Raw genomic sequence first — 110,613 nt, 5'->3', positions numbered from 1 at the left:
TCTGTATGGAAGGGCCATCGCTCAACGGATAAAAGGTACTCCGGGGATAACAGGCTGATACCGCCCAAGAGTTCATATCGACGGCGGTGTTTGGCACCTCGATGTCGGCTCATCACATCCTGGGGCTGAAGCCGGTCCCAAGGGTATGGCTGTTCGCCATTTAAAGTGGTACGCGAGCTGGGTTTAGAACGTCGTGAGACAGTTCGGTCCCTATCTGCCGTGGACGTTTGAGATTTGAGAGGGGCTGCTCCTAGTACGAGAGGACCGGAGTGGACGAACCTCTGGTGTTCCGGTTGTCACGCCAGTGGCATTGCCGGGTAGCTATGTTCGGAATAGATAACCGCTGAAAGCATCTAAGCGGGAAACTAGCCTCAAGATGAGATCTCACTGGGACCTTGAGTCCCCTGAAGGGCCGTCGAAGACTACGACGTTGATAGGTTGGGTGTGTAAGCGCTGTGAGGCGTTGAGCTAACCAATACTAATTGCCCGTGAGGCTTGACCATATAACACCCAAGCAATTTGTGAACTCGAAAGAGGCCAGATTGCGGTGTGTGAAGACGAAATGAACCGAAAGTTCGACTCTTACAAACACCGAAAGCTATCACATACCCAATTTGCTGAAGCGAGGCCATCTAGCCACGACTCAGTACCCGAATTTCTTGACGACCATAGAGCATTGGAACCACCTGATCCCATCCCGAACTCAGTAGTGAAACGATGCATCGCCGATGGTAGTGTGGGGTTTCCCCATGTGAGAGTAGGTCATCGTCAAGATTAAATTCCAGAACCCCTGTTTGCTAACGCAAACAGGGGTTTTGTTTTGGGCGGTCGAAAACATGCCTGTGGCCACCCCTTAATCCGGGCTGCCTCGCTTGCAGCTTGCAGTCACCTTCAATGTTAAAGTCCATCCCTCGATTTTGCTTTTCCCAAGGAAGCCGTTATGCCGGATGCGACGTCCCTCAGCGCTGGATTCATGGTGGTTCACGGCAACCGCCTGGACGAACTGCGCAGCCTGGTGGTCAGCTGGATGCGCCGTTATCCGCTCGCGCCCCTGGAAAACGAAATTGCCTTGGTCCAAAGCAACGGCATTGCTCAATGGCTCAAGCTTGCCCTGGCTGAAGACCCGGAAGAGGACGACACCGGCGGCTGCGGCATCGCTGCGGCCATCGATGTGCAGCTCCCCGGCAGCTTTATGTGGCAGCTCTATCGCATGGTCCTGGGCAAAGATGAAATCCCGTCCAAGTCCCTGCTCGATAAAGCCCCACTGACCTGGCGCCTGATGCGCCTGCTTCCGGCGCTTATCGACCAACCGCACTTCGAACCCCTGCAGCGCTTTCTCACCCACGATACCGATCTGCGCAAGCGTTATCAGTTGGCTGAACGTCTGGCCGATTTGTTCGACCAATACCAGGTCTACCGCGCCGACTGGCTGGAAGACTGGGCCGCCGGCCGTCACCAATTACGCAATGGTCGCGGCGAATCCAAGCCGCTAAACCCCGCGAACTGCTGGCAGGCAGAACTATGGCGCGCACTGCTATTGGATGTAGGTGAAGAGGGCATGGCCGAAAGCCGTGCTGGTGTTCACCAGCGCTTCATTGAGCGCATCAACACCCTTGAAAAAGCCCCCCAAGGCCTTCCGTCACGAGTGATTGTTTTCGGCATTTCCTCTTTGCCTGCACAGGCGCTGGAAGCTCTCGCCGGCCTGGCACGTTTCAGCCAGGTCCTGTTGTGTGTGCACAACCCTTGCCGCCATCACTGGTCCGACATCGTCGCGGATAAAGACCTGCTGCGTAACGAGTACAAACGCCAAGCGCGCAAAGCCGGCATGCCGGTCACCATCGACCCGCAAACCCTGCACCAGCATGCTCATCCACTGCTGGCCGCCTGGGGCAAACAGGGTCGCGACTACATCAGCCTGCTGGACAGTTACGACGACCCCAACAGCTACCGCGCCGCCTTCCGTGATGGGCGCATCGACCTGTTCAGCGAAAGCGAACCGACCACACTGCTCAACCAGTTGCAGGATGACATTCTGGAACTGCGCCCACTCAGCGAAACACGCGAGCTCTGGCCCGCTGTCGACCTGAATAAAGACCACTCCATCCGTTTCCACATCGCCCACAGCGCCCAACGCGAAGTGGAAATTCTCCACGACCAATTGCTTCAACGCTTCAGCGCAGATCCCAAGTTGCGCCCGCGCGACATCATCGTCATGGTCCCCGACGTAGACAGCTATGCGCCGCACATTCGCGCCGTGTTCGGCCAACTTGAGCGAAACGACCCGCGCTTCATCCCGTTCACACTCACCGACCAAGGCCAGCGCGGCCGCGACCCTTTGCTGATCGCCGTCGAGCACCTGCTCAAACTCCCGGACAGCCGCTTCCCCGTCAGCGAAATCCTCGACCTGCTTGACGTTCCCGCCTTGCGTGAACGTTTCGCCATTAAAGAGCGCGACCTGCCTACGCTGCACCGTTGGATCGAAGGCGCCGGCATCCGTTGGGGCCTCAACGCCGAACAACGCGCCGGCCTCGGTCTACCTCATGAACTGGAACAAAACAGCTGGCGATTTGGCCTGCGCCGCATGTTGCTGGGTTACGCCGTTGGCACCGGTGTCGCTTGCGACGGTATCGAACCCTACGACGAAATCGGCGGCCTCGATGCGGCCCTGATCGGTCCGTTGGTTTCTTTGCTCGATGCGCTAAGCGACGCCCATCAAGCCCTGTCCCAACCGGCAGCCCCTCAAGCGTGGGGCGAACGCCTGCAACGCCTGATGCAACTGTTCTTCCTGCCCAGCAGCGAACACGACGACTACCTCCTGGGCCAACTCGAACAATTAAGAGAAGACTGGCTGGAAACCTGTGAGTCCGTTGGCCTACAAGACGAGTTACCTCTCACTGTAGTCCGCGAAGCCTGGCTGGCTGGCCTGGACCAAGGTCGCCTGTCCCAGCGCTTCCTCGCCGGAGCTGTCAATTTCTGCACCCTGATGCCCATGCGCGCCATCCCGTTCAAACTCGTCTGCCTGCTTGGCATGAACGACGGCGATTACCCGCGCGCGCAACCGCCGCTGGACTTCGACCTGATGGGCAGCGACTACCGCCCCGGCGACCGTTCACGTCGCGAAGATGATCGCTATCTGCTGCTCGAAGCGCTGCTGTCAGCCCGCGACCAGCTCTACATCAGTTGGGTAGGCCGCAGCATCCGAGACAACAGTGACCGCCCGGCCTCAGTACTGATTGGCCAACTGCGCGACCACATCGCCAGCGGCTGGCATAACACGGACAAACACGAACTGCTCGAAGCGATGACCCAGGAACACCCGCTCCAACCCTTCAGTGCCCGCTACTTCCATGAGGGCGATCCTCTGTTCAGCTACGCCCGCGAATGGCAGCTGCTCCACGAAGCACGCGATGCAGCGCAAACAGAAGTCGAACTGACAGAGCACCACCAGGAAGAACCCCTGAGCCTCGGCCAGTTGCAGGACTTCCTGCGCAACCCGGTCAAACACTTCTTCAGCCAACGTCTGAAAGTGTTCTTCGAAGCCGCCGAAGTCCCGCTGGCCGACGAAGAACCCTTCGTGCTCGACGCGTTGCAACGCTACAGCCTCAGCGACAGTCTGCTGAACGCTGCATTGGCCCAGCCCGACCAAGTGGGTCAGGCCCTCAACGCCCAAGCCTTGCGCCTGCAAGGCAGCGGCCTGCTGCCGATGGTCGGTTTCGGTGAATGCCTGCGTAACGAACTGATTGAGCCGTTGCCCGATTTGCTGCAACGCTACCAACACTTATTGGCGCTCTGGCCCACGCCACACACAACCGCCGAACCGATCAGTTTTGAGCATCAAGGCATCCAGCTGGAAGGCTGGATCAGCGGCCTGCATCGGCGCAGTGACGGCGGGTTGCTAAGCGTGACCACTATTCCCAACAGCATCGGCTCGATCAAGACGCGTAAGTGGCACCGTCTGATCCGCCCGTGGGTCAATCACGTCGTCGCCTGCGCCTGCGGCCTGCCGCTCAGCACTGGGTTGGTCGCCAGTGACGACACCCTGCTGCTGGCCCCGCTGGAAAAATCCGCGGCCCAGGAAATCCTCGGTAACCTGCTGCTGGCCTGGCACACCGGTATGCGCAAACCCCTCCCGGTAGCCGTCAAAACCGCCTTCGCCTGGCTTGGCCAAACCGACCCCGCCAAGGCCCAGGCCGCCGCCAGCAAAGCCTACGAAGGCGACGGCCTGACCACCGACGGCGAACGCCGCGAAACCCCGGCGCTCACCCGCCAGTTCCCCGACTACGCCACGCTCATCGCCAGCGAAGAATTCGAAGGCTGGGTCGAAACCCTGTATCGCCCGCTGATCAACGCCCCCTGGCGATCGCTCAGCAGTGAGGAGGCCAGCGCATGATCAGTAAACCTTTAGCCCTGGCCTTCCCGCTCAAAGGCAGCCAGCTGATTGAAGCCAGCGCCGGCACCGGCAAGACCTTCACCATTTCCGCCCTGTACCTGCGCCTGGTGCTCGGCCATGGTGGTGATGAGTCCGGCTTCACCCGCGAACTGTTACCGCCGCAAATCCTGGTGGTGACCTTCACCGATGCCGCCACCAAAGAGCTACGTGAACGCATCCGCATTCGCCTGGCCGAGGCCGCGCGTTTCTTTCGCAATGAAATCGAACAACCTGATGCGCTGATCGCCGACCTGCGCGACGAATACCTTCCCGAGCAATGGTCCGCCTGCGCCAACCGTCTGGACATCGCCGCCCAATGGATGGACGAAGCCGCCGTCTCGACCATCCACAGTTGGTGCCAGCGCATGCTGCGCGAGCACGCGTTCGACAGCGGCAGCCTGTTCACCCAAACCCTGGAAACCGACCACAGCGACCTGCTCGGCGAAGTGCTGCGCGACTACTGGCGGCTGTTCTGCTACCCAATGCACGACGACGCGCTCAACTGGGTGCGCAAAAACTGGAGTGGCCCCGCCGCGCTGATGCCGCGCGTGCGTGCGCTGTTCGGCAGCGAACGGCCTACCGACGAAACACGTGAGCCTGCCGAGCTGATCAACGCCTGCCTGCAAGAGCGCCGCGAAGCGTTGGTAACCCTCAAGGCGCCGTGGCAGCAATGGGCCGCCGAGCTGCGCGATATCTGCTTGCAAGCCGTGGCTGCCAAAGCTGTCGACGGCCGTAAGATGCAAGCGCGGTACTTCGAGCCCTGGTTCGAAAAGATCAGCGCTTGGGCCGCTGATGAAACCCTCGAACAACTGGACATCGGCACCGGCTTCACGCGCCTGACGCCCGACGGCATGGCCGAAGCCTGGAAGGGCGAGCCACCGCATCACCCCGGCATTGACGCCATGGCCAACCTCAAAGCCAGCCTCGACGCGTTGCCCACCCCCGACGCCGCCGTGTTGCAACACGCCGCCGGCTGGGTGGGTAAACGCTTCGAAGAAGAAAAACGCCGCCGCGCCGAAATGGGCTTCGACGACATGCTGATCCGCCTTAACGCCGCCCTGCAAACAGACGGCGGCGAGCGCTTGGCCAGTGTGATCCGCGAGCAGTTCCCGGTCGCCCTGATCGACGAATTCCAAGACACCGACCCGGTGCAATACAGCATCTTCGACAGCATCTACCGCATCGAAGAAAACCACCTCGACAGCGGCCTGTTCCTGATCGGCGACCCCAAACAGGCGATCTACGCCTTCCGCGGCGCCGACATCTATACCTACCTGCGCGCCCGCCAGTCCACCACTGGCCGCCACCACACATTGGGCACCAACTTCCGCTCCAGCCACGCGATGGTCGAGGCGGTGAACCACGTGTTCCAACGCGCCGAAACCGGCCGTGGCGCGTTCCTGTTCCGCGAGCCGAATGGCGACAACCCGGTGCCGTTCCACTCGGTGCTGTCCCAAGGTCGCAAGGAGCAACTGCAGGTCGATGGCCACACGCTGCCGGCCATGCACCTCTGGCACCTGCCCACCGATCAGCCGATTTCCAACGCGGTCTATCGCCAACACCTGGCTGCCGCCTGCGCCACGCAAATCGTGGAGTTGCTCAACGGCGGGCAACAAGGCACCGCAGGTTTCTTACACGCGGACGGTAGCTTTAAAGGCGTACTGCCGTCAGACATCGCCATCCTGGTGCGCGACGGCAAGGAAGCCCAAGCCGTGCGCGCCGAGTTGGCCGCCCGTGGTGTGCGCAGCGTGTACCTGTCGGACAAAGATTCGGTCTTCGCCGCCCAGGAAGCCCACGACCTGCTCGCCTGGCTCAAGGCCTGCGCCGAGCCGGACGTCGAGCGCCCCCTGCGCGCCGCCCTGGCCTGCGTCACCTTGAACCTGTCATTGCCGGAACTGGAGCGTCTTAACCAGGACGAACTGGCGTGGGAAACCCGCGTGATGCAGTTCCGTGGTTACCGCGCGATCTGGCGCAGCCAAGGCGTGCTGCCGATGCTGCGGCGCCTGTTGCATGATTTCAAACTGCCGCAAACCCTGATCGCCCGCAGTGACGGCGAACGTGTACTGACCAACCTGCTGCACCTCAGCGAATTGCTGCAACAGGCTGCGTCGGAGCTCGATGGCGAGCAAGCGCTGATCCGCCATCTGGCTGAGCACCTGGCGCTGTCAGGTCAGGCCGGTGAAGAACAGATCCTGCGCCTGGAAAGCGACGAGCAATTGGTTAAGGTCGTGACCATCCACAAATCCAAAGGACTGGAATACGACCTGGTCTTCCTGCCGTTCATCTGCTCGGCCAAGCCGGTGGATGGCAGCCGCTTGCCGCTGCATTACCACGACGAGCATGGCAAATCCCAAGTCAGCCTGCGGCCCACCGCCGAGTTGATCGCCCAGGCTGACGATGAGCGCCTGGCCGAAGACTTGCGCTTGTTCTACGTTGCCCTCACGCGCGCCAAACATGCGTGCTGGCTCGGCATTGCCGACCTCAAGCGCGGCAATAACAGCAGTTCGGTATTGCACCTGTCAGCCCTGGGTTACTTGCTCGGCGCCGGTACATCGTTGGGCGAATCCGCTGCTCTGGCGCGCTGGTTGCTCGACCTGCAGGAAGGCTGCGCCGCCATCCACTACGCCCCCGTGCCCGACGCACAAAGCAGCCTGTTCCATCCGCCGCGCAATGAAGCCACCTTGCTCGCGCCGTTGCTGCCCAAGCGCAAGGCCGCTGAAAACTGGTGGATCGCCTCCTACAGCGCATTGCGTATTGGCGACAGCATGAGCGCCGCGCCCCTCGAAGCGCCGGAAAGCCCACAAGCCCAGAAGCTGTTCGATGACGAACGCCTCGACCCCGACGCCCCGCGTGAAGTGGCAGCGTCCGGCGGCGACATTCACCGTTTCCCACGCGGGCCTAACCCCGGCACCTTCCTTCACGGCCTGTTGGAATGGGCGGGCGAGGAGGGCTTCACCGTTACGCCCGAGGCCATCGAAAAAGCCGTGGGCGCGCGCTGTAATCGGCGCGATTGGGAAGGTTGGATCGTCACCCTCAGCGGTTGGCTGGGCCACCTGCTGCAAACGCCGCTGCCTGTGGATAACGATCACATCACCCTGAGCAGCCTGCAGCAGTATCAGATCGAAATGGAGTTCTGGTTCGCCAGCCACAAAGTCGACGTGCTCGCCCTCGACAAGCTGGTGTGCCAATACACCCACAACGGCGTGTCCCGCGTTGCCGCCGAACCGGTGCTGCTCAACGGCATGTTCAAAGGCTTTATCGACCTGACTTTTGAACACGACGGCCGCTATTACGTGGCCGACTACAAATCCAACTGGCTGGGCCCCGACGATTCGGCCTACACCTTGGACGCCATGGAACAGTCGATCCTCGAGCATCGGTACGACCTGCAATATGTGCTTTACCTGCTGGCCCTGCACCGCCAACTGAAGGCACGCCTGCCCAATTACGACTACGACCGCCACGTCGGCGGGGCGCTGTATGTTTTCCTGCGCGGCACTCAATCGGTGAGCAAAGGCGCGTATTTCACCCGGCCACCTCGGGAACTGATCGAAGGCTTGGACCTGTTGTTCCAGGGCAAACCCATACCACCCAAGGTTGAGCCCGCCTGGGAACAAGGAGTGCTGCTATGAGCCTGTCGCCGTTACCGGTTGAGGCGTTAGTGCCTCTTAGCCACGCCGCCGACCTGGTGCAACTGCTGGAACGCTGGGTTGACCGGGGTTGGTTGCGCGCGTTGGACAAGGCCTTTGTCGGTTTCCTGCACGAACTCGATCCGCAGGCCGACCCGCTGGTGCTGCTGGCAGCGGCGCTGACCAGCCACCAACTGGGCCATGGTCACGTCTGCCTCGATCTGTTCGAAACCCTCAAAGCACCGGATTTCGCCCTGTCGTTGCCACCCGAAGGCGACCTGCAAACCGGCGCGATGCTGCTGCCGTCGCAACTGCTCGACGGTCTCGACGGCGCCCATTGGTGCCATGCGCTGGCCGCCAGTCAGCTGGTTGCCCTGGCCGTCGATGGCAGCGAGTCCGCCCAAAGCCGCCCATTAGTCTTGTCCGGCAAACGCCTGTACTTGCGCCGCTATTGGACCTACGAACGGCGCATCGACACAGCCTTGCGCATACGTCTGGCGACTCAGGAAACCGTGGGCGCCGACCTGCCGCAACGCCTGAATAGCCTGTTCAACCAACCGCCGCCCGACGGCGTGATTGACTGGCAAAAGCTCGCCTGCGCCCTGGCCACCCGCGGAGCCTTCAGCATCGTCACCGGCGGCCCCGGCACGGGCAAGACCACCACTGTAGTGCGCCTGCTCGCGCTGTTGCAGGCCCCCGCCGTGGAAGCCGGCAGCCCGTTGCGCATCCGCCTGGCCGCACCCACCGGTAAAGCCGCCGCACGCCTCACCGAGTCCATCAGCCAGCAAGTGCTCTCGCTGAATGTGCCGGACGGCGTGCGCGAAAAAATCCCGACCCAGGTCACCACCGTGCACCGCCTGCTGGGCAGTCGCCCTGGCACGCGGCACTTTCGCCATCACATCGGCAACCCATTGCCCTTGGATGTGCTGGTGGTGGACGAAGCCTCGATGATCGACCTGGAAATGATGGCCAATCTACTGGACGCCTTGCCGCCCCACGCACGCTTGGTGTTGCTGGGCGACAAAGACCAACTCGCCTCGGTGGAGGCCGGCGCCGTACTCGGCGATTTGTGCCGCGACGCCGAAGCAGGCTGGTACAGCCCCGACACGCGCCAATGGCTACAAGCGGTCAGCGGCGAAGACCTCAGTGCCAGCGGTCTGCACGAAGACCTCGACGCCAGCCACCCACTGGCCCAGCAAGTGGTGATGCTGCGCTACTCGCGGCGTTTCGGTGAGGGCAGCGGCATCGGCCAACTGGCGCGCTGGGTCAACCAGCAAAACGCCGAAAATGCGCGCAAACTGCTGGCTGCGCGCAGCCACGACGACCTGTTCTGCCTCAGCCTCAAGGGCGAGCACGACCACGCCCTCGAGCGCCTGGTACTGGACGGGCAGGGCGACGATGCCCAGGGCTATCGCTATTACCTCAACCTGCTGCAAAGCGCACGGCCAGCCCTCGACACCCCGCGCGAAGACCTGGCCTGGACCCACTGGGCGCAACAATTGCTGCTAGCCTTCGACGCCTTCCAACTGCTTTGCGCCGTGCGCAAAGGCCCCTGGGGTGTGGAAGGCCTGAACGTGCGCATCACTGCGGCCTTACGCAAAGTGCGGCTGATCGAAGGCGACGACCAATGGTACGAAGGCCGCCCGGTACTGATGACCCGCAACGATTACGGCTTGGGTTTGATGAACGGTGACATCGGCATCGCCCTCAAACTGCCCGAAAGCGACGGCGGCCCCCAGGTGCTGCGCGTGGCCTTCCCACGCAACGATGGGCAAGGCGGCGTACGTTTTGTGCTGCCCAGCCGTCTGAATGATGTGGAAACCGTGTACGCCATGACCGTGCACAAATCCCAGGGCTCGGAATTTACCCACACCGCGCTGATCCTGCCGGATGCGCTGAACCCGGTGTTGACCAAAGAACTGATCTACACCGGTATCACCCGTGCCAAGCGCTGGTTCAGCCTGATCGAGCCGCGTGGCGGCGTGTTTGAAGAGGCGGTGCGGCGCAAGGTCAAACGCTTGAGCGGGTTAATGCTGGAGTTGGACGTGCCAGCTGTTAAAACTGACTGATCGGTCATGAAATATTTCTGATTCAGTTGTCTGATTTTTCTGAAAAAATAGCGGATCTCGCGAAGTCGGCTCTTCGCGGGGTTTTCCGTTGCTGTGCTATCGTTGCGGCATCACCTTGAAAAAACACCTGAGAGAATTGCTGCAATGACCGTGGCCGTCTCGCCCACAGAGCGTAGTTTGAGCTGGAGACGCATGTTACTGGTGGCGGTTCTGTGCCTGCTCGCGCCGTTTGCCTATGCGCAAACGCCTAGCCCGGCGGACCACCGCGCCCAGGCAGTCACCCAAGTGGTACTCGGCATTCTCAGTTACGCGCGCTGGCCGGTGGAGCCTGCGCAACTGCGGCTGTGCATCGTCGGCCCCACGCAATACACCGATGATCTGATCAAAGGCACCACCCAGGCCACCGGTCGCCCAGTGGTGGTGCAGCGCCTGCTGGCCGATCACCCGGACATCGTCAGTGCCTGCGACGCCGTGTACATCGGCAAACTCTCCGCCGATGAGCGCACTCGGCTGTTCGCGTCGCTGATTGGCCACCCGGTGCTCAGCATCAGCGAAGGCGGCGACCAATGCACCGTGGGCAGCCTGTTCTGCCTGCGCGTGGGTGATGAGCAGGTGTCGTTCGAGGTCAACCTGGACTCCGTCGCCCGCAGTGGCGTGCGCATTCACCCCAGCGTGTTGCAACTGTCGCGTCGTCGAGCGCCAGCGCCATGAGCACTCCAAAAGCGCGGCCGACGTTACGTTCGGTCATCGGCCGTGGGCATTTGATCCTGGCGTTGGTCGCCGTGACCCTGGCCAGCGTGTCCCTGACCCTGCTCGGCGTGCTGGCATTGCGCGTTTATGCCGAGCACAACCTGCACTTGATCGCGCGCTCCATCAACTACACCGTGGAAGCGGCGGTGGTGTTCGACGACAGCGCCGCCGCGACCGAAGCGCTGAGCCTGATTGCGTCGACTGAAGAGGTGGCCCAGGCCGAAGTATTCGATGACAGTGGCAAGTTGCTCGCGCACTGGGTGCGACCGGATACCGGGATGCTGTCGCGGGTTGAACTGGCAGTGGCGCACACCTTGCTCGAACAGCCCATCAGCCAGCCGGTTTTGCACCAAGGGCAACCCGTCGGCAGCATTCATCTGGTCGGCCATGGCGGTAGCCTGCTGCGCTTCCTGCTCAGCGGCCTGGCCGGGATTGTGATTTGTACCGCCCTCAGCGCCTGGGTGGCGTTGTATTTGGCGCGGCGTTTGTTGCTGGGCATCACCCGACCGCTGCAAAGCCTCGCCGCCGTGGCCCACGCCGCCCGCAGCGAGCGCGACTTTGACCGGCGCGTGCCACCGGCACAGATCGCCGAACTCGACAGCCTGGGCAGCGACTTCAATGCCCTGCTCGGCGAGATGGAAGCCTGGCAAAGCCACCTGCAAAGTGAAAACGAAACCCTCGCCCACCAGGCCAGCCACGACAGCCTGACCGGCCTGCCCAACCGCGCCTTCTTCGAAGGCCGGCTGATTCGCGCCCTGCGCAGTGCCGCCAAGATCAACGAGCGGGTGGCCGTGCTGTTCCTCGACAGCGACCGCTTCAAAGACATCAACGACAACTTCGGCCACGCCGCCGGTGATGCAGTGCTGGTCGCTGTCGCCGAACGCGTGCGCGCGCAATTGCGTGAAGATGACCTGGTGGCGCGCCTGGGCGGCGATGAATTCGCGGTGCTGCTGGCGCCGCTGCACAAACTCGAAGATGCGCAGCGCATCGCCGACAAGATCATCGCCAGCATGGACAAGCCGATCCCACTGCCTGGCAACACCCAAGTGTTGACCTCCCTCAGTATCGGCATTGCCGTTTATCCCGATCATGGCGCCACCCCTGGCACCTTGCTCAATGCCGCTGACGCGGCGATGTACCAGGCCAAACGTTTGTCCCAGGGCGGCCAGCAAACGGCGGAATTGGAGCCCACCGCCGCCAATGTTAACCACAGGAGTTGATCCCTTGTTCTCGACCGCGCGTTTTATGTTTATTACCTTACTGGTGGCATTCCTTGCCCTCGGCGGCTGCCAGACGCCCCCACCCAAAGGCCTGACCCCGGCCCAAGTCGCGGTGCTCAAACAACAAGGCTTCGAACTCACCGACGAAGGCTGGGCCTTCGGCCTGTCGGGCAAAGTGCTGTTCGGCAGCGACGTTGAAAACCTCAACAAAGCCAGCACCGACATCGTCGAACGCATCGGCAAGGCCCTGGTAGGCGCCGGCATTGACCGCGTGCGTGTAGACGGCCACACCGACGCCTCGGGCAAGGAAACCTACAACCAGCAACTGTCCCTGCGCCGCGCCAAAAGCGTGGGCAACGTGCTGACCGGTGTGGGCATGAAAGAAGAAAACATCCAACTGCGCGGCCTGGGCAGCAGCGAACCGGTGGCGCCTAACACCACAGTGGCCGGGCGCACCGAGAATCGGCGCGTGTCGATTGTGGTGATCGCGGACTAAGCACTTCAGCCGCCGATGGTTCCCACGCTCCGCGTGGGAATGCATCCTGTGACGCTCTGCGTCACGACTTCAAAGCGGACGCAGAGCGCCCAGGGCGGCATTCCCACGCAGAGCGTGGGAACGATCTAAATCTGAAATGCATTCAAAATGTGGGAGCTGGCAAGCCAGCTCCCACACTCATTTGCGGCGAACCAAAATTTTGCACCCGCCACAGTCCAAAAATGTGGGAGCGGGCTTGCTCGCGAATGCGGTGTATCAGCAGCAGATAATCTGGCTGACCCACCACCATCGCAGGCAAGCCAGCTCCCACACTCATTTGCGTCAAACCAAAATTTCGCGCCCGCCACCGCTCAAATGTGGGAGCCGGGCTTGCCCGCGATGGCGGTCGTTCAGCCAATGATTTATTGCCTGACCCACCGCATTCGCGAGCAAGCCCGCTCCCACATTTATTTTGCAGTGTGCTTGCTACAGTGTTCGCTTAGGCGCTCGGCGTCATCGCCTGCGTCAAGTCATCCACCACGGCCTTGCCCATCTCACACAGGTAATGCGCGGCCCATGCGTATTGCTCGCCCCACACATCCATGACGAATTTTGATGGCTAAGCTGATGAGCTTTCGCTTTTTCGCAAGTGGTGGGCTTAGTTAAATGGCCGTTCTAACTAACCAACGTAAAGAGTTTCGATGAACGTAAATGTCAGTAGTTTCAGCCAAGAGGTAACCAGCCGTTCAACAGCCTTGGGTGATAGCTCTCGGGAAAAGCAGCCAATGACTATCAGTAACCCTGAGGTACTTGCTTTGATTTATTCCGGGGCCGACGTAACAGTTGATTCGTCTATGTTCTCGGCATTGCAACGTGAGAGTCAGGCAATTGCGGCCCGAGATTCGAAGAGCCAAGTTACGTTCCGAAATGCGACGGTGATCGATCAGTTGGAACGGTTAGCCCTATCGAAAAGTGCACCCAAGGCTGTGCATTTCGACTTTTCTTGAACGCTATCTCGATACCTGAGATGAGCGAGGTTTCAGACACGGCCTGCTAAACATTCGAAGCCCTCATCGATCCAAAAGAACAAGCCGAGCCCCATGGAAAACTCCGATATCGCGATCACGCTGGTCTTGATCTCTGCCTTTATGCACGCCACTTGGAATGCCGTAGTCCGCGCCGGTAGCAGTCGCTTCATGACCTTGGCCATGGTCGATGGCACCGCGCTGGTGATATGCCTACTGGCGTTGCCGTTTGTCAGTGTGCCGAGCCTGGAGGTAGGGGGTTATATCCTCGTCTCCGTGGTGCTCAATACGGTCTATCGGCTATTTCTGATCAAAGCGTACGAAACGGGTGACTTCGGCCAAGTCTACCCGGTGATGCGTGGGATGCCGCCAGTATTAGTCGCGCTGTTTTCCTACTTTCTGCTGCATGAACAATTGTCACCCCAGGCACTAACGGGTGTGCTGCTGATTTGTGTGGGGATTATCAGCCTGACCTTTGTGCGCAGGATGACGGCGCAGATGTTCAAGCCGATCCTCATGGCGGTGTGCGCCGGTGTGTTTATTGCGTCTTACACGGTGGTCGATGCCAAAGGTGTAAGAGCCAGTGAGACGGTGCTGCAGTACATCATTTACCTGACGGTGTTCCAGAGTATTCCGATCCCGGTGCTGGCGTTCTCCAAAGAGCGCTCAGCCTTGGCTCAAGCAATACGTGGGCATTGGCGAGTCGGCCTATTAGGCGGCGTGTTTTACCTGGCGTCTTACGGATTGGTGTTGTTTGCGTTGTCGCTGGACGCAGTCGCCAAGGTCTCAGCGCTGCGGGAAACCAGTGTTATTATCGGCGCCATTATTGCCGCGCTGTTCTTTCATGAACGGTTCGGTTGGCGACGGATGCTGTCGGCATTCGTCATAGTTTGCGGGATCATCTTGATCAAAGTGAGCACCTGATGGCCCAGCGTCCGCCTCCTACACCGATGCTTCAAGCGTTCGTCAGCGCTGCGCAAACCGGTAGTTTTGCGCGCGCAGCCTCTGAACTCAGCCTCACCGCCAGTGCCATCAGTCATCAAATTGCAGGCCTGGAGGAGTGGTGGGGCGTGCAGTTGTTTGAGCGGCACTCGCGTGGCGTCAATCTGACGGTGGCGGGGCAGGCTTTGTTGCCGGTAACCGACGGGTTTTTCAAGACGCTGGACGGGGTGCTGCATTCACTCAATCCCGGTAAATCCCAGCCGTTGTACCTCTCATGCACGTCTTCCCTCTGTTCGACGTGGTTGATCCCCAGAATGCATGGCTCTCACACTGAGGCCTCGTTCAACCTTGATCTGGTGTTGACCAGCGCCGACATGAGCAGCGCCAGCCTGGAGGCACATCAATACGATGTTGCGGTGGTGATGGGGTACGGTGAGTACCCGGATCATCATGTCGAACTGCTGATGCGCGACGCGGTGTTCCCGGTTTGTTCGCCGGAGTTTCTGCGGTTGAAGGGTGATATTGCGCTGGAGGATGTCGCCCGGTACACGCTGATTCATCGTGTGGACGATCAGGTGTGCCCAGGGTGGGAAAGCTGGTTTGCGTTCCAGGGGCTGGCGGCGCCGCCTTATCACCACGGGCCGCGATTTCCGGATTCGAGCCTGGCGATCAGCCTGGCGGTGAAGGGCGGAGGGATTGCGCTGGGCAGGACTGCGTTGGTGTATGACCAATTGGAAGACGGCGCGTTGGTTGCGTTAAATAGCCCTGTGATGATGTCGCCAGCGGCTTACTACATCATTTGCCGAAACGGACGAGAGTCGGAACCGGATATCGCTCGCTTGATTGATTGGCTCAAGATCAGCGCGGGCGAGTTTCTGCGGGAAGTTCGGGTTCGGCATCCGCAAATAGCCGGGGTTGGCGCGATCTAAAGTGGTAAAAGTGCTCTCCGATCGTTCCCACGCTCTGCGCTCATCGTTCTACATAACTCTGTTTTCGAGGTATTTTTAACTTGGGACAGAAATGGAGAACGATGATTGAACTGGGCACAGGACGAAATGATTACCGCGGACTTGGGTGACAAACGCCTCAACGCTAGGCTGGCTAGCTTTTTGGGGCGCTTGGCCGATCACCCAAGCAACAGTATTCCGACGGCTTGCCGGGGGCTGGCTGAAACGATGGCCGCTTATCGGTTCCTTGATAATGAAAAAGTCACGTTCCAGAAAGTGCTGCAACCTCATCAGGACGCGACTCTTGAGCGAATGCAAAGCAGCCCCGTGGTGCTGTTGGTTCAAGACACAACCGAGATGGATAAATGGGTAAACCTTGGGCCCAAAGGGATGGGCACCCTCAAGGCGCAGAAAAAACACTCCCGGCGCTTGCATCCCACGGTTGCGTTTACCCCCGAACGTATTTGTCTGGGCGTCGTCGACGCCCAATGGTGGAGCCGCGATACGCCGAGCCCACGCCAAGAGCGGCGAGACAAAGGGATTGTGGAGAAAGAAAGTCAGCGTTGGATCGATAGTTATCAGACCAGCTGCGCGATTGCCGGACAAATACCGAACAATCTGGTCGTCAACTTGGCTGATGCTGAGGGCGACTTGTACGAATGGTTTGTTGATTATCAAGAGTTCAGCCCGGATACACGAGCTCAATGGATCGTGCGGGGGGCTCAAGATCGGCGCCTGTTGGAGCCTGAAAGTGAGAAATTGTGGTCGGCATTAGAGCAGGCACCGTCATTGGGGACGCTCAAGGTTGAAGTAAGAGCGCGACCTAAACGTCCGGCACGACTGGCTGATATTACGTTGCGTACAGCCACGGTGACGTTGCGAGCGCCCGATAGACCTGGCTACAAATTGCCCGACGTCACGATTAATGGGGTTTTAGCTCGCGAAGAAAACGTTATAGAGGGCGCCGAGCCGCTGGAGTGGTTGCTGCTGACCAGCTTGCCGGTCAGCACGCTTGAGCAAGCCAGCACTGTCGTGGAGTGGTATGGCGTTCGGTGGTCTATTGAGGTGTTTTTCAACGTGCTGAAAAATGGCTGTCAAGTCAGCCGCCTGCAATTGGAAACCGAGGAAAGGTTACTGCCATGTATTGGCTTGTATCTGATTACGACGTGGCGAGTGTTGTACAGCTTGATGCTGGGACGCACGTGTCCGGACTTAAGTTGCGAGATGGTATTCGACGTTTCGGAGTGGAAGGCAGCCTACATCGTGGTTAAACGGTGCCCGCCGCCTTCTGAGCCCCCCTCTCTAGGTGAAATGGTTTTGTTGGTAACCAGTTTGGGAGGCTACCTCGGGCGTAAAAATGACGGCCCTCCCGGTCCAAAATCAATGTGGATCGGGATGCAACGAATACGCGAATTTGTAATTGCGTTAGAAGCCCAGCGTGCGCTCATCGAGACTTGTGTAGAACGATGAGCGCAGAGCGTGGGAACGATCTGGCGTTTAGCCCGCTGGCGTCATCGCCTGCGTCAAGTCATCCACCACGGCCTTGCCCATCTCACACAGGTAATGCGCGGCCCATGCGTATTGCTCGCCGCGCACATCCATGGCCGCTTCCATGGCGAGTTTCTTGGAGTAAAAAAGCAGGGTGGAGGCGTGTTCCAGGGCTTGCTCAATTGGCATGCCGGAGTTGACACGGAACAGCGGTTTTTGGTTTTCGCCGTAGTCGCCAAAGGTGACGACGCCGAGGGTGGTGATGGAGGAAAGCGGTGGGTCGGGGACGATTTTGCTCATGATGATTGCTCTCTGCTGAAGTAGAGCTGCCACATCACATCGCTAAACATGAAGAGGGTGGCAGCTGTGTGCAGGTTAGCGATCCGGGCCAGAGCGCATCCCGGGTAGACTCGAGAGTCTCCCGCACACAGCCGCCATAAAACGCTAAAAGCTGACGACGTCAGCTATTACTGTTGAGGGCAGTGTCACGCCTGAAACCCGGATCGCTAAACCCGATCGCTGATGTGCAGCGAAGTCAGGAGGCTAGTGACCCAAACAGTAAGGCGCAATAGGGCAGAGAGTCTCTAGGAAACGTCCTGCAAATTAAAGCGAATCGTCGTTGATGGCCCTTTAATCCGCAAACCGCATCTCCCGCGTCTCCCCCATCAACAACCCCGCGTTCTGCTCCGTCACCTCCCTGATGTAGTCCCACAACAACGTAATCCGCTTCAACTTCCTCAGATCCTCGCGGCAATACATCCAAAACTGCCGCGTAATCGCAATCTGCTCCCCCAACACTGGCAACAACCGCGGATCCTGCGCCGCCAAAAAGCACGGCAATATCGCCATCGACCGGCCTTGCTGCGCCGCGACGTACTGCGCAATCACGCTGGTACTGCGCAAACTCGCGCTGGCGCCGGGCACTACATTCGCCAGGTACAGCAGCTCCGAACTGAACGCCAAGTCATCCACGTAGCTGATAAATGGATGCTCGGCCAAGTCCGCCGGGCGTTGGATGGGCGGGTGTTGGTCGAGGTAGTCCTGGGTCGCGTACAGCTGCAGTTTGTAGTCGCACAGTTTGCAGCACACGTACGGCCCGTGTTCCGGGCGTTCCAGGGCGATGACGATGTCGGCTTCGCGTTTGGACAGGCTGATGAAGTGGGGCAGGGGCAGGATGTCGACCGAGATTGCCGGGTAGGTGTCGACGAAATGGCTCAGCTGCGGGGTCACGAAAAAGCTGCCAAACCCTTCGGTGCAGCCCATGCGCACGTGGCCCGACAATGCCACGCCAGAGCCGGAAACCTGCTCGCACGCCATGTGCAGCGTGCTTTCGATGGATTCCGCATAACCCAGCAAACGCTGGCCCTCGGTGGTGAGCACAAAACCGCTGGTCCGGGATTTTTCGAACAGCAGCGTGCCGAGCGACACTTCCAGTGAACTGATGCGCCGCGACACAGTGGTGTAGTCCACCGCCAGGCGTTTGGCGGCGACGCTGGCCTTGCGGGTGCGGGCGACTTCGAGGAAAAACTTCAGGTCATCCCAATTCAGGGAGCCTAGCGAGGTGATGTTTTTTTGCATATTGGACCGGCTTTTATGTGCGTTCTTATTAGAAGTTTGCACATCTATACTCCAAAAACAGTCCGAACGCCTCATTCTTCAAGGCGATTCAACGCCTTGGTTCTCTGCATAAATATAAGATTTGGAGACCACATGAACGCTTCTGCCGATATTTCCGTGCAACAGGTCAAGTTGTTGATCAACGGTGAATGGGTCGAGTCCAAGACCACCCACTGGCAAGACATCGTCAACCCGGCCACCCAGCAAGTGCTGGCCAAAGTCCCTTTCGCTACCGCCGATGAAGTCAATGCGGCCATCGACGCTGCCCATCAAGCCTTCCAGACCTGGAAGCTGACGCCAATCGGCGCGCGCATGCGCATCATGCTCAAGCTGCAAGCCTTGATCCGTGAACATTCCAAACGCATCGCCGTGGTCCTCAGCGCCGAGCAGGGTAAGACCATTGCCGATGCCGAGGGCGATATTTTCCGTGGTCTGGAAGTGGTCGAACACGCGTGCTCCATCGGCACCTTGCAGATGGGCGAATTCGCTGAAAACGTCGCCGGAGGCGTCGACACCTACACCCTGCGCCAACCGATCGGCGTGTGCGCCGGTATTACCCCGTTCAACTTCCCGGCGATGATTCCGCTGTGGATGTTCCCGATGGCGATTGCCTGCGGTAACACTTTCGTCCTCAAGCCGTCCGAGCAAGACCCGTTATCAACCATGCTGTTGGTGGAGCTGGCGCTGGAAGCCGGAGTGCCGGCTGGCGTGCTCAACGTGGTGCACGGCGGCAAGGATGTGGTGGATGCGTTGTGCACCCACAAAGACATCAAGGCCGTTTCGTTCGTCGGCTCGACTGCCGTGGGCACTCACGTTTATGACCTGGCCGGTAAACACGGCAAGCGTGTGCAGTCGATGATGGGCGCCAAGAACCACGCCGTGGTGCTGCCGGATGCCAACCGCGAACACACCCTCAATGCCCTGGTCGGTGCCGGTTTCGGCGCAGCGGGCCAGCGTTGCATGGCCACCTCGGTGGTGGTGCTGGTGGGCGCGGCCAAGCAATGGCTGCCTGATCTGAAAGCGTTGGCGCAAAAGCTCAAAGTGAATGCCGGCAGCGAAGCCGGTACGGATGTTGGCCCGGTGATTTCCAAACGTGCCAAGGCGCGCATTCTGGAACTGATCGAAAGCGGCGTGAAAGAAGGCGCCAAGCTGGAGCTGGACGGCCGCGACATCAAGGTGCCGGGCTTCGAGCAAGGCAATTTTGTCGGCCCGACCCTGTTTTCGGGCGTGACCACGGACATGCAGATCTACACCCAGGAAATCTTCGGCCCGGTGCTGGTGGTGCTGGAGGTTGCGACCCTTGATGAGGCCATCGCGCTGGTCAACGCCAACCCGTTCGGTAACGGCACCGGCCTGTTCACCCAAAGCGGCGCGGCGGCGCGTAAGTTCCAGAGTGAAATCGATGTAGGCCAAGTCGGCATCAACATCCCGATCCCAGTGCCAGTGCCGTTCTTCAGCTTCACCGGTTCGCGTGGCTCCAAGCTCGGCGATCTGGGCCCGTACGGCAAGCAAGTGGTGCAGTTCTACACCCAGACCAAAACCGTGACGAGCCGCTGGTTCGACGACGACACGGTCAACGATGGCGTCAACACCACCATCAACCTGCGCTGATTGGGGGAGACGATCATGAAGATTGCATTTATCGGCTTGGGCAACATGGGCGCGCCCATGGCTCGCAACCTGATCAAGGCCGGGCACGCGCTGAACCTGTTCGACTTGAACCAGGCCGTGCTCAAAGAGTTGGCCGAGTTGGGCGGCACCATCAGCGACTCACCACGCGATGCATCGAAAGACGCCGAGCTGGTGATTACCATGCTGCCGGCGGCGGCTCATGTACGCAGCGTGTGGCTGAATGAAGACGGCGTGCTTGCCGGGATCGGCAAAGGCGTACCGGCCGTGGATTGCAGCACCATTGACCCGCAAACCATCCGCGATGTGTCCGCCGCGGCGGCCAAGCAAGGTGTTGTGGTGGCCGACGCCCCGGTCTCCGGCGGTACCGGCGGCGCCCAGGCAGGGACGCTGACCTTCATGGTCGGCGCCACCCCGGAACTGTTCGCCACCCTGCAACCGGTGCTGGCGCAGATGGGCCGTAACATCGTGCATTGCGGCGACGTCGGCACCGGCCAGATCGCCAAGATCTGCAACAACCTGCTGCTGGGCATCAGCATGGTCGGCGTCAGCGAAGCCATGGCCTTGGGCGACGCACTGGGCATCGACACCCAAGTGCTGGCCGGGATCATCAACAGCTCCACCGGGCGCTGCTGGAGTTCCGACACCTACAACCCGTGGCCGGGTGTGATTGAAACCGCGCCGTCGTCGCGGGGTTACACCGGTGGTTTTGGTGCCGATTTGATGCTCAAGGACCTGGGGCTGGCCACTGAAGCGGCGCGCCAGGCCAAGCAACCGGTGATTCTCGGTGCCGTGGCCCAGCAGTTGTATCAATCGATGAGCCAGCGCGGGGAAGGTGGCAAGGACTTCTCGGCGATCATCAACAGCTATCGCAAGCCCAAGTAGGGGCGTTTCCGAGGGCCCGCCTTGCGCGGGCTCTCGGGTTTTTGCGCAGGGCGAGCGTTACCACAGTGGCCGTTCGTAGCTGACGATCAAGCGGGTTTCGTCCACATCCCTTTCAAAGTTGGAACGCACCATGGCGTTGCGCAAGCGCACTTTTACGTTTTTCAGGGTCGTGTTCTGGAACACATAGGTCACGTCGATATCCCGTTCCCACTCGCGCCCGTCTGAACGCCCAGGGCCCAGGTCCGCGTTGCTGCCCGAGGCATAGCGGGTAAACAGCGAAAGGCCGGGAACGCCGAGTGACGCAAAGTCGTAGTCGTAGCGAAGTTGCCAGGACTTTTCGTCTTTATTGGCGAAATCGCTGTATTGGAAAAAGTTTACCAGCGAGGGGAAGCTGCCTCTGATGGACGCATACCCCGTCTTGCCCGACATGGCTTGGTAAGCCCCGCCAAATTTATGCGACCCCCACGTATAAGTCAGCAATGCACCCAAGCCGGTGTTATCGATATTGGTAGCGCCGTTATCGACGGAGCGCGCGTAACGCAGTTCGCTTTTCAGGCTTTGGTTCTCTGCCACTGGGTAGGTGTGCTGAAGGGTGGATGCGTGTTGGGTGTAGAGGTTATCCAGTGCGCTGTAGTAGTAACTGCCGGTAAGTTGTTTGTTGAACACGTAACTGCCACCCGCAAAGTCGAACGCATTCGATTGATTCTTCCCGCGTACAACAATGTTCTTGCGTGAGCCTGTGCCGACACCCAACGCTTCATAGTGGGTGGAACTGGGTTGATTGACGTGGGTGATTCTGCCCAGGTCCAGCGTCAGGTCTTGCACTTCCTGCGAGCGCAGGTAGGCGCCTCTGAAGAGTTGCGGCTGCAAACTCCCGATGTTTTTTTCCAGGAACGGTAATGGCGGCATCACCAGTGTGCCGATTTTCAGCGTGCTGTTCGACGCCCGGAGTTTGGCCGTAACGCCGACTTCGCCGTAGCTGTCTTCGGCTTTGCCGGAATCACGCACGGGCAGCAGGCCGGATCGGGTTCTGCTCGCACTTGAGTCGAGCTTGAACCCCGCCATGGCGAGCATGTCGACACCTACACCTACGGTGCCTTCGGTAAACCCCGACTCGAGTTGCAAGGCGAAACCTTGCGCCCACTCTTCCCGTTTGGACTGTGTGGCCTGGGGGTCGCGGTAGTCGCGGTTGTAGTAAAAGTTTTTCAGTTCAAGCTTGCCGGTGCTGTCACTGATGAAGTCAGCGAGTGCGTAGGGCGTAATAAATAGGCAGAAGGTTAACGCGGATACTTTGGTTATTAAGTTCATTTATGCAGCCTGCGTGAGAGGGGTGAAGCTCATCGCAGGTTGCTGTAAACCCTTCTGACTCGGTCTAGGACTTGTTTGAAGAAGGGCAGGATTTATCTGATCCTATGTAGGGTGTTCCGTCCCAGGCGTCAGGCAAATACAAAGTACTTGCGCACCGTCTCGACCACTTCCCACGTGCCTTTCATGCCGGGCTCCACCACAAAGATATCCCCAGCCCGCAAGTGGATCGGCGCCATCCCTTCGGGGGTGATGACGCAGTAGCCTTCCTGGAAATGGCAGTATTCCCACTTCACGTATTCCACGTACCACTTGCCCGGCGTGCAGATCCAGGTGCCCATGATCTTGCTGCCGTCCTCGCTGGTGTAGGCGTTGAGGTTGACGGTGTGCGGGTCGCCTTCGAGTTTTTCCCATTTGCAGGCATCCAGGACCGGCAGTGGGTGGGTGTCGCGCAGTACGGTGATGGGCTTGGACATGATGGCTCCGAGGCAGTGAATGCAAAGATGCACCCTAAGGCCTTGGGCGTTGTGTCAGTGGTCTGAACTCGACATCGGGATGCTCAGAAGCGCAACCGCACGCGGTTTCTCTGGCACCCATGCAGTCCATGTGGGAGCGGGCTTGCTCGCGAAGGCGTTGGATCAGTCGGCACATGTATTGACTGGCACACCACCTTCGCGAGCAAGCCCGCTCCCACATTGCACCTGAGTGGCTGTTCTGGCGTGCGTGAGCGATAGATTTGTGCGCAAATCCCCCACTTCCTCGCAGTAAGTGCGAAAGATTTCCCGCCTGGCGCTGGAATAAGCAAGAAAATGCACGGCTGGCCCTCGTATCATTCACCCAAGAACGAGTGAGAGCCTTGAAATGAACCCAATAAAAACGTGGTGGGACATCAGCCCGCCCTTGAGCACGGCGACCCCGACCTGGCCGGGCGATACGCCGTTCCAGGAAGAACGCGTGTGGCAGTTCGGCCCCGAGTGCCCGGTAAATGTGGGGCGCGTCACCTTTTCGCCGCACACCGGCGCGCATGTGGATGCGCCGCTGCATTACAGCGCGGACGGCGCGCCGATCGGCGAGGTGTCGCTGGACGTGTACATGGGCCCCTGCCGGGTGTTGCATTGCCTGGGCAGCGGCGCGCTGGTGCAGCCGCATCAACTGCAAGGGCGTGTGGATAACTTGCCGGAGCGCGTGCTGCTGCGCACTTATCCACAAGCGCCGCTGACCGAATGGGATTCGAACTTCACCGCCATCGCGCCGCAAACTATTGAGCTGCTCGCCAGCCTGGGCGTGCGTCTGATCGGTATCGACACGCCATCGCTGGACCCGCAACAGTCCAAGACCATGGATTCGCACAACGCGGTTGCCCGCCATGGCATGGCGATTCTCGAAGGCATCGTGCTCGATGACGTACCGGAGGGCGACTATGAACTGATCGCACTGCCGCTGCGCTTTGCCAACCTGGACGCCAGCCCCGTCCGCGCCATTCTGCGCCCGCTCAAGGAGCCCACGCGATGAGCCAATGTCCCTTCTCTGCCGATTACCAACCGCCCGAAGAATGGCATAACGCCGAGCTGAATTTTTCCGAGTCGATGAGTTACGGCGACTACCTGGACCTGGGCAAAGTCCTCAGCGCCCAGCACCCGTTGTCGCCGGACCACAACGAAATGCTCTTTATCATTCAGCACCAGACTTCCGAGCTGTGGATGAAACTGATGCTCCACGAACTCAAGGCCGCCCGCGAACACGTGCGCCTGGGTGAGTTGCCGCCGGCGTTCAAGATGCTGGCGCGCGTGTCGCGCATCTTCGACCAACTGGTGCACGCCTGGGCGGTGCTGGCGACGATGACGCCATCGGAATACAAGGCGATTCGCCCGTTCCTGGGGCAGTCGTCGGGGTTCCAGTCGTTCCAGTACCGCGAGATCGAATTTATCCTTGGCAATAAAAGCGCGGCGCTGTTGCGACCGCATGCCCATCGGCCTGAGCTGTTGCAGGAGCTGCAGGTGGCGATTGCCACGCCTTCGTTGTATGACGAGGCGGTCAACCTGATGGCTAAAGCCGGTTTGGCGATTGACCCCAAACGCGCCGAGCGCGACCCAACGGCGGCCACGGTTCACGATGAATCGGTGGAAGCGGCGTGGCGTGAGGTGTATCGCGACCCGAGCCGGTATTGGGATTTGTATCAGTTGGCCGAGAAGTTTATCGACCTGGAAGACTCGTTCCGTCAGTGGCGCTTCCGGCATGTGACCACGGTGGAGCGGATTATCGGCTTCCAGCCGGGCACTGGCGGCACTGAAGGCGTGGGGTATTTGCGCAAGATGCTCGACACGGTGTTGTTCCCCGAGCTGTGGCGAGTGCGTTCCACGCTATAAAAAAAAGCCCCGGAATCCCGGGGCTTTTTCATTTGGAATGCAATCAAAACTGTGGGAGCGGGCTTGCTCGCGAATGCGGTGGTTCAGCCAGCACATGTTTTGGCTGACACACCGCATTCGCGAGCAAGCCCGCTCCCACAAGGATCACTGCGTCACTACAACTTTCGCGTTTCTAACCCGCAACCGATAAGCAATATAGATAACCCCCACCCAAATCGGCATCGCATACACCGACTCACGAATACCCTCGATCGCCAGCATCACGCTGATGATCATCACCATGAACGCCAGGCACAGGTAGTTGCTGAACGGGAACCAGAAGGTCTTGAACGACGGCGTCACGCCTTGCTCGCCCATGGCCTTGCGGAACTTGATGTGGGTGATGCTGATCAGTGCCCAGTTGATCATCAGCGAGGCAACCACCAGTGCAAACAGCAACTCCAGGGCACTCTTCGGCGCCACATAGTTGACCACCACGCACAGCATCGTCACCAGGGCCGAAATCGCCAGGGCGCGCAGCGGTACGCCTTGTTTGGTGAGCTTCATCAGCGCTTTCGGCGCGTCGCCTTGCTCGGCCAGGCCGAACAGCATGCGGCTGTTGCAGTACACGCCGCTGTTGTACACCGACAGCGCCGCGGTCAGCACCACGAAGTTGAGGATGTGCGCAGCGGTGTCATTGCCGATCAGCGAGAAGATCTGCACAAACGGGCTGCCGCTGTAGGCATCGCCCGACGCGCCGAGGGTTTGCAGCAGTTGGTCCCACGGGTACAACGACAGCAGCACGGTCAGTGCGCCGACGTAGAAAATCAGGATTCGGTAGACCACCTGGTTGATCGCTTTGGGGATCACTTTGCGCGGCTCGCTGGCCTCGGCGGCGGTGATGCCCACCAGCTCCAGGCCACCGAAGGAGAACATGATGAAGGCCATCGACATCAACAGCCCCATGCCGCCATTGGGGAAAAACCCGCCGTGGCTCCACAGGTTGCTCACCGAGGCTTGCGGGCCGCCGGTGCCGCTGAACAGCAGGTAGCAGCCGAGCACGATCATGCCGACAATCGCCACCACCTTGATGATCGCGAACCAGAACTCGGCTTCACCGAAGAACTTCACGTTGAGGGTGTTGATCAGGTTCACCGCGACAAAGAACACCAGCGCGCTGACCCAGGTTGGGATCTCTGGCCACCAGAACTGGATGTACTTGCCCACGGCCGTCAGTTCGGCCATGCCCACCAGCACGTAGAGCACCCAGTAGTTCCAGCCGGCCAGGAAGCCTGCGTAGCCGCCCCAGTATTTGTGGGCGAAGTGGCTGAAGGAGCCGGCCACCGGCTCTTCGACGATCATCTCGCCGAGCTGGCGCATGATCAGGAACGCGATGAAACCCGCAATCGCGTAACCCAAAATCATCGACGGCCCCGCCGACTTGAGTACCCCGGCCGAGCCGAGGAACAACCCCGTGCCAATCGCCCCTCCCAAGGCGATCAGCTGAATATGCCGGTTCTTCAGGCCACGCTTGAGGCCTACCGGGTTAACCATGTCATCCGCCATTAACATTCCCTTCTACTTGTTTTTCTCAGGGTTGATTGCGCGCCGCACCCGCCCCCCAGAACTGCTGAGGGGTCAGATATTACTCTGCGTAAACTTTTCGTAATACAGCTGAACGCCATCAAGTGCCTGATCCGCCAGCCATTGTTGGATGGATTCGACCATTGGCGGCGGGCCGCACACGTACATATCCGCCGATCTGTCCCGCAATTCGGCCAAGTCGAAATGTTCGGTGAGGTAGCCGCGCTTGCCGGTCCATGCGGGCGAAGCGTCGCTCAATACCTCGGTGTAGCGAAAATTCGCAATGGTTGAAGCGTAGGCGTGGATGCGCGCCGCTTCGCATAAGTCTTCGGCGCCTCTAACGCCGTAGTACAGGTGCACCGGTTGCTCGCAACCGCTGGCCGCCAGCTCATCGAGCATGCCCAGCAATGCCGACAAACCGGTGCCGCCTGCCACCAGCACCAGCGGTTGGGTGACGTGGCGCAGGTAGAAAGCACCCAGCGGCGCCTCCATCAGCACTTCGTCACCGACCTGGCAGCGCTCGCGCAGGTAGTTGCTCATGACGCCATCGGGCAGCAGGCGCACCAGAAACTGCAACTGATTGCCTGGCCGGTTGGCGAAGGAATACGAGCGCCAACTGTCGGTGCCAGGAACCGACAGGCGGGCGTACTGGCCTGGCAGGAAGTCCAGCGATGCCTCCATTTGCACCTGCAAAATTGCCGTACTGGTCGAAACCTGCTGCACCTCGCTCACCGTACCGCGCACCTGCACCGGCCCCGGCGCATTGCACAGGCTTGAATCAAAGTCGAAATAGAAGGCGGCGTCGGACTTCACCCGCGTCTGGCAACTGAGCATCTTGCGCTGTTGCAGGTCGAGGCTGGAGAGGGCTTCTTCGTCGACATAATCCTGGGTGTAATCGCCGGATTCGCAACGGCCCTGGCAGGTGCCGCACACACCTTCGCGGCAATCCAGCGGGATCTTGATGCCGTTGCGCAGGGCCGCGTCCAGCAGGATTTCATTGGCGCCCACCGGGAAAAACAGGGTCTTGCCGTCGGCAAAACTGAAGGCCACTTTGTGATTCATTGATTGAACTCCACGCACATCACCCCTTGTGGCGAGGGAGCAAGCTCCCTTGCCACAAGGGGTGATGTGCTGGTTTAGAGGTGATAGAAATCCAGCACCGAGTTGATGGTGTCGTTGAGCAGCAGCGCATGCTTGCGGGTGATCAGCCAGCTATCGCCGTGGGGTTTCAGGCTGTAGGTGGCGCTGCCATAAAATTGCTCCGACATTGCCAGCCGGTAGAACAGCGTGTGCCAGTTCAGCTTCACTTCCAGTAACCCGCCCGGTTGCTCGGCAACCCGCACGTTATTGATCAGGTGCAAGGTGCGCGGCATCGGCGTGGCCGAGGCCGCCTTGCCGGTGCGCAAGCGGAACACGCGGTCTTCCAGCCCCGAACGGTTGGCGTAATAGATCAGCGACATCTCGCGCTTGGGGTCGCGGGTGTAGACGTGTTCCGAGTCCCATTGCGGCAGGTGGAATTCACTCTGTGGGTCGAACAGTTGCACATAGGCGTCCCAGTCCTGTGCGTCGCACAGCTCGGATTTACGGTAGAAAAACTGTTCGATCTGGTACTGCAATTGCGCATTCATCACTTCACCTCCCGCAGTTTCAGCGCTTGTTGGTCCAGGCCCTTGAGCAGGAACTGCTGCCAGTTGCGGTGCTGGTTGACGTACAGGCCCTCGTGGGTGAATTCGGTGCCGGTCATCGCCGGCTGAATCCCGATGGCCTCGCTGTTCGGCGTAGGCCCGCTCTCCCAGCGATGGCTGCCGCGTGAGATATCGCTCCAGCGTTCCAGGCGGCCCTGGAAACCGCGCTGGGCTTCGCGAAATTCCACCAGGTCATCGGGCGTGCCCATGCCGGACACGTTGAAAAAGTCCTCAAACTGGCGAATGCGGTTTTCGCGGTCGGCATCCGACTCGCTCTTCACGCCCAGGCACTGGCTGATGATCTCGGTCTTATTCCACGCCACCGGGCGAATAATCCGCAGTTGCGAGCTGATCTGGTCGAGGAAGAACAGGCTCGGGTAGATGTTCAGGTTGCGCAGGCGGTGCATCATCCACTCGGCCTTCTGCTGGCCGTGTTCTTCTACCAGGCGCGGCATGATGGTGGCGTAGCCGGAGCGCACGCTCGGGTTGGGCATGTCGCTGAACAACAGGCTGTGGCCGTTGTTGAAGGCGAACCAGCCGTCATCGGTATTCGCGTCACCGGCGCCGAGCTTGCTGTAGTCCAGCGTGGAGCCTGCGCCAGTGCCGTTTTCAGTGTTTACCTGCTGGCGATGCTGCACGGTGGCCACGTAGTTGTAGTGCACGGTGCTGACGTGATAACCGTCCAGGCCGTTTTCGTTTTGCAGCTTCCAGTTGCCGTCGTAGGTGTAGGCCGATTTGCCCGGCAGCACTTCCAGCTCACCGGTGGCGGACTGCGCGACCATCATGTCGAAGAACACTTTGGCGTCGCCGAGGAAGTCTTCCAGGCTGTTGGTGCCGTTCACGTCCAGGCTGATAAACACGAACCCTTTGTAGCTTTCGATGCGGGCTTTTTTGAGGCCGCGCGTAGCCTTGTCGAAACCTTCCGGGTATTCGCCCGGCGCCTTGACCTTCACCAACCGGCCGTCGCTCTTGTAGCACCAGGCGTGAAACGGGCAGGTGAAGGTCGATTGGTTGCCTTTGCCGACGCGAGTCAGCGTGGTGCCGCGATGCTGGCAGGCGTTGATCAACGCATTGAGCTGGCCCTCGCCGTCGCGGGTGATGATCATCGGCTGGCGCCCGGCGCGCATCGTCACGAAGTCGTGGTTATGGGCCAGTTCGCTTTCGTGGCAGGCGTAGATCCAGTTCTTTTCGAAGATCAGTTCCATCTCCAGGTCGAACAGTTCCGGTTCGGTGAACATGTCGCGGGCGATGCGGAACACTTCATCGGCCGGGCGAAAGTCCAGGCAGCTTTCGATAAACGTTTTCCACTGCTCGACGCTTCTTGCACCACTCATGGGAGGCACCTTTTTGATAGGGGCTAATCGGTGGCTCATTAGAGGCAGCGGGGCAGGGCGCGGGCTATCCGCTTAGTGGGGGAACCTGGGCCGGAAAGTTGGGCCGCAAAATTGGGCAGCAAATACCCAGTTCGGTGCAGCTCGGTGACGCGATGCGCTACTGTCATACCAAGGGACAGTCGCAAAAGCCTGCGACTTATCCACATAGTCGACGGTTGCTATCCACTCAGTTGTATTCAGGCTGGCGTGGCTTGGAACTTGCTGTCGATTGCTAACGACGCGCCGTCAGAGCGCGCAACAGCCTAACCGCCGTGGGTGCACCCTGATGAGTAGCCAGACACGCGATATTCATATTCAACGCTTCGACCTGGAAGGCGCCTGCAGCTGGATGTCCGGGATTTGCGGGCCACACCGCCTGGCGACGGCCACGCCCGAGCGCCTGCGTTTTCACCACAGTGCCAATGTGTTCAAGTCCCGCGCCACCACCCTGGGCGTGATCGAATATGGCACTGACGTGACCATCGACATCGAAGACGCCGAGCACTTCAGCAGCTACAGCCTGAGCCTGCCGTTGGTGGGCGAGCAGGAATTGAGCAAGGACGGTGTGCGCCTGAGCTCCAACCGCGATCAAGGCGTGATCATCTCGCCCAACGAACATCAGGTGCTGGCGATTTCCGGTGATTGCCGCAAGTTGCAGGTGGTGATTACGCGGGCGGCGATGAGTGAATCGCTTGAGGGGTTGTTGCAACGGCCAATTGAAGCGCCGCTGCGCTTTGAGTCGGTGATGGACGCGGTGGACGGTGCGTCGGCGTCGTGGTGGCGCATGGCGCGCTATTTCATCGCGGAGCTCGAGTGCAGCAGTGAGTTGTATGAGCAGGCGGCGTTTACCCGGGACCTGGAGAGCTCGCTGATCAAGGGGTTGATCCTCGCCCAACCGAACAACTATTCAGAGGAGTTGCGCGACGTACTCGGCGTGAAGCTGCCGCATTACTTGATTCGGGCGCGGCAGTACATCCATGACAACGCCCGTGAAGCGGTGCATTTGGAGGACCTTGAAGCGGCTGCAGGTGTGTCGCGGTTCAAGCTGTTTGATGCGTTTCGTAAATATTTTGCGCTGTCGCCCATGGCGTACTTGAAGAAGTACCGGTTGGGCGCCGTGCGCCAGGAAATTCTCGAGCACGGCTCGACGTGCACTATTTCCGAAATCGCCCTGGGCTGGGGCTTTACTCACTTGGGACGGTTTTCGGCGGAATACCGCAAGCTGTTCGATGAATCGCCCAGCCAGACCCTGCAACGCAAGCGCCTGCGCAGCCTTTGAAAACAATGAAGATCAAACTGTGGGAGCTGGCAAGCCAGCTCCCACATTGGTTTTGTAGTGTTTGGGAGATATCAGATCAACTCTTCCACCAACTGCAAACAATGGCTCAGCCCCGGCGACTGATCATTCACCCGCCGGCTGAGAATGATCGGCGAGGTCGCAGTCGCTTCCACAATCGGCGTGTAACCGATATCCGCGCGGTGCAGCACCTGCACCGAGGCCGGCACCAGCGTTACGCCCATGCCCGCGCCGACCAGGCCGATAGCGGTCTGCAATTCGTTGGTCCACTGCGCCACCTTGAGGCTCAAACCGTGGGCGTCGAACAGTGCGATTACATGGTCGGCATAACTGGGGCGCGGGTTGCCGGGGTAGAGCACAAACGGCTCGGCGGCCAGTTGGGCGAGGGTGGCGGGTGCGCCGAGCAACGCGTGGCCGGCGGGCAGTACCGCGACCAGCCGATCCTCCACCAGCACGCGCTGGACGATGGCCGGGTCGTCGATGCGAATCCGCCCGAAGCCCACGTCAATGCGCCCGGCCTTGAGCGCTTCGACCTGCTGCAAGGTGGTCATCTCGGACAAGCCCAATTCCAGCTCCAGCACCTCATGGTTGCGCAGGCGCCGAATCAACTCCGGGAGCACGCCGTACAAGGTCGACGGCGCAAAGCCGATGCCCAGCCAGGTTTTCTCGCCCTGGCCGATGCGCCGCGTGTTGTCGCAGACCTTGCCCAATTGATCGAGCAGCACATTGGCGTGCTCATAAAAAAACCGCCCGGCTTCGGTCAGCCGCAGCGGGCGGCCGCGCTCCAGCAGAATCACGCCCAATTCGTCTTCCAATTGCTGGATCTGCCGACTCAACGGCGGCTGGGCGATGTGCAGGCGTTCGGCGGCGCGGGTGAAGTTCAGGGTCTCACCCAGCACCTGGAAATAGCGCAGATGACGCAGTTCCATATCGGCTCCTTTCATACCTTAAAGGTATTGTGCGAGACCCATTCTATATTGGAAGCCAGGAAAAATACGGCACAGAATCGGCGCAAACCTATAAAGAACCCAACGGGTATAGCCATGCCGATTTGCGCCATCGAGTCGATTGAAACGGTCATCGTCGACCTCCCCACCCTCCGCCCGCACAAGCTGGCGATGCACACGATGCAAAACCAGACGCTGGTGATCATCCGCCTGCGTTGCGCCGACGGCATCGAAGGCATCGGCGAAGCCACCACCATCGGCGGCCTGAGCTACGGCAACGAAAGCCCTGACAGCATCAAGATCAACATCGACCGGCACTTTGCGCCGCTGCTGATCGGCCAGGATGCGAGCAACATCAACGCGGCCATGTTGCGCCTGGAGCGCAGCATTCGTGGCAATACCTTTGCCAAGTCCGGCATCGAAAGTGCCTTGCTCGACGCGCTCGGCAAACGCCTCAACCTGCCAGTCAGTGAACTGCTCGGCGGGCGCGTGCGCGATGCCTTGCCGGTGGCCTGGACCCTGGCCAGCGGCAACACCGAACAGGACATTGCCGAGGCCGAGAAGATGCTCGACCTGCGCCGTCACCGCATCTTCAAACTGAAGATCGGCGCCGGTGAAGTCAGCCGCGACCTGGCCCATGTGATCGCGATTAAAAAAGCCCTGGGCGAGCGCGCCAGTGTGCGTGTCGACGTCAACCAGGCCTGGGACGAAGCCGTGGCCCTGCGTGCGTGCAAGGTGCTCGGTGATAACGGTATCGACCTGATCGAACAACCGATCTCGCGCAACAACCGCAGCGGTATGGCCCGGCTGAACCTGTCGAGCCCGGCGCCGATCATGGCCGACGAGTCGATCGAATGCGTGGAAGACGCCTTCAACCTGGCCCGCGAAGGCGCAGCCTCGGTGTTCGCGCTGAAGATCGCCAAGAACGGCGGCCCACGCGCCGTGTTACGCACCGCCGCGATTGCCGAAGCGGCCGGTATCGGCCTGTACGGCGGCACCATGCTCGAAGGCGGTATTGGCACCTTGGCCTCGGCGCATGCCTTCCTGACCTTGAACAAACTGGCGTGGGGCACCGAACTGTTCGGCCCGCTGCTGCTCACCGAAGACATCCTCACCGAGCCACCGGTGTACCGCGATTTTGCGCTGCATGTCTCCACCGCGCCGGGCCTGGGCCTGGCTATCGATGAAGAGCGTTTGGCGTTCTTGCGTCGTGACAAACACTAAGAGGTGCCTGCCATGTTGTTCCACGTAAAAATGACTGTGAACCTGCCCCTCGATATGAACCCTGAGCGCGCGGCTGGCCTGAAAGCCGAAGAAAAAGCCCTGGCGCAGCGTCTGCAACAAGCGGGCAAATGGCGTCACCTGTGGCGTATCGCCGGGCACTACGCCAACTACAGCGTGTTCGACGTCGACAGCGTGCAAGACCTGCACGAGCTGCTGATGCAACTGCCGCTTTTCCCCTACATGACCATCGAAGTGAATGCCCTGTGCCGGCACCCCTCGTCAATCCATGAAGACGACCGCTGAGCCTGTTTTGCACCCAATAATTACAAGATGAGGATTGCACCATGTCCATTCGACTGTCCCAGACTGCCCACGCCCAAGCGTTTCTCGAAGAAGCCAGCGGCAATCAAAACGACGGCGGCAACCCGCGCGCCAAGGCGCTGATTTACCGGATCCTGCGCGATACGGTGAACATCATCGAAGACCTGGAAGTGACCCCGGAAGAGTTCTGGAAGGCGGTCAATTACCTCAATGAGTTGGGTAAAAATCAGGAAGCGGGGCTGCTCGCTGCCGGGCTGGGCCTGGAGCATTACCTCGATTTGCTGATGGACGCCGCCGACGAAGAGGCCGGCAAATCCGGCGGCACGCCGCGTACCATCGAAGGCCCGCTGTACGTGGCTGGAGCGCCGCTGAGCCAATACGAAGCGCGGCTGGATGATGGCAAGGACCACGCGGTGCCGCTGTTTATGCGCGGGCAAGTACGCGACACCAATGGCAAGCCCTTGGCGGGGGCGATTGTCGATGTGTGGCAGGCCAATACCGGTGGCACGTATTCGTGGTTTGACCCGACGCAATCGGAGTTCAACCTGCGTCGGCGCATTGAGACCGATGCCCAGGGCAACTACCGTTTTCGCAGCATCGTGCCGTCCGGCTACGGCTGCCCGCCCACCGGGCCGACCCAACAGTTGCTCGACCAACTGGGACGCCACGGGCAGCGGCCGGCGCATATTCACTTCTTCATCTCGGCGCCGGGGCATCGGCACCTCACCACGCAGATCAACCTGTCGGATGACCCGTACCTGCACGATGATTTTGCTTATGCGACGCGCGATGAGTTGATTGCTGAGATTCGGTTTAGTGACGATCAGCTACTGGCGCGGGAGTTTGGCGTGGAAGGGCGGTTTGCACAGATTGATTTTGACTTTGAGTTGCAGCTGGCTGATGCGCCGGTAGAGCAGAAACGCAAGCAACGTGTCCGCGCCCTCGAGGATTAAACGCAGTTAAAAAATGTGGGAGCGGGCTTGCTCGCGAATGCGGTGTGCCAGTCAATACATGTGCTGGCTGACCCACCGCATTCGCGAGCAAGCCCGCTCCCACATGGTTTTTTGTGGTGTTGCTGCTATTTGCGCACGACCAAATCCAGCACCTCATCCCGATCCTTGATCTTCTGCAGCACAATCTCCGAACGTATATCCATCACCCCCGCCGTGCGGTTCAGGTGGTTCACGATAAAGTCCGAAAAGTGCTTCAAATTCCGCGCCTGCACCCGCAGCACATAGTTGCTGGCACCGGTAATCACATAGGCACTGGCCACTTCCGGCCAGCCTTGCACCTTCTTGATAAACGTCTCGTGCCAATCCTCCACGTCCTGGCGCAACGACAGGTGCACGATGGCCTCCAGCTCGATCCCCAGTTGCTCGACATTCAATACCGCGCGGTAACCGCTGATGATTCCCTCGCTCTCCAGCAGGCGTAAACGGCGCAGGCAGGCGGAGGGCGACAGGGCGACTTTCTCCGCCAGTTCCTGGTTGCTGATACGGCCATCCTGTTGCAAAAAATGCAGGAGGCGCAGGTCGGTGGCGTCGAGAATCATGCTTAGAATAAATCCGCGTGTTTTGGGGTTAAATTCGAATTTCCTACAGCTTAATTAGCCTGTTACCCACAACTTTGCACGAAAATTCTCTAAAACTTCGCTCATTATTTGGCCCATATTCACTTATAAAAACCAGGACAGCCCATGACCACCCCAAGCCATTGCCAAGCCCTCGACGCCCAGGACCCGCTGGCGCCACTGCGTCACCAGTTCGCCTTGCCTGAGGGCGTGATTTACCTCGATGGCAACTCCCTGGGTGCGCGCCCGGTAGCGGCATTGGCGCGAGCGCAGCAGGTGATCGCCGACGAGTGGGGCAATGGCTTGATTCGCAGTTGGAACAGCGCCGGTTGGGCGGATTTGTCCCTGCGCCTGGGCAACCGCCTGGCACCGCTGATCGGTGCGCGCAACGATGAAGTGGCGATCACCGATACCACCTCCATCAACCTGTTCAAGGTGCTCAGCGCTGCGTTGAGCGTGCAGCGGCAACGCCAGCCTGGGCGCAAAGTGATCGTCAGTGAGGCGAGCAACTTTCCCACCGACCTGTACATCGCCGAAGGTCTGGCGGAGTTGCTGCAGCAGGGTTATTCACTGCGGTTGGTGAACAGCCCCGATGAACTGCCACAGGCTATCGACCACGATGTGGCCGTGGTGATGCTCACCCATGTCAATTACAAGACCGGCTACATGTACGACATGCAGGCGCTCACCGCCTTGAGCCACGAATGTGGCGCGCTGAGCATCTGGGACCTGGCGCATTCGGCAGGCGCGGTGCCTATCGACCTGCACAAGGCAGAGGCCGATTATGCGATTGGCTGCACCTATAAATACCTTAATGGCGGGCCAGGCTCCCAGGCGTTTGTGTGGGTCAACCCGGCGTTGGTGGATGTGGTGCGCCAGCCGTTGTCGGGCTGGTTCGGGCATACCCGGCAGTTTGCGATGGAGGCTCAATACGCCCCGAGCAGCGGCATCGCACGTTACCTGTGCGGTACGCAGCCGATCACCTCGCTGGCCATGGTCGAATGCGGCCTGGAGATTTTTGCCCAGACCGACATGGCCAGCCTGCGTACCAAATCCCTGGCGCTGACTGACCTGTTCATCGCCTTGGTGGAAGCCCGCTGCGCCGCCCACGGCCTGAAGCTGATTACTCCGCGTGAGCATGCCAAACGCGGCAGCCATGTGAGCTTCGAACACCCTGAAGGCTACGCGGTGATCCAGGCGCTGATCGCCCGTGGCGTGATCGGTGACTACCGCGAGCCGCGCATCATGCGCTTTGGTTTTACGCCGTTGTATACGAGCTTTACCGAGGTGTTTGATGCGGTAGAGATCCTCGGCGAAATCCTCGATAACGCCACGTGGGACCAACCGCAATTCAAAGTGCGCAACAGCGTCACCTGATTCAACGCGGATCAAAAATGTGGGAGCTGGCGTGCCTGCGATGACTGTAGTGAATTCACCACCGCTATCGCAGGCAAGCCAGCTCCCACAGGGATCTGTGTCTATATCCAAACTGTGCAATCACAATAATAAAGGGGCACACCACGTGACCACGCCAGACAACGGCTTTGCAGAGATCACCCACCGCGAACTGGGCCTGCGGCGCCAGCTCACTTCCGGCCAGATGAGCATGATCGCCATCGGTGGCGCCATCGGCACCGGGCTGTTCATGGGCAGCGCCTATGCCATCGGCTATGCCGGGCCCAGCGTGCTGGTGAGCTACGCCATTGGCGCGCTGATCACCTTGCTGTTGATGGGCTGCCTGGCGGAGATGACCGTGGCGCATTCCACCTCCGGCTCGTTCGGCGCCTACGCCGAGTTTTACATCAGCCCGCTGGCCGGGTTCCTGGTGCGTTATGCCTACTGGGCGGCGATTGTGCTGGCGGTGGGCGCCGAGGTCACGGCGGTGGCGATGTACATGAAGTACTGGTTCGCCAACGTGCCGGAGTGGGTGTGGATCGTGTCGTTTTCCAGTGTGCTGATTTTGCTCAATGCGATCAGCGTGAAGACCTTCGGCAACTTCGAATACTGGTTCTCGACGATCAAGATCAGCGCCATTATCGGCTTCATCATCCTCGCGGTTTACGTGGTGTTCGGCTCCGGCAACCCGCAGTTTGGCGTGCAGAATTACACCGCCCATGACGGGTTTTTTCCGCATGGCCTGAGCGGTATGTGGATCGCAGTGATCGTGTCGATCTTCAGCTACCTGAGCGTGGAGATGATCGCGGTGGCCGCTGGTGAAGCCGCCGACCCGGAACAGGCAGTGAAAAAAGCCTTCCGCGCGACCATTGTGCGGCTGGTGGTGTTTTACCTGCTGACCCTGGCGCTGATGCTGGCCATCGTGCCTTGGAACCAGGCCGGTCAGACCCAGAGCCCCTTCGTCACGGTGATGCAGACCATCGGCATTCCCGGCGCCACCGGGGTGATGAACTTTGTGATTCTGATCGCGGCGCTGTCGGCGATGAACAGCCAGCTCTACATCACCACGCGCATGATGTTCAGCTTGTCTCGCGCAGGTTTTGCGCCCAAGTCCATGGGCGCCTTGAGCAAAAACGGAATTCCGCTGAATGCGCTGCTGCTGTCCAGCTCGGGCATTGCCTTGGCGACCTTGTTGAACGTGGTGTACCCGCAAAGCTCATTCACCTTGATGATGGCGATCTCGATGTTTGGCGCGATCTTCACCTGGTTCATGATCTTCCTCACGCACCTGTTTTTCCGCCGCTATCGCAAGCGCCATGGCGGGGCGAAGTTGTCGTTCCAACTGCGCCTGTTTCCCTACAGCACACTGTTGGGCCTGGTGCTGATGGGCGCGGTGATGATCACCACGTACTTCACCGAGGCGTTCAAGATGACCCTGGTGTTCGGCGTGCCGTTCCTGCTGATTCTGTCGGCGGTGTATTACGGGTTTTTCCGCAAGGGCAGGGCCAGGGCGTCGAACAAGGCTTTGGCGTAGCCTGGCAATTGCTCGAAGGAGCGCGCGCATAACAGCAGCGTGCGGCAGGCCCAGTCTTCTTGCAGAGGCTGGGCCTTGAAGCGGCGCTCCAGCGGCCAGCGCTCCAGGGCGGCCATGGGCACGATACCCAAGCCTGCGCCGCCGGTGACCATGCGAATCAACCCATCAAACCCCTCGGCGCGAATACGCGTTTGCAGGCGAAAGCCCGCGTGCAGCGCCTGTTCTTCCAGGTACACCGCCAGTGCGCTGTTGGCGGCCAGGCCTACGTAGTCGTATTGCAGGCTGTCGATGAAACTCACGGAACCCGTCGCCAACGGATGCTCCAGCGGGATGATCAGCACCAGCGGGTCGTCGCGAAACGGCAGTGTCTGCAGGCCGTGGGTGTCCACAGCGTCGGAAATAATCCCGAGGTCTGCCGTGCCCTGGCGCAAGGCCTGGGCGATGCGCAGGCTCGGCAGCTCTTGCAGGTCGATATCGAGGTTGGGGTGTGCGCGCAAAAAATCCGCCAGCAACTCCGGCAGGTATTCGCTGAGCGCGGTGGTGTTACACAGCAGCCGCACCTGGCCTTTGACGCCGTTGGCGTATTCGGCCAAGTCCTGTTGCAGGTGCTCGGCCTGTTGTAGCAGCAGGCGCGCGTGGCGGGCCAGGGCCTTTCCCGCTGGCGTCGGCGTGACGCCACGGCGGCCACGCTGAAGAAATTCGATGCCCAATGAGGCTTCCATCGCACGGATGCGCGCGCTGGCGGCGGCCAGGGATAGATGGCTGCGGGCCGCACCTGCGGTGATGTTGCCGGTGTCGAGGATGTGCAGGTAGAGGCGCAGGTCGATCAGGTCAAAGTGCATGGCTGGGTTTCTCGGGTGACTGGACTGGCCTCATCGCAGGCAAGCCAGCTCCCAAACTTGGATTTGTGAACACAGTTCAACTGTGGGAGCTGGCTTGCCTGCGATGGCGGCCTCAGCCTCACACAAAACAAGAGGCTGCCTCAGTATATGGCGAATTTTCATAACCGCCTTAACGCCACACAATCGACCTATGAATACCTTCCTAGCGTTCTACCAAGACCTCGGCCCTGCCTTGACCCTGCTGGTTATTGGCACTTTCCTGCTGGCCGGCACCGTCAAAGGCGTGATCGGCCTGGGCCTGCCCACCGTGGCCATGGGTATGCTCGGCCTGGCTATGCTGCCGGCGCAGGCTGCGGCATTACTGATCATCCCTTCAACGGTCACCAACCTCTGGCAACTGGCATTCGGCGGCCACTTGAGCGCGTTGCTCAAACGCCTGTGGCCGATGCTGTTGCTGATTTTCCTCGGCACCGGGCTCGGCACGCTGTGGCTGGGCATGGACGGCGGGCAGTGGGTGGTGCGTGCGCTGGGCGGCGCGTTGCTGGTGTATGCGTTGAGCGGGTTGTGCCTGCCCACGTTCAAGGTGAAGCCTCAGGCCGAGCGCTGGCTGGGGCCGTTGTGTGGGTTGATCACCGGCATCATCACCTCGGCCACCGGTGTATTCGTGATTCCCGCCGTGCCGTACCTGCAAGCCCTGGGCTTGAACCGGGATCAGTTGGTGCAGGCGCTCGGGCTGTCGTTTACCGTTTCTACGTTGGCGCTGGCGGCCGGATTGGCCTGGCGTGGCACCCTTGGCGGCGGCGAGATCAACGCCTCGCTGCTGGCGCTGCTGCCCGCGCTATTGGGCATGTGGCTGGGGCAGGCGCTGCGCCAACGCATCAGTGCGGTGCTGTTCAAGCGGGTATTTTTTATCGGCATGGCGCTGTTGGGCGGCCATCTGCTGATCAGCGGCTAAGGCAAGAGTACGGCGTTATTCGTGCCTTTTGATCAAATGTATTTTGCCGCGCCGTTGCTTATTCCCAGGATTGAATGTCGATAGCCTGCCGGCAGACATTTTCAACCCTCTGGATCCCTCCCATGAAAAAAGTACTCCTGCTTAACGGCGGCAAGCAATTCGCCCACTCCGACGGCCGCTACAACACCACCTTGCATGACGCCGCCGTGGCCGTGCTCGACCGTGGCGGTATCGACGTCAAAGTCACGCATATTGACGAAGGCTACGACGTGGCCGAAGAGGTCGCCAAATTCCTCTGGGCCGACGTGATCATCTATCAAATGCCCGGCTGGTGGATGGGCGCGCCGTGGATCGTCAAGAAGTACATCGACGAAGTCTTCACCGAAGGCCACGGCAGCCTGTACGCCAGCGATGGCCGCACCCGTGCCGATGCGTCGCAGAAATACGGCAGCGGCGGCCTGATCCAGGGCAAGCAGTACATGCTGTCGCTGACCTGGAACGCGCCGCAGCAAGCTTTCGACGACCCCACCGACTTCTTCGAAGCCAAGGGCGTCGACGCGGTGTACTTCCCGTTCCACAAGGCCAACGAGTTCCTCGGCATGACCGGTCTGCCGACTTTCCTGTGCGTAGACGTGATGAAACGCCCGGCCATCGAGGCTGACGTGGCGCGTTACGAGCAGCATCTGGCGCAGGTGTTTAACCTGTCGGTGTAAGCTGCGACCAACCGATCAAGGAGGACAGCCTGTGAAAGCCCGATCCGATGAGTTACAGATCTTCGTCAGCGTGATTGAGTGCGGCTCGATTTCCGCCGCGGCGGAGCAGGTCGGGCAGACGCCCTCGGCCGTCAGCCGCACCTTGTCGCGCCTGGAAGCCAAGCTCGACACCACGCTGATCAACCGCACCACCCGGCGCATGGACCTGACCGAAGAGGGCAAGTACTTTTTCGAGCAGGCCAAGGTGATCCTGGCGCAGATGGATGACCTGGAAGAGCGCCTGTCGTCACGCCAGAAAAACCCGGCCGGGCGCCTGCGCATCAACGCCGCCGTGCCCTTCATGCTGCACGGGATCGTGCCGTACATCGCCGAGTTTCGCAGCCTCTACCCGCAGATCCAGCTGGAGCTGAACAGCGACGATTTGATCATCGACCTGCTGGAGCAGAGCACCGACATTGCCATCCGCATTGGTGCCCTGGCCGACTCCACCTTGCATGCCCGTTCGCTGGGCTGTACGCCGCTGCATATCCTCGCCAGCCCCGGCTACCTCAAGCAATACGGCACGCCCACCACGGTAGCCGAATTGGCCGACCACACGTTGCTGGGCTTCACCCAGACCGAAACCCTCAACCATTGGCCGCTACGGCATGTGGAAGGCGACCGCTGGCTGATCCAGCCGAGTATCGCCGCCTCCAGTGGTGAAACCCTGCGCCAGTTGGCGCTGGAAGGGCAGGGCATTTGCTGCCTGTCGAACTTTATGACGGTCGAAGATATCAACGCCGGGCGCCTGGTGCCGGTGCTGGAGGCGTTCAACAGTGGTTATCGCCAGCCGATCCACGCGGTGTTCTACCGCAATTCGCAGTTGGCGTTGCGCATCCAATGCTTCCTGGACTTCATTCAGACCAAGCTGGCGCGGTATGCCAGCTGATTCGTGACCTGCGCGCAAGATTGAATTGGGCAACAGGGTCTTATTCGACAGGGATGGGTCCGCAACAATGGACCCATCACTTACCCAGTCAGGAGAAACACTCCATGAACGTATTCATTACCGGCGCAGCCGGTTTTATCGGCGGTTCCATTGCCACCGGCCTGGTCAAGGCTGGCCACAGCGTTACCGGCCTGGTGCGCAGCGCCGAACAAGCGGCTGAAATGACTTCCCTTGGTATCACTCCGGTGATCGGCACGCTGGACGATTCGGCCGTGTTGACCGAGCAGGCTTCGAAGGCCGATGCAGTCATCAACGCCGCCAGCAGCGACCACCGTGCTGCAGTGGAAACCTTGCTGGCGACCTTGAAGGGTTCCAACAAGCCGTTCCTGCACACCAGCGGTTCGAGCATCGTCGGTGATGCGTCGGGCGGCAAGGCCAGCGATGTCATCTACGTTGAAGACAACCTGCCGGAGCCGACCGTCGACAAGGCCGCTCGCGTGGCCATCGACAACCTGATTCTCGCGGCCGCCAAAGACGGCGTGAATTCGGCGGTGATCTGCAACACGCTGATCTACGGCCACAGCCTGGGCGTGAAGCGTGACAGCGTGCAACTGCCGCGACTGCTTAAGCAGGCGCGCAAAAGTGGCGTGGTGCGCCATGTGGGCACCGGGCAGAACATCTGGTCCAACGTGCATATTGAAGACGTGGTGGCGCTGTACTTGCTGGCGCTTGAGAAGAATGTGCCGGGCACTTTCTACTTCGTGGAAAGCGGTGAAGCGGCATTTGTCGACATGACCACCGCCATCGCCGACGCGCTGAACCTGGGCAAACCACAGGATTGGCCATTGGCCGAGGCTGAAGCCGAGTGGGGCTATGAAATGGCCAACTATGGCTTGGGCTCCAACAGCCGGGTGCGCGGCAAGCATGCCCGTGAACTGCTGGGCTGGGCGCCGAAGCGGACGTCGGTGGTGGAGTGGATTCGCAACGAAATGGTCTGACCCCGCAGCTGGCCCGGCATCCACGAATGCCGGGTCGCGTCGTTACGGCAGGCTATAGGTCAGCAGCAGTACGCCGAAACCGATAAAGCAAAGCCCAATCACCCGGCTCGCCAGGGTCGCGATTCGCGGCTGGCTCAGCAGCCTGACCATCTTGCGCGAAGCCAAGCCGTAACCTTGCAGCGTCAGCAGTGACAGCAGCATGAAAATTCCCGTCAACACCACAAACTGCACGCTCAAGGATGAGGTGGGCTTGATGAACTGCGGAAACAGTGCGGTGAAAAACAGGATGGGTTTGGGGTTGCTGATGGAGAGCAGGAATGACTCCTTGAACAGCGCGCCAAACGACCGCGCCACGGCAGGGCTTTCTGCCTGCGCTCCAAACAGTTTCTTTTTGGCGATCAATTGCTGCACGCCAAGGTAGAACAGGTACAGCGCCCCTGAGGTTTTCAAGGCAGTGAATACCCATGGGTTGGTCTTGAGCAGCAAACCCACCCCGAGCATGGCCGCCAGCGACAGAAAAAACAGCCCGCAGATATTGCCCAATGCGCCGTACAGCACCGCCCCCGGACCTTGCCGCAGGCTGTTTTTTATCGCCAGCACGACCGCAGGGCCGGGGCTGGCAATGGACAGCCAGGCGATCAGGGAAAAAGTGAGGATCTGTCGTATATCCATATCGCCTCAGGTTCAGTCTTTTTTGACCAGGGCTGCGCGGTGCAGGCCGGGTGTTCCGTGATTGGCTATCAGCTCTTGGCGGATTCGGCAGATTCGCCATTCGCCCTCGCGCTTGGCAAGGTCAAAGAAGTAACGGCCGTAAGAGTGGAAAAAATCCGTCTCGCCCTGGCAGTTTGCGGTACGGAAGCGATAAATCTGGTAGTTGCACTGCGCGCTGGCGTTATCCCCGCTGACGCTGACCAGGAGATTGGAGAAATTATGCTGCATCTTAAGCTCGCTCAGGGCTGCCTGGCGCAGGGCGATGTAGGCCTCACGCGTGATGAGCCCCGGCGGTTCGTCCCTGAAGCTTGAATAATCGACGTGCAAGTGCTCCCACAAGCAGCCTTGCATGCGGTGCCAGTCCAGCAAGTCGAAGGTGGATTGGAACTGGCAGAGCCGGTCCTGAATGGCGAGCCTTTCAGCCAGTAACCTGTCGTTCATTCAACGGCCCTCACGTATGGTCACAGACGGTGCGCACGACGGTGCCCAGCGCCTGTTGCAGGTTGTTGGGATCGCAGGTCAAGGGTGGCATGATCTTGATCACGCGGCTCTGCCCGCCGCACTGCTCGACCAGGATGTGTTCGTTGCGCAGTTGTTCCAGCACCTGTTTGGCGGTGGCGGTATTTTCCAGTTCGATGCCGTGGATCATGTGGCGGCCCCGCACCGGACAGCGCCCGGCGAGCTCGGCCATTGCCTCATGCAAGATCTGTTCATTGCCCGTGAGCTGTTGGCGAAACGTGCTTGAAGTGAACATTTCGAGCATGAAGCACGCTGACTGTACCGCCAACGTATTGCCCCTGAAGGTGCCGCTGTTTTCGCCAGGGTTCAAGGTGTCCAGGTCTTTTTTCACCAGCACCAGAGACATTGGCAGCCCAAAGCCGGAGAGGCTTTTTGCCAGGCAGATGATGTCGGGATAGGTCTGCGAGAGGGCTTCAAAGCTGAAGAACCCACCGGCGCGGCCACAGCCGACCTGGATTTCATCGGCAATGGTGACGATGCCTTTTCGCGCGCATAGCGCCAGCAGTCCTTCATACCAGGCGCCGGAGCAGGTGTGCAGGCCGCCTTCGGCCTGGATCGTTTCAAAGATCACGGCGGCCGGCAGGCCGTAGCCCGAGCTTTCGTCGTTGAGCAACTGTTCATACAGGGCGATGGCATCGACGTCCGTGCCCAGGTAGTGCTCATACGGCAGGCGCAGTACCGAGGCGAGATCGGTATAGGCGCACTTGCGCTTTGTGGCATTACCGGTCAATGACAAGGCGTTGTACGAAAGACCGTGGAACGCGTTGGTGAAGCACGCCACTTCGCGCCTGCCAGTGGCGTTTCGCGCGTATTTGATGGCTGCCTCGATGGCCAAGGTGCCAGCAGGCGGCGCGAAGTAGTAGTGGTAATAACCCCGGTAGCGCGGCGGCAGGACAGTGGTTTCGAACAAGTGAATGAAGTCGGCCTTGGCGCTGGTGAAAAAGTCCAGGCTATGCACCGGCCCATCCTGCTGCAGGTAATCCATCAGGCGTGCTTTGATCGTGGGGTTGTTGTGCCCGAAGTTGGCCACGCCGGCAGATGAAAACAGGTCGAAATAGGCTTCGCCATCGGCAGTGAAAAAGTATTCATTGCGGGCGCGGACTATCTGTTTACCGAACGGTGTGCCATAGGCGTTGACATTAGATTCCATGGTTGACGTCCTTGTTGACCAAGCGGTGGTAGAGATCTTTTATGGCGGTGCGCGGGTTGCTGCCGTCGAACACAAACCCCTGGCTTTTGTTGTCGTTGTAATGCGGGTCGATCTCACTGAGCGCCTGGTCTGCGACTGCACTGTATTTCCAGTGCAGGCGCGGGTGCAGGTGATGCAGCAAATGGTAGGAATCGGTCAGTGGGCATACCAGTGTGCGCATCAGCAAGCCATTGAAGTGACCATACTCGGTGCGTTGGGTGACCTGTTTGTCATGCGCAGACTTGTCGTTGCCCGACGCGGTGTACGGCATGAACCAACGGTGTTCCACCAATAACGACCACCAGGAATACAGCGGGTAGAACACCAACAAGGCAACCACGTAGGCACAAAGGGCGTAAGGACCGGCAACCAGGTAAAGCACCGACAGGATCAGGCCATTCACCCCCAGGCGGGGCCACTGACTGTGCGAGCCTGCGCAGCCGTCCCTCATGATGGTCAGGGTTTCACGCAGGCCACTGGGTGTGAGCGGGTGGAAGAACAAGCGCCAGAACCGTGCCGGGCTGATTCCCGGTACCAGGCCGATTCTTCTCAGCCGTGCCACGTTCGGGTCTTCTTCGGTGGCGGCATGCGGGTGATGAGCGACGCAGTGGCTTTGATAACGGGCGCTGGAGTCCGCGCGAAAGGTCGGAAAATTACCCAAGTAATCGGCGATGCGAAATTGCAGCAGCCGGTCTGTGCCGAAGCCCATATGCAGGGCCGTGTGCCCGATTTCCTGGAGCACGCGAAAGCGTCCCCCCATGAACACGGCGGCCGCCAGGACCACTCCCGGGTGCGGCCACCAGTAACACACACCGGCCAACAGGGCGATTTCCAGCCACACGGCGCTGAACGAGAGCACCTCGTACCAATGGTCATGGGCGAGCACTGTATTGGGCCGTTCGCCCGCCAGGATGGCTTCGCGCACCGGGCGGTCGTCGCGGTAGCGACGCCACTCCAACAGCCTAACCAGCGCCCAGGCGATCAGGATCATAGACATGGCGTGCTCCCTAGACCCTGAGCGTCTTGAGCAGTTTGTCGACGCCACGCATATCGCGGCTCATGCTCGTTGACGTGGTGCTGAAGCGCGCGTGGACACCGTGCGCGGCCAGGATCGTTTCGTACATGCTGAAGTCATGCAGCAGAAAGCTGTCACGGGCATGCTCGATGGCATCGCTGAGAAAGCTCGCCTGTTGCGGTTCAAGGGCATGCAACAAATCGTGGGTGGCCTCGATGAATATCAGCGAGTGAATGGCCTCGTCGCGGTTGTGCTGGTCCACCAGCGCGCGGTTGCTCTCCTTGATGGTGGTGCAACGCGACAGGGTTTCCAGGAACGCATTGATACTGACTTCAGCCACTGCCGCATAGGCGACGATGATCAGTTCGCGATTGAACGGGTCCGGCTCCTCCAGCAGCTGTGCCTGCATCGTCTTGACCGTGACTGAAAGGGCCGGTGAAAACGCCAGTGCGTAGCGCTTCAAGGCGTCGTCGATAGCCAGGGTATGAAAGTAGGTGTGGTACTGCTCGTCGGTGGCGGTCTGCATCAAGCCGCGCTTGACGGTGGTGCGTAAACCTTTTTGGCTGACAAGAAAGCGAATCGCCGGCAGGGCGATATGTTCTTCGGCCTGGATAGTGCGCCAGTTGTAGTTGAGCCACAGTCCAGTGGCGATGGAGGCGCGCTGGGCTTCAAATTGTTCCAAGTCGGGCGTTGTGAACGCCGGCAGCAGTTCCAAGGGGTAGTCGGGCTTCTCATCCGCGATGAACTCGGGGTACCAGTGGCGTACGGAGGCCTTGTTCTTCCAGTGAGTCAATGCAGTGTCGATCTTAGACATTGACGTTCCCCTCCAGGATCGACAAGTAAGTATCGACGCTGATCTTGTGGTGGGGCGACGGCGGAAAGACATTGGCCGTCGCCAACGTCAGCAACTTTGAAATGCACGTATTGATGAGCTCGTCGGTGTAATGCGTGGTGACTTTGTCGCGCTCGATCATGGCGGTCGGCGGGAAGAAGATCGATTCCCGGCCGGACTTGACCACCGCGTCCCATACATTCAGCGATTGCCCGGAAAAGCGCGCCTTGCCAGAGAAGATTGAGTAGGGGATTACACCGTTATCCAGGGCATGGCGGGTCAGGATCTGGTTGGCGATTTCGGTGACGCGCTCGAAGATGACAAATCGCGCACCGGCGGCAATACCCTGGTCGAGCAGCTGTTTGAGCCGGCCGATTTCTTCAGCGTCATTGCCGTAGACACGGTTTTCGTTTTTTTGCGGCGTATAACCAATATGGATGGCCCACTCATGGTGTTGGCTGCCGACTTCAAGCAATGGCCACAGATCCGCCTGCTCAAGAATTTCCAGCTTGATGATGTCGGCGCCGGCCTGGATGTAATCCGCAGTAATCGCCAGGGTTTCCTTGGGTGTCAGGCCTCCGGGAATATCGGCCATGAGGGCCGGTTTGGGGATGTTGTATTCGTTTTTGTCTATTTCCTGGCGCACCTCGGCCACCAGCCCAGGCAGCAAGGTCTTGGACAGCGTCAGATCCTGCTCACTGAGTTGGGTGGTATGGCGACCCAGGTGTGTCATGAAGTAGGAATCACCGACCATTACCGACTCGACATTCTTGAGCTTCAAATCGGCGATGGCGCGGGCGACCGCTTTGTATTCGAAGTCGCGGTAAAGGTTGATTTTCAGACCGCAGGCTGCATCTGGCGAGGTTCTTGAGTTGAGCATTGTGGTGATCATGTCAGTTCTCTCGGGCAATCAGGGAGGTCAACAGGGCAAGGCATTCCTTCAGACGTTGCGGGGGTTCCGAGGTGAAGCACAACCGGACATAGGAAGCGTAATGCGCACCGAACAATCGGCCGTCGACCACACCGATACCGGCATTGAGCAGGTCTTCCAGGGTGAGTGCGCCAGGCAGGGGCAAGAACGCAAAGAACCCGCCACTGGGTAAGGGGCAGTGGCCGTTCAGTGCCGCCCGGGTGAGGTGCAGGTTTTCGAAATACAACCTGCGGCGCTCGCTGATCAGGTGTTTTTCCAGCAGGAAGTGATAGGCAATGGTCTGCGAGAAACTGTTGGGTGTGTAGTTGGTGTTGCGGTATAGCTTTTCCAACTGAGCGGCATGGGGTGCGCTGCTGTGGATAAAGCCGAGCCGGGCGCCGGGTATGCCCATCAGTTTGCTGAAAGTGAAGACGTTGCTGACCCTCGCGTGCTGGTACAGATCAGGCAGTGGCGCAAAGTGCTCGGTGTCGGTGTCGCGCTCACCGAAACCGAAATACGCGTGGTCGACGATCAGCGCGATATCGTGGCGTTCGCACAGGCCAATCAAGTGCATGACAAAGTCGTCGCTGGCGTAGTTACCCAATGGGTTGGCAGGCACCGCCAGGTACAGCGCCGCCGAGTCGCAGCCCAACCGTGATTCGATCAATGCCAGTAACTGTGGCTCAGGCACCAGGGCGCCGTCGTGGAGGGCCGCTATTTCATCCATTTGCCCGCCCGCTTGCTCAATGACACCGGGCAAGTACATCCAGTACGGACTGATCACGTGCACACGGTTTTTCCCAGGGCGCACGAACAGGTTGAAACACAGGCTCAGGCCGTGGGTCCCGCCATTGCACAGGACGATTTCATCGTGCCGGCCTGCCTGCGCCAGAAAGACCTCGGCGAGCTTACGCTTGAGCGGTTTTTCACCGCCCTCGATGGAGTGTTTCCCCGGCGCAATCAGCGGGGCGGGGATGTTCTTGAGGGTCTCGATCAGGTCGGGGTTTTTATACAGCTTGCCCTGATGCAGGGAATAACTGTGCGCAAGCAGGGATAGCCTGGCTTCCAAGTCGGCGAAAATGTCCATATTGCCCCTTCCATATCCATTGGCTGAGTGACTCGAATGCCTAAAACTGCATTTCAGATTCAGAGGTCACTACGGGGACAAATCCTGTCCACGACCCTAAGTGCAATACGTGCTGAGAAAGAATTGGATCCAATTAATGGCGCGCTTTGAGTTCTAGCCAATCGAAACCCGATCGCCAGTGCAGTGGCGTATTCGTCGTTATCATTGGCGTATATGGCTTATAAATAGGTCGTTGATGGGCGATTACCGATTGCTGGTCGGCATCACCTCAATTCCGTAAGATTCGCCACCTTCCTTTTCACCGCTGTTCGCCTGGTAGACCCATGAACCTCACCCGTCTGCGCGCCGATGCCCTGGCCGGCCTCACCACGTCCTTTGCGCTGCTGCCCGAATGCATCGCCTTTGCCCTGGTTGCCCACCTCAACCCGCTGATGGGGCTCTACGGCGCCTTTATCATCTGCACCCTCACCGCGTTATTCGGCGGCCGGCCTGGCATGGTCTCGGGTGCGGCGGGCTCGATGGCGGTGGTGATCGTCGCGCTGGTGGTGCAGCACGGCGTGGAGTATTTGCTGGCGACGGTATTGCTGGGCGGGCTGATCATGATCGCGTTCGGCCTGTTGCGCCTGGGCAAGCTGGTGCGCATGGTGCCGCATTCGGTGATGCTCGGCTTCGTCAATGGCCTGGCGATCATCATCGCTTTGGCGCAACTGGAGCATTTCAAAAGCGGTGAAAGCTGGCTCAGCGGCACGCCGCTGTATGTGATGACCGGGCTGGTGGTGGCGACCATGGCCATTGTTTACCTGCTGCCACGCCTGACGCGTGCGGTGCCGCCTGCGTTGGTGGCGATTTTGGGCGTCGGCCTGGCGGTGTATCTGCTCGGCTTGCCGACGCGCACCCTGGGTGACATGGCCCACATCGCCGGTGGCCTGCCGAGCTTTGCCTTGCCGCAAATCCCTTGGACCCTGGAAACCCTCGGCATCATCGCGCCCTACGCGTTCCTGATGGCGATGGTCGGCCTGCTGGAAACCCTGCTCACCCTGAACCTCACCGATGAAATCACCGAGACCCGTGGTTACCCTGACCGCGAAAGCGTGGCCCTGGGCGCGGCAAATATGGTCTCGGGCCTGTTCGGCGGCATGGGCGGCTGCGCGATGATCGGGCAAACCGTGATCAACTTAAGCTCCGGTGGGCGCGGGCGTTTCTCCGGGGTGTTTGCCGGGGTGATGATCCTGCTGTTCATTTTGTTTCTGTCGCCGCTGATCGAGCGCATTCCGCTGGCGGCGCTGGTGGGCGTGATGTTTGTGGTGTCGCAGCAGACCTTCGCCTGGGCGTCGTTGCGGGTGATCAACAAGGTGCCGCTCAACGACGTGCTGGTGATTCTGGCGGTGACAGTGATCACCGTCTTCACTGACCTGGCCACGGCGGTGCTCTGCGGCATTGTGATTGCGGCGCTGAACTTCGCCTGGCAGCAGGCGCGTGAGCTGTATGCCGATGAACATCTGGAAGCCGATGGCAGCAAGCTCTATCGGCTGCATGGCACGTTGTTTTTTGCCTCGACGACGCCGTTCTTGAATCAGTTCGACCCGGCCAACGACCCGGCGCAGGTAACGCTTGATTGCCGTCACCTGAGCTTCGTCGACTATTCAGCGATTGCCGCGTTGATGACCTTGCGCGAGCGCTACACCAAGGCTGGCAAGCACCTGCGGGTGCTGCATTTGTCGGAGCGCTGCAAGCAGTTGCTAAAGCGCGCGCGCGTTCATCATGAGTAACTGATCACGGCCCGACCAGGTCTTCCAGCTCCTGCGCGCGGGTCTGGGTCATGTCCAGCATGCAGCCAGAGCCGTTGACCTGGTCGATGGTGCCGCCCGTGGCGGAACCCGCGAAGCCGCAATTGGCGTCGCGGTATTTGATCCACAGGCGCTGAACATCCTGCAATTGCTGCTTGCGCGCGCCTTCCTGGGCGGCCAGTGCGGTTTTGTAGGCCTTGTTCAGGCGCGCATCCTGCACTTTGGCTTCCTTGGCGTTGCAATTGACCATGTCCGCTGTGGTGTTGGCGCTGTCCATGCAGTTCTTCAAGGCTGCGTTGTCGGCGGCCGAAGCGCTGCCGCAAAAGGCCAGCAGTAGCGCGCTGGCGGCGAAAGGAACAAGCAGGGTCTTGCGATTCATTGTTGGGGTTCCTGATCGTAGTTGGGGCTGCAACCTGAGACTCGGCCCTGGCAGTTGAGTTTCGATGCGCAAAAAACTTCATGTAAAAACACCCCCCGAATTTTCACGCGTTGGCGCTGGGCATATCCCCAAGCGACAGCACTTATCCGTGGGCGAAAATTACTTTCATAAAAATTGAAAATTATACCGGGTAATGATTTATGAGTTTCACAACCAATTCGACGTGACCCTTCCCAAGGAGTACCGCATGGCCGCACCACTGGGCTTCGGGCTGTTGGCATACGCTGCCATCGCCATCATTGCATTGATCGTGCTGATCGCACGTTACCGACTCAACCCGTTTATTGTCATCACCTTGGTGTCCATCGGCCTGGCGCTGATGGCTGGCATGCCGGCAGACACCATCATGGGTTCGTACGAGGCGGGCGTCGGTAAAACCCTGGGGCATATTGCCCTGGTGGTGGCGCTGGGCACCATGCTCGGCAAGATGATGGCTGAGTCTGGTGGCGCCGAGCAGGTGGCGCGCACGCTGATCAACCGTTTTGGCGAGCGCAATGCGCATTGGGCGATGGTGTGCATCGCCTTCCTGGTGGGGCTGCCGCTGTTTTTCGAGGTCGGTTTTGTGTTGCTGGTGCCGATCGCCTTTACCGTGGCGCGGCGCGTCGGCGTATCGATCCTGATGGTCGGCTTGCCGATGGTCGCCGGTTTGTCGGTGGTGCATGCGTTGGTGCCGCCGCACCCCGCGGCGATGATGGCGGTGCTGGCGTATAACGCCTCGGTCGGGCAGACCGTGCTGTATGCGATTCTGATCGGGATTCCCACGGCGATTATCGCAGGCCCGTTGTACGCCAAGTTCATCGTGCCGCGTATTCACCTGCCGGCGGAGAACCCGCTGGAGCGTCAGTTTATCGAGCGCGAACCGCGCACCCGTCTGCCGAGCTTTACGCTGACCATGGGCACTATCCTGTTGCCGGTGGTGCTGATGATGATCGGCGGCTGGGCGAACGTGATTTCTACACCGGGCACGGGGTTTAACCAGTTCCTGCTGTTTATCGGCAACTCGGTGATCGCGCTGTTGGTGGCCACCTTGGTGAGCTTCTGGACCTTGGGGCTGGCCCAGGGTTTCAACCGCGAAGCGATCCTCAAGTTCACCAACGAATGCCTGGCCCCGACCGCCAGCATTACTTTGCTGGTGGGCGCGGGCGGCGGCTTGAACCGCATCCTGGTGGACGCGGGCGTGACCAATGAAATTCTCGGCCTGGCGCATGCCTTCCACCTGTCGCCGCTGGTGATGGGCTGGTTGTTTGCCGCGCTGATGCGCATCGCCACCGGTTCGGCCACGGTGGCCATGACCACGGCTTCCGGTGTGGTCGCGCCGGTTGCCATGGGCCTGGGTTATCCACACCCCGAATTGCTGGTGTTGGCTACCGGTGCGGGCTCGGTGATTTTTTCCCACGTCAACGACGGCGGCTTCTGGCTGATCAAGGAATACTTCAATATGACGGTGATCCAGACCTTCAAGACCTGGACTGTGCTGGAGACGTTGATCTCGGTTGTGGCGTTCGGTCTGACCTATGGCCTGTCTCTTGTTTTATAAGCCTCATTTTGTAACCCGGAGCCCCGATGGACATCCTCTACCAGATCCGCGCCCGCCAGGATTCCTTCAGCGCTGGCGAAGGCCGTATCGCCAAGCTGATGCTTGATGACGTGGGCTTTGCCGCGTCGGCCAGCCTGGAAGAGTTGTCGCAACGCGCCGAGGTCAGCACGGCCACCTTGTCGCGCTTCGCACGCAGCGTGGGCTGCCGGGATTTGCGTGATTTGCGCCTGCAATTGGCGCAGGCCAGTGGGGTTGGCAGCCGCTTCCTGGACCCGGCGGGGTTGCCGGAACAATCGGCGTTTCATCGGCAGATTCTCGGCGATATCGAAGCGACGTTGCGTCAGCATCTGTCAGGCTTTAACCAGGCGAGTTTTGTCGATGCAGTCGGCCTTCTAGGCAAGGCGCGGATGATCCACGCATTCGGCATGGGCGGCCCGTCGAGCGTGTGCAGTGAAGAGTTGCAGGTACGCCTGGTGCGCCTGGGTTACCCGATTGCCGCCTGCCGCGACCCGGTGATGATGCGTGTCACGGCCGCGACGTTGGGCCCTGAACATGCGCTGATCGTGTGCTCGCTCTCTGGCCTTACGCCCGAGTTGTTGGACGTGGTGAGGCTGGCGCGCAACTACGATGCACCCATCGTCGCCATCACCCTGGCCGATTCACCGCTGGCTCAGCTGGCGGACGTGCTGCTGCCGCTGCAACCGGCCGAAACCAGTTTTATCTACAAGCCCACCGCGGCGCGCTACGGAATGCTGTTGGCCATTGACCTGCTCGCGACCGAGCTGGCGCTGGCCCTGCCAGACGACAACCAGGAACGCCTGCGCCGGATCAAGCTGGCCCTGGACGATTATCGCGGCGGCCCCGATAGCCTGCCGCTTGGAGACTGATATGAAGTACGACACGCTGATTCGCCAAGCGCTGATCATTGATGGCAGCAACACCGAGGGCTATGTCGCCGATGTAGGGCTGCGTGGCGGGCGTATCGAGACCATCGGCGATTTGTCGACCGCAACCGGCGAGCACGAGATCGACGCCAGCGGCCGCGTATTGTCGCCAGGTTTTATCGACGTGCACACCCACGATGACACCGTGGTGATCCGCCATCCGCAAATGCTGCCCAAGCTTAGCCAGGGCGTGACCACGGTGATTGTCGGCAACTGCGGCATCAGCGCTTCGCCGGTGAGTTTGCGCAGTGATCCGCCAGACCCGATGAACTTGCTGGGTTCGCGTGAAGCGTTCGCGTATCCGCGCTTTGCCGATTACCGCGCCGCCGTGGAAAGTGCCCATCCGGCCGTCAACGTCGCCGCGTTGATTGGCCATACGGCGCTGCGCAGCAACCATATGGACGACCTGCACCGCACCGCCACACAGGATGAAATCGCCGCCATGCGTGTGCAGTTGCAAGAGAGCCTGGAAGCCGGCGCCCTCGGTTTATCCACAGGCCTGGCCTACGCCAGCGCGTTTAATGCCGAAACCGATGAAGTGCTGCAACTCAGTGAGGAGCTGACGGCCTACGGGGCGGTGTACACCACGCATTTGCGCAGCGAATTCGAGCCGGTACTGGAGGCGATGGACGAGGCCTTTCTGATTGGCCGACATGCCAAGGCTCCGGTGATTATTTCCCACCTCAAATGCGCAGGCGCGGGTAATTGGGGGCGTAGTCCGCAGCTGTTGGCGTCGCTGGAGCTGGCTGCAAAGACCCATCCAGTGGGGTGTGATTGCTATCCCTACGCGGCCAGTTCCTCGACCCTGGATTTGAAGCAGGTTACCGATGCGTTCCGCATCACCATCACCTGGTCGACGCCACACCCGGAAGTCGGCGGGCGTGATTTGCAGGCTATCGCCGCCGAGTGGGAGGTTTCACTGCTGGACGCAGCACGTCGCCTGCAACCGGCGGGGGCGGTGTACTACGGGATGGATGAAGAGGATGTACGACGCATCCTCGCGCATCCGCTGTCGATGGTCGGGTCGGATGGCTTACCTGAGGATCCATTTCCGCATCCACGCTTGTGGGGCGCGTTTCCACGGGTGCTGGGGCATTTCAGCCGGGATGTGGGGTTGTTCCCGCTGCACACGGCCGTGCACAAAATGACCGGGCTGTCGGCGGCGCGCTTCGGCCTGGCCGAACGTGGGGAAATCCGTGAAGGGCATTGGGCGGATCTGGTGTTGTTCGACCCGTTGCGCGTGCGCGATGTGGCGGACTTTAAAGAGCCACAGCGCGCGGCACAGGGCATTGATGGCGTGTGGATCAATGGGGTATTGAGCTACAGCGACGGGCAGGCCAATGGTCAGCGGCCGGGTCGGTTTTTGGCGCGCAGTGGGGATTTGCGTGGCGGGTTTTCGTCTTTATAGTGGGCGCTCCCCTACACGGAGCTGTCGTCATGCACTTAGGAAAAGTCACCCCCATTTTGCGGATATTCGACGAGGCCAAAGCGTTGGAATTCTACGTCGACTTCCTCGGGTTCAAGGTCGACTGGCAGCACCGCTTCGAGGCGAATTTCCCGTTGTATCTGCAGGTGTCATTGGGCGAGTGCGTGCTGCATTTGTCCGAGCATCATGGCGATGCGTCGCCGGGGTCGGCGGTGCGGATCCAGGCGCAAGGCGTGGACGCGTATCAGCAGCAGTTGCAGGCCAAGGATTACCGTTATGCCAAGCCTGGGGTTGAGGAAACGCCGTGGGGCTCGCGGGAGATGAGCATCGGCGATCCGTTTGGGAATCGGCTGGTGTTTGTCGAGGAAAGCGAGGGCTGACGGGTAAATGGCAGGCAATAAAAAACCGCCTTAGTAGGGCGGTTTTTTATTGCAAACCCAGTTTGCGGCTGGGGTTGCTATCTCAAAAGACGCAATCGACCTGCGTCTGAAGGCTCACGTGTTCCGGTAAGTGCGCTGCAGGTAAGGCCCAACTCAAGGAGGGCCGAGTATGTCTAAGTTTGCCTGTGGCGAGGGAGCTTGCTCCCGTTGGGCTGCGTAGCAGCCCCAAGGCATTCAATGCGTTCCCAACGTCAAATCTCGATCAACTTGAGCAGGGGCCGCTGCGCGGCCCAACGGGAGCAAGCTCCCTCGCCACAGTGAATGCGCTTAGTCAGGTTTTTAAACCCGGAAATGACTGACCATCTGCTGCAACTGGCTGCCCAAGCGCGCCAGTTCCACGCTCGACTTCGCTGTCTCGTCACTCGCCGTGGCGGTCTGCTCCGACACATCACGCACGTTCACAATGCTACGGCTGATCTCTTCAGCCACGGCACTTTGCTGCTCGGCGGCGGCGGCAATCTGCTGGTTCATCGACTGGATGTTCGACACCGTACGGGTGATGTTTTCCAACGACACACCGGCCTTGCGCGTCAGTTCAACGCTGCTGTCGGTGAGGCTGCGGCTGTTGTTCATCACCGTGGCGACTTGCTGGGTACCGTTCTGCAAACCAGCGACCAGGCCTTCGATTTCTTCGGTGGATTTTTGTGTGCGCTGGGCCAGGCCACGGACTTCGTCGGCGACCACGGCAAACCCACGGCCGGCTTCACCGGCACGTGCCGCTTCAATCGCGGCGTTGAGTGCCAGCAGGTTGGTCTGCTCGGCCACGGCCTTGATCACGTCCATCACGCTGCCGATCTTGTTGCTCTCTTGTTGCAGGTGCGTCATGGCGTCGGTGGAGCGTGCCACTTCCGCAGCCAGGCGTTCGATCTGGGCGATGGCCTCGGCCACCACTTTGTCGCCTGCACGGGCTTGGCCATCGGCATCGGCAGCGGCCAGCGACGCTTGTTCAGCATTGCGGGCGACTTCTTGCACGGTGGCGGTCATTTCGTGCATCGCCGTGGCAACTTGATCGGTCTCGATCTTCTGGCTGTTCACGCCGGCGCTGGTTTGCTCGGTAACGGCCGACAGCTCTTCGGCGGCGCTGGCGATCTGAGTCACGCCGTCGCGGATACCGCTGATCAGTTCGCGCAGGGTAGTGCCCATGCGCTGGATGCCTTGTTGCAACACGCCCAGTTCATCACGACGGGTCACCTGGATGTTGTGGCTCAGGTCGCCGGAAGCGATGCGCTCCACCACGGCCAGGGTTTCCTGGATCGGGCGCGTGATCTGGCGGGTAATCACCAGTGCCGCGATGATGCCGACCAGCAGTGCGAGCAAGGTGCTGATCAGTTGCAGGCTGCGGGCCTGGGTGCTTTCGACGTCACGGCGCTCCAGCTGAATGTCGTACAGCTTATCGCTGATGGTGACGATGTCGGCGCCTTGGGTGGTCATTTCCGCACGGGCGCTGACGATGTTGGCGTTGGCTGCCTTATAGCTCTGTACGGCGCTGCGATAGGCGCCGAGCGCGGTTTCCAGTGAGCTCAATGCGCTTTGTTGGCTGGTGCCGAATGCGGCGCTGAGATTTTTCAAACCACTGATGGCTTTTTCGATCTGTGCAGCGGCGCGGGCTTCGGTCTCTGCGCTGGGACTATTGGTGTAGCCGCGCACTTCGTAGCGGCCCAACTGCAAGTCTTCCTTGGCGTGCGTGACGGCCTGGTACTGGGTGAAGCGCTCCGGGCTGTCCGGCATCTGCTGCACACTGGTTTCCAGCGCGTCGATCTGGGCATTGGCGATGTCGGCCTTGTCGCCCATGACCTGGCGCGCGGCGTTACCGTTACGGTAGGCCTCGCGCATTTTGTTCAACGACTGTTGGTAAGCGGTGATAACGGCTTTCTGATCGTTGAGCAGTTTGAGGTTTTCCGGGCTCTTGAAGCTGTTCAACAGTTTCTGTTGCTGGGCAGCGAAGGCGTCGAGATTGGTCTGGACGTTCTGTGCCACGGCTTCATCGCCGTTGGCCAGCATGTACTGCAGGCGCACGATGCGCAGCTTGGTCAGCGAGGCGTTCAACTGGGTGATGTCGCTCATCCAGTTGCTGCGGTCGATCAGGCCGCCCAGGCTGGTCCAGCCGGTCAGTGCCAGGATCGACGTGAGGACCAGCACCAGGCCGAAGCCCAGGCCGAGTTTGAGGTTGACGCTGATGTTGCCGAACCAGCTATTCATCGAATGCTCCGCAAGAATGAGGGGTGTCTGCTGGACGGTGTTGTTGTTTGAGCCAGCCTAAGTGTGTAGGGCTGTATCGGCGGGAGGGGACGATTCTGAAATACTTTTCTTGCGGGTGCGACGAAGAGTCGCCATCGCGATGCAGCAATGGCGACCCACGGGCTCACGGTGTTGTAGTGCTGGGCACCACGGTAAGCCTCAGGCAAGACGCAGTGCCTGGGCTCAGGTGCAGGGTGTTGCGTGCGACCCGTGGGTGGTTGGCCTGGCCTGAGGGTTCGCCACTGTTGGGGTTGACGTCAAAGCGCGGGAAATTGCTGCTGGCAATGTCCAGGCGTAATCGATGGCCGCGTTTGAACAGGTTGCAAGTGGCGAAGGGGTCGATCAGCACTTTGACCCGCTCACCGACGGTGAGGGGCGTCGGTTGTGCCCAGGAATCGCGATAGCGGCAGCGGCGGATGCCATCGGTAATATTCATCGCAAAGCCGTCGGGGTAATCGATGCTCGGTGGGTAAACGTCCACCAGCTTGGCGGTGAAATCAGTGTCGGGCGCATCGCTGTCGATCCACAACTCGATCTGTACGCTACCTGCGACGATCAGGTCTTCGTCCAGTGGTTCGGTCTGGAAACTCAGGACATCATCGCGTTCGCTCAGTGGGCGGTTGTCGCCTCGGGTGCCGAAGAAGTCGGCACGCTCACGTTGATCAAAAGCACCGCCCAAAAATACCGGGGCACCGGAGGTCAGTGCGCCACCGATAGTCGGAACCGGGTGGGCGGGGTCGGCGAAGTAGCTCAAGTGAGCGTCGACGTCGGTTGGAGCGCTGTGCGTCAGTTGTTTTTGCCCATTCAAATACAAGGTCAATTCCTGGCTGCCCGGCAGTGGCCATTGTGTCGATTGCAGCCAGCGCCCACCGTGTTGCAAGCGGCCGTTGTGGTCGCGTTGGCCAGTGCCGCCACCCATCAGAAAAACCTCCACACTGGCCTTTGTGGGTTGCGGCGATGGTTTAAGGGTTTGTTCGAACCACGCCAGGCGGCAACTCAGCCAGTCCCGATCAACCTGGCCATCAAACACGGCTGCAGGGCCGAATTCCACGTCGCCACTGTGGCTGATATTACGGTCACCATGCAGCCATGGGCCCATCACCAGTCGTGGCCGGGCTATGCCGCTTTGCGTGAAAGCGCTGTAGTTGGCCAGGGTGGAGCTGACATAAGCGTCATACCAGCTGGACATGAATAGCACCGGGATATCCGGCAGTTGCGAGTAGTGACCTTCGGCGTAGATACCCGACTTGCGCCAATATTCACTGAAGTCGCCCTGGGCCCATTGGTCCAGCACGTAGGCCTCGTATTCCGGTACATGGCGCAAGGGCGACTGGCCGGGTTGCCAGGGCATGCGTGTAAACCACTGGTAAATGTCCTCTTGCTCCAGCGCGTGGCGAATGTGCGGATCTGCCAGGGCCGCCGGGCTTTCCTTGGCCTGGCGAAAAGCCCACGTAGCCTGCTTGAGTTCGAATGCGCCGCCCTGGCGAATCCCACACTGGTAGGCGTTGGCGAAGCCGCCACTGTCCAGCACCATACTGCTCAACCCAGGTGGCTGCAGGCAGGCCATCGCCAGCTGTGTATGGGCGGCGTAAGACAGGCCCATGCTGCCGACTTTGCCGTTGCACCAGGGTTGCCGGGCTAACCAGGCCAACGTATCAAAACCGTCCTCGCCCTCGGCGGTGTATTTGGTGAACAGCCCTTCGGAGGCATAGCGCCCACGGCAGTCCTGGAAGATGGCGACAAAGCCTTGTTCGGTAAAACGCGCCGCCATCTGTTCACGTGAGATGTGCTGGCCGTCGAGCTGTTTTTCCGAGCGCGAGGGTTTGCTCTTGTCGTAGGGCGTGCGTTCGATGACGACTGGAAAAGGGCCGTCGCTGTCGGTTGGCAAATAGATATCGGTGGCCAGGTGGATGCCATCGCGCATCGGGACCCTTTGGTTGTGCAGCGTTTGCATGGGGAAAACACTCATCGACTTAGTACCCGCTCGTGACCGCGATGGCCAGCAACACCATCGCCAGTGCGGCGTAGATCAAAAACAGTGGCAGGATGTAACGCGCCCATTGGCCCCAGCCGACGTTGGCGGTGGCCAGTAACACCAACAGGCCGCTGGAGGTTGGGGTGATCATGTTGGTCAGGCCATTGCCCATCAAAAAGGCGAACACCGTGGTCTGCGGGCTGACGCCAGACAGCTGGCCCAGCGGGCCGAAGATCGGCATGGTCACCGCGGCCTGGCCCGACGTGGACGGGATCAACACATCCAGGCCCAGTTGCGCGAAGAACATGCCATAGGCCGACACAATCGGCCCGTGATCGCCCACCAGGTTCGCCAGGCTATGAACGATGGTGTCCAATACCTGGCCAGTGCTGAGGATGATCTCCACGGCGGTGGCCAGGCCGATCAGCACGCCGGCAATCAGTACTTTCTTCATGCCATCGACAAACGCACTGGCGGCGGCGCTGGCACCCAGCCCGGCAATCACACTGAAAGCTAGCGTCAGCAGCAGGTAGAAGGCTGACAGTTCGTGGTACTTCCAACCCCAGCGATTGGAGGCGTAGACCAAAAAGCCGATGCCTGTGAGTAGCACGATCAGGTTGATCAGATGGCGCGTGGGCAGCGGTTTGCGTTCGAACGTAATCTGCGCCGTCGCATCGAAACCGTGCTTGCGAATACTCCACAACACGAAGGCAATGCCCACCAGCAGGAAGGTGCAGTAAGCCAGTACGCGCATGCTCAGCCCACTGAATATCGGCAACCCGACCATCGGCTGGGCGACCGACAGCGCCACTGGATTGGAGATAGACGCCAGGTAGCCGATCTTTACCGAGATGGTGACGATCGCCAGCCCGATCAGGTTCGACAGCCCCAGCCGATTGGCCATGGCGACCATCAGCGGCACGATCAGGATAAATTCCTTGGCCAGCCCCATGAAGGTACTGCCGGCGGAGAACACCAGCATCAAGCTCGGCACCAGTACGTAGATATTGCCGCGGGTCAGCCCCAGCAGGCGCTCCAGCCCGGCGTCGATTACACCGGCCTTGTTCAGCACGCCGAACATGCCGCCGATGAACAGCACCATGAAAATCAGCGCCGCGCGTTTCTCGATGCCTTGGGGGACGGCCATGAAACCTTCTACCAGCGACACCGGACGAGCCACCGTATCGCCGGCCTTGCGCGGTTCCAGCGCAAACAGTTGGCTCAGGCTGTCGGGTTTTTCCAGCACCTGATAGGAGCCCGGGACCACCAGCCCCTTCTGGCGCTCGAACGTGCCCGAGTTCACCACGTAGGTGAAGGCCACGGCGAGCAAGACGATGCTCAGCAGGATAATGGCCGGGTTGATCTGTTTGCGTTGCGTGGGTTTTTCCACCACCGCTTGGGTGGCGATGTTGTGTGATTCGCTCATGCTGGCTGCCCCGGCGTTTGCCGTTTTTGTTATGGGGGAGTGACGCGTGTGGAGCGGACACTAGGGCAAAGTTTTTGCGCCGACAACGTTATGCGCAGGGTGGGTTGGGCTATGCGTTTTGCGCGTTCAGCCGCTGTTTGAGATGCTCGGCAAACGCGGTCACCACCGGCGGGCGAGGCTCATTGGCGCGATAGGCCAGGCCGAAAGCGTAGGGCAGCGCTGGGCGAAAAGGCCGGGTCACAATCGGCAAATGCAGGAAGTGGCTGGCCAGCAAACCGTTGACGATCGACACCCCCAGGCCTTCGGCGACAAAGCTGCACGCCGCACCCACCGAGTGCACTTCGACGCGCACTTGCGGCGTAAGGTTGGCGGCGCGAAACACCTGGTTCAACTCCGCCCGCAAAGCCCGTTGCCGCCCCAGCATGACCAGCGGCACGTTACGCAGGTGCTGCACCTCGATGCACGCGTGGCGGGCCAGTGGATGGTCGGCAGGCATCACGCATACGCCCTCGGTTTCGAGCACGGGTTCGATGTCGAAGTCAGCGATTTCGGTCGGCAAACGCACAAAGCCCAAATCGGCGGAGCGGTCGAGCACGGCGCGCTCGATCATGTCGTAAGAACCGGTCAACAACTCGACGACGATGTCGTCATGGTTCTTGAGAAACTCCGCGACAATCCGCGGCAACAACTCTTGGGTCATGCTGGTGGGCACGCCAACCTTGAGCAGGCTTTTGCGCGAGCGGCCCACGCGCATTTCGTCGGCCAAGCGTTGGATGCGCTGCATGCCGTCCACCAGGCCGGCGACTTCCTTCAGCAACTCTTGCGCTTCTGCGGTGGCCATCAGGCGGCCCTTTTTGCGCAGAAACAACGCGAACCCCAAGGCCTCTTCCAGCTGGCTCAACAGGCGGCTGACCGCCGATTGCGACAGGCCCATGCGCGTGGCCGCGCCGATGGTCGAGCCAGTGGACATGATCGCCTTGAAGGCTTCGAGCTGCTTGAGATTCACCGTGGGTTTCCTGTCGGTTGCGAGGGGCTGACGGTGCGTTGCGCATAGCCTGATGCGCATCTCGCATAACGTTGTGGGGCTTTCGACGAGCCGTTAGTGTCCGCTCCAACGCGACGTGTCGTCCAGTGTGTCGCGCGATGGAATTGCCCATAAAAACCACAATAAGGCATTGAGGAAACCGCGATGCGTAAGCTTTTTAATCGGGGAAAAATGGCCTCGGCCGGCCTGCTGGCAACCCTGTCACCCGCGCTCCTGGCCCAAGGTTTTTGGGAGGATTCGCAGGGGCGATTGATCTTGCGTAACTTTTACTTCAACGACGATTACCGCGACGGCGGCGATGATCGCAAGGAGTGGGCGCAAGGTTTTCTGCTCAACCTGCAATCGGGTTATACCGAGGGTGCGTTGGGTTTTGGCGTGGATGCGTTAGGGCTGGCAGGGCTAAGGCTAGACTCCAGCCCCACCCACGCCGGCACAGGCTTGTTGCCAGTGCACGACGACGGTCACGCCGCCAGTGAGTTTTCGAGCCTGGGTGTCACCGCGAAGATGCGCTGGCGCGATGCCGTGGTCAAAACCGGCACATTGCTGCCGAAGATCCCGGTGCTGGTGCACAACGATGGGCGACTGCTGCCGCAGACCTTCCAGGGTACTCAGGTGGAGTACACCGGCATTCGCGACCTGTACCTGCACGCGGGGCACCTGGACAAATTCAAGCAGCGTAATTCCACCGACAGCGTGGATATTTATCCCCAGGGCTACAGCGGCAAGAAGGGCAGTGACTTCGATTTTGCCGGCGCCACCTATGCCTTCACTCCAACGCTCAGTGGCACCTGGTATTACGGCGAAATGCGCGAGTTCTACCGTCAGCAATTTTTCGGCCTTGTGCATAAGCAGCCGGTGGGCAGTGGCACGCTGACCAGCGACTTGCGCTACTTCATCAGCAACGAGGCGGGGGCGGCGCGTAACGGCAAGGTCGACAGCGACATGTTCAGTGGGCTGTTCACCTACCGCCTGGGCGCGCAGGCGTTGGGTGTCGGTTATCAGAAAGTCACTGGAGAGACCGCATTGCCTTATGCCAGCGTATCGACGGTGTACTCCTTCAGTAACGCTGGCGTGGGCAAGTTCATCCAGGCCGGTGAACAAACCTGGATGCTGCGCTACGACTACGATTTTGTCGCTGTGCTGCCTGGCTTGAGTTTCATGACCCGCTATTACAAGGGGCAAAACGGTGACTACAAGGGGCGCGAGGCGCGGGAGTGGGAGTCCGACACCAACCTGCGCTACGTGGTCCAGAACAGTGCTTTCAAAGGCGTGGGCATGGAGTTGCGCAAGGCGACCTATCGTTCGACCTATGCCAGCGACCGGGACAACTATCGGCTCTACCTGACTTACGATCTGGCACTGTGGTAGCCGCGGCAGGGGGCTGATCAGAGGTGGGCCTTGTGTGCTAGTCTGCGGGCCCTTTTAGTTTTGGATGACACGGGAAATCGTGTTGCCCTACAGCGGAGCCTCTTCATGTCCGAAGTTAATCTGTCCACCGACGAAACCCGCGTCAGCTACGGTATTGGCCGTCAGTTGGGCGACCAACTGCGCGACAACCCGCCACCGGGCGTGAGCATCGACGCCATCCTGGCCGGCCTGACCGACGCCTTCGCTGGTAAGCCAAGCCGCGTTGACCAAGAGCAAATGGCGGCCAGCTTCAAAGTTATCCGTGAAATCATGCAAGCCGAAGCGGCAGCCAAGGCTGAAGCGGCTGCTGGCGCTGGCCTGGCGTTCCTGGCTGAAAACGCCAAGCGTGATGGCATCACCACCCTGGCTTCCGGCCTGCAATTTGAAGTGCTGACTGCCGGTGATGGCGCCAAGCCAACCCGTGAAGATCAAGTGCGTACCCACTACCACGGCACCCTGATCGACGGCACGGTGTTCGACAGCTCCTACGAGCGCGGCCAGCCTGCAGAATTCCCGGTTGGCGGCGTGATCGCCGGCTGGACCGAAGCCCTGCAACTGATGAATGCCGGCAGCAAATGGCGTCTGTACGTGCCGAGCGAACTGGCTTACGGCGCTCAAGGCGTTGGCAGCATCCCGCCGCACAGCGTTCTGGTGTTCGACGTCGAGCTGCTCGACGTTCTGTAAGACCTGATAGCACTGGCATCGGCTTCATGTGGGAGCCGGGCTTGTTGTGGCGAGGGAGCTTGCTCCCGCTCGGCTGCGCAGCAGCCGCCGTTGTCAGGGGTGCTTCGCTCCCCAGCGCAAGCAAGCTTGCTCGCCACAACAAGCCGGCTCCCACATAGAGCCGGTGCATTCAGATTTTGCGTGGTCGTTCATGGATGAAACTTGCCATTGAGCTCCGTGGCCGGGCGCAACGCTCGGGCATAGCAGAATAGAAACAAGTTGCGCACCACTTCCTTCAGCACCCCCGGCTCACTTGAGCTCAAGCCATTCACGTCCAGGTCGCCCTGGTCCTGCAGTTCATTCAGCGCTTCCTCTTCCAGCACCGCACAGACTTCCCCGGTTTCCCGATGCAGGATTCGCAGGTAAGGGTGTGGCCGGTCCAGCCAGGCATCTATCAAATAAGTCATGGTCGTTCTCCTTGATAAGTTTCAATGAGAATAATTCTTATTCGTGGAATAGCAAGCGCCTATTGGCGGTTTCTTGGTTTTTCTGTGTGGATATTGCGTTCGATCAACGGAGAGGGCGAAACGCCATCCCGCGGCGGGCGCGGGATGGATGCAGCAGATTCAGACCTTACGCACGAACTCGGACTTGAGTTTCATCGGGCCGATGCCGTCGATCTTGCAGTCGATATCGTGGTCGCCGTCGCACAGGCGGATGTTCTTGACCTTGGTGCCGACCTTGACCACCAGGGATGTACCTTTGACCTTGAGGTCTTTGATCACGGTGATGGTGTCGCCGTCTTGCAGGACGTTGCCTACAGAGTCTTTCTTCACGGTTTCATCGCCGGCCGCTTCGGTCTCGGCACTGGCGGACCACTCATGGGCGCATTCCGGGCAGATCAGCTGGGCGCCGTCTTCGTAGGTGTATTCGGAATTGCATTTTGGGCAGGGTGGCAACGTGCTCACTAAAGCTCCTTGAAAGTCAGGAATGGCTAAAGTCGCACATTATATAGGGATTTGAAGCACGAGCGGGGTAGTGGGTTGGCAATGGGATCTAAATGTGGGAGCGGGCTTGCTCGCGAAGGCGGCGGGTCAGCTAGATATCTCTCACAGATCCACCGCTTTCGCGAGCAAGCCCGCTCCCACACAAGCCCACTGCGCCAATCGTCTTTAGTGCGTACGCGCGACCGCAAACTCACTCAGCTCAACCAGGGCATCCCGGTATTCGCTGGCCGGGAGAGCTTCCAGGCACTTGATCGCACGGGCTACGTAGTCACGCGCCAGTTGCGCGGTGTACTCCAGGGAACCCGAGGCTTCCACGGCGGCGCGGATGGCTTCCAGGTCTTCGATCCCGCCTTTCTGGATTGCCTTGCGCACCAGGGCGGCCTGTTCCGGCGTGCCTTCGCGCATGGTGTAGATCAGCGGTAGGGTCGGCTTGCCTTCGGCCAGGTCGTCACCGACGTTCTTGCCCAGTGTCTCGGCGTCGCCTTTGTAGTCGAGCAGGTCGTCGACCAGTTGAAACGCCACACCCAGGTGATCGCCAAAGGTGCGCAGGGCTTCGGCCTGTTCGGTTGTCGCGCCACACAGAGCGGCAGCGCTGTGGGTCGAGGCTTCGAAGAGCATCGCGGTTTTGCCGCGAATCACTTCCATGTAGGTTTCTTCGGTGGTGCTGGCGTCGCGGACCTTCGACAGCTGCAACACTTCGCCCTCGGCAATGATGCGCGTGGCTTGTGAAAGAATCTTCATCACCGGCATCGAGCCCAGCTCAACCATCATTTCGAACGAGCGCGAGTACAGGAAGTCACCCACCAGTACGCTAGGCGCGTTGCCCCACATCGCATTGGCCGTCTCACGACCACGGCGCATGCCGGACATGTCGACCACGTCGTCATGCAGCAGGGTGGCGGTGTGCAGGAATTCGATAGTGGCGGCCAGCAGGCGCAGGTCATCGCCTTCGCGGCCCAGGGCCTTGCCACACAGCAACACTAATAAAGGACGCAGGCGTTTGCCGCCCGCCGACGTAATGTAGTCGCCAATTTTGGAGACCAGCGGCACTTTAGAAGTCAGCTGCTGCTTGATGATGCCGTCGACGGCGCTAAAATCGTCCGCGACCGCGCGGTAGAAAGCTTGGGGTTGCATCAGCGACAGTCGCTCCAGAAGGGTTGCGCGGCATGCTAGGACCCAGGCCCGACACTGTCAAGGCGCGATAGACGGCCACTTGCATCACCCATTTACCTTGCGTACAATCGCGCACCCTGAACTTCCTGGGCAGCACCTGCCTTACGCAATTGCATTCGGGACGTCCATCCCATGCAGCCATGCCAGCCAATACCTCTTCTTATAAAGCGCTGGGTGAGCAGGATTATCGGAGAAATACCATGTCGTACGCAGTAATTGTTACTGGTGGCAAGCAATACAAGGTCGCCCCAGGTGAATACCTGAAGATCGAAAAACTGGAAATCGCTACCGGCGAATCCGTTACCTTTGATCGCGTTCTGTTGGTCGCCAATGGCGATGACGTGAACATCGGCGCTCCAGTTGTTGCTGGCGCTACCGTTGTGGCTGAAGTGATCTCCCAAGGTCGTCACGATAAAGTCCGCATCATCAAGTTCCGTCGTCGTAAGCACCACATGAAGCGTATGGGCCACCGCCAGTGGTACACCGAGATCAAAATCACCGGTATTCAGGCTTAATTTCAGCCTAATTCCTCACTAGGAGAATTGACTCATGGCACACAAAAAAGCTGGTGGTAGTACCCGTAACGGTCGCGACTCAGAAGCCAAACGCCTTGGCGTTAAGATGTATGGCGGCCAGAAAATCATTCCGGGCAACATCATCGTGCGTCAGCGCGGCACCCAATTCCACGCCGGTTACGGTGTTGGCATGGGTAAAGATCACACCCTCTTCGCTAAAATCGAAGGCGTGATCAAGTTTGAAGTAAAAGGCGCGTTCAACCGCCGTTACGTGAGCGTTGTCGCCGCTTAATTGCGCGATCGCTGGAAAAGCCCTGTCTCGCGACGGGGCTTTTTCGTTTGTGGAGTGAGTCTCTTGCAAAGCTGTTTGTAATGGGCTCAAGCGCTGGATAGGCGGTTGTTGTTTGAGGTCGCTGCGCTCATTTTTGCAAGAGTCTTATGTCTTGGTTTCTTAAGCTCGTCCATGCGACGAGAGGCGTTTTGTTATGAAGTTCGTTGATGAAGTTTCCATCCGAGTAAAAGCAGGCGACGGCGGTAACGGTTGCATGAGTTTCCGTCGCGAAAAATTCATCGAAAACGGTGGCCCCAACGGCGGTGACGGCGGTGACGGCGGCTCCATCTACATGATGGCCGACGAAAACCTCAACACCTTGGTTGACTACCGTTACACCCGGCACTTCGATGCCGAGCGTGGCTCCAACGGCGGCAGCACCGACTGCACCGGTAAAAAAGGCGAAGACCTGGTACTGCGCGTGCCGGTCGGCACCACGATCATCGACTCCGCCACCCAGGAAGTGATTGGCGACCTGACCAAGGCCGGCCAAAAGCTGATGGTTGTGCAGGGCGGCTGGCACGGCCTGGGTAACACCCGATTCAAGTCCAGCACCAACCGTGCGCCACGCCAGACCACGCCGGGCAAGCCGGGCGAGCAGCGTGACCTCAAGCTGGAAATGAAAGTACTCGCCGACGTTGGCCTGCTGGGCCTGCCGAACGCCGGTAAAAGTACCTTCATCCGCTCGGTTTCGGCCGCCAAGCCGAAAGTCGCCGACTACCCGTTCACCACCCTGGTGCCCAACCTGGGCGTGGTCAGCGTCGACCGCTGGAAAAGCTTCGTGATCGCCGACATTCCTGGCCTGATCGAAGGTGCTTCCGATGGCGCAGGCCTGGGGATTCGCTTCCTCAAGCACTTGTCGCGTACCCGTTTGCTGCTGCACCTCGTCGACATGGCGCCGCTGGATGACACCAGTGCACCGGACGCCGCCGAAGTGATCGTCAGCGAACTGACCAAGTTCAGCCCGGCCCTGGCCGAGCGTGATCGTTGGTTGGTGCTGAACAAGTGCGACCAGATCCTTGAAGAAGAGCACGAAGAGCGCGTCAAGGAAATCGTTGATCGCCTGGAGTGGGAAGGTCCGGTCTATGTGATCTCGGCCATCGCCAAAGAAGGCACCGAGCGCCTGACCCGCGACATCATGCGCTACCTCGAAGACCGCGCCGACCGCTTGGCGGCCGACCCGGTATTCAAGGCAGAACTGGCCGAACTCGACCAGCAGATCGAAGACGAAGCCCGTGCCCAGCTGCAAGCCCTGGACGACCAGCGTGCCCTGCGCCGCAGCGGCGTGAAGTCGGTCCATGACATCGGCGACGATGATTGGGACGAAGAAGACGTGGATGATGAAGACGGTCCGGAAATCATTTACGTGCGCGACTGATCGGTTGCGATAAACTTAAACGCCGCTCTCTGGAGCGGCGTTTTGGTATCTGGATATACGTAGTCACTAATAACGTTATGGGCGGCGCTGGGTCGCGCAGCCCTCAATCTAAGGTTGAAGATGATGCGGAGCAAAGTGACAGGTGCGCAGCGCTGGGTCGTAAAGATCGGAAGTGCGCTGCTGACGGCGGATGGCAAGGGGCTGGATCGCGCGGCCATGAGCGTCTGGGTCGAGCAGATGGTGGCCTTGCATGAGGCGGGTGTCGAGTTGGTGCTGGTGTCGTCCGGGGCCGTTGCCGCGGGGATGAGCCGCCTCGGCTGGACTGCGCGACCCAGCGCGATGCACGAACTGCAAGCCGCCGCTGCCATCGGCCAGATGGGCCTGGTACAAGCCTGGGAATCCAGCTTTGCCGAGCACGGCCGCCACACGGCGCAGATCCTGCTGACCCACGACGACCTGTCCGACCGCAAGCGCTACCTCAACGCCCGCAGCACCTTACGCGCGTTGGTCGAGCTCAAAGTGATCCCGGTGATCAACGAGAATGACACCGTGGTCACCGACGAAATCCGCTTCGGTGACAACGACACCCTGGCCGCGTTGGTGGCCAACCTGGTGGAAGCCGACTTGCTGGTGATTCTCACCGACCGTGACGGCATGTTCGACGCTGACCCGCGCAACAACCCCGACGCCCAGCTCATTTACGAAGCCCGCGCCGATGACCCGGCGCTGGACGCCGTGGCCGGCAGTGTCGGCGGCGCCCTGGGCCGTGGCGGCATGCAGACCAAGCTGCGCGCCGCGCGCCTGGCTGCGCGTTCCGGCGCGCATACCATCATCGTCGGCGGGCGGCTGGAGCGTGTGCTGGACCGCCTCAAGGCTGGCGAGCGCATCGGTACGTTGCTGTCGCCGGAACGCGGCATGCTCGCGGCGCGCAAGCAGTGGCTGGCCGGGCATCTGCAAACCCGCGGCACACTGGTGCTGGACGACGGCGCCGTGTCGGCGTTGTCCCAAGGCAACAAGAGCCTGCTGCCGGTGGGCGTCAAATTGGTGCAGGGCAGCTTCCGGCGTGGCGAGATGGTGGTGTGCGTTGCGCCCGACGGCCGCGAGATCGCCCGTGGCCTGGCCAACTACAGCGCCCTTGAAGCGCAGAAAATTATTGGACAATCGTCTGACGCGATTGTCGGACTACTGGGCTACATGGCCGAACCAGAACTGGTTCACCGCGATAACCTGATCCTGGTCTAAACAAAGGGAATACACGATGCGCGTGATGAAGGGATTGCTCGGCCTGTTGCTGGCCCTGCCGCTGCTGGCTTCGGCTGAAGAAATTGGCCAGGTGTCGACGGTGTTCAAGTTTGTCGGCCCCAACGATCGAATTGTGGTCGAGGCGTTTGATGACCCCAAGGTCGACGGCGTGACCTGCTACCTGTCGCGCGCCAAGACTGGCGGCGTAAAAGGTGGGTTGGGCTTGGCCGAAGACCGCGCCGAAGCCTCGATTGCCTGCCGTCAGGTCGGCCCGATTCATTTTAAAGGCGAACTCAAGGACGGCGACGAAGTGTTCAAGGAGCGCACCTCGCTGGTGTTCAAGACCATGCAGGTGGTGCGTTTCCTCGACAAGAAGCGCAATACCTTGGTTTACCTGGTCTACAGCGACCGCTTGATCGAAGGCAGCCCGCAAAACGCCGTTACGGCGATTCCGATTTTGCCCTGGCCGACCGCTCAGTAGTCCGCAGGCGAGTTTTGTCATCGGCGTCTATGATTGCAGGCTTGTGGTCTGTAATCTGGAACGGCCGCAATGCGAAGAATATGGGATATCTGGAGTTCGTCATGAGTGCTTTCCACGACCTGAAACTCAAAGCTTTGGACGGACAAGAGCTGCCGCTGGCGCCCTTCAAGGGGGAAGTTGTGCTGGTGGTCAACGTCGCCTCCAAATGTGGCTTGACCCCGCAATACGCGGCGTTGGAAAACCTCTACCAGCAGTACAAGGGCCAGGGGTTCACCGTACTTGGCCTGCCGTGCAATCAGTTCGCGGGCCAGGAGCCGGGCACCGAGGAGCAGATCCAGGCATTTTGCAGCCTGAACTATGGCGTGACGTTCCCGTTGGGCAGCAAGCTCGACGTCAATGGCCCGGATCGCCATCAGCTTTACCGCCTGCTGGCGGGCGAGGGCGCCGAGTTTCCTGGGGATATCACCTGGAACTTCGAGAAATTCCTGCTGGGCAAAGACGGGCGAGTACTCGGGCGATTCTCCCCACGTACTGCACCGGATGATCCGACTATCGTGCAGGCCATCGAAAAAGCCCTGAGCTGAATCATTCCCACCTGTGGCGGGGGCGCTTGCTCCCGCTGGATTGCGCAGCAGTCCCCAGTCCCTCCCCACTACTGCCCCTTAATCACCCAAATCAATAGTGCTACCCAGCACGCTGCACTCCCCATATTATCCACATCATAAACCCTTTGCCGTGGAGTGCTCCCATGCCTGTCCAAGCCTTGTTCAAACCCTTCCAGCTCGGTGCACTGCAGCTTTCGACCCGTGTGGTCATGGCGCCAATGACCCGTTCGTTCTCGCCGGGTGGCGTGCCCAATTCCAACGTCATCGAATACTACCGCCGCCGCGCCGCCGCCGGCGTGGGCCTGATCATCACCGAAGGCACCGTGGTTGGCCATCAAGCCTCCAACGGCTACCCGAATGTCCCGCATTTTTACGGTGACGCCGCGTTGGCCGGCTGGAAGAAAGTGGTCGACGCCGTACACGCTGAGGGCGGCAAGATCGTCCCGCAACTATGGCACGTGGGCAGCGTGCGCCGTATTGGCACTGAGCCTGACGCCAGCGTGCCGGCCTACGGCCCGATGGAAAAACTCAAGGACGGCACCGTGGTCGTCCACGGCATGACCACCCAAGACATCAAGGACGTGACCAACGCTTTCGCCCAAGCCGCCAAGGATGCTCAAAGCATCGGCATGGACGGCGTGGAGATCCACGGCGCCCACGGTTACCTGGTCGACCAATTCTTTTGGGAAGGCACCAACCAGCGCACCGATGAATACGGTGGCAGCCTGGCCAACCGTTCGCGTTTTGCCATCGAACTGATCCAGGCCACTCGCGCCGCCGTAGGCCCGGACTTCCCGATCATCTTGCGTTTCTCGCAGTGGAAGCAGCAGGACTACACTGCACGCCTGGTGCAAACCCCGGAAGCCTTGGGCGAGTTCCTCAAGCCGTTGTCCGACGCCGGCGTGGATATTTTCCACTGCTCCACACGCCGTTTCTGGGAGCCGGAATTCGAAGGCTCCGACCTCAACCTGGCCGGCTGGACCCGCCAGCTCACCGGCAAGCCGACCATCACCGTGGGCAGTGTTGGCCTGGACGGCGAGTTCCTGCAATTTATGGTCAACACCGACAAGGTCGCACAACCGGCCAGCCTGGAAAAACTGCTGGAGCGCCTGAACAACGACGAGTTCGACCTGGTTGCCGTGGGCCGTGCCCTGCTGGTAGACCCGGATTGGGCGGTGAAGGTGCGTGAAGGTCGTGAAGGCGACATCCTGCCTTTCAGTCGTGAGGCGTTGACGACCCTGGTGTAAGGGGCGAAAGGACGGGCACTGGGTGCCCGTCCTTGCACACCCCGCGTAACTGGCGTTCGAACTGCTCGATAATCGCCGGCCAGCCCTGGCGACTCGCGTGTTGGCGGGCATTGAGGCGCATACGGCGCAAACTCTCCGCGTCCTCCAGCAGCCAATTGGCCGCATCGCAAAACGCACCTTCATCCCCTGGCATCGCCAGCACGCCGTTGTAGCCATGGCGAATGTGCTGGGTCGCCGCTGCCTGGTCGTAAGCCACCACGCCCAATCCCGAGGCCATCGCTTCCAACACCACGTTACCGAAAGTTTCGGTCAGGCTGGGGAACAGGAACACATCGCCGGACGCGTAATGCCGGGCCAGTTCTTCACCGCGCAAGGTGCCACAGAAAATCGCCTCGGGCAGTTCCTTTTCCAGCATCGCCCGTTGCGGCCCATCGCCGACGATGATCAGTTTCATCTGGCGCAATGGATAGGTGTCTTGCAAGGCCTCGAAGCAGCGCTTGAGCAGGCCCAGGTTCTTCTCCTGTGCCAATCGGCCGACATGCAGCACGGCGATTTGCTCACTGTTCAGTGCCCAGCTTTCTCGCAGTGCGTTGTCGCGCTTGGCCGGATGGAATAACTGGCTGTCGACCCCGCGTGACAACATTCCCAAACGCTCGAAATTGCGCCGCTCAAGCTCCAGGCGTTGGCTGGCGCTGGGCACCAAGGTCAGCGTCGAACGGTTATGAAACCAGCGTAGATAGTGAGTGACCATGCGGCTGAGCAGGCTCAAACCGTACTGGTTCGAATACTGCTGAAAGTTGGTGTGGAAGCCACTGACCACGCTGATCCCCAGGCGCCGCGCCGCACGCAACGCCGACAGCCCCAGCGGCCCTTCGGTGGCGATGTAGAGCACGTCCGGGCGCTGACGGGTCCAGCGCCGCAGCAGCTTGTGCATCGACGACTGGCCCCATTGCAGGCCCGGGTAGCCCGGCAGCGGCCAGCCACGGCACAGCAGCAATGCGTCGTCGCTGGGGCGGCTTTGATCGCTGCCCTGGCGTGGGCGCACCAACTCGACCTGATGGCCGCGCGCGCGCAAACCCTCACACAGACGGCCAAGGGTATTGGCCACTCCGTTGATCTCTGGCGGGAAGGTTTCGGTAATCAGGGTGATATGGAGCGAAGCTGTCGTCATGACCCACAGTGTCACCGTGGGCCATGTCGTCATTGTGTCATTGGCATGATGGATTTATGACGTGGTCAGGTTTTTCGTCGCCATCGCCTCGGCGCCTTGTTCGCGCACCCAGAACAACGTGGCCCCGGCTACGGCCGCCGGCATCATCAGCAGGTTCACTACCGGCACCAGCAGCACCAGGTAGACGATGCCGCCAAAACTCATGCTCTGCCAGCGTTTCTGGCGCAGCCAGGCGAGCATTTCGTTCCAGCCCAGCTTGTGGTTGTCGGCCGGGTAGTCGATGTACTGGATCGCCATCATCCACACGCCGAACAGCAGCCACAGCGGCGCGGCGATCAGGTTGACCACCGGAATGAACGACAGGATAAACAGGCCGATGGCGCGTGGCAGGAAGTAGCCCAGTTTGCGCATTTCCCGGGCCAGGGTGCGCGGCACCATCGCCACCAGTTCGGCCCAGCTGAAGGGCGGGAAGTCATCGGTGCCACGCACCACCACTTCAACCTTTTCCGCAAGAAAGCCGTTGAACGGCGCCGCGATGATATTCGCCAGCATGGTGAAGGTGAAAAACACCATCAGCACCACCAGCACCACAAACAGCGGCCACAGGATGTAGCTGAGAAAACTCAGCCAGCCGGGCAGCGTCGGCATCAGGGTGTCGACCCACAGGCTGAACTGATGGCCAGCGAAATAGATCAAACCGACGAACAGCACCAGGTTGATCGCCAGTGGCAACAGCACAAACAGGCGCAAGCCTGGGCTCAGCACCAGTTTGAGGCCTTCACGCAGGTATTGCGGGCCGGAAAGAGCAGGGGCGGGCATGGAGAACTCCGAGCAGGATGACGAACGCGCCGACCTTACCGGCTTTGCATTCACGGTGAAAGCGGCGACATCAGCAGTAACAAACACGTCGATTAATCGGGGCGACTGCATAGAGACCACCTATGAGCTGGATTGTTATTCCGTATTTCCTTAATCTTGCCCCCCTCTATACGCTGCACCCATTATTTTCAGGACCTCGCGAGTTCAAGCCTTCCCCAAGTGCTTCGCGGTCCTTTTTTATTCCAGCCGCCTTGTTGTTCGGGCGGTCGATAGGAGTGAGTCATGTCTGATACCCGTCATTCGCGAGTGATTATTCTCGGTTCCGGCCCTGCCGGTTACAGCGCTGCCGTCTACGCTGCCCGGGCCAACCTCAAGCCGCTGCTGATCACCGGCATGCAGGCGGGCGGTCAGTTGACCACCACCACTGAAGTCGACAACTGGCCGGGCGATGTCCACGGCCTGACCGGCCCAGTGCTGATGGAGCGTATGAAAGAGCACGCCGAGCGCTTTGAAACCGAGATCGTCTTCGACCACATCAATAAAGTCGATTTCTCCAAGAAGCCTTACAGCCTGACCGGCGACAGCGGCGTCTACACCTGTGACGCGCTGATCATCGCCACCGGCGCCAGCGCGCGTTACCTGGGCCTGCCGTCGGAAGAAGCGTTCATGGGCAAGGGTGTTTCCGCCTGCGCCACCTGCGACGGTTTCTTCTACCGCAACAAGCCTGTGGCTGTTGTCGGTGGCGGAAACACGGCGGTGGAAGAGGCGCTGTACCTGGCCAACATCGCCAGCACCGTGACCCTGGTTCACCGCCGCGAGACTTTCCGTGCCGAAAAAATCCTGATCGACAAGCTGCATGCCCGTGTTGCTGAAGGCAAGATCATCCTCAAGCTCAACGCCACCCTGGACGAAGTCCTGGGCGACAACATGGGCGTGACCGGTGCTCGTCTGAAAAACAACGACGGCAGCTTTGACGAGCTGACAGTCGACGGCGTATTCATCGCCATCGGCCACACCCCGAACACCTCGCTGTTCGAAGGCGTGCTGGAAGCCAATGACGGTTACCTGGTGGTGCAAGGCGGCCGTGAAGGCAACGCCACCGCGACCAACATTGAAGGCATCTTTGCCGCCGGTGACGTCGCAGACCACGTGTACCGCCAGGCCATCACCTCGGCCGGCGCCGGTTGCATGGCGGCCCTGGATGCCGAGCGTTACCTCGACGGTTTGAAGGACGCTTCGTTCTAAACCTGTTGAAATGAAAAAACCGGCTGAGAGGCCGGTTTTTTTATGCGTGGGATTTGATGATCCAGCGCTATCTCAACGTGGTAATCCAATCACTGTGGGAGCTGGCTTGCCTGCGATGGCGGTGTATCAGTCACCACCGCCATCGCGGGCAAGCCCGGCTCCCACATTGACCGGGTTTCAAATGGAATCAGCGGCGCGTCAATGGCTGCTGAGTGAACTTCACACCGGCCAATCCATGTTGGATCAATGCCCGAATATTGCCGTGATCACTGCCTTGCGGCGTAGCAACCACCGAACGATAATGCTCACCAAACGCCAGCAGCGCTTCCTGATCGCTCAGACCTTCCAGCAGCGCCAGGCCCAGGGTCTTGCACGAGCCTTCGTTCTGCCCGGCGGCGTTCTCCACGCTGCCATTGGTGAAGGCTTGTGGCTGGTAGTCGTAACCGGCAGCGACAAACGCCAGGGTGTCGGCAAAAACGTGTTCGCCGCTGTTGAGGCTGGCGCGCAGGGTGTTCAAATCAGTCATGGGTTTTTCCCTTGGCAAACGCCGCCTGTTGCTCGGCATTGGCTTCTTTCTGGTATTGGGCTTTCCACTCAGCGTACGGCATGCCGTACACCACTTCGCGGGCGTCATCGAGGCTCAGCTCGATGTGGCGCTCGTCGGCCTCGGCCTTGTACCACTTGGACAGGCAGTTGCGGCAGAAACCCGAGAGGTTCATCAGGTCGATGTTCTGCACATCCTTGCGGCTGTCCAGGTGGGCAACCAATCGGCGGAAGGCGGCGGCTTCGAGTTCGAGGCGTTGTTGATCGTTCATAGGGCTCACTGCAAATTCAAGGGTTAGCGACTGGCCGCCAGGGTAATTGACACCGACTCGGCAAAGCGCAGGGCGTGGGGCTTGTCCACTTCGACTTCGGCGTACAGCACCGATTCGTTGCTCATCACCAGGTCCAGCAGTTCCTGGGTCAGGCGTTCCAGCAAGGCGAAGCGGTTGCCTTCGACGTGGGCGATGATGGCCTTGGTGATGGTGCGGTAGTTCAACGCGTGGTCGATGTCGTTGTCGCGCACAGCTTCCTGAGCGGCATACAGGATGGTCAGGTTGATCAGCACGTCCTGCTTGTTGAGGATCTCGTCTTCGTTGATGCCGATAAAGGTGCGCAGGCACAGGTCTTTGACCCGGATACGCGCCATGCCTGGTTGAAGTTGTGGCATTGCTACTTGCTCCGTCCAATCAGTTGCAGGAACTCCATGCGCGTGGTGTTCGATTCGCGGAAGGCGCCGAGCATCACTGAGGTGTTCATGGTTGAATTCTGTTTTTCTACGCCGCGCATCATCATGCACATGTGCTTGGCTTCGATCACCACCGCCACGCCGGCGGCCTGGGTGACCTGCTGAATCGCGTCGGCGATTTGCCGCGTGAGGTTTTCCTGGATCTGCAGGCGCCGCGCATACATGTCGACAATGCGCGCCAGCTTCGACAGGCCCAGTACTTTGCCGGTCGGAATATAGGCCACATGGGCCTTGCCGATAAAGGGCAGCAGGTGGTGCTCGCAGAGTGAGTACAGCTCGATGTCCTTGAGGATTACCATCTCGTCATTGTCGGACGCGAACAACGCCCCGTTGACGATTTCGTCCAGGTTCTGCTCGTAGCCGTGACACAGGTACTGCATGGCCTTGGCGGCGCGCTTTGGGGTGTCGAGCAAGCCTTCGCGCTCCGGGTCTTCGCCCAGGCCTTTGAGAATTTCGCGGTAGTGTTGGGGCAGGGACAAGGTCATACAACATCCTCAAAAACGGCTTACTTGATATGCCGCCCGCCGTTGACGGTCAGGGTGGTTCCGGTGACATAAGGGTTGCCCAGCAGGTAACGCACGCTCTGGTAGATTACCTCGGGCCCGGGCTCGATCCCCAGTGCGGACTTGGCCAGGACCTTGGCGCGATAGGCCGCGTCGTCGCCTTCGTTGAACATCACCATGGCCGGCGCAATACCGTTGACCTTGATCAGCGGCGCGAATTGCGCGGCAAACGACAGCGTGAGGCTGTCGAGCCCGGCTTTGGTGGCGCAATAGGCAATGTGCTGGCGGCTGCCCTTGCGCACCACGTCGTCGCTGATATGCACGATATCGGCAGGTATTGAGCGTTGCAGCAAAGGTGAACAATGCAGGTTGATCAGGTACGGCGCAAGCATGTGCACGCTGAACATGTCGGTAAACGCGCGGCTTTCGTCGCCGGGTGTTTCCGCCACCCAAGCCGAGGCGTTGTGGATGATCGCGCGCAGGCTGTCGGTAGTGGTCTTCAGTGCTGTGATGAAGGCCATAATTCCAGCTTCGCTGGAAAAATCGGCAAACACGCCGACCGCACCACGCTCACGCAAGGCCTTGACGCCCGGGCGCTCGCTGCGGTAACTGAAAATCACCGAGTGGCCATCGTCCAGCAGGCGCTCGGCGCAATGCAGGCCGACACGCTGGCCGGCACCGGTGATCAGGATCGGGGCGTCTGTTGCAGTCATGGGAGGCTCAAGTCGCTGGCAGGTTGAAACTATACCAGCGACCGGCCGCCCCTGTACTCAAGCGGCGGCTTCGGTGACTTTGCGCGGTGGCGGGGCGGGGTGCAACCAGCTCGCCAGCAGGTGCGTCGACAGCGGGATGAACCAGTAAACCATCAGGGGCGTGAGCGCCATGGTGCTGACCAGTACGCGCGGGGCCAGGTCCAGCCCGTTGAGCAGCGGCCCAAGGACGAAGTTGAACAGCAGCGACACTGGGAAAAATGCCAGCCAGATCGCCACCGCCTGTTTCCAGCGCGGCGGACGTGTACCCACGGCGCCGAACCAGCCATCGATGCCACTGACGCGATGCTCGGACGGGTCGGCGAACAGCTCGCTGCCACGACCCAGCCAGGCGCTGCGCGAGGCGGAGAACTCCCAGGCGTGTAGGGTTTTTTCGTCGGCGAAGCGGAAGATGATCTGGAATTCATCGTCATGGGCTGGCGGCGCGAGCACGCCGGAACCCAGGTAGCCGGGGAAGTCAGTAGCCAATTGCTCGCCTTCGCGCAGCCAAGCCATCAAGTCTTCGTAGCGCCCTTTGGCCACGCGACGCGCAACCATCAAGGTGACGGGAGAGGTAGACATTGTGTATCTCCAAATGTACGGGTGCGCCGAACCGGGTAGGTGGCACACGAACGAGGCTGCGGGGTGGTGCAGCGACGTAGAAAAAACAGGCAAGGATTATTCCTGTTTTGCAAAAATACGCCAGTGACATTGGTCTGACAGTGCAGGCCTTGAAAAAGACAAGTTTAAAGGCGTTAAATGGGATCCACATTTACACGGACGTTTTCTACCGCTGATGCCTGAAATTACTACTCATACTCGCGAAATTGCCCAGGGTCGCCCCGCGGATCCCGATGAGCTGTTCCCGATCCGCGAAGTGTCGAGATTGACAGGTGTCAACCCGGTCACTTTGCGTGCCTGGGAACGGCGCTATGGTCTGATCCAGCCCACACGCACCGAAAGTGGGCATCGCCTCTATTCCAACGACGATATTGTGACCATCCATCGTATTCTCGATTGGATCGAGCGCGGCGTGGCCGTGAGCAAGGTCGGCAAAATCCTCGCGCGCGACGATCAGCAGGCTGAAGCGATTCGTGCTGAGCGCGACACCGCCAGCGACAGTGAATGGCCGCAGTGGCGGGCGCGGTTGGTACACGCCGTCAGTGGGTTTGACGATCGTCAACTGCATAGCCTGTACGCTCAGGTTCTCGCGACCTACCCGCTCAGCGTGGCGTTCCAGGACATCCTGATGCCCCATTGGAGCGACCTGCTGCGCCATCAGGGCCGCTTCGGCCAAGCCAGTGAATGGATTTTTTACGATACCTTCCTGCGCATGCAGACCTTCGAACACTTGCGCCTTGCGGGCAGCTCAGCCGCGCCACGGGTATTGCTGACGGCCATGCCCGGCGAGTGCCGTAAATTGGAATTGATGGTCGCGGCGTTGTTGCTCAATGGCGAGGGCATAACTGTGAAGGTGCTGGGCATGGGCCAACCCTTGGACGAGTTGACACTGGTCTGTGAAAAGATGCGTCCCCAGGCGCTCATCCTCTTCTCCAACCACTCACACAACCATGACTTGGCTGGGCGCCTGAGCCGCCTGGCATTGACGCTGGATTGCCCACTGTTCCTTGCCGGTGCCGCGTCGGACATGGCCGAGGACGATCTGGCGGGCACGTCCATCGGCTGCCTTGGCAGCGAAGGGCGCCAGATGCAGAGCCGCTTGCAGCAGTTTCTCAGTGGGCAGTTGGATACCTGATATCAGGCATGCACGTGCGGGTGAACCAGGCGGTGCTGGTGCAGGATGAACTGGCGCAGGCGCTCGATTTCATCGGCATCACTCTGGCTCAGGCGGTACGCAAACAAGCCGCGGGCGGTTTCCCGCTCCAACGTACCGCGCAGCGCAATGCGCTCGTAACCGGACGGGCTGAACCACAAGGAAAAGGTTTTCGGCGGTTTGACCCGGCCACGAATCTCCACCAGCACGCCCTTGAATGACACTTCATGTACCCATAGGGCGCCGGGGTTGCCCCTCACATTCTCCAGTGCCACGGGTGTTTCAAGCGCCAGTCGCCATGGGCGGATCATCGGGCCGTCTTCAAAAATGCTCGGCACGCCCAAGCGTAAATGCACCGCATGAAACTCGTCTTCCACCAGATGCAGCGGAAAGGTCAGTTGCTGATTATCAAATTGCGCCTGGATGGTGACGTGGTCGTGAGCGGCCAACCGCGTCAGCAAATCACGAATCTGGGCGCCGCCGTTGACGGTCAGGCTCGACCACGCATCCCGCACGTTGAGCTGCGGGTTGTGTTGCATGTCCTGGATAAAATCCAGTTCGTCCTGCGTCAATAGAGCGTCGCGGTGCATTGATGTAGCTCAACGATGAGACATTAAAAAGCCATTATCACTCTAAAGACCGCATTTACTACAATTTGTTAATTCCGCTCGTCGTCTCAAGTGCCGCCAAGCGCTCTTTGAGTTCGGCGACTTGCGCTTCCAACTGTGCCACTCGTTGCTGCGCTTTCACCTGGGTGGTGACGTCTTTTTGCACGCCAACGATATAGGTCTGCTTGTCGGCCTCGTTGTACATCGTCGACAGCGACAGCTCATTCCAGAACAGTGTGCCGTCCTTGCGGTAGTTGCGCAGGATTTCCCGGCAGGCGCCGTCGTTGTCGAGGGCTTCGCGAATGGCCATCAGGGCCGGCTGGTCGCGGTCACCGGCCTGTAGGAAACGGCAATCCTGATACAGGATTTCGTCCAGCGTGTAGCCAGTCATCCGCTCAAAAGCAGGGTTGACGTAGATCAGCGGCTTCTCTTCGCCTTCTCGTTCGGCGACGACAATGCCGTCGTTGGAGGCATTGATGACCAGCTGCATCAGCTTGGCGTTGATCATTATTGAGCGGTCCATGGCTTGTTTGTCGAGACTGGAGTTTATGGCATACGTGGAATGTTGCACGGCGTGCGCTGAAATAGTTGCGTCAGCTGCTAATATCCCACGCTTTCGCTCAACTACAGGATCAGATTGATGAAAGTCGCCATCCTTTCCGGCTCGGTGTACGGCACCGCTGAAGAAGTCGCCCGCCACGCCGCCGACATCCTCAAAGAGGCCGGTTTTGAAGCCTGGCACAACTCGCGCGCGACCTTGGCCGATGTGCGGGCTTTCGGCCCGGAGGCCTTTCTGGCCGTGACCTCTACCACCGGCATGGGCGAACTGCCTGACAACCTGCAACCGCTGTATTCGACTATTCGCGATCAATTGCCCGCGGCGTGGCGTGGCCTGCCCGGTGCAGTGATCGGCCTGGGCGACGCCAGCTACGGCGATACCTTCTGTGGTGGCGGCGAGCAAATGCGCGAGCTGTTCGGCGAATTGGGTGTGCGCGAAGTGCTACCCATGCTGCGCCTGGACGCCAGCGAAAGCGTCACCCCAGAAGCAGACGCCGAGCCATGGCTGGCCGAGCTGGTCACTGCACTACGCGGTTGACCGGGAACTCACGCAGCAATGCCAGCCAGGCCTGGGCGGCTTTGGACAGATAGGCGCCCTCGCGCCAGATAAAGGCAATGTTCCAGCGCAGGTAGTCGGGCGCCTTGAGCGTGAGGCGCACCACGCCCGGTCGCACCAGCCCACGGGCGACCACGCTGGGCAACAACACCACGCCTTGGCCGGCTGCGACCAGGGCGACCAGAAAGTCCGCCTGGCCGCTGCGGCCGACTTCTTTGGGCGTAAAGCCCATTTGCTGGCAAGCCTGCATCAGCCGGTCGTTGAGGACAAAACTGCGTTGGTACATCAGGAACGGTGTGTCTGCCAATTCCTCCAGGCGCACGTGGGCATTTTCGGCCAACGGATGATCCATCGGCAGCAACGCGTCCAGCGGTTCATCGCAAAAGGCTTGCCAGGCGAAGGCCGGATCGTTGGGCAGCAGGGTGCCCCCCACGTCCAGTTCACCGCTGAGAATCGCCTGCTCGATGGTGCGGCTGCCGCCTTCCAGCAACTGGATGGTGACCTTGGGATAACGCCTGCGGTACTCGGCGAACAACCCGGCGAACAGCGTGTCGCCCGCCAATAGCGGCAGGCCCAGGCGTAGCTCGCCTCGGGCCAGTTGCTGCATATCATCAAGCTCGCTGAGTAACTCCGTCTGCAGGCGCAACATGGCCTCAGCGCGCTGTAAGACCACCTCGCCGGCGGCCGTCAGGCGAATGTGCGAACCCGTGCGTTCCAGCAGCGGTGTCCCCAGGCTTTGCTCCAACTGCGCCACCTGTTTGCTCACGGCCGATTGGCTGATGTGCAAGGTTTTACCCGCCTGGGTAAAGCCGCCCCGATGGATCACTTCTACAAAACTGCGCAGCTGTTTGAATTCCATGGGCATGATTCCAGTTTGGAATAGCTGGCAGTCTAACAATTCGCTGTGGGGATAGGGTCGGCCTCTTTAAAATGGACGCCTGCGAGGACCCAAAGCCTATGAAACGTTTAAGCTTCAAACATCTCGGACGCCTGCTGATTGAGCTGGTTGTACTGCTGGCTATCTATTTCCTGGGCACCCAGCTTGCCGTGTGGTTGGCGTGGCCGATACCGGGTGGCGTGGTGGGGTTGGGCCTGTTGCTGGCGACCTTCGCCACAGGCCTGGTCAAACCCGCCGCCCTGCAATTGGGCGCCGGTGTATTGATGGCGGAGATGCTGCTGTTTTTTATTCCGGCGCTGATGAGCCTGCTCGACTACGGTGGCCTGGTGCGCAATGACGGCTGGCGCATCCTGTTGGTGATCGGCTTCAGCACGCTGGCGGTGATGCTCGTCACCGCGTTCACCGTGGAGATGGTCTGCCGCTGGAGCATGCGCCGTGAAGCTTGAACTGATGCCGGTGTTCTGGCTCGCCCTGACCCTGGGCGCCTACATCTTCAGCCGCTGGATCTATCGTCGCACCGGGCGTTACCTGCTTTCGCCCTTGATCCTCGTACCGGCGCTGTTGCTGGCGGTGGCCGCGCCGATGCACACCGCCTATGCCGAATACGCCACCGACACCCATTGGCTGATGCTGGTATTGGGGCCGGTCACCGTAGCGTTTGCCGTGCCGATCTGGCAACAGCGCCGCTTGCTGGCGCGTCATTGGTCGGCATTGCTGCTGGGGATGGTCGCGGGCAGCGCGGCCTCCATCGGCACCTCGTTTGGGTTGGCCAAGGCGCTGGCGTTGAACAGTTCAGTGACGATGTCGCTGTTACCGCGCTCGATCACCACGCCGTTTGCCATGCCGGTGTCCTCTGACCTGGGCGGTGTGCCGGAACTCACGGCCGTGTTTGTGATGTTTACCGGCGTGTTTGGCGCCATGCTCGGCGGCGTGCTGCTTAAATGGTTGCCGCTGCGTACGCCCTTGGCGCGCGGTGCATTGTTTGGTGTGGGAGCCCATGGCGCGGGTGTCAGCCGGGCGCATGAAGTGGGTGGCGAAGAAGGCTCGGTCGCGGGCCTGGTGATGGTGTTGACGGGGTTGCTCAACCTGTTCGCCGTGCCTTTATTGGCGGCGCTTCTCTGACGCCACGTGGTCTATTCTCTTGGATGACTCGCTTGGTCATCAAGCTGGCTGCGAAGGCAACTCCTTGCGCCACGCCGTCTGACTAGACTGGCGCTTCACTCAAAAAATAATAAGAAAGTACGCCAAGGAGGTCGTTGCCGTGAGCCTAGCCCCCGTTCTATCGCCACAGAATGTCAAAGACCAGGTCAGCGCTGCCGAATGGCAAGCCCGTGTCGACCTGGCGGCCTGCTATCGCCTGGTGGCGTTGCATGGCTGGGATGACCTGATCTTCACGCATATTTCCGCCAAGGTGCCGGGCACCGATGATTTCTTGATCAACCCCTACGGGCTGATGTTCCATGAAATCACCGCGTCGAGCCTGGTCAAGGTCGACCAGGCCGGCAACAAGCTGATGGACAGCCCCTACGAGATCAACCCTGCGGGCTATACCATTCACAGCGCCATCCATGAAGTGCGCCACGACGTGGCGTGCGTGATTCACACCCACACGGCGGCCGGCGTTGCGGTTTCTGCCCAGAAGCAGGGCGTGTTGCCGATCAGCCAGCAGTCGTTGTTCGTGCTGTCAAGCCTGGCCTATCACGCCTACGAAGGTGTGGCACTGAACCATGAAGAAAAGGCGCGCTTGCAGGCGGACCTGGGCGAAAACAACTTCCTGATGCTGCGCAACCATGGCCTGCTGACCTGCGGTGGCACCATCGCCGACACGTTCCTGATGATGTTCACCTTCCAGCGCGCCTGTGATATCCAGGTGCTGGCGCAAAACGGCGGCACCGAACTGATTGCCATCGAGCCGCAGGTTCTCGCGGGGGCCAAGGCAATGGTGGCGGCTGTCACAAAAAGCGCCCAAGGTATGGGAGGCGCGCTGGCTTGGCCCGCGCTGTTGCGTAAATTGGACCTGCAAGATCCCGGGTATAAAAGCTGATGCCACTCGCCGAAATCCCGCTCAGAGCCTGGCGCAAACGTAGCCAGGCGTTTGTCTTTCGTGGCCGTACGATCCATTACTGGGTGGCCGGGCAGGGCGAACCGCTGCTGTTGATTCATGGCTTCCCCACTGCCAGCTGGGACTGGCACTACCTGTGGCAGCCACTGGCCCAGCGCAACCTGGTGATCGCGTGCGACATGCTGGGGTTCGGCGAATCAGCCAAACCGGCGGACCACGACTACTGCCTGTTGGAACAAGCCGACCTGCAACAGGCGTTGCTCGACTACCTGCGTGTGGAGCAGCCGGTGCATGTGTTGGCCCATGACTACGGCGACAGCGTCGCCCAGGAACTCCTCGCTCGCCATTACGAAGGCCGGTTTCAGATGGCCAGTTGTGTATTCCTTAACGGCGGGCTGTTTCCGGAAACCCATCGATCGGCCTTGGTGCAAAAATTGTTGCTCAGCCCGCTCGGCTGGATGATCGGCCGCGCCTTCGGGCGCAATGCCTTGTCGAACAGTTTCAGCCAGATTTTCGGCCCGGATACGCGGCCCAGTGAAAGTGCGTTGGACGATTTCTGGAGCCTGATCAATTGCAATGACGGCACACGCATCCTGCACAAACTGATCGCCTACATTCCCCAGCGTCGCCGACTGCGGGAGCGCTGGGTGGAGGCGATGCAACGTGGCGAGGTGCCGTTACGCGTGATCGACGGCGAAGTCGACCCGATCTCCGGCGCGCATATGGTGGAGCGTTATCACCAGTTGGTGCCGCACGCCGACACGGTGTTGCTGGCCAATATCGGCCACTACCCGCAGATCGAGGCGCCGGTGCTGGTGCTCAAGCATTACTTGGCGTTTCGCGAGCGGATTGGCCAGCCGGCGCCTCGGGTGGCTTATTCCTGAGCGACGTGTTGTGGCAAGCCCGCTCGCCTCAGAGAATGGGGCGGCTTACGACGTTTGCGCCAAGCAATCATCCCGCTGCCTTATCGAGCACCATTCAGCCTCGGCCGACTTTATTGTGACCAAAGGCTGTGTGCCCGACACTCAACCCATTCCTATTGTCGCCAGCGGAGTTTGGTATGAGTCAGTCAGTGCAGTTCCAGGATAAGGTCGTGATCGTCACCGGTGCCGGCGGCGGGTTGGGCCGGGCGCATGCGCTGCTGTTCGCCAGGCACGGGGCCAAAGTGCTGGTCAATGACCTCGGCGGCTCCACCCAGGGCGAAGGCGCGAATGCCTCGGCTGCCGACCGGGTAGTCGCCGAGATCCGCGAAGCAGGCGGCATTGCCGAAGCCAACCATGACTCCGTCACCGACGGTGACAAAATCGTGCAGAACGCGCTCGACGCATTTGGCCGCATCGATGTGGTGGTGAACAACGCCGGCATCCTGCGCGACAAAACCTTCCACAAAATGGATGACAGCGACTGGGACCTGGTTTATCGGGTGCATGTCGAAGGCGCCTACAAAGTCACTCGCGCCGCCTGGCCGCATATGCGCGAGCAGGGTTATGGCCGGGTGATCTTCACCGCGTCCACCTCGGGCATCTACGGTAACTTTGGCCAGTCCAACTACGGCATGGCCAAACTGGGGTTGTATGGCTTGACCCGCACCCTGGCGCTGGAAGGGCGCAAGAACAACATCCTGGTCAACGCCATCGCCCCCACCGGCGGTACACGTATGACCGAAGGCCTGATCCCGCCGCAGGTGTTCGAGCGGCTCAAGCCGGAGCTGGTCAGCCCGTTGGTGGTGTACCTGGGCAGCGAGGCGTGCCAGGAAACCTCGGGGCTGTTTGAAGTGGGCGGCGGCTGGATCGGCAAGACCCGCTGGGAGCGCAGCCTGGGTGTTGGGTTTGACCCCGAAGCCGGGTTTTCGCCGGATGATGTGGCGGCGCACTGGGCACAGATTTGCGACTTCGAAGGTGCCGCTCACCCCAAGGACAATATTGAAGCATTGAAGGAGATGATGGCCAACTTGCAGAAGTTCAGCCTCTGATCGTTGCTTGAACACGAATGAATACTGCGGGGCGCTGAGGGCGCCCCGTTTTATTTGGGGCATAAAAAAGGCCGCTGCAAAGGCAGCGGCCGAAGTAAGACGTTGGATCAAGGAGCGATAAATCAACGTCAGTGAACAGCGGTAATAGATTGATACAGTGGGTCAATCTATTGAAATCAGACTTTTCTTGCTTTTACACAAGCGGGCCATTTGCCCTGAAAGCCCGGTAAGAATAGTCGTCTGTAACAAAATGAGTAATCCCCATTCAGGACAAGGACTGTTACCAAATCAGTAATGATCGCTCCCGCGCTCTGCGTGGTAATGCAGCCCGTGACGCTCCGCGTCGCACTCCATGCAAAGCGTCAGACCTGTTCGCACGGCGGGACGCGGAGCGTCCCAGCAGGCATTCCCACGCAGAGCTTGGGAACGATCTTTGGCCTATTTATCTTTCTGATAGCGCGTCATCTACCGCATCCATGGCCTTGCCCAAACCCGGGCCAGAGCGCCCGTTAATCCTTTCGAGCGACAGCACGAATACTCCTTTGGTGCGCTTATCGCTCCTGACGAGCGGCAGTAGGGTGGGGCCTTCTGTCACTCACCGGGGAAGACGCATGACAAAAACAACAATGCGCGCCATCTTCACGCCACAGGCGCTGGCCGCGGCGGTTGCGCTGGGCTGCTGCGCCCAGGCACAGGCTGTTTCGTTCAACATTGGCGAGATCGAAGGCCAATTCGACTCTTCGCTGTCGGTCGGCGCCAGCTGGGGCATGCGCGATGCCGACAAAAAGCTGGTGGGCGTTCCCAATGGCGGCACGGGGCAGGCTTCTACCGGTGATGACGGGCGGCTGAACTTCAAGAAGGGCGAGACCTTCTCCAAGATCTTCAAGGGCATCCACGACCTGGAGCTCAAATACGGCGACAGTGGCGTGTTCGTGCGTGGCAAGTACTGGTACGACTTCGAGCTGCAAGACGAAGACCGCGAGTTCAAGCAGATCAGTAACAACCACCGCGACGAAGGCGCGCGCTCTTCCGGCTATGAGCTGCTCGACGCCTTCGTCTATCACAACTATTCGATTGGCGACCTGCCCGGCAACGTGCGCGTCGGCAAGCAAGTGGTGAGTTGGGGCGAGAGTACGTTTATCGGTAACTCGATCAACAGCATCAACCCCATCGACGTGTCGGCCTTTCGCCGCCCCGGCGCGGAGATCAAGGAAGGCCTGATCCCGGTGAACATGCTGTTTGCCTCCCAGAGCCTCACCAACCAGCTGTCGGTGGAAGGTTTCTACCAACTGAACTGGGAAAACACCGTGGTGGATAACTGCGGCACCTTCTTTGGTAACGACGTGGTGGCCCACGGCTGCAACAGCAACTACACCGTCGGCAGCCCGGCGATTGCGCCGCTGCAACCGGTGGCCGCGGCGTTTGGCCAGGGCTTTCAAGTCACGCGCGAAGGCGTGGTGGTGCAACGCGCCAAGGACCGTGAGGCCCGCGATGGCGGCCAGTTCGGGGCGGCCTTGCGCTGGCTAGGCGATGACACCGAGTACGGCCTGTACTTCATGAATTACCACAGCCGTACGCCAACCGTGGGCACACTGACTGCCAACACTAACCTCGCCACAATCGGGCGTATTATCAACACCGCCAATGCCATCGCGCCCGGCAGCGGCGCGGGCCTGGCCCAGAGCACCATGCTTGGCCGTGGCCAGTACTATCTTGATTACCCGGAAGACATTCGCCTGTACGGCGCCAGCTTCTCCACCACCTTGCCCACCGGTACGGCCTGGACCGGGGAAATCAGCTACCGCCCGAATGCGCCGGTGCAACTCAACACCACCGACCTGACCCTGGCCTTGGTCAACCCGATTGCCGGCAACACCGCGTCGCCGATCCGCAGCTCGTTCGGCTCGGATAACGCCGGTTATCGCCGCAAGGAAATCACTCAGATCCAGAGCACCATGACCCAGTTCTTCGACCAGGTGCTGGGCGCCGAACGCCTGACCCTGGTGGGCGAGGCGGCCTATGTGCATGTCGGCGGGCTGGAAGCCAAAACCAAACTGCGCTACGGCCGCGACTCGGTGTACGGCGCCTATGGTTTTCAAGGCGATACCGACGGCTTCGTCACCGCCAATTCCTGGGGTTATCGCGCCCGCGCCATCCTCGACTACAACAACGTGTTCGCCGGGGTGAACCTCAAGCCTAACTTGTCCTGGTCCCATGACGTCAGCGGCTACGGGCCCAACGGGATCTTCAACGAAGGCGCCAAGGCGATCAGCGTCGGCGTGGACGCTGACTACCGCAACACCTACACCGCCAGCCTGAGCTACACCGACTTTTTTGGCGGCGACTACAACACCCTCACCGACCGCGACTTTATCGCCCTCAGCTTTGGCGTGAACTTCTGATCTGGTTTAAGGAAGGACAACAACCTATGCGTAAGATATTTGCAGTGATGGCCCTGAGTGTATTGGCCACCCACGTGATGGCGGCAGTGTCGCCCGAAGAAGCCGCCAAGCTTGGCACCACCCTCACGCCGGTCGGCGCCGAAAAAGCCGGCAACGCCGACGGTTCGATCCCAGCCTGGACCGGCGGCATCCCCAAGAACGCCGGAGCGGTGGACAGCAAGGGCTTTCTCGCCGACCCGTTTGCCAATGAAAAACCGCTGTTCGTGATCACCGCCGCCACGGTCGACAAGTACAAAGGCAAGCTCTCCGACGGCCAGGTGGCGATGTTCAAGCGCTACCCCGAGACCTACAAGATCCCGGTGTACCCGACCCACCGCACGGTCAACCTGCCGCCGGACATCTACGAGTCGATCAAGCGCAGCGCGCTCAACGTGCACGCGATCAACGACGGCAATGGCCTGGAAAACTTCACCGGCAACCGTTACTACGCGTTCCCGATTCCGAAAAATGGCGTGGAGGTGCTGTGGAACCACATCACCCGTTACCACGGCGGTAACCTCAAGCGCATCATCACCCAGGCCACCCCGCAAACGAACGGCAGCTACACGCCGATCCGCTTCGAAGAGGAAGTGGCGGTGCCGCAAGCCATCCCGGATATGGACCCGGCCAAGGCGGCCAACGTGCTGAGCTTCTTCAAGCAATCGGTCACCGCCCCGGCACGCCTGGCGGGCAACGTGTTGCTGGTGCACGAAACCCTCGACCAAGTGAAGGAGCCGCGCCTGGCCTGGATCTACAACGCTGGCCAGCGCCGTGTGCGCCGCGCGCCGCAAGTGTCCTATGACGGCCCGGGCACCGCTTCCGACGGCCTGCGCACCACCGATAACTTCGACATGTTCTCCGGCGCCCCCGACCGCTACGACTGGAAACTGGTCGGCAAAAAAGAGATGTACATCCCCTACAACAGCTACAAGCTGGATTCGCCAGCCCTCAAGTACGACGACATCATCAAGGCCGGGCACATCAACCAGGACCTGACCCGCTATGAGCTGCACCGCGTGTGGGAAGTGGTCGGCACCGTCAAACCGAGCGAGCGGCACATCTACGCCAAGCGCCACATGTACATCGACGAAGACAGCTGGCAGGTCGCGCTGGTCGATCACTACGACGGCCGTGGCCAACTGTGGCGTGTCGCTGAAGGCCATGCGCAGTTCTACTACGACCACCAAGTGCCGGCCTACACCGTGGAAACCCTGTACGACATCATCGCCGGGCGCTACATCGCACTGGGGATGAAGAATGAGGAGAAGAGCAGCTTTGTGTTCGGCTTTGCGGCCAAGGCAGCGGATTACACACCGGCGGCATTGAGGTCTGCGGGCGTGCGCTGATCCAGGATCAAAGTGGGATCAAAATGTGGGAGCGGGCTTGCTCGCGAATGCGGTGTATCAGTTTATTAATTCGGTGACTGACACTGCGCATTCGCGAGCAAGTCGAATCGTCGCACCGCCGCTCCCACATTGGGTTTTGTGCATGGCTATTAATCACCCTGCTGAATACTTCTTCAACAACCGCCGACCACAGGGCTAGGGTAGGCGTCAGGTTGCATAACAATAAAAAGCAGGATGCAGCAATGACCGCCATGACACGCTGCCTGGACCGTCCTGGATTCATGCCACGGCTGTCCGCCCACCATGTGTTGCGCCCGCGCCTGGTCGCGCCTTTGCTCGCAGCGCAGGTTAAGGTGAAGTTGCTCTGCGCGCCGGGCGGCAGCGGCAAGAGCGCGTTGCTCGCTGAATGTGCGTTGCAGGCACCGGTGGGGTGCCAGGTGTATTGGCTGCCACTCAATGGCGTGTTGCTCAGCCCCGTGGATCTTTGCGCGCGGTTGGCGCACAACCTCGGCTTGCCCTTTGTCGATGAAGCCACGTTGCTGCTCGACCTCAGCCAGTGGCAGCGCACGGCGTGGGTATTCCTCGATGATTTCTGCCGCCTGCCCGCACCTGAGCTGGACGCTTTACTCGACCGCTTGCTGACCGCCGCCAGCCCGGCGCTGACCTGGTGGCTGGGCGCGCGGCGGCGACCGCTGTGCAACTGGCCAAGGCTGTTGCTCGACGATGAGTTGCTGGAATGCAATGAGTTGATGTTCAGCCCTGCGGAAGTTCAGCAACTGCTCGGCCCAGAACAAACCGTCGACAATGTGATGCAGTTCAGCGGCGGCTGGTGCGCGGGTGTGCGTATCGCCATGCTGGGCGACGGTCACCCGGACAAGACCCTGCTCGACTACCTGCAACACGAACTCTTCAGCGCCTTGCCCACCGAATTGGCCGAAGCCTGGCGCGTGTTGGCGCATTTGCCGCGTTTCAACCCCAGCTTGTGTGAGCACTTGTTCGGCGCAGGCGATGGCGATCAGTACCTGCGCGATTTGCAGGCGCTCGGTGCATTTATCCAGCCGTGGGAAGACACCTCCGATTGGCTGCACGTGTTCCCGCCGCTGGCGCAATTGCTGCGCGATGAACCCTGGCCGGCCAAGCGCGCCTGGCACCGGCGCGCCTGCCAATGGTTCACCACGCAGCAGGACTGGCAGGCCGCCTTCGAACAGGCGTTGCTGGCCGAAGCCTATGAAGTGGCGGTGAGCTTGTTGCAGCACTTCAGTTTTGAAGACCTGTTCCGCCAGCAGAACGCCGTGCTGTTGTTGCGTTTGCATGAGCAGCATGGCGATGAATTGATGCTCGGTTCGGCGCAACTGGTCGGCTTGGTTACGGCGGCGTTGCTGTTTGCCGGGCGCTTCGATCAGGCGGCTGTGTGTATCGACCAGCTTGCGCGGTTTGCGCCACAACCGACGGCGGCGCAACAGCGTTATCTGTTGGCGCGCTGGCAGGCGCAGTGGGGCTGGCTGTTGCATCTGAGCGGCGATGCCGAGCGTTCCCGCGAGCATTTTCTGGAGGCCCTGCAAGCGTTGCCCGACAGCGCCTGGACGTCGCGGCTGATGTGCCTCTCGGGCCTGACCCAGCAAGCCTTGCTGCGCGGCGAGCTGGACGTCGGCCAAGCCTTGAACCGCGAAGCCCTGTGCCTGGCGCGCGCTCATGGCTCGTTAGTGCTGGAGGCCTTGTTGGAGCTGGATCACGCGCAATTGCTGGAGCAACGTGGCGCGCCGTATCGGGCGCAAAGCCTGCTGGAAAATGTGCAGGCGATGCTCGCCCGTCAGCGGCTCAAGGCCGGGCCATTGGCGGGGCGTATCGCGTTGCGGCGCGGGCACCTGGCGTTGCGCCAAGGGCAGGACAGCCTGGCTGCAGAGTGCTTCCAGGCCGGTTTGTCGATGTGCCTGCACAGCCAGGACAAGCGCGTGCTGTACGGCTTTCTCGGCCTGGCGCTGCTGGCGGCGAACCGTGGCGATTACGCCCAGGCCTTTATTCAACTGCGCGAGGCGGAGCGGTTGATGCAGCAACGCCAGGTGCCGGACACGGTGTATCGCGCGGTGCTGCTGTTGGTCAGTGGGCACTTCTGGTTGCAGCAGGGGCGCGCCGAGTTGACGTTGGAAGCGATGCGCCGAGTGCTGCGCCATTTTCGCGGGCCCTGCGCCAAGCAAGCACCGCCGGCCACACTGGAGCTGATCCCGCGCCTGGAGTATTTGCTGGTGCTGGCCGAGGTGAAGCTGGGCTGTGCCGAGCAACCTATTGCACGGCTGAATGCCTTGCTCGAAACCACCCGGCAACGCGGCATGCTTTGCCTGGAAACCGAATTGCAGCTGGTGCTGGGCGAGGTGGCGTGGCAACTCGGTGACCCGGCATTGGCCCGTCGCGCGCTGCAAGCCGGTTTGGCGCTGGCCGCGCGTTGCCAGGTGCAGCAGGCGATTCGTGAGCTGCGGTTGCGCTCGCCGGGGCTGTTGAGTGAGCTGGGCCTGGAGACGCAGGCGTCGCCCACGGGTGTTGTGGAGAACCCGTTGAGCCAACGCGAGCTGGAAGTGCTGCAGTTGATCGCCCTCGGCAGTTCCAACCTGGAAATCGCTGATCGGCTGTTTATTTCGCTGCATACGGTTAAGACTCACGCGCGGCGTATCCATAGCAAGCTCGGGGTGGAGCGGCGCACGCAGGCGGTGGCTAAAGCCAAGACACTGGGGTTGATGGGCTAGGCGCAGGTAGACACCACAATCCTCTGTGGGAGCGGGCTTGCTCGCGAAAGCGGTGGGTCAGTCACAGGATGTGTTGCCTGGGCTACTGCTTTCGCGGGCAAGCCCGCTCCCACATTTGATCTTTGTTGGCTTGAAGTTGTGTACTAGGTGCAGAAGGCCTGGCGGTATTCGCCGGGGGTTGCGCCCATGGTTTGGCGAAAGCGTTGGCTGAAGTGGCTGGCGCTGGAGAAGCCGCACATCCAGGCAATGTCTGCCAGGGGCAGGGCGCCGTTGCGCAGCAGGCTTTGTGCCCGTGTGAGGCGGCGCGCCAACAGGTATTGATGGGGCGGCAGGCCGAAGCTATGGCGGAACATCCGCGCGAAATGGTATTGCGACAGCGCACACATTCCGGCCAATTGCCCCAGGCTGATCGGGTCTTCCAAGTGATGGTCGATGTAATCCACCAACAGCCGACGCTGATGCGCCGCCAAGCCGCCTTTCAAGCGCAGGCCGTTGCGTGCGCCGACTTGGCTGAGCAAGGTGTGGCTGAGCATTTCGTGGGCCAGGCTGCTGGTCAGCAGGCGCTCGGCGGGCTCGTGCCAGTTGAGGGCGATCAGTTGGTGAAAGCGCCGGGCCTGGCTCGCATCCTCTAGAAAAGTGCTTTCGCGCAATTGCAGTTCGCGCGGTTCGCGGTCGAGCAGGGTGACGCAGCCGAGGGCGAATTGCTCCGGGCTGAAATACACATGGGCCAGGCGGATTTCACCGTTGATCACCCAGGCCGACTGGTGCTCGGCCGGCAGGATGCACAGTTTGTCGGGGCCGCCCTTGGTGCCGGGCTGGTCACGGCGAAAGGTGCCGGTGCCGCCGCCGATGTAGCAGGACAGCGTGTGGTGGGTGGGCGCCTGGTAGTCCTGGGAATCGTGATGGTTGCTCCACAACGCCGCAGACAAGCCGTCACCGAGCTCGGCGCAGGCTTCAAGGCGTGCGTTGGGCGAGCGGTTAAGGGCTTGAAAGACTTGCAGCGATTCCAGCTCTGGCATGGTTGTTCTCTCTGACGCCTTGCATCCTACTCCGCACGGCTGGCGCTGTGATCCCACCGCCCGACAAAAGCGCAAGAATATGCAAGAGCGCGCGCACGTTGGCGGGTGACACTGTGGCTCAATCACCGGAGCCCACCATGAACCTTTTCCTGTATTTACTCACCGTGCTGATCTGGGGCACTACCTGGATCGCCCTCAAATGGCAGTTGGGCGTCGTGGCCATTCCCGTGTCTATCGTCTACCGCTTCGGCCTGGCGGCGCTGGTGCTGTTTGCGCTGTTGCTGCTCAGCCGCAGGTTGCAAGTGATGAACCGGCGCGGGCACTTGATCTGCCTGGCTCAGGGCGTGTGCCTGTTCTGTGTCAACTTCATGTGCTTTCTGACGGCCAGCCAGTGGATCCCCAGCGGTTTGGTGGCGGTGGTGTTTTCCACGGCCACGCTGTGGAACGCCCTCAATGCCCGCGTGTTTTTTGGCCAGCGGGTGGCGCGTAACGTGTTGATGGGCGGCGCGCTGGGGCTGCTGGGGTTGGGTTTCTTGTTCTGGCCGGAGTTGGTCGGGCATACCGCCAGCCCGCAGACCTTGCTTGGCCTGGGCTTGGCGCTGTTGGGGACGATGTGTTTTTCGGCCGGCAATATGCTGTCGAGTCTGCAGCAGAAGGCCGGGCTCAAGCCGTTGACCACCAATGCGTGGGGCATGGCGTATGGCTCGGTGATGCTGGCGACTTATTGCGCGGTGCGTGGGATTCCCTTCGATATGGATTGGAGTGCGCGGTATGTCGGGGCGCTGTGGTATTTGGTGATTCCGGGGTCGGTGATTGGGTTTACCGCGTACCTCACGTTGGTGGGGCGTATGGGGCCGGAGCGGGCGGCGTATTGCACGGTGTTGTTTCCGGTGGTGGCGTTGAATGTGTCGGCGTTTGCCGAGGGGTATCAGTGGACGGCGCCGGCGTTGATGGGGTTGGTGTTGGTGATGTTGGGGAATGTGTTGGTGTTCAGGAAGGTTAAGCCGAGCCAGCCTGTGAATCCGGTTTTCAAGGTTAAGCAGATTTAATGTGGGAGCTGGCTTGCCTGCGATGGCGGTGTGTCAGTTGGCTCGAGTTTTACTGATCCACCGCTTTCGCAGGCAAGCCAGCTCCCACCTTGACCGAGTTGACTGCCACCTTGACCGAGTTGACCCCCACATTTGAGCTCGGTGTATTCTTCATCTCCAGGTTATTTGAGGCCCAGGCGTTTGGCCATGCGGCCGAGGTTGGCGCGGTCCAGGCCGAGTTCGCGGGCGGCGCTGGCCCAGTTGTGCTGGTGGCGTTCCAGGCAGGCGCTGATGATTTGGCGTTGGTAATGTTCGGTGGCCTGGCGCAGGTCGCCGGTGGCCACGGCGGCCGTATCGACCTGTGTTTCCTCCGCCGGCGGCGCGCTGACGTCGGGCAAGTCCAGGTCTTGGGCACTCAGGCTCAAAATCTTCGGACGTTCGCGACAGTTACCCAGTGCTTTTAGCGCGCTGCGTCCGATCAAATGTTCCAGCTCCCGCACATTGCCCGGCCAGTTGTAGGCCAGCAGCGCCGCCTGGGCATCGGTGGTCAGGCGCAGGCTGCCCAGGCCCATGCGTGAGCGGTTCTGTTCCAGGAAGAACCCCGCCAGCAGCAGTACATCGCGACCGCGCTCACGCAGTGCCGGCACTTGCAGCGGGTACACGCTCAAGCGGTGATAAAAGTCGGCGCGGTAGCGGCCATTACGAACTTCTTCGGCCAGGTCGCGGTTGGTGGCGGCGATCAGGCGCACGTCCACTTGATGCTCCTTGTCCGAGCCCAGGCGCTGCAACTGGCCGCTTTGCAGCACGCGCAACAGCTTGGCCTGCACCGTCAGTGACAACTCACCCACTTCATCCAGAAACAAGGTGCCGCCATTGGCCAATTCGAACTTGCCGCGCCGCTCGTTCAGCGCGCCGGTAAAGGCGCCGCGCACGTGGCCGAACAGCTCGCTTTCCACCAGGGTTTCCGGCAGGGCGGCGCAGTTGAGGCTGATCAAGGGTTTGTCTGAGCGCGATGACGCCGCGTGGATGGCCTGGGCCACCAGCTCTTTGCCGACGCCGGTTTCACCGGTGATCAGCACGGTCAGGTCACTGCCGCCCACCAGCTTGATTTCCTCGACCAGGTGTTTGTGCGCCTTGCTCTGGCCGATCATTTCCTTGTGCTGCTGGCCGCTGGCCTGGCGGTAGATTTCGGCACGCTGATGCTCATCTTCAGCGCGCAGTGCCAGGCGCTCGATACGCTCGGCGACATTGACCGTGGCCGCCGCCAGGCTGGCGAAGGCTTGCAGGGCGTCCAGTTCGACGCGCTCGAAACGCTCGGTATCGAGGGCGTCGAGGGTCAGCAGGCCCCAGGGTTTGTCGTCGATAAACAGCGGGCAGCCCATGCAGTCGTGCACTTCCAAGTGCCCATGCAGGCCATCGACCAGGCCGTCGTAGGGGTCGGGCAGTTCGCTGTCGCTGTCAAAGCGGGTCGGGCCGGGGCTGCTCAGCAGCACGCCGAAGCGTGGGTGTTCGCTGACTTTGAAGCGCCGGCCCAGGGTATCGGCGCTCAAGCCATCCACCGCCAGTGGCACCAGCCATTCACCGTCCAGGCGCAACAAGGCGGCGGCATCGCACGGCAGCAGGGCGCGCATGGCTTGCAGCAGGCGCCGGTAGCGCTCGCCCTCGGGCAGCTCGCGCGACAGGTCGGCGACCAGGGGTAGCAGGGTGGTGAGCAGTGATTGAGCAGTCATAATGACTCCTTGTAGTCCTTATGACTATAGAGTGTAGGAGGTTATATTGACTACATATTCTTCAACCTATTGAAATATAACGATTTATAAGTTGGCGCGAATACTGAGTAGATAAGCGCATTCAGTAAGAAGACTCAGGAGTCTGCCATGCTTAGTGCCCAAGACCGTGCCATCGTCAAATCCACTGTGCCCCTGCTCGAAAGCGGCGGCGAAGCACTGATCACCCATTTCTACCGCATGATGCTCAGCGAGTACCCCGACGTTCGCCCGCTGTTCAACCAGGCCAATCAGGCTAACGGCGACCAACCGCGCGCCCTGGCCAATGGCGTGCTGATGTACGCGCGGCACATCGACCAGTTGGACCAATTGGGGGATCTGGTCGCCAGGATCATCAATAAACACGTGGCCCTGCAGATTCTTCCGGAGCACTACCCGATCGTGGGCACGTGCCTGCTGCGGGCCATCTGCGAGGTGCTGGGCAGCGAGATTGCCACGCCTGAGGTGCTCAGTGCCTGGGGCGCTGCCTATGGCCAGTTGGCCGACATCCTGATCGGCGCCGAAGCCGCCATCTACGACGAAAAGGCCCAGGCCCCAGGCGGCTGGCGCGGTGCGCGGCCGTTCCTGTTGGTGAAACGCGTGGAGGAAAGCGACGAGATCATCTCGTTCTACTTCGCCCCGGTGGATAACGGCCCGATCCTGGCGGCCGCGCCGGGCCAGTACATCGGCCTGAAGCTGATGGTGGATGGCGAAGAAGTGCGCCGTAACTACTCTTTGTCCGCTTTAAGTGACTCGGGCGTGTACCGCATCAGCGTCAAACGCGAGGCCGGCGGGCGGGTGTCCAATTACCTGCATGACCAGATGCACGTTGGCGCAACCCTTGATCTGTTCCCGCCATCCGGCGAGTTCACCCTGGCCGCCAGCGACAAACCGCTGGTACTGATCAGCGGCGGGGTGGGCATCACACCGACCTTGCCGATGCTCGAAGCGGCCCTGGCCACCGAGCGCCCGGTGCACTTTATCCACTGCGCCCGCAATGGCGGTGTGCATGCGTTCCGTGACTGGGTGGACACCCTGGCCGCCAAGCACCCGCAGCTCAAGCGTTTCTATTGCTACGCCGAAGACGATGGCGTGAGCCCGGCGGCGGATAAAGTCGGGATGCTGAGCCAGGAACAACTGGCGGCCTGGTTGCCCGAGCAGCGCGACCTGGATGCGTACTTCCTCGGCCCTAAAGGCTTCATGGCCGCCATCAAGCGCCACCTCAAAGCCCTGGGGGTCCCCGACAAACAAGCCCGTTACGAATTCTTCGGCCCGGCTGCGGCGCTGGAATAATTGTCCGGAAACGACGCTGCCCAATTGTGGGAGCGGGCTTGCTCGCGAAAGCGGTGGATCAGTCACTTTAAATGTCTACTGACACGCCGCCTTCGCGAGCAAGCCCGCTCCCACATTGCTCCTCCATTTCCCCCTGATTAATCCCCCGTTAACCCCCCAATGTTTTAACCACTCCCTGTGTGTAAACTTGCGGCCATCAGGCACAACCATAATCAGGCAAAGGGAAACGGGGATGAGTGACGAATTGCGTTTAGGCAGGGAGCGGCGCTTTCTGGTGTTGCTGGGCATCATCTGCCTGGCGCTGATCGGCGGTGCGCTGTACATGCAAGTGGTATTGGGCGAAGCGCCGTGCCCGCTGTGCATCCTGCAACGTTATGCCTTGCTGTTGATCGCGGTCTTCGCGTTCATCGGCGCCGCCATGCGCACCAAAGGCGCTGTCACCGTGTTTGAAGGGCTGGTGGTACTCAGTGCCCTGGGCGGCGTGGCCGCGGCCGGCCATCACGTGTACACCCAGTTCTTTCCCGAGGTCAGCTGTGGCGTCGATGTGTTGCAGCCGATCGTCGATGAGCTGCCACTGGCCAAGGTATTCCCGCTGGGCTTCCAGGTGGATGGCTTCTGCAGCACCCCGTACCCGCCGATCCTCGGCCTGTCCCTGGCGCAATGGGCGCTGGTGGCGTTCGTGCTCACGGTGATCCTGGTGCCTCTGGGCATCTATCGTAATCGTCAACGCAAAGCCTGAACCGACTCGCAAAAACGCCCCGTTCTTCCTTTAAGGAAGGACGGGGCGTTTTTGTATGTAGGGATTTGTGAAAGGGGCGTGACGAAGGACAAGTTCAGGTGCGCGCAGTGTGCGACATGTTGTCACACGGACGCTGTCGCAGGAGGTTTCTGACGCACCGAGCCACCCCTTAAATTTGCATAAAACGACCAAGATGTGCTGTCAGTTCGTCGTTTGAGTGATGCCACGAATCTCACGCCGCCTTAGCTAATCGGTGATGTCCGAATGCCTTGTTTTATGGGGACTTGGATCCGTTTAGCATGCCCTTACAAGCTGTAAGGGCTGTGGTGCTTTACGCAATAACACGGCAATTTTTGTGGTTTTTGTTGAGAATCGAACACGATAAGATCCCGAACCTTTGCAAGATTGGTGAAGGATTGTTGCTGGAATCGATAAAAATTATTTCTTTATAAGACATGGTTTATACATCGCTAGCTAACTACAATCGCCCGCACTGAATGTCCGGTGCCGTTCAATATTTGAGCATTGGAGCGGTCGAGGGGCAGATGGATGGCTCTTTGCGACCCCAGGTTCCGGCAAGCCTTTCAACTATCCGCACCAAATGGAATTGGTCTGTAACAAGGCCTTTAACCACGAAATCGAATAAGAACTCACCGCAGGTCCGTGAAACGTTCATTTATGGCGTGCCGGGCAGGCTCTTATTCAATCGAAGAGAAATGCCAACCCTTGGCAGGGTGAAGTGTTGGCGATCAAAACCCAACTGCATTGCGCAAGCTGCTTTAGAGGTCGTGAGATGAGTAAAAACAGGTACCCCCGATTACTAGGCTTTTTGCCGCTGCTCGGCATGCTGTTAATGCTGGGAGGCTGCAAGTGGACCTTGATGGACCCAAAAGGACAGATCGGTCTGGATCAACGCAACCTGATCATCACCGCCACCCTGCTGATGCTGTTGGTCGTGGTTCCCGTGATCATCATGACGTTCGCCTTCGCCTGGAAATACCGCGCGTCGAACACCAGCGCCACCTATGCGCCGAAGTGGTCGCACTCCACCAAGATCGAAATCGCCGTGTGGCTGGTGCCGATCCTCATCATCATCGCCCTGGGTTACATCACCTATAAGTCGACCCACGAGCTGGACCCGTACCGTCCGCTGGAATCCAACGTCAAGCCGATCAACATTGAAGTGGTCGCGCTGGACTGGAAGTGGCTGTTCATCTACCCGGACCTGGGTATCGCCACGGTTAACGAAATCCAGTTCCCTGAGAACACTCCGCTTAACTTCCGGATCACCTCCGACGCCGTGATGAACTCGTTCTTCATCCCTGCACTGGGCGGTCAGATCTACGCGATGGCAGGCATGCAGACCCGCCTGCACCTGATCGCGAACGAGAAAGCTGAAATGGAAGGCATCTCCGCTAACTACAGCGGTGCTGGCTTCACCGGCATGAAATTCAAAGCGATCTCGACGAGCCAGGAAGATTTCAACGCCTGGGTTGCCGCAGTCAAGGCCGCACCTAAACAGCTTGATCAAGCTGAATACGACGCCCTGACCAAACCAAGCCAGAACAACCCAGTCGCTCTGTACTCCGCGTACGAGCCGGACCTGTTTCAGAAAATCGTCGACAAGTACGAAGGTATGAAGCCAGGCAAGCCGGTTAAGCACGAGAAGAAAGAAGTGGCCGTGGTTGAAGGTTCTGACACGGGCTCGCATTCAACTGCTGGGGCAGAGGAGTAAACGATGTTTGGTAAATTAAGTTGGGATGCGGTCCCGTTCCACGAGCCGATCGTGATGGTGACCATCGCCATGATCGCGCTGGGTGGTCTGGCACTGTTTGCTGCAATTACGTACTACAAAAAGTGGACCTACCTGTGGACCGAGTGGTTGACGTCTGTCGACCACAAGAAAATCGGTGTCATGTACGTCATCGTTGCCATGGTCATGCTGCTGCGTGGTTTTGCCGACGCCATCATGATGCGTACCCAGTTGGCCATGGCCACCGAGGGTTCGCCTGGCTACCTGCCGCCTGAACACTATGACCAGATCTTCACCGCTCACGGTGTGATCATGATCATCTTCATGGCGATGCCATTCTTTACCGGCTTGATGAACCTTGCCTTGCCGCTGCAGATCGGTGCACGTGACGTTGCCTACCCGTTCCTGAACTCCCTGAGCTTCTGGCTGCTGGTGTCCGGCGTGGTGCTGATCAACCTGTCCCTGGGCGTCGGCGAATTCGCCAAGACCGGCTGGGTTGCGTACCCACCGTTGTCGGGCATTCAGTACAGCCCTGGCGTGGGTGTGGACTACTACATCTGGGCGCTACAGTTATCAGGACTCGGGACGACATTGACGGGGGTCAACTTCCTGGCCACCGTCCTGAAAATGCGCGCCCCTGGCATGAAACTGATGGACATGCCGATCTTCACCTGGACCTGCACCTGGGCCAACGTCCTGATCGTGGCTTCGTTCCCGATCCTGGCCGCTACCATGGCGCTGCTGTCGCTTGACCGTTACCTGGATTTCCACATTTTCACCAATGAACTTGGTGGCAATCCAATGATGTACGTGAACCTGTTCTGGGCATGGGGTCACCCTGAGGTGTACATCCTGATCCTGCCAGCGTTCGGTATCTTCTCTGAAGTCATCTCGACCTTTACCGGCAAGCGCCTGTTTGGTCACCACTCGATGGTCTACGCCTCCGGCGCGATCTCGGTGCTGGGCTTCATGGTATGGCTGCACCACTTCTTCACCATGGGTTCGGGGGCCAGCGTCAACGCCTTCTTCGGCCTGGCGACGATGCTGATTTCCATCCCGACGGGGGTGAAGCTATTTAACTGGCTATTCACCATCTATCACGGGCGTCTGCGTATCACCAGCCAGGTTCTGTGGACCCTGGGCTTCATGGTGACCTTCGCTATCGGCGGCATGACCGGCGTATTGCTGGCCATCCCGGGTGCTGACTTCGTACTGCACAACAGCCTGTTCGTGATCGCTCACTTCCACAACGTGATCATCGGTGGTGCTGTATTCGGTTACATCGCTGGTTTCAGCTTCTACTTCCCGAAAGCGTTCGGCTTCAAGCTGCACGAAGGTTGGGGCAAGGCTGCATTCTGGTTCTGGATCTCGGGCTTCTTCGTCGCGTTCATGCCGCTCTATGCACTGGGCTTCATGGGCATGACCCGTCGTCTGAACGCTACTACCAACCCTGAGTGGGTGCCTTACCTGTACGTCGCCATGTTCGGTGCAATCATGATCGCTGTGGGTATCGCCTGCCAGCTGATCCAGTTGTACGTGAGTATCCGTGACCGTAAGCAGAACGCTTGCGACTCCGGCGACCCATGGAATGGCCACACCCTGGAATGGTCGACTTCCTCGCCACCGCCGTTCTACAACTTCGCCGTGATTCCTACTGCGAACACGATCGATGCGTTCACCGAAGCCAAGGAAGACGGTACTGCGTACCAGCAACCTAAGCATTACGAGCCGATCCACATGCCGAACAACACTGCCACTGGCGTGGTGATGGGCGCACTGTTGACCGTGTTCGGTTTCGCGATGATCTGGCACATCTGGTGGCTGGCAATCGTGGGCCTGGTCGGCACCATCGGTTACTTCATCATTCACGCTGCCCGTGATGATCAAGGCTACATGGTGCCGGTCGAAACGATCGAGCGCATCGAAGCCGAGCAACACGCTCGCCTGGTAGCCGAGAAGAAAATCCCGGCCAACCGTGTAGAAACCTCGTTGGAACAGGCTTAAACCATGTCGAACTTAGTGACCAATGCTGGACACGCCCATGTCGATGACCATGGGCACGATGACCATCACCACGACTCGGGGCCAATGACCGTATTCGGTTTCTGGCTCTACCTGATGACCGACTGCATCTTGTTTGCGTCGATCTTCGCGGTGTACGCGGTACTGGTAAACAACGTAGCGGGTGGCCCGTCGGGCCACGACATCTTCGAACTGCCTTACGTGCTCGGCGAAACCGCCCTGCTGCTGTTCAGTTCGATCACCTACGGCTTCGCCATGTTGGCCTTCTACAAGGGCAACAAGAAGGGCGTACTGAGCTGGTTGGGCCTGACCTTCCTGTTCGGCCTGGGCTTCATCGGCATGGAGATCAACGAGTTCCACCTGTTGATCTCCGAAGGCTACGGCCCGCACCGTTCCGGCTTCCTGTCCGCGTTCTTCACGCTGGTAGGCACCCACGGTCTGCACGTAACTGCCGGCCTGCTGTGGATGGCGGTGATGATGTATCAGGTCAATAAACACGGCCTGACCAACACCAACAAGACTCGCCTGAGCTGCCTGAGCCTGTTCTGGCACTTCCTGGACGTGGTCTGGATCTGCGTCTTCACCGTTGTTTACCTGATGGGGACACTGTAATGGCTAATGCACACTCCCATGACCATGACAGCCATGATGCGAGCCACGGCAGCGTTAAGTCGTACGCCATCGGCTTCATCCTGTCGGTAATCCTGACGCTCATCCCGTTTGGTCTGGTGATGTACCCGACCCTGCCGAAGTCCATCACGTTGATGATCGTTCTGGCATTCGCGGTGATTCAGGTTCTGGTTCACCTGGTGTACTTCCTGCACCTGGATCGTTCCAAAGAGCAGCGCGATAACGTGATTGCATTCGTGTTCGCAGGCCTCGTGATCCTGCTGCTGGTTGGCCTGTCGATATGGATCATGTTCAGCATCCATACGTTCATGATGGCGAAGTGAGGTAAGACCCGATGTCGCTTAAGCACTTTATCCAAATCACCAAACCGGGGATCATTTTCGGTAACGTGCTTTCTGTGGCAGGCGGTTTCTTCCTGGCCTCCAAGGGACATGTCGATCTGGCCATTTTCCTGGCTGCAATGATCGGCACCTCCCTGGTGGTAGCTTCCGGTTGTGTATTCAACAACTGCATCGACCGCGATATCGACATCAAGATGGAGCGCACCAAGAATCGTGTGCTGGTCCAGGGCCTTATCTCCCTGAAGCTGGCACTGATCTTCGCGACTGTCCTGGGTATCGCCGGCGTGGTGTTGTTGTACAAGGTGGCCAACCCGCTGGCGGCGCTGTTTGCCGTGATCGGCTTCGTCATCTACGTCGGCCTTTACAGCCTGTACCTCAAGCGCAAGTCGGTTCACGGCACGCTGGTGGGCAGTCTGTCGGGGGCGATGCCGCCGGTGATTGGTTATGTGGCTGTGACCAATAGCTTCGACATGGCCGCGCTGGTGCTGCTGGTGATGTTCAGCCTGTGGCAGATGCCGCACTCTTATGCCATCGCGATCTTCCGCTTCAATGACTACCTGGCTGCCTCGATCCCGGTTCTGCCGGTAAAACGTGGCATTCAGGTGGCCAAGAAACACATCCTGCTCTACATCCTGGCCTTCCTTGTGGCGACCTTGATGTTGACCTTCAGTGGCTACGCCGGCATGAGCTACCTCGCCGTCGCGGCGGCCATGGGCATGTACTGGTTGTACATGGCCTGGACCGGCTACAAGGCGGTGGATGACACCGTCTGGGCGCGCAAGCTGTTCGTGTTCTCGATCTTCACCATCACCGCGCTCAGCGTGATGATGTCCCTGGATTTCCAAGTGCCCAAAGAGCTGTTGCTGACCTACGCCCACTGATGGGTTGAGCAAAAAAAGCCCCGCCTTCGCAAGAAGCGCGGGGTTTTTTATTGAGTGGCCTTTAAACTATTCCCACATTCTACAAATGCAGGAAGCAACGTAATGAGTAAAAAAGCCGTGATGGTGTTCAGTGGCGGGCAGGACTCGACGACCTGTCTGATCCAGGCACTGCCGCTGTATGACGAAGTGCACTGCATCACCTTCGATTATGGCCAGCGCCATGTGGCGGAAATTGAAGTCGCCCAGAAACTCGCCAGGCAACTGGGCGCCACCGTCCACAAAGTCATGGATGTGTCCTTGCTCAACGAGCTGGCCATCAGCAGCCTGACCCGTGACAACATTCCTGTACCGACCGTGGACAGTTCAGGCGGCAGCCTGCCCAGCACCTTTGTGCCGGGCCGCAATATCCTGTTCCTGACCTTGGCGTCGATCTACGCCTACCAGGTGAAGGCGCAAACCGTCATCACCGGCGTGTGCGAAACCGACTTCTCGGGCTATCCCGATTGCCGTGACGAGTTCGTCAAAGCGTTGAACAAGGCGCTCGAGCTGGGCATGGAATACACGCTGCGCCTGGACACCCCGTTGATGTGGCTGAACAAGGCCGAAACCTGGGCATTGGCCGACTACCACAACCAGCTGGAGCTGGTGCGCCACCAGACGCTGACTTGCTACAACGGCATCATCGGCAGTGGCTGCGGTAACTGCGACGCGTGCAACCTGCGTGCACGCGGTTTGAATGAGTATCTGCAGAACAAGGCGGATGTGATGCAGAGCCTGAAGCAGAAGTTGCAGCCGAGCTAGGGTTTAGGGGCGCATTACCCAACCTATTAACTGTCAGGCAGCGGTGCCGGTGATCCAGCGCTTGAACAACGCGCGCGCCATAGGCCGGCGCGATATTGAAGAACGCAAAGCCAACTTTGATCGCGATCTGCACATAGATCATGCTCAGGATGTCGCTGGTTTGCATGGCGCCGTAGAAGGCGATGAAGCAAAACAGGAAGCGTCTGCATGGGGCGGGTGCGTACGCTCGCCCCGATGAAGTGGCCGGCGCGTTTAAGGCCCACGGCTGCGAAGTGGAGGCTTTGTGTGCGCGCTATCCCATTGCTGACTACCTGGACGGCTGATTCACCGGTGCCCGGTTAAATCCGCCGGGGCGTTCCTCGTCATACTTCCTTGTACGCACTGTGTGAATCGGTCACCCGTCTACAAGGAGTAGTCCCCCATGATCAGCGTAAGTCGTCGCTCCCTTCTCGCCCTCGGGGCGGCCCTGCCGGTGTTGGCGCGCCTGGATTGGGCGGTCGCCAGCCCGCCGCCGGCAAACGCTGACACGGTGCGGCTCAACTACAACGAAAGCCCCTACGGCCCCTCAAGCGCCGCGCGTGAGGCCATGCAGCGCGGGATCGCGACGTCGGGGCGTTATCCCTACCCGGACATGTACGCGTTAGCCGCGTTGTTTGCCCAGCAGCAGAGCATTGCCGAGGAAAACGTAGCGGTGTTTGCCGGCTCCATGGCCGCACTGCGCTACGCGGTACTGGCATTCACCAGCCACACCCGCAGCCTGGTCATGGCCACGCCGTCCTACGAGGTGCCGCGCCAGGCCGCCGAGTCATGGAAGGCGCCGGTGCATGAAGTAAGCCTCGACGCCCACCACGCCCATGATGTACCTGCAATGCTCGCCGCCGATCCCCAGGCGGGCATGCTGTACCTGTGCAACCCCAACAACCCGACCGGCACGATCACGCCCACCGAAGCGATCCGCCTGGCGCTGGCGAACAAACCCAAAGGCTGCGTGCTGGTGGTGGACGAGGCCTATATCGACTTTGCCGACACCCCAAGCGTCGTCAGTTGGGTCAAGGACCACGACGACTTGCTGGTACTGCGCACCTTCTCGAAAATCTACGGCCTGGCCGGTGCGCGCCTGGGCCTGGCCATCGGTCACCCGGCGCTGCTGGAGCGGCTGGCAGTGTTCGGCGGCGACAACGTGCCCGCCGCCGTGAGCTTGCTCGGCGCCCGCGCGAGCCTCGAAGACATCAAGCTGTTGCCACAGCGCAAGGCGCTCAACGCCCAGTTGCGCGATGAGACCGTGGCGTGGCTCAAGGGTCGGGGGTTCACCTGTACAGCGTCGCAGAGCAACTGCTTCATGATCGACGTGAAGCAACCGGCCGAGCAGGTGATCGAGAAGCTGGCCGCACAGGGTGTATTGATCGGACGCGTGTGGAAAGACTGGCCGCACTGGGTGCGAGTAACCGTCGGCAATCAGCACGAAATGCAGCGTTTTCGTGAGGTATTCGCGGCGCAGGTCTAACGCGTTGTTTGAAACAACGCAAAACAAATGTGGGAGCGGGCTTGTTCGCGAAAGCGGAGTGCCAGTCACCGAAAATGTGACTGATAGACCGCTTTCGCGAGCAAGCCCGCTCCCACATTTTTAATCCAGTACTGTCTCTAAGTGTGTATTACTGCTGCGCGATGCTGTACCCATCAAAGGCCGTCTGCTGCTGCAATGCAGTGATCACACTCTTGCGGCTCAATGGCTGCTCAGCCCCCGAGTTATCCACAAAGCTTTCGACTTCCAGCTCGGCTTCATCACCTTCACCCACAAAGCTGAAACCCAGGAACTCGAACGCCTCGCGGTCGACGCTCAACTTGGAGCGCGGCGTGCGCAGTGGCAGGGTGACGCTGATGCCGTCCTTGCTGATCACAAACACTTCGGCTTCTTTCTTCGGCCGTGCGGCCTTGCCCTTGCCGGCGCTTGGGTTGCTGATGGCCTGGTGAGACTGGTTCAGCACCTTGAGGGCCAGGCCGTAGACCAGTTCCTGGAACTCAGGGTCGTCCTTGAAGCTGGACAGGATGCGGCTGATCGAGAACTTGCTGCTGAGGTCTTCCAGGGCGATGTTGTCGGCAGCTTCGGCGTCTTTGAGCTGCTTGAGCTGGCCCATCAGGTCGTAGGCCTTGTCGTCGTCGAAAGCGTCGTGGGCCTGGCGGATGGCCAGGCGCAGCTCGCGGATCTGGTCGCTTTCCTTGGAAGTGTGGAACGCGTCCAACACCATCTCGCTGATGATCTTGGCCGCAGGCACATGCTGTGAAAGATTGATGGCGTTTTCGTATTCAGCCTTGGCGTGCAGGGCTGCTACGGATTCTTCGGTGGAGTGTTCGGTGTAAGAATCGGACATTGAAATTTCACTACTTCAGTAAACGGGACAAAAAAGCGTCGCGCATTTTCAGTGGCTGGGGAGATCAGGTCAAGGCAGCACAACGCCCTTATCGCGTCGCAAAGCTGTGAGCGCCCGCTGCAGCCGCACGGCGCGCCCGCAGAACAGACCAACGGTAAACCCCGACACACCGCCCACCGCCACCAGCATCTGTGGCGTGCTCAAGAACAGCGGGTGCACCGCCTGCTGATAGCCGAAGTAGTACTTCACCCCAAAGAACAACTGCGAGATCAGCAAGGTTTTCCAGGTGCCCGGCAACACCAGCGTTTCGCCATTGGCATCAAGCCGCGCGCCTTCGGCGTTGAACAGCAGCATGCCCACCAGGCTGCCCACCAGCGCACCGCCGACCCAGGCGCTGCTCGACAGCATCGACGGCGCCAGCGACATCAGCGACCACACCACCAGCACCACCGGCAGGATCATCAACGAGCGACGATTCTCTCGCCCGCCCAGGCAGGCCTTGATGCCGTAGTAACAAATCCACAGGTAAACGGCGTACACCCACAGGGGCGTACCTTGGAGGATGTCGAGCATGGGGGCTTCCGTGCAGAAAAGTGTCGGGCGATTTCAGGAGAGGATTAGATCAGGAGGGGTTAGCCCTGTCAGCAATCATAGCGGTACACCAAGATCTAAGGAATCTGACTATTTTCACTCTTCAATTAATCGCTTTATCTGTCCGCAACCTGTTGACTGAGTTGATCAGGCGTTCAGCATTTTTTGGCGAGCGCAGTAGGTAGGCGGTCTCTTCCAGAGCATTAAATTCCGGCAGCGAAATCATCACCACGGGTTCACCTTTCTGACGGGTTATCAGAAGGGGAATGCGATCTTCATTAACCCGATCCATCGTTTTAGAGAGACGGGCGCGGGCTTTTCTATAGTGGATTGCTTCCATTGAGGTCTCCTCATTTGATGTTAGAACCTACAGAAGTTTGCACAGATCTTCGAGAGGCACCTTATCAACTGTCTCGAATATCGTCATCGATTTGCCCCTGACCCACATCAACACCCCGCGCCGTCAAAACCGTTACAACACAGAGGCCTGATGACCCCATAAAAACGATGACCTACCTGCGCCGAGGGGACCCCTCCACGCCAGGTTATTAAAGGATTAATGCCATGGCCTTTTCCCTGTCTCGCCGGGCCTTGCTGGGGGCGACGCTCTGTCTGGCGCTACCCCTGCACGCCGCCCCCACCGAAATTGAACACGGCAAATACGTCGCGCAACTGGGCGACTGCATCGCCTGCCACACGGCCAAGCAAGGCAAGCTAATGGCTGGCGGGCTGGCGCTGAGCACGCCGATGGGCACGATCTATTCGAGCAACATCACACCGGATCGCGAAACCGGTATCGGCGCCTACACCTTCGAGCAGTTCGACAAGGTGATGCGTGAAGGCGTCACGCCCACAGGCATGAATCTTTACCCGGCGATGCCGTATCCGTCCTACGCCAAGATGAGCGAGGAGGACATGCGCGCCCTCTATGCGTACCTGATGCAAGGCGTCGAACCCGTGCAGCAGGCCAACCTTGAGGCGGACATGGGCTTCCCGTTCAATCAACGCTGGGGCCTGGCGCTGTGGAATTTTGCCTTTCTCGACAAGCAGCCGTTCCAACCGGACCCCAACCGTAATGAAATGCTCAACCGTGGCGCCTACCTGGTCCAGGGCCTGGGGCATTGCGGCTCCTGCCACACGCCACGCGGCATCGCCTTCCAGGAAAAAGCCATGAGTGATGACGGCCGCAGCGGCCAGCATTACCTGGCTGGCGAAACCGTCGAACACTGGCGCGCCTTGAGCCTGCGCAACCTGTGGACCGTGGAAGACACCGTGCAACTGCTCAAGACGGGGCAAAACCGTTTTGCCACGGTGGCCGGCAACATGGCTGATGTGATTCACCACAGCACCCAACACTTCAGCGATGACGACCTCACCGCCATCGCCAGCTACTTGAAATCGCTGCCACCGGGCAAAGATGATCTGCCGATGCCAGCGGTGGCGCGCGCACCCGCCGCGCCACCGGCCGACCTGTTCACCAGCCGTGGCGGCCTGGGTTACATGCAGTTTTGCAGCGACTGCCACCGCAGCGACGGCGGCGGCGTGAAAGGCGTGTTTCCACCGTTGGCCGGCAACCCGAGCATCGCGGCCAACAACCCGACTTCGCTGCTGCACATCACCCTGACGGGTTGGGAAACGGCGCAAACCGCCACCCACCCAAGGGTCTACGCCATGCCGGGTTTCAGCCGCTTGGCGGACCAGGAAATCGCCGAGATCCTGAGCTTCGTGCGCACCCGCTGGGGCAACGAGGGCACGCCGATCAGCGCCGCCCAAGTGAAAAAACTGCGTGACCAACTCAACCCCACCACCACCGATTCATCGGCCTTCGAAACCCCACGCCTGGCCGACTTGCTCGCCGCACCGAATGCCGACCAAGTGATTCGTGGCATGCGCCTGCACCTGCAAACCAAGCAACTGCTGGCGAACAACGTCGGCAATTCGCTCAATTGCACCAGCTGCCATCTCAACGCCGGCACCGTGGCGGACAGCTCGCCGTTTGTGGGCGTGTCGGCGTTCTTCCCCAGCTATGCGCCGCGTGCCGGCAAGGTGGTCACCTTGGAGGAACGCATCAACGGCTGCTTCCGCCGTTCGATGAATGGCACGCCGCTGCCGCCGCAATCGGCGGATATGCAGGCGATGGTCGCGTACTTCGACTGGATGAAAAACAACACCCGGCCCGAAGACAAAGTGGCTGGGCGTGGCGTGGGCAAGATCGACCCGTCGATCAAGCCGGACCTGGCCAATGGCAAAGCGGTATACGCCAAGCAATGCGCGGTATGCCACGGCGACAACGGCCAAGGCCTGGCGCGTGCCGACGGCGAGCTGGTGTACCCGCCGTTGTGGGGCGAGCAGTCGTTCAACATCGGCGCCGGCATGGCGCGGCCCTACACGGCGGCGGCGTTCGTCAAACGCAACATGCCGATCGGCTTCCACGAGAAATTCCCGCTGGGGCAGGGCGGGTTGTCGGACCAGGAGGCGGTGGACGTGGCGGCGTATTTCTCCGCTCAACCGCGTCCGGATTTCCCGGACAAGGTCAAAGACTGGCCTAACGGCGGCAAGCCTGTGGATGCGCGCTACTAGGCCAGCTGTTTAAGGCAGGCTTCGAGAATATCCAGGCCTTCCTCCAGCACCGCAGGCTCAATAGTCAGCGGTGCCAGCAGGCGGATGATGTGTCGCGACTTGCCGCTGGGCATCAGCAGCAAACCGGCGTCCCGCGCCAGGCCCAGTAGTTGGGTCAGTTGCTTGGACGCGGGCGTGCCGTCGGCGTGGGCCAGCTCGATGCCGCGCATGGCACCGACGCCGGTCAGGCGGCCCACATAGGGCATACCTTGCGTGCGCCATTTTTCATAACGGCTGACGATGGCTTCTTCCTGCTGTGAGCCCCAGGTTTTCAGGTGCGCATCCGTCATCGCGTCCAAGGTAGCCAAGGCGGCCGCGCAGGCGATGGGGTTGCCGGAATACG

102 protein-coding genes, 2 rRNA genes and 4 pseudogenes (2 of these 108 running past the window's edge) are annotated in these 110,613 nt (G+C 60.1%); 62 read left to right on the top strand and 46 right to left on the bottom strand.

The features are described from left to right. The 8 genes from ACA065_RS25995 to yfiB form a co-directional block, all read left to right on the top strand. Nucleotides 1-503: ribosomal RNA gene (locus tag ACA065_RS25995) — 23S ribosomal RNA — on the top strand (it extends 2,389 nt beyond the left edge of the window). A gap of 155 nt (nt 504-658) precedes the next feature. Further along, nucleotides 659-774: ribosomal RNA gene (gene rrf / locus ACA065_RS25990) — 5S ribosomal RNA — on the top strand. A gap of 166 nt (nt 775-940) precedes the next feature. After that, nucleotides 941-4,390: an exodeoxyribonuclease V subunit gamma gene (gene recC, locus ACA065_RS25985; protein WP_497692102.1), complete on the top strand. Its 3,450-nt coding sequence runs from the start codon at nt 941-943 to the stop codon at nt 4,388-4,390. Then, nucleotides 4,387-8,061 (top strand): exodeoxyribonuclease V subunit beta, encoded by a 3,675-nt coding sequence (gene recB / locus ACA065_RS25980; RefSeq protein WP_497692101.1) that lies wholly within the window; start codon nt 4,387-4,389, stop codon nt 8,059-8,061. Before recC ends, recB begins: the two co-directional genes overlap by 4 nt. Continuing rightward, the gene (gene recD / locus ACA065_RS25975) at nt 8,058-10,127 is read left to right on the top strand and encodes an exodeoxyribonuclease V subunit alpha (RefSeq protein ID WP_497692100.1); all 2,070 of its coding nucleotides are present in this window, start codon (nt 8,058-8,060) and stop codon (nt 10,125-10,127) included. The genes recB and recD overlap by 4 nt, the downstream gene beginning before the upstream one ends. A 144-nt stretch (nt 10,128-10,271) precedes the next feature. Continuing rightward, on the top strand, nt 10,272-10,838 hold the full coding sequence (yfiR, locus tag ACA065_RS25970) for a regulatory sequestration protein YfiR (protein WP_497692099.1): 567 nt from the start codon (nt 10,272-10,274) through the stop codon (nt 10,836-10,838). Continuing rightward, nucleotides 10,835-12,097 carry a diguanylate cyclase DgcN/YfiN gene (gene dgcN, locus ACA065_RS25965; protein ID WP_497692098.1) on the top strand — a complete coding sequence of 421 codons (1,263 nt, stop codon included), beginning with the start codon at nt 10,835-10,837 and terminating at the stop codon, nt 12,095-12,097. The genes yfiR and dgcN overlap by 4 nt, the downstream gene beginning before the upstream one ends. A gap of 4 nt (nt 12,098-12,101) precedes the next feature. After that, the gene (yfiB, locus tag ACA065_RS25960) at nt 12,102-12,593 is read left to right on the top strand and encodes an outer membrane lipoprotein YfiB (protein WP_497692097.1); all 492 of its coding nucleotides are present in this window, start codon (nt 12,102-12,104) and stop codon (nt 12,591-12,593) included. Between the two features lie 478 nt (nt 12,594-13,071). Here yfiB and ACA065_RS25955 read toward each other — a convergent pair. Then, nucleotides 13,072-13,176: pseudogene (locus ACA065_RS25955) on the bottom strand (DUF3077 domain-containing protein); the annotation flags it as partial. 97 nt (nt 13,177-13,273) lie between these two features. Here ACA065_RS25955 and ACA065_RS25950 point away from each other — a divergent pair. From ACA065_RS25950 to ACA065_RS25935, 4 genes are all read left to right on the top strand, one after another. After that, nucleotides 13,274-13,579, top strand: a complete 306-nt coding sequence (locus ACA065_RS25950) for a hypothetical protein (RefSeq protein ID WP_497692096.1) — start codon at nt 13,274-13,276, stop codon at nt 13,577-13,579. Nucleotides 13,580-13,672: 93 nt separating this feature from the next. Beyond that, nucleotides 13,673-14,521 (top strand): EamA family transporter, encoded by an 849-nt coding sequence (locus ACA065_RS25945; protein WP_497692095.1) that lies wholly within the window; start codon nt 13,673-13,675, stop codon nt 14,519-14,521. Beyond that, nucleotides 14,521-15,468, top strand: coding sequence for a LysR substrate-binding domain-containing protein (locus ACA065_RS25940; RefSeq protein ID WP_497692094.1), 948 nt, complete (start codon nt 14,521-14,523; stop codon nt 15,466-15,468). Before ACA065_RS25945 ends, ACA065_RS25940 begins: the two co-directional genes overlap by 1 nt. A gap of 126 nt (nt 15,469-15,594) precedes the next feature. Next, a complete protein-coding gene (locus ACA065_RS25935; protein ID WP_497695422.1) occupies nt 15,595-16,956 on the top strand; it encodes an IS4 family transposase in 1,362 nt (453 codons plus the stop codon). Between the two features lie 27 nt (nt 16,957-16,983). On the opposite strand, the gene ACA065_RS25930 is transcribed toward ACA065_RS25935, so the two are convergent. Both ACA065_RS25930 and ACA065_RS25925 read right to left on the bottom strand, forming a co-directional pair. Next, the gene (locus tag ACA065_RS25930) at nt 16,984-17,274 is read right to left on the bottom strand and encodes a DUF3077 domain-containing protein (protein WP_497692093.1); all 291 of its coding nucleotides are present in this window, start codon (nt 17,272-17,274) and stop codon (nt 16,984-16,986) included. Between the two features lie 330 nt (nt 17,275-17,604). Beyond that, entirely contained in the window at nt 17,605-18,552 is a 948-nt protein-coding gene (locus tag ACA065_RS25925; protein WP_497692092.1) for a LysR family transcriptional regulator, read from the bottom strand. Between the two features lie 132 nt (nt 18,553-18,684). On the opposite strand from ACA065_RS25925, the gene ACA065_RS25920 reads away from it, so the two are divergent. Together ACA065_RS25920 and mmsB are read left to right on the top strand one after the other, a co-directional pair. Beyond that, nucleotides 18,685-20,202 (top strand): CoA-acylating methylmalonate-semialdehyde dehydrogenase, encoded by a 1,518-nt coding sequence (locus tag ACA065_RS25920; RefSeq protein WP_083356770.1) that lies wholly within the window; start codon nt 18,685-18,687, stop codon nt 20,200-20,202. 15 nt (nt 20,203-20,217) lie between these two features. Further along, entirely contained in the window at nt 20,218-21,105 is an 888-nt protein-coding gene (gene mmsB, locus ACA065_RS25915) for a 3-hydroxyisobutyrate dehydrogenase (RefSeq protein ID WP_497692091.1), read from the top strand. Between the two features lie 57 nt (nt 21,106-21,162). On the opposite strand, the gene ACA065_RS25910 is transcribed toward mmsB, so the two are convergent. Both ACA065_RS25910 and ACA065_RS25905 read right to left on the bottom strand, forming a co-directional pair. After that, complete coding sequence (locus tag ACA065_RS25910) at nt 21,163-22,413, bottom strand: OprD family porin (RefSeq protein WP_497692090.1); 1,251 nt, start codon at nt 22,411-22,413, stop codon at nt 21,163-21,165. 128 nt (nt 22,414-22,541) lie between these two features. Next, entirely contained in the window at nt 22,542-22,886 is a 345-nt protein-coding gene (locus ACA065_RS25905; RefSeq protein WP_003194115.1) for a cupin domain-containing protein, read from the bottom strand. 385 nt (nt 22,887-23,271) lie between these two features. Between ACA065_RS25905 and kynB the strand changes: the two genes are divergently transcribed. After that, the gene (kynB, locus tag ACA065_RS25900) at nt 23,272-23,922 is read left to right on the top strand and encodes an arylformamidase (protein WP_017137969.1); all 651 of its coding nucleotides are present in this window, start codon (nt 23,272-23,274) and stop codon (nt 23,920-23,922) included. Then, nucleotides 23,919-24,776 carry a tryptophan 2,3-dioxygenase gene (gene kynA / locus ACA065_RS25895; protein WP_167656696.1) on the top strand — a complete coding sequence of 286 codons (858 nt, stop codon included), beginning with the start codon at nt 23,919-23,921 and terminating at the stop codon, nt 24,774-24,776. The genes kynB and kynA overlap by 4 nt, the downstream gene beginning before the upstream one ends. Before the next feature lie 144 nt (nt 24,777-24,920). Here kynA and ACA065_RS25890 read toward each other — a convergent pair whose 3' ends face one another. The 4 genes from ACA065_RS25890 to antA all read right to left on the bottom strand — a co-directional run bounded on the left by ACA065_RS25890 (nt 24,921) and on the right by antA (nt 29,358). Beyond that, the gene (locus ACA065_RS25890) at nt 24,921-26,321 is read right to left on the bottom strand and encodes an amino acid permease (protein WP_497692089.1); all 1,401 of its coding nucleotides are present in this window, start codon (nt 26,319-26,321) and stop codon (nt 24,921-24,923) included. A gap of 72 nt (nt 26,322-26,393) precedes the next feature. Beyond that, nucleotides 26,394-27,401, bottom strand: coding sequence for an anthranilate 1,2-dioxygenase electron transfer component AntC (antC, locus tag ACA065_RS25885; protein WP_497692088.1), 1,008 nt, complete (start codon nt 27,399-27,401; stop codon nt 26,394-26,396). Between the two features lie 74 nt (nt 27,402-27,475). Beyond that, a complete protein-coding gene (gene antB / locus ACA065_RS25880; RefSeq protein WP_497692087.1) occupies nt 27,476-27,967 on the bottom strand; it encodes an anthranilate 1,2-dioxygenase small subunit in 492 nt (163 codons plus the stop codon). Further along, nucleotides 27,967-29,358 carry an anthranilate 1,2-dioxygenase large subunit gene (gene antA / locus ACA065_RS25875; protein ID WP_497692086.1) on the bottom strand — a complete coding sequence of 464 codons (1,392 nt, stop codon included), beginning with the start codon at nt 29,356-29,358 and terminating at the stop codon, nt 27,967-27,969. The genes antB and antA overlap by 1 nt, the downstream gene beginning before the upstream one ends. Before the next feature lie 325 nt (nt 29,359-29,683). On the opposite strand from antA, the gene ACA065_RS25870 reads away from it, so the two are divergent. Beyond that, nucleotides 29,684-30,676, top strand: coding sequence for an AraC family transcriptional regulator (locus tag ACA065_RS25870; protein ID WP_497692085.1), 993 nt, complete (start codon nt 29,684-29,686; stop codon nt 30,674-30,676). Nucleotides 30,677-30,747: 71 nt separating this feature from the next. Here ACA065_RS25870 and ACA065_RS25865 read toward each other — a convergent pair whose 3' ends face one another. Continuing rightward, nucleotides 30,748-31,623 carry a LysR family transcriptional regulator gene (locus tag ACA065_RS25865; protein ID WP_497692084.1) on the bottom strand — a complete coding sequence of 292 codons (876 nt, stop codon included), beginning with the start codon at nt 31,621-31,623 and terminating at the stop codon, nt 30,748-30,750. Nucleotides 31,624-31,737: 114 nt separating this feature from the next. On the opposite strand from ACA065_RS25865, the gene ACA065_RS25860 reads away from it, so the two are divergent. Genes ACA065_RS25860 through catA form a run of 3 tightly spaced genes read left to right on the top strand, consistent with a single transcriptional unit; the run spans nt 31,738 to nt 34,139 of the window. Further along, entirely contained in the window at nt 31,738-32,865 is a 1,128-nt protein-coding gene (locus ACA065_RS25860; protein ID WP_497692083.1) for a muconate cycloisomerase family protein, read from the top strand. Nucleotides 32,866-32,877: 12 nt separating this feature from the next. Then, nucleotides 32,878-33,168: a muconolactone Delta-isomerase gene (catC, locus tag ACA065_RS25855; protein ID WP_497692082.1), complete on the top strand. Its 291-nt coding sequence runs from the start codon at nt 32,878-32,880 to the stop codon at nt 33,166-33,168. Nucleotides 33,169-33,209: 41 nt separating this feature from the next. After that, nucleotides 33,210-34,139 (top strand): catechol 1,2-dioxygenase, encoded by a 930-nt coding sequence (gene catA / locus ACA065_RS25850; RefSeq protein WP_497692081.1) that lies wholly within the window; start codon nt 33,210-33,212, stop codon nt 34,137-34,139. Between the two features lie 125 nt (nt 34,140-34,264). Here the strand turns inward: catA and ACA065_RS25845 are convergent, their stop codons facing one another. Further along, complete coding sequence (locus tag ACA065_RS25845) at nt 34,265-34,738, bottom strand: Lrp/AsnC family transcriptional regulator (protein WP_497692080.1); 474 nt, start codon at nt 34,736-34,738, stop codon at nt 34,265-34,267. Nucleotides 34,739-34,882: 144 nt separating this feature from the next. Between ACA065_RS25845 and kynU the strand changes: the two genes are divergently transcribed. Both kynU and ACA065_RS25835 read left to right on the top strand, forming a co-directional pair. Further along, the gene (gene kynU / locus ACA065_RS25840; RefSeq protein ID WP_497692079.1) at nt 34,883-36,133 is read left to right on the top strand and encodes a kynureninase; all 1,251 of its coding nucleotides are present in this window, start codon (nt 34,883-34,885) and stop codon (nt 36,131-36,133) included. A 145-nt stretch (nt 36,134-36,278) separates the two neighbouring features. Continuing rightward, entirely contained in the window at nt 36,279-37,685 is a 1,407-nt protein-coding gene (locus ACA065_RS25835; protein WP_497692078.1) for an amino acid permease, read from the top strand. Here ACA065_RS25835 and ACA065_RS25830 read toward each other — a convergent pair. Continuing rightward, nucleotides 37,631-38,527 (bottom strand): LysR family transcriptional regulator, encoded by an 897-nt coding sequence (locus ACA065_RS25830; protein ID WP_497692077.1) that lies wholly within the window; start codon nt 38,525-38,527, stop codon nt 37,631-37,633. The two genes, ACA065_RS25835 and ACA065_RS25830, sit on opposite strands and share 55 nt — an antisense overlap. Nucleotides 38,528-38,717: 190 nt before the next feature. On the opposite strand from ACA065_RS25830, the gene ACA065_RS25825 reads away from it, so the two are divergent. The 4 genes from ACA065_RS25825 to ACA065_RS25810 all read left to right on the top strand — a co-directional run bounded on the left by ACA065_RS25825 (nt 38,718) and on the right by ACA065_RS25810 (nt 42,121). Then, on the top strand, nt 38,718-39,482 hold the full coding sequence (locus ACA065_RS25825; protein WP_497692076.1) for a sulfite exporter TauE/SafE family protein: 765 nt from the start codon (nt 38,718-38,720) through the stop codon (nt 39,480-39,482). Nucleotides 39,483-39,604: 122 nt separating this feature from the next. Next, entirely contained in the window at nt 39,605-40,195 is a 591-nt protein-coding gene (gene mdaB / locus ACA065_RS25820) for an NADPH:quinone oxidoreductase MdaB (protein WP_497692075.1), read from the top strand. Nucleotides 40,196-40,226: 31 nt separating this feature from the next. Beyond that, entirely contained in the window at nt 40,227-41,123 is an 897-nt protein-coding gene (locus ACA065_RS25815; RefSeq protein WP_497692074.1) for a LysR substrate-binding domain-containing protein, read from the top strand. A gap of 104 nt (nt 41,124-41,227) precedes the next feature. Continuing rightward, a complete protein-coding gene (locus ACA065_RS25810; RefSeq protein ID WP_497692073.1) occupies nt 41,228-42,121 on the top strand; it encodes an NAD-dependent epimerase/dehydratase family protein in 894 nt (297 codons plus the stop codon). Between the two features lie 42 nt (nt 42,122-42,163). Here ACA065_RS25810 and ACA065_RS25805 read toward each other — a convergent pair whose 3' ends face one another. From ACA065_RS25805 to ACA065_RS25775, 7 genes are read right to left on the bottom strand one after another with little or no spacing between them, the layout of a single operon-like run. Beyond that, nucleotides 42,164-42,793: a LysE family translocator gene (locus ACA065_RS25805; RefSeq protein WP_497692072.1), complete on the bottom strand. Its 630-nt coding sequence runs from the start codon at nt 42,791-42,793 to the stop codon at nt 42,164-42,166. Nucleotides 42,794-42,805: 12 nt separating this feature from the next. Continuing rightward, nucleotides 42,806-43,273, bottom strand: coding sequence for a nuclear transport factor 2 family protein (locus tag ACA065_RS25800; protein ID WP_497692071.1), 468 nt, complete (start codon nt 43,271-43,273; stop codon nt 42,806-42,808). Between the two features lie 10 nt (nt 43,274-43,283). Next, nucleotides 43,284-44,501, bottom strand: coding sequence for a diaminobutyrate--2-oxoglutarate transaminase (locus ACA065_RS25795; protein ID WP_497692070.1), 1,218 nt, complete (start codon nt 44,499-44,501; stop codon nt 43,284-43,286). Beyond that, the gene (locus tag ACA065_RS25790) at nt 44,491-45,537 is read right to left on the bottom strand and encodes a fatty acid desaturase (protein WP_497692069.1); all 1,047 of its coding nucleotides are present in this window, start codon (nt 45,535-45,537) and stop codon (nt 44,491-44,493) included. The genes ACA065_RS25795 and ACA065_RS25790 overlap by 11 nt, the downstream gene beginning before the upstream one ends. 10 nt (nt 45,538-45,547) lie before the next feature. After that, a complete protein-coding gene (locus tag ACA065_RS25785; protein ID WP_497692068.1) occupies nt 45,548-46,369 on the bottom strand; it encodes a diiron oxygenase in 822 nt (273 codons plus the stop codon). Further along, entirely contained in the window at nt 46,362-47,279 is a 918-nt protein-coding gene (locus ACA065_RS25780; protein ID WP_169367601.1) for a 3-methyl-2-oxobutanoate hydroxymethyltransferase, read from the bottom strand. The genes ACA065_RS25785 and ACA065_RS25780 overlap by 8 nt, the downstream gene beginning before the upstream one ends. Nucleotide 47,280: 1 nt before the next feature. Next, a complete protein-coding gene (locus tag ACA065_RS25775) occupies nt 47,281-48,384 on the bottom strand; it encodes a pyridoxal phosphate-dependent aminotransferase (RefSeq protein WP_497692067.1) in 1,104 nt (367 codons plus the stop codon). Between the two features lie 323 nt (nt 48,385-48,707). Between ACA065_RS25775 and ACA065_RS25770 the strand changes: the two genes are divergently transcribed. Further along, nucleotides 48,708-50,153 carry a SulP family inorganic anion transporter gene (locus ACA065_RS25770; RefSeq protein ID WP_497692066.1) on the top strand — a complete coding sequence of 482 codons (1,446 nt, stop codon included), beginning with the start codon at nt 48,708-48,710 and terminating at the stop codon, nt 50,151-50,153. 4 nt (nt 50,154-50,157) lie between these two features. Here ACA065_RS25770 and ACA065_RS25765 read toward each other — a convergent pair whose 3' ends face one another. Continuing rightward, a complete protein-coding gene (locus tag ACA065_RS25765; RefSeq protein WP_497692065.1) occupies nt 50,158-50,550 on the bottom strand; it encodes a lysozyme inhibitor LprI family protein in 393 nt (130 codons plus the stop codon). Nucleotides 50,551-50,797: 247 nt separating this feature from the next. Here ACA065_RS25765 and ACA065_RS25760 point away from each other — a divergent pair, with 247 nt between their 5' ends. Genes ACA065_RS25760 through ACA065_RS25745 form a run of 4 tightly spaced genes read left to right on the top strand, consistent with a single transcriptional unit; the run spans nt 50,798 to nt 54,897 of the window. After that, a complete protein-coding gene (locus ACA065_RS25760) occupies nt 50,798-52,147 on the top strand; it encodes a GntT/GntP/DsdX family permease (protein ID WP_497692064.1) in 1,350 nt (449 codons plus the stop codon). 26 nt (nt 52,148-52,173) lie between these two features. Beyond that, complete coding sequence (locus ACA065_RS25755; protein ID WP_497692063.1) at nt 52,174-53,034, top strand: MurR/RpiR family transcriptional regulator; 861 nt, start codon at nt 52,174-52,176, stop codon at nt 53,032-53,034. A gap of 1 nt (nt 53,035) precedes the next feature. Continuing rightward, complete coding sequence (locus tag ACA065_RS25750) at nt 53,036-54,499, top strand: N-acyl-D-amino-acid deacylase family protein (protein WP_497692062.1); 1,464 nt, start codon at nt 53,036-53,038, stop codon at nt 54,497-54,499. Nucleotides 54,500-54,528: 29 nt separating this feature from the next. Next, nucleotides 54,529-54,897, top strand: coding sequence for a glyoxalase superfamily protein (locus tag ACA065_RS25745; protein ID WP_497692061.1), 369 nt, complete (start codon nt 54,529-54,531; stop codon nt 54,895-54,897). Nucleotides 54,898-55,236: 339 nt separating this feature from the next. Here the strand turns inward: ACA065_RS25745 and ACA065_RS25740 are convergent. The 5 genes and pseudogenes from ACA065_RS25740 to ACA065_RS25720 form a co-directional block, all read right to left on the bottom strand. Continuing rightward, nucleotides 55,237-55,830 (bottom strand): annotated as a pseudogene (locus ACA065_RS25740) (methyl-accepting chemotaxis protein); the annotation flags it as partial. 309 nt (nt 55,831-56,139) lie between these two features. Continuing rightward, nucleotides 56,140-57,156, bottom strand: a pseudogene (locus ACA065_RS25735) (methyl-accepting chemotaxis protein); the annotation flags it as partial. Nucleotides 57,157-57,319: 163 nt separating this feature from the next. Beyond that, nucleotides 57,320-59,149 carry a CocE/NonD family hydrolase gene (locus ACA065_RS25730; RefSeq protein ID WP_497692060.1) on the bottom strand — a complete coding sequence of 610 codons (1,830 nt, stop codon included), beginning with the start codon at nt 59,147-59,149 and terminating at the stop codon, nt 57,320-57,322. A gap of 19 nt (nt 59,150-59,168) precedes the next feature. After that, nucleotides 59,169-60,596 carry a YfcC family protein gene (locus ACA065_RS25725; RefSeq protein ID WP_497692059.1) on the bottom strand — a complete coding sequence of 476 codons (1,428 nt, stop codon included), beginning with the start codon at nt 60,594-60,596 and terminating at the stop codon, nt 59,169-59,171. Between the two features lie 109 nt (nt 60,597-60,705). Further along, complete coding sequence (locus ACA065_RS25720; RefSeq protein ID WP_497692058.1) at nt 60,706-61,602, bottom strand: LysR family transcriptional regulator; 897 nt, start codon at nt 61,600-61,602, stop codon at nt 60,706-60,708. 183 nt (nt 61,603-61,785) lie between these two features. Between ACA065_RS25720 and ACA065_RS25715 the strand changes: the two genes are divergently transcribed. Both ACA065_RS25715 and bamJ read left to right on the top strand, forming a co-directional pair. Further along, nucleotides 61,786-63,009 carry an OprD family porin gene (locus tag ACA065_RS25715; protein WP_497692057.1) on the top strand — a complete coding sequence of 408 codons (1,224 nt, stop codon included), beginning with the start codon at nt 61,786-61,788 and terminating at the stop codon, nt 63,007-63,009. Between the two features lie 105 nt (nt 63,010-63,114). Then, nucleotides 63,115-63,732: a BamJ family beta-barrel-assembly machinery protein gene (gene bamJ / locus ACA065_RS25710; protein WP_053257950.1), complete on the top strand. Its 618-nt coding sequence runs from the start codon at nt 63,115-63,117 to the stop codon at nt 63,730-63,732. 188 nt (nt 63,733-63,920) lie between these two features. On the opposite strand, the gene ACA065_RS25705 is transcribed toward bamJ, so the two are convergent. The 3 genes from ACA065_RS25705 to ACA065_RS25695 all read right to left on the bottom strand — a co-directional run bounded on the left by ACA065_RS25705 (nt 63,921) and on the right by ACA065_RS25695 (nt 65,852). Further along, nucleotides 63,921-64,178, bottom strand: a complete 258-nt coding sequence (locus tag ACA065_RS25705) for a PA4570 family protein (protein ID WP_003194088.1) — start codon at nt 64,176-64,178, stop codon at nt 63,921-63,923. A 159-nt stretch (nt 64,179-64,337) separates the two neighbouring features. Continuing rightward, nucleotides 64,338-64,679 carry a zinc ribbon domain-containing protein YjdM gene (locus ACA065_RS25700; RefSeq protein WP_497692056.1) on the bottom strand — a complete coding sequence of 114 codons (342 nt, stop codon included), beginning with the start codon at nt 64,677-64,679 and terminating at the stop codon, nt 64,338-64,340. Nucleotides 64,680-64,883: 204 nt separating this feature from the next. Beyond that, the gene (locus ACA065_RS25695) at nt 64,884-65,852 is read right to left on the bottom strand and encodes a polyprenyl synthetase family protein (RefSeq protein ID WP_497692055.1); all 969 of its coding nucleotides are present in this window, start codon (nt 65,850-65,852) and stop codon (nt 64,884-64,886) included. A 239-nt stretch (nt 65,853-66,091) separates the two neighbouring features. On the opposite strand from ACA065_RS25695, the gene rplU reads away from it, so the two are divergent. From rplU to ACA065_RS25660, 7 genes are all read left to right on the top strand, one after another. After that, nucleotides 66,092-66,406 carry a 50S ribosomal protein L21 gene (gene rplU, locus ACA065_RS25690; RefSeq protein WP_003176051.1) on the top strand — a complete coding sequence of 105 codons (315 nt, stop codon included), beginning with the start codon at nt 66,092-66,094 and terminating at the stop codon, nt 66,404-66,406. Nucleotides 66,407-66,440: 34 nt separating this feature from the next. Then, complete coding sequence (gene rpmA, locus ACA065_RS25685) at nt 66,441-66,698, top strand: 50S ribosomal protein L27 (protein ID WP_003176049.1); 258 nt, start codon at nt 66,441-66,443, stop codon at nt 66,696-66,698. Between the two features lie 193 nt (nt 66,699-66,891). After that, nucleotides 66,892-68,115 carry an Obg family GTPase CgtA gene (gene cgtA / locus ACA065_RS25680; protein ID WP_016976186.1) on the top strand — a complete coding sequence of 408 codons (1,224 nt, stop codon included), beginning with the start codon at nt 66,892-66,894 and terminating at the stop codon, nt 68,113-68,115. A 123-nt stretch (nt 68,116-68,238) separates the two neighbouring features. Further along, nucleotides 68,239-69,357: a glutamate 5-kinase gene (proB, locus tag ACA065_RS25675; RefSeq protein ID WP_026013771.1), complete on the top strand. Its 1,119-nt coding sequence runs from the start codon at nt 68,239-68,241 to the stop codon at nt 69,355-69,357. A gap of 16 nt (nt 69,358-69,373) precedes the next feature. Continuing rightward, on the top strand, nt 69,374-69,838 hold the full coding sequence (locus ACA065_RS25670) for a CreA family protein (protein WP_016971050.1): 465 nt from the start codon (nt 69,374-69,376) through the stop codon (nt 69,836-69,838). A 101-nt stretch (nt 69,839-69,939) separates the two neighbouring features. Further along, nucleotides 69,940-70,422: a glutathione peroxidase gene (locus ACA065_RS25665; RefSeq protein ID WP_497692054.1), complete on the top strand. Its 483-nt coding sequence runs from the start codon at nt 69,940-69,942 to the stop codon at nt 70,420-70,422. Between the two features lie 164 nt (nt 70,423-70,586). Continuing rightward, nucleotides 70,587-71,690: an NADH:flavin oxidoreductase gene (locus ACA065_RS25660; protein WP_497692053.1), complete on the top strand. Its 1,104-nt coding sequence runs from the start codon at nt 70,587-70,589 to the stop codon at nt 71,688-71,690. Here ACA065_RS25660 and ACA065_RS25655 read toward each other — a convergent pair. Then, on the bottom strand, nt 71,659-72,861 hold the full coding sequence (locus ACA065_RS25655) for a glycosyltransferase family 4 protein (RefSeq protein WP_497692052.1): 1,203 nt from the start codon (nt 72,859-72,861) through the stop codon (nt 71,659-71,661). The genes ACA065_RS25660 and ACA065_RS25655 overlap by 32 nt on opposite strands. Nucleotides 72,862-72,915: 54 nt before the next feature. Beyond that, nucleotides 72,916-73,680 carry a sulfate transporter CysZ gene (gene cysZ, locus ACA065_RS25650; RefSeq protein WP_497692051.1) on the bottom strand — a complete coding sequence of 255 codons (765 nt, stop codon included), beginning with the start codon at nt 73,678-73,680 and terminating at the stop codon, nt 72,916-72,918. A 282-nt stretch (nt 73,681-73,962) separates the two neighbouring features. On the opposite strand from cysZ, the gene trxB reads away from it, so the two are divergent. Then, on the top strand, nt 73,963-74,925 hold the full coding sequence (trxB, locus tag ACA065_RS25645; RefSeq protein ID WP_497692050.1) for a thioredoxin-disulfide reductase: 963 nt from the start codon (nt 73,963-73,965) through the stop codon (nt 74,923-74,925). A gap of 187 nt (nt 74,926-75,112) precedes the next feature. Here the strand turns inward: trxB and ACA065_RS25640 are convergent, their stop codons facing one another. Genes ACA065_RS25640 through ACA065_RS25615 form a run of 6 tightly spaced genes read right to left on the bottom strand, consistent with a single transcriptional unit; the run spans nt 75,113 to nt 78,047 of the window. After that, the gene (locus ACA065_RS25640; protein ID WP_497692049.1) at nt 75,113-75,451 is read right to left on the bottom strand and encodes a HopJ type III effector protein; all 339 of its coding nucleotides are present in this window, start codon (nt 75,449-75,451) and stop codon (nt 75,113-75,115) included. Continuing rightward, nucleotides 75,444-75,740, bottom strand: coding sequence for a DUF1244 domain-containing protein (locus ACA065_RS25635; protein WP_106578210.1), 297 nt, complete (start codon nt 75,738-75,740; stop codon nt 75,444-75,446). The genes ACA065_RS25640 and ACA065_RS25635 overlap by 8 nt, the downstream gene beginning before the upstream one ends. A gap of 23 nt (nt 75,741-75,763) precedes the next feature. After that, on the bottom strand, nt 75,764-76,135 hold the full coding sequence (folX, locus tag ACA065_RS25630) for a dihydroneopterin triphosphate 2'-epimerase (RefSeq protein WP_003194073.1): 372 nt from the start codon (nt 76,133-76,135) through the stop codon (nt 75,764-75,766). Nucleotides 76,136-76,137: 2 nt separating this feature from the next. Continuing rightward, the gene (gene folE / locus ACA065_RS25625) at nt 76,138-76,698 is read right to left on the bottom strand and encodes a GTP cyclohydrolase I FolE (protein WP_053257937.1); all 561 of its coding nucleotides are present in this window, start codon (nt 76,696-76,698) and stop codon (nt 76,138-76,140) included. A gap of 20 nt (nt 76,699-76,718) precedes the next feature. Further along, nucleotides 76,719-77,429 carry a dihydromonapterin reductase gene (folM, locus tag ACA065_RS25620; RefSeq protein ID WP_497692048.1) on the bottom strand — a complete coding sequence of 237 codons (711 nt, stop codon included), beginning with the start codon at nt 77,427-77,429 and terminating at the stop codon, nt 76,719-76,721. Between the two features lie 57 nt (nt 77,430-77,486). Beyond that, entirely contained in the window at nt 77,487-78,047 is a 561-nt protein-coding gene (locus ACA065_RS25615; protein ID WP_497692047.1) for an antibiotic biosynthesis monooxygenase, read from the bottom strand. Nucleotides 78,048-78,261: 214 nt separating this feature from the next. Here ACA065_RS25615 and ACA065_RS25610 point away from each other — a divergent pair, with 214 nt between their 5' ends. Continuing rightward, nucleotides 78,262-79,221, top strand: coding sequence for a MerR family transcriptional regulator (locus ACA065_RS25610; protein ID WP_497692046.1), 960 nt, complete (start codon nt 78,262-78,264; stop codon nt 79,219-79,221). 2 nt (nt 79,222-79,223) lie between these two features. On the opposite strand, the gene ACA065_RS25605 is transcribed toward ACA065_RS25610, so the two are convergent. Continuing rightward, complete coding sequence (locus tag ACA065_RS25605) at nt 79,224-79,829, bottom strand: hypothetical protein (RefSeq protein WP_497692045.1); 606 nt, start codon at nt 79,827-79,829, stop codon at nt 79,224-79,226. Nucleotides 79,830-79,887: 58 nt separating this feature from the next. Then, nucleotides 79,888-80,355: a PAS domain S-box protein gene (locus tag ACA065_RS25600; RefSeq protein ID WP_497692044.1), complete on the bottom strand. Its 468-nt coding sequence runs from the start codon at nt 80,353-80,355 to the stop codon at nt 79,888-79,890. A 132-nt stretch (nt 80,356-80,487) separates the two neighbouring features. On the opposite strand from ACA065_RS25600, the gene ACA065_RS25595 reads away from it, so the two are divergent. Next, on the top strand, nt 80,488-80,943 hold the full coding sequence (locus ACA065_RS25595; RefSeq protein ID WP_497692043.1) for a flavodoxin: 456 nt from the start codon (nt 80,488-80,490) through the stop codon (nt 80,941-80,943). Here the strand turns inward: ACA065_RS25595 and ACA065_RS25590 are convergent. Then, entirely contained in the window at nt 80,924-81,820 is an 897-nt protein-coding gene (locus tag ACA065_RS25590) for a LysR family transcriptional regulator (RefSeq protein ID WP_497692042.1), read from the bottom strand. The two genes, ACA065_RS25595 and ACA065_RS25590, sit on opposite strands and share 20 nt — an antisense overlap. Nucleotides 81,821-81,918: 98 nt before the next feature. Between ACA065_RS25590 and ACA065_RS25585 the strand changes: the two genes are divergently transcribed. The 8 genes from ACA065_RS25585 to ACA065_RS25550 all read left to right on the top strand — a co-directional run bounded on the left by ACA065_RS25585 (nt 81,919) and on the right by ACA065_RS25550 (nt 92,418). After that, on the top strand, nt 81,919-82,305 hold the full coding sequence (locus ACA065_RS25585) for a CidA/LrgA family protein (RefSeq protein WP_497692041.1): 387 nt from the start codon (nt 81,919-81,921) through the stop codon (nt 82,303-82,305). Further along, nucleotides 82,295-82,981: an LrgB family protein gene (locus tag ACA065_RS25580; RefSeq protein ID WP_497692040.1), complete on the top strand. Its 687-nt coding sequence runs from the start codon at nt 82,295-82,297 to the stop codon at nt 82,979-82,981. The genes ACA065_RS25585 and ACA065_RS25580 overlap by 11 nt, the downstream gene beginning before the upstream one ends. A gap of 139 nt (nt 82,982-83,120) precedes the next feature. Next, a complete protein-coding gene (locus tag ACA065_RS25575) occupies nt 83,121-83,903 on the top strand; it encodes a class II aldolase/adducin family protein (RefSeq protein WP_497692039.1) in 783 nt (260 codons plus the stop codon). Beyond that, nucleotides 83,903-84,805 (top strand): alpha/beta fold hydrolase, encoded by a 903-nt coding sequence (locus ACA065_RS25570; RefSeq protein WP_497692038.1) that lies wholly within the window; start codon nt 83,903-83,905, stop codon nt 84,803-84,805. The genes ACA065_RS25575 and ACA065_RS25570 overlap by 1 nt, the downstream gene beginning before the upstream one ends. Nucleotides 84,806-84,981: 176 nt before the next feature. Then, the gene (locus tag ACA065_RS25565) at nt 84,982-85,893 is read left to right on the top strand and encodes an SDR family oxidoreductase (protein ID WP_497692037.1); all 912 of its coding nucleotides are present in this window, start codon (nt 84,982-84,984) and stop codon (nt 85,891-85,893) included. Nucleotides 85,894-86,504: 611 nt separating this feature from the next. Further along, nucleotides 86,505-88,295 (top strand): DUF1302 domain-containing protein, encoded by a 1,791-nt coding sequence (locus ACA065_RS25560; RefSeq protein ID WP_497692036.1) that lies wholly within the window; start codon nt 86,505-86,507, stop codon nt 88,293-88,295. Nucleotides 88,296-88,321: 26 nt separating this feature from the next. Beyond that, nucleotides 88,322-89,680 (top strand): DUF1329 domain-containing protein, encoded by a 1,359-nt coding sequence (locus ACA065_RS25555; RefSeq protein WP_497692035.1) that lies wholly within the window; start codon nt 88,322-88,324, stop codon nt 89,678-89,680. Between the two features lie 242 nt (nt 89,681-89,922). Next, entirely contained in the window at nt 89,923-92,418 is a 2,496-nt protein-coding gene (locus tag ACA065_RS25550; RefSeq protein WP_497692034.1) for a LuxR C-terminal-related transcriptional regulator, read from the top strand. Nucleotides 92,419-92,561: 143 nt separating this feature from the next. Here the strand turns inward: ACA065_RS25550 and ACA065_RS25545 are convergent, their stop codons facing one another. Then, nucleotides 92,562-93,437, bottom strand: coding sequence for a helix-turn-helix domain-containing protein (locus tag ACA065_RS25545; protein ID WP_497692033.1), 876 nt, complete (start codon nt 93,435-93,437; stop codon nt 92,562-92,564). Between the two features lie 137 nt (nt 93,438-93,574). Between ACA065_RS25545 and ACA065_RS25540 the strand changes: the two genes are divergently transcribed. After that, nucleotides 93,575-94,486: a DMT family transporter gene (locus tag ACA065_RS25540; protein ID WP_497692032.1), complete on the top strand. Its 912-nt coding sequence runs from the start codon at nt 93,575-93,577 to the stop codon at nt 94,484-94,486. Between the two features lie 161 nt (nt 94,487-94,647). Here ACA065_RS25540 and norR read toward each other — a convergent pair whose 3' ends face one another. Beyond that, a complete protein-coding gene (norR, locus tag ACA065_RS25535) occupies nt 94,648-96,195 on the bottom strand; it encodes a nitric oxide reductase transcriptional regulator NorR (RefSeq protein ID WP_497692031.1) in 1,548 nt (515 codons plus the stop codon). Nucleotides 96,196-96,342: 147 nt separating this feature from the next. Here norR and hmpA point away from each other — a divergent pair, with 147 nt between their 5' ends. From hmpA to queC, 8 genes are all read left to right on the top strand, one after another. After that, nucleotides 96,343-97,524, top strand: coding sequence for an NO-inducible flavohemoprotein (gene hmpA / locus ACA065_RS25530; RefSeq protein WP_497692030.1), 1,182 nt, complete (start codon nt 96,343-96,345; stop codon nt 97,522-97,524). Between the two features lie 232 nt (nt 97,525-97,756). Then, the gene (locus tag ACA065_RS25525; protein ID WP_497692029.1) at nt 97,757-98,263 is read left to right on the top strand and encodes a disulfide bond formation protein B; all 507 of its coding nucleotides are present in this window, start codon (nt 97,757-97,759) and stop codon (nt 98,261-98,263) included. A gap of 793 nt (nt 98,264-99,056) precedes the next feature. After that, a complete protein-coding gene (cyoA, locus tag ACA065_RS25520) occupies nt 99,057-99,998 on the top strand; it encodes a ubiquinol oxidase subunit II (protein WP_497695421.1) in 942 nt (313 codons plus the stop codon). A gap of 3 nt (nt 99,999-100,001) precedes the next feature. Next, nucleotides 100,002-102,020, top strand: coding sequence for a cytochrome o ubiquinol oxidase subunit I (gene cyoB / locus ACA065_RS25515; RefSeq protein WP_497692028.1), 2,019 nt, complete (start codon nt 100,002-100,004; stop codon nt 102,018-102,020). A 3-nt stretch (nt 102,021-102,023) separates the two neighbouring features. After that, on the top strand, nt 102,024-102,650 hold the full coding sequence (locus ACA065_RS25510; protein WP_017734786.1) for a cytochrome o ubiquinol oxidase subunit III: 627 nt from the start codon (nt 102,024-102,026) through the stop codon (nt 102,648-102,650). Then, entirely contained in the window at nt 102,650-102,991 is a 342-nt protein-coding gene (gene cyoD, locus ACA065_RS25505) for a cytochrome o ubiquinol oxidase subunit IV (protein WP_010206434.1), read from the top strand. Before ACA065_RS25510 ends, cyoD begins: the two co-directional genes overlap by 1 nt. An 11-nt stretch (nt 102,992-103,002) precedes the next feature. Then, entirely contained in the window at nt 103,003-103,890 is an 888-nt protein-coding gene (gene cyoE, locus ACA065_RS25500) for a heme o synthase (RefSeq protein WP_497692027.1), read from the top strand. A 102-nt stretch (nt 103,891-103,992) separates the two neighbouring features. After that, a complete protein-coding gene (gene queC / locus ACA065_RS25495) occupies nt 103,993-104,691 on the top strand; it encodes a 7-cyano-7-deazaguanine synthase QueC (protein WP_497692026.1) in 699 nt (232 codons plus the stop codon). Between the two features lie 33 nt (nt 104,692-104,724). On the opposite strand, the pseudogene ACA065_RS25490 reads toward queC, so the two are convergent. Continuing rightward, a pseudogene (locus tag ACA065_RS25490) lies at nt 104,725-104,890 on the bottom strand (queuosine precursor transporter); the annotation flags it as partial. Between the two features lie 222 nt (nt 104,891-105,112). Between ACA065_RS25490 and ptaA the strand changes: the two are divergent. Then, entirely contained in the window at nt 105,113-106,195 is a 1,083-nt protein-coding gene (gene ptaA / locus ACA065_RS25485; RefSeq protein ID WP_497692025.1) for a pyoverdine biosynthesis transaminase PtaA, read from the top strand. Nucleotides 106,196-106,343: 148 nt separating this feature from the next. Here the strand turns inward: ptaA and ACA065_RS25480 are convergent, their stop codons facing one another. From ACA065_RS25480 to ACA065_RS25470, 3 genes are all read right to left on the bottom strand, one after another. Next, complete coding sequence (locus ACA065_RS25480; RefSeq protein ID WP_497692024.1) at nt 106,344-107,060, bottom strand: hypothetical protein; 717 nt, start codon at nt 107,058-107,060, stop codon at nt 106,344-106,346. A gap of 69 nt (nt 107,061-107,129) precedes the next feature. Next, the gene (locus tag ACA065_RS25475) at nt 107,130-107,633 is read right to left on the bottom strand and encodes a DUF6622 family protein (protein ID WP_497692023.1); all 504 of its coding nucleotides are present in this window, start codon (nt 107,631-107,633) and stop codon (nt 107,130-107,132) included. Between the two features lie 121 nt (nt 107,634-107,754). Continuing rightward, nucleotides 107,755-107,991 (bottom strand): type II toxin-antitoxin system prevent-host-death family antitoxin, encoded by a 237-nt coding sequence (locus tag ACA065_RS25470; protein ID WP_497692022.1) that lies wholly within the window; start codon nt 107,989-107,991, stop codon nt 107,755-107,757. 224 nt (nt 107,992-108,215) lie between these two features. Here ACA065_RS25470 and ACA065_RS25465 point away from each other — a divergent pair, with 224 nt between their 5' ends. Then, nucleotides 108,216-110,231 (top strand): c-type cytochrome, encoded by a 2,016-nt coding sequence (locus ACA065_RS25465; protein ID WP_497692021.1) that lies wholly within the window; start codon nt 108,216-108,218, stop codon nt 110,229-110,231. Here the strand turns inward: ACA065_RS25465 and ACA065_RS25460 are convergent. Continuing rightward, nucleotides 110,228-110,613 carry the 3' portion of a 2-aminoadipate transaminase gene (locus tag ACA065_RS25460; RefSeq protein ID WP_497692020.1) on the bottom strand. Its footprint extends 862 nt past the window's final position, so only the last 386 of its 1,248 coding nucleotides appear in the window; its start codon lies beyond the right edge, outside the window; its stop codon occupies nt 110,228-110,230. The genes ACA065_RS25465 and ACA065_RS25460 overlap by 4 nt on opposite strands.

The organism is Pseudomonas sp. LBUM1640 (assembly GCF_059716225.1).
This window is presented reverse-complemented; position numbering and strand designations above follow the sequence as displayed.

Coding starts and splice junctions, on each gene's coding strand:
- recC (WP_497692102.1), top strand. CDS start 941: ATGCCGGATGCGACGTCCCTCAGCGCTGGATTCATGGTGGTTCACGGC.
- recB (WP_497692101.1), top strand. CDS start 4,387: ATGATCAGTAAACCTTTAGCCCTGGCCTTCCCGCTCAAAGGCAGCCAG.
- recD (WP_497692100.1), top strand. CDS start 8,058: ATGAGCCTGTCGCCGTTACCGGTTGAGGCGTTAGTGCCTCTTAGCCAC.
- yfiR (WP_497692099.1), top strand. CDS start 10,272: ATGACCGTGGCCGTCTCGCCCACAGAGCGTAGTTTGAGCTGGAGACGC.
- dgcN (WP_497692098.1), top strand. CDS start 10,835: ATGAGCACTCCAAAAGCGCGGCCGACGTTACGTTCGGTCATCGGCCGT.
- ACA065_RS25950 (WP_497692096.1), top strand. CDS start 13,274: ATGAACGTAAATGTCAGTAGTTTCAGCCAAGAGGTAACCAGCCGTTCA.
- ACA065_RS25945 (WP_497692095.1), top strand. CDS start 13,673: ATGGAAAACTCCGATATCGCGATCACGCTGGTCTTGATCTCTGCCTTT.
- ACA065_RS25940 (WP_497692094.1), top strand. CDS start 14,521: ATGGCCCAGCGTCCGCCTCCTACACCGATGCTTCAAGCGTTCGTCAGC.
- ACA065_RS25935 (WP_497695422.1), top strand. CDS start 15,595: ATGATTACCGCGGACTTGGGTGACAAACGCCTCAACGCTAGGCTGGCT.
- ACA065_RS25930 (WP_497692093.1), bottom strand. CDS start 17,274: ATGAGCAAAATCGTCCCCGACCCACCGCTTTCCTCCATCACCACCCTC.
- ACA065_RS25925 (WP_497692092.1), bottom strand. CDS start 18,552: ATGCAAAAAAACATCACCTCGCTAGGCTCCCTGAATTGGGATGACCTG.
- ACA065_RS25920 (WP_083356770.1), top strand. CDS start 18,685: ATGAACGCTTCTGCCGATATTTCCGTGCAACAGGTCAAGTTGTTGATC.
- mmsB (WP_497692091.1), top strand. CDS start 20,218: ATGAAGATTGCATTTATCGGCTTGGGCAACATGGGCGCGCCCATGGCT.
- ACA065_RS25910 (WP_497692090.1), bottom strand. CDS start 22,413: ATGAACTTAATAACCAAAGTATCCGCGTTAACCTTCTGCCTATTTATT.
- ACA065_RS25905 (WP_003194115.1), bottom strand. CDS start 22,886: ATGTCCAAGCCCATCACCGTACTGCGCGACACCCACCCACTGCCGGTC.
- kynB (WP_017137969.1), top strand. CDS start 23,272: ATGAACCCAATAAAAACGTGGTGGGACATCAGCCCGCCCTTGAGCACG.
- kynA (WP_167656696.1), top strand. CDS start 23,919: ATGAGCCAATGTCCCTTCTCTGCCGATTACCAACCGCCCGAAGAATGG.
- ACA065_RS25890 (WP_497692089.1), bottom strand. CDS start 26,321: ATGGCGGATGACATGGTTAACCCGGTAGGCCTCAAGCGTGGCCTGAAG.
- antC (WP_497692088.1), bottom strand. CDS start 27,401: ATGAATCACAAAGTGGCCTTCAGTTTTGCCGACGGCAAGACCCTGTTT.
- antB (WP_497692087.1), bottom strand. CDS start 27,967: ATGAATGCGCAATTGCAGTACCAGATCGAACAGTTTTTCTACCGTAAA.
- antA (WP_497692086.1), bottom strand. CDS start 29,358: ATGAGTGGTGCAAGAAGCGTCGAGCAGTGGAAAACGTTTATCGAAAGC.
- ACA065_RS25870 (WP_497692085.1), top strand. CDS start 29,684: ATGAGTAGCCAGACACGCGATATTCATATTCAACGCTTCGACCTGGAA.
- ACA065_RS25865 (WP_497692084.1), bottom strand. CDS start 31,623: ATGGAACTGCGTCATCTGCGCTATTTCCAGGTGCTGGGTGAGACCCTG.
- ACA065_RS25860 (WP_497692083.1), top strand. CDS start 31,738: ATGCCGATTTGCGCCATCGAGTCGATTGAAACGGTCATCGTCGACCTC.
- catC (WP_497692082.1), top strand. CDS start 32,878: ATGTTGTTCCACGTAAAAATGACTGTGAACCTGCCCCTCGATATGAAC.
- catA (WP_497692081.1), top strand. CDS start 33,210: ATGTCCATTCGACTGTCCCAGACTGCCCACGCCCAAGCGTTTCTCGAA.
- ACA065_RS25845 (WP_497692080.1), bottom strand. CDS start 34,738: ATGATTCTCGACGCCACCGACCTGCGCCTCCTGCATTTTTTGCAACAG.
- kynU (WP_497692079.1), top strand. CDS start 34,883: ATGACCACCCCAAGCCATTGCCAAGCCCTCGACGCCCAGGACCCGCTG.
- ACA065_RS25830 (WP_497692077.1), bottom strand. CDS start 38,527: ATGCACTTTGACCTGATCGACCTGCGCCTCTACCTGCACATCCTCGAC.
- ACA065_RS25825 (WP_497692076.1), top strand. CDS start 38,718: ATGAATACCTTCCTAGCGTTCTACCAAGACCTCGGCCCTGCCTTGACC.
- mdaB (WP_497692075.1), top strand. CDS start 39,605: ATGAAAAAAGTACTCCTGCTTAACGGCGGCAAGCAATTCGCCCACTCC.
- ACA065_RS25810 (WP_497692073.1), top strand. CDS start 41,228: ATGAACGTATTCATTACCGGCGCAGCCGGTTTTATCGGCGGTTCCATT.
- ACA065_RS25805 (WP_497692072.1), bottom strand. CDS start 42,793: ATGGATATACGACAGATCCTCACTTTTTCCCTGATCGCCTGGCTGTCC.
- ACA065_RS25800 (WP_497692071.1), bottom strand. CDS start 43,273: ATGAACGACAGGTTACTGGCTGAAAGGCTCGCCATTCAGGACCGGCTC.
- ACA065_RS25795 (WP_497692070.1), bottom strand. CDS start 44,501: ATGGAATCTAATGTCAACGCCTATGGCACACCGTTCGGTAAACAGATA.
- ACA065_RS25790 (WP_497692069.1), bottom strand. CDS start 45,537: ATGTCTATGATCCTGATCGCCTGGGCGCTGGTTAGGCTGTTGGAGTGG.
- ACA065_RS25785 (WP_497692068.1), bottom strand. CDS start 46,369: ATGTCTAAGATCGACACTGCATTGACTCACTGGAAGAACAAGGCCTCC.
- ACA065_RS25780 (WP_169367601.1), bottom strand. CDS start 47,279: ATGATCACCACAATGCTCAACTCAAGAACCTCGCCAGATGCAGCCTGC.
- ACA065_RS25775 (WP_497692067.1), bottom strand. CDS start 48,384: ATGGACATTTTCGCCGACTTGGAAGCCAGGCTATCCCTGCTTGCGCAC.
- ACA065_RS25770 (WP_497692066.1), top strand. CDS start 48,708: ATGAACCTCACCCGTCTGCGCGCCGATGCCCTGGCCGGCCTCACCACG.
- ACA065_RS25765 (WP_497692065.1), bottom strand. CDS start 50,550: ATGAATCGCAAGACCCTGCTTGTTCCTTTCGCCGCCAGCGCGCTACTG.
- ACA065_RS25760 (WP_497692064.1), top strand. CDS start 50,798: ATGGCCGCACCACTGGGCTTCGGGCTGTTGGCATACGCTGCCATCGCC.
- ACA065_RS25755 (WP_497692063.1), top strand. CDS start 52,174: ATGGACATCCTCTACCAGATCCGCGCCCGCCAGGATTCCTTCAGCGCT.
- ACA065_RS25750 (WP_497692062.1), top strand. CDS start 53,036: ATGAAGTACGACACGCTGATTCGCCAAGCGCTGATCATTGATGGCAGC.
- ACA065_RS25745 (WP_497692061.1), top strand. CDS start 54,529: ATGCACTTAGGAAAAGTCACCCCCATTTTGCGGATATTCGACGAGGCC.
- ACA065_RS25730 (WP_497692060.1), bottom strand. CDS start 59,149: ATGCAAACGCTGCACAACCAAAGGGTCCCGATGCGCGATGGCATCCAC.
- ACA065_RS25725 (WP_497692059.1), bottom strand. CDS start 60,596: ATGAGCGAATCACACAACATCGCCACCCAAGCGGTGGTGGAAAAACCC.
- ACA065_RS25715 (WP_497692057.1), top strand. CDS start 61,786: ATGCGTAAGCTTTTTAATCGGGGAAAAATGGCCTCGGCCGGCCTGCTG.
- bamJ (WP_053257950.1), top strand. CDS start 63,115: ATGTCCGAAGTTAATCTGTCCACCGACGAAACCCGCGTCAGCTACGGT.
- ACA065_RS25705 (WP_003194088.1), bottom strand. CDS start 64,178: ATGACTTATTTGATAGATGCCTGGCTGGACCGGCCACACCCTTACCTG.
- ACA065_RS25695 (WP_497692055.1), bottom strand. CDS start 65,852: ATGCAACCCCAAGCTTTCTACCGCGCGGTCGCGGACGATTTTAGCGCC.
- rplU (WP_003176051.1), top strand. CDS start 66,092: ATGTCGTACGCAGTAATTGTTACTGGTGGCAAGCAATACAAGGTCGCC.
- rpmA (WP_003176049.1), top strand. CDS start 66,441: ATGGCACACAAAAAAGCTGGTGGTAGTACCCGTAACGGTCGCGACTCA.
- cgtA (WP_016976186.1), top strand. CDS start 66,892: ATGAAGTTCGTTGATGAAGTTTCCATCCGAGTAAAAGCAGGCGACGGC.
- proB (WP_026013771.1), top strand. CDS start 68,239: ATGCGGAGCAAAGTGACAGGTGCGCAGCGCTGGGTCGTAAAGATCGGA.
- ACA065_RS25670 (WP_016971050.1), top strand. CDS start 69,374: ATGCGCGTGATGAAGGGATTGCTCGGCCTGTTGCTGGCCCTGCCGCTG.
- ACA065_RS25665 (WP_497692054.1), top strand. CDS start 69,940: ATGAGTGCTTTCCACGACCTGAAACTCAAAGCTTTGGACGGACAAGAG.
- ACA065_RS25660 (WP_497692053.1), top strand. CDS start 70,587: ATGCCTGTCCAAGCCTTGTTCAAACCCTTCCAGCTCGGTGCACTGCAG.
- ACA065_RS25655 (WP_497692052.1), bottom strand. CDS start 72,861: ATGACGACAGCTTCGCTCCATATCACCCTGATTACCGAAACCTTCCCG.
- cysZ (WP_497692051.1), bottom strand. CDS start 73,680: ATGCCCGCCCCTGCTCTTTCCGGCCCGCAATACCTGCGTGAAGGCCTC.
- trxB (WP_497692050.1), top strand. CDS start 73,963: ATGTCTGATACCCGTCATTCGCGAGTGATTATTCTCGGTTCCGGCCCT.
- ACA065_RS25640 (WP_497692049.1), bottom strand. CDS start 75,451: ATGACTGATTTGAACACCCTGCGCGCCAGCCTCAACAGCGGCGAACAC.
- ACA065_RS25635 (WP_106578210.1), bottom strand. CDS start 75,740: ATGAACGATCAACAACGCCTCGAACTCGAAGCCGCCGCCTTCCGCCGA.
- folX (WP_003194073.1), bottom strand. CDS start 76,135: ATGCCACAACTTCAACCAGGCATGGCGCGTATCCGGGTCAAAGACCTG.
- folE (WP_053257937.1), bottom strand. CDS start 76,698: ATGACCTTGTCCCTGCCCCAACACTACCGCGAAATTCTCAAAGGCCTG.
- folM (WP_497692048.1), bottom strand. CDS start 77,429: ATGACTGCAACAGACGCCCCGATCCTGATCACCGGTGCCGGCCAGCGT.
- ACA065_RS25615 (WP_497692047.1), bottom strand. CDS start 78,047: ATGTCTACCTCTCCCGTCACCTTGATGGTTGCGCGTCGCGTGGCCAAA.
- ACA065_RS25610 (WP_497692046.1), top strand. CDS start 78,262: ATGCCTGAAATTACTACTCATACTCGCGAAATTGCCCAGGGTCGCCCC.
- ACA065_RS25605 (WP_497692045.1), bottom strand. CDS start 79,829: ATGCACCGCGACGCTCTATTGACGCAGGACGAACTGGATTTTATCCAG.
- ACA065_RS25600 (WP_497692044.1), bottom strand. CDS start 80,355: ATGATCAACGCCAAGCTGATGCAGCTGGTCATCAATGCCTCCAACGAC.
- ACA065_RS25595 (WP_497692043.1), top strand. CDS start 80,488: ATGAAAGTCGCCATCCTTTCCGGCTCGGTGTACGGCACCGCTGAAGAA.
- ACA065_RS25590 (WP_497692042.1), bottom strand. CDS start 81,820: ATGGAATTCAAACAGCTGCGCAGTTTTGTAGAAGTGATCCATCGGGGC.
- ACA065_RS25585 (WP_497692041.1), top strand. CDS start 81,919: ATGAAACGTTTAAGCTTCAAACATCTCGGACGCCTGCTGATTGAGCTG.
- ACA065_RS25570 (WP_497692038.1), top strand. CDS start 83,903: ATGCCACTCGCCGAAATCCCGCTCAGAGCCTGGCGCAAACGTAGCCAG.
- ACA065_RS25565 (WP_497692037.1), top strand. CDS start 84,982: ATGAGTCAGTCAGTGCAGTTCCAGGATAAGGTCGTGATCGTCACCGGT.
- ACA065_RS25560 (WP_497692036.1), top strand. CDS start 86,505: ATGACAAAAACAACAATGCGCGCCATCTTCACGCCACAGGCGCTGGCC.
- ACA065_RS25555 (WP_497692035.1), top strand. CDS start 88,322: ATGCGTAAGATATTTGCAGTGATGGCCCTGAGTGTATTGGCCACCCAC.
- ACA065_RS25550 (WP_497692034.1), top strand. CDS start 89,923: ATGACCGCCATGACACGCTGCCTGGACCGTCCTGGATTCATGCCACGG.
- ACA065_RS25545 (WP_497692033.1), bottom strand. CDS start 93,437: ATGCCAGAGCTGGAATCGCTGCAAGTCTTTCAAGCCCTTAACCGCTCG.
- ACA065_RS25540 (WP_497692032.1), top strand. CDS start 93,575: ATGAACCTTTTCCTGTATTTACTCACCGTGCTGATCTGGGGCACTACC.
- norR (WP_497692031.1), bottom strand. CDS start 96,195: ATGACTGCTCAATCACTGCTCACCACCCTGCTACCCCTGGTCGCCGAC.
- hmpA (WP_497692030.1), top strand. CDS start 96,343: ATGCTTAGTGCCCAAGACCGTGCCATCGTCAAATCCACTGTGCCCCTG.
- ACA065_RS25525 (WP_497692029.1), top strand. CDS start 97,757: ATGAGTGACGAATTGCGTTTAGGCAGGGAGCGGCGCTTTCTGGTGTTG.
- cyoA (WP_497695421.1), top strand. CDS start 99,057: ATGAGTAAAAACAGGTACCCCCGATTACTAGGCTTTTTGCCGCTGCTC.
- cyoB (WP_497692028.1), top strand. CDS start 100,002: ATGTTTGGTAAATTAAGTTGGGATGCGGTCCCGTTCCACGAGCCGATC.
- ACA065_RS25510 (WP_017734786.1), top strand. CDS start 102,024: ATGTCGAACTTAGTGACCAATGCTGGACACGCCCATGTCGATGACCAT.
- cyoD (WP_010206434.1), top strand. CDS start 102,650: ATGGCTAATGCACACTCCCATGACCATGACAGCCATGATGCGAGCCAC.
- cyoE (WP_497692027.1), top strand. CDS start 103,003: ATGTCGCTTAAGCACTTTATCCAAATCACCAAACCGGGGATCATTTTC.
- queC (WP_497692026.1), top strand. CDS start 103,993: ATGAGTAAAAAAGCCGTGATGGTGTTCAGTGGCGGGCAGGACTCGACG.
- ptaA (WP_497692025.1), top strand. CDS start 105,113: ATGATCAGCGTAAGTCGTCGCTCCCTTCTCGCCCTCGGGGCGGCCCTG.
- ACA065_RS25480 (WP_497692024.1), bottom strand. CDS start 107,060: ATGTCCGATTCTTACACCGAACACTCCACCGAAGAATCCGTAGCAGCC.
- ACA065_RS25475 (WP_497692023.1), bottom strand. CDS start 107,633: ATGCTCGACATCCTCCAAGGTACGCCCCTGTGGGTGTACGCCGTTTAC.
- ACA065_RS25470 (WP_497692022.1), bottom strand. CDS start 107,991: ATGGAAGCAATCCACTATAGAAAAGCCCGCGCCCGTCTCTCTAAAACG.
- ACA065_RS25465 (WP_497692021.1), top strand. CDS start 108,216: ATGGCCTTTTCCCTGTCTCGCCGGGCCTTGCTGGGGGCGACGCTCTGT.